A 110,157-nucleotide genomic window follows, 5' to 3' on the forward strand; every position below is an offset into this window, starting at 1 on the left:
CGGCGCACGGTCTTGGCTGTCGTCACCGATTGCAGTGCCTGCGCGACGATCAGCTTGCCTTGTTGATCCAATGACCTGTCGTAGGCCAGCGAGTCGGCGTCGAGTTTGGCCGACCTTTCGGCGGTAAGTGCATAAAGATCTTTTTCCTCACCATAGACCAGACAGACATATTTCATTTCAAGCTCCCTTCCTGCGCCAAACCATAGGATGCGGCGACAACCATGTCAGCCTTGCGGTCGACCGCCGCCGCATGATCGAGAAGGCATGCCGCGACCACAATGATGGCAACAGCGGCCAGCAGCCTGCCGAAGCCGGACGCCGGCGGGTCCAGCCAGAAGTCTTCCTCTCGCTCAGGCCCGCGGCCCGGCCTCTTCCACAGCGCGAAAAACAGATTGTCCATGTGAACCTCCATCCGGCCACAATTCCCGTGGCCGCCCGCAGGACGGTCGGCCCGGATGGAAGCCGACATTTTTGCATGCATATTTTTTCCCGGAAGAAGGGGGCCGCCATCGCGCCGTGGTGCAAACAGCGCAGTGGTCTTCGCGCACGCCCGCGCTATAGTTGGCCTGACGCTGGCTCACCCACGACAAAGTTCACGACAACCCAGGAGGACTCCATGGACCGCACCGCAAACGCCGTCTGGAAAGGCAATCTGAAAGAAGGCAAGGGCACGCTCGACACGCAGAGCGGAACCCTGAAGGGTACGCCCTATTCGTTCAAGGCGCGCTTCGAGGACGAAAGCGGCAAGTCCGGCACCAATCCGGAAGAGTTGATCGCCGCGGCCCATGCCGGCTGCTACGCCATGCAGCTCTCGCATTTCCTGGCCGAGAACGGCACGCCGGCGGCCGATCTCGACGCCAAGGCGGTGGTAACGCTGGTTCCGGGCACTGGCATTACCGGCAGCGCGATCACGCTGGTCGGCAAGGTGCCCGGCATCGATGCTGCGAAGTTCAAGGAACTGGCCGAGAAGGCCAAGGCCGAATGCCCGGTCTCCAAGGCGCTCGGCGCCATCAAGGTTTCGCTCGACGCCAGGCTGGGCTGAGATTGCGGCATCCCGTGTGAAATCCGGCGCGCATGGTCGCGCCGGGCACGTTAATCAGAGAAGAGGGCTAAGCGCCCAGCGCATCAAGCCGGGCGCGTAGTGCCGCGACTTCCTGCTCCAGCGCCTCCAACCGCGCTTCCAGGTCGGAGGCAGGCATCGCCATCACACTCCGTTGCGCCGATAGCGCTGCGACATCCACCGGGCCGGCGAGCAGATGCACATAGCGATCCTCGCGCTGGCCCGGCCCGCGTGGAATTTCCTGCACCAACGGCGGCCGGCGGCCGATCAGCATGTCGAGTTCTCCGCGCAGATCCTCGATCGACGAAAACCGTGCCATGCGCTCGGCTCGCGCCAGCAGTTCATGCGCCGTCTGCGGTCCGCGCAGCAAGAGCAGGCCAAGCAAGGCGGTCTGCGGCGTGGTCAGCGAAAAGCGCTGCGCCATCTGGTGCTCGTAGCGCTCGACGCGCGAGCCGAACATCTGCCGCACCAGCCCTTTCTGCTCAAGCAGCTTCAGCGCCCGGTGCACCTCTGTCTGTTCCAGCGCCATGACAGGCTCACGCGCCGTCTTCTGGTTGGCTGCGGCAAGTGCCGCATTGAGCGTCAGCGGATAGACGTCCGGCGTCAGCTCCTTCTTCTCGATCAGGCAGCCAAGCACGCGCGCTTCGACGGGAGAGAGGATGGGAAGGTCAGTCATTGGGCTGCTATCCTTTCTGACGCTCGCGGGACAGCGCCCCCCTTTGTCCTGCCGGACATCTCCCCCCATGGGGGGATCGGCAGCTTCGCCGACGGCGCCCGATCTTTCAACCTTGAGATTGGCCAAAGCCAGGATGACGGCCAATCTCCCCATCCGTGGGGGAGATGTCCGGCAGGACAAAGGGGGGCGCGAAGGATCGCTGCGTTGGAGATTGCCGCAAGCGAAGGCCTAAACCCGTCTCTCCACCATCATCTTCTTGATCTCGGCGATCGCCTTGGCGGGGTTCAGCCCCTTCGGGCAGGTCTGCGCGCAGTTCATGATGGTATGGCAGCGGTAGAGCCGGAACGGGTCTTCGAGATTGTCGAGCCGTTCGCCCTTGGCCTCGTCGCGGCTGTCGATCAGCCAGCGATAGGCCTGCAGCAGCGTCGCCGGGCCGAGATAGCGGTCGCCGTTCCACCAGTAGCTCGGGCAGGACGTCGAGCAGCAGGCACACAGGATGCACTCGTAAAGCCCGTCGAGCTTCTCGCGGTCCTCATGGCTCTGCAGCCATTCCTTGGCTGGCGTCGGCGACACCGTCTTCAGCCACGGCTCGATCGAGGCGTGCTGGGCATAGAAATTGGTGAGGTCCGGCACCAGGTCCTTGACCACCTGCATATGCGGCAGCGGGTAGACCTTGACGGCGCCGGAAATGTCGTCACAGCCCTTGGTGCAGGCGAGCGTGTTCGAGCCGTCGATGTTCATGGCGCAGGAGCCGCAAATGCCTTCGCGGCAGGAGCGGCGCAAGGCCAGCGTCGGGTCGATCTTGTTCTTGATGTAGAGCAGCGCGTCGAGCACCATCGGCCCGCAATCGTCCATGTCGACGAAATAGGTGTCCATGCGCGGGTTCTCGTCATCGTCCGGCGACCAGCGGTAGATGCGGTATTCGCGCAGGTTGGTCGCGCCTTCCGGCTTCGGCCAGGTCTTGCCCTGCTGGACCTTGGAATTCTTGGGAAGCGTGAGTTCGACCATTACCTCAGGTCCTTTCGGATGACGAGCTTCAGCCCGGACCAGATTTCATTCACGGCGGCGACCTTGACGTCGACAAGGTCGAGCTTGAGCGCTTCAGCGCGGACAACGCCCTCGGTGACGTCGGTGACCACCTTCGAGGCCTTCTTTGGCCAGGACACCCAGACCATGCCATCGCGCTTGATCGCCGCTTCGACGGCGCCGAGGCGATCCTCGATCTCGGCGCGCTGTCTGGTGAAGGCGTGGACGGCATCGTATTTCAGGGTTGCGCCCGAAATGTCGGACCATTCGGCCAGCCGGTCGACCTCGGCGAAATCAACGGCCCCTGTGAGGCTCTCGAGTTCCCTCGGCAGCGCGATGAAGGCGGCAATCATGCCGTCCTTCAGGCCGAGCTTGGCCGGAAGGGGCGTACCGGAATATCCCGCCGCCGTAGCCATTGTCAGTACACTCGCGCCTTCGGCGCGATCTTGGCGAGACTGATGCCGCCGTCCTTTTCGGCCACCAGCGGCTCGGTGTGCACCGGCCGGTAGGTCAGCGTGACATTGCCGTCCTCGCTCAGATGGGCAAGCGTGTGCTTGCGCCAGTTGGCATCGTCACGGGCGGAAAAATCTTCCCGCGCATGCGCGCCGCGGCTCTCCTTGCGCGCTTCGGCGCCATAGACGGTGGTGATGGCGTTGGCCATCAGGTTTTCCAGCTCCAGCGTCTCGACCAGGTCCGAATTCCAGATCATCGAGCGGTCGGTGACCTTGATGTCCTTGAGCTCGCCCCAGATCTCGGAAACGCGCTTGCAGCCTTTTTCGAGCGATTCCTGCGTGCGGAACACCGCAGCGTCCTCCTGCATGGCGCGCTGCATCTTCTCGCGCAGCACCGCCGTCGGTGTTGAGCCGTTGGCATGACGCAGCCTGTCGAAGCGGTCCATGATCTTCTCGACCGAGGCCGCGTTGGGCGAAGGGATGGGCGAATGGCGGTCGATCACCTCGCCGGCGCGGATCGCCGCGGCACGGCCGAAGACGACCAGATCGATCAGCGAATTCGAGCCCAGCCGGTTGGCGCCGTGCACGGATGCGCAGGCGGCCTCGCCGACCGCCATCAGGCCGGGCGAGACCCGGTCTGGATTTTCGGCGGTCGGGTTGAGCACCTCGCCCCAATAATTGGTCGGCACGCCGCCCATATTGTAATGCACCGTCGGCAGCACCGGGATCGGCTCCTTGGTCAGGTCGACGCCGGCGAAGATCTTGGCCGATTCCGAGATGCCCGGCAGCCGCTCATGCAGCACGGCCGGGTCGAGATGGTCGAGGTGCAGGAAGATGTGATCTTTCTTCGGCCCGACGCCGCGGCCTTCGCGGATCTCCATCGTCATGCAGCGTGAGACCACGTCGCGCGAGGCAAGGTCCTTGGCCGACGGCGCATAGCGCTCCATGAAGCGCTCACCCTCGGAATTGACGAGATAGCCGCCCTCGCCGCGCGCGCCCTCGGTGATCAGGCAGCCGGCGCCGTAGATGCCGGTCGGATGGAACTGCACGAACTCCATGTCCTGCAGCGCAAGCCCCGCGCGCGCCGCCATGCCGCCGCCGTCGCCGGTGCAGGTATGCGCCGAAGTGGCGGAGAAATAGGCGCGGCCATAGCCGCCGGTCGCCAGCACCACCATCTTGGCGGAGAACCGGTGGATGGTGCCGTCGTCGAGGTTCCAGGCCACCACGCCGGTGCAGGTGCCGTCCGGCTCCGTGATCAGGTCGAGCGCGAAATATTCGATGAAGAACTGCGCGTTGTTCTTCAGCGACTGGCCGTAGAGCGTGTGCAGCATGGCATGACCGGTACGGTCGGCGGCCGCGCAAGTGCGCTGCACCGGCGGCCCTTCGCCGAAATTCATCATCATGCCGCCGAAGGGCCGCTGGTAGATCTTGCCCTCTTCCGTGCGCGAGAACGGCACGCCGTAGTGCTCGAGCTCGTAGACTGCCGCAGGTGCCTCGCGCACCATGTATTCCTGCGCGTCGATGTCGCCCAGCCAGTCCGACCCCTTGACGGTGTCGAAGAGGTGCCACTGCCAGTTGTCCGGACCCATATTGGCGAGCGAGGCGGCGATGCCGCCTTGCGCGGCGACCGTATGCGAGCGCGTCGGGAACACTTTGGTGATGCAGGCCGTGCGCAGGCCCTGTTCGGCCATGCCGAGCGTGGCGCGCAGGCCAGCGCCTCCGGCGCCGACGATGACCACGTCGAACTTGTGGTCGACAAAGGTGTAGCCTGCCGTGTTGGCTGATTTCGTGTCCTGGGCCAAGACTTCAGCCTCCGAATGCCAGTTTGAGCAGGGCGAAGAGCGAAGCGACGCCGACCGCTATCGAAAAGAAGGTGTTGAGTGCGATCAGCGCGAGCTTCATGCCCTCGCCATGCAGATAGTCCTCGATGATCACCTGCATGCCGAGCCGCATATGATAGAGCCCGGAGATGAGCATCAGCGCCAGCACCAGGGCCACGAAGGGATTGGCGAGCGTCGCGCGCACTTCCGCGTAGCCATGACCATTGACCGCGATGAGGAAGCCGACGAAGAACAGCGTCAGCGGGATGTTGGCGATGGCCGTCAGCCGCTGGCGCCAGAAATGCCCGGTGCCTTCGCGGGCCGAGCCCAGGCCGCGGACCTTGCCCAGCGGCGTACGCATGTCGGTCTTTCCGGTGCTCATGGTCAGGCCCCCCGCGCCATATAGCCGGCGATCCAGATCAGGAGTGTGAGCAGGACCGAGCCGGCAAGCGTCGCCCAGGCGATCTTCGAGGCCGTGTGTTTTTCCAGGCCGGCGCCGGTGTCCCAGACCAGATGGCGGACACCACCCAGCATGTGATGCATCAGCGCCCAGGTGTAGCCGAACAGGATGAGCCGGCCGAGCCAGGTGCCGAAAGCCCAGTTCACCCAGTCGAACGTGGCTTGCGAACTCGCCGCCGCCATCAGCCAGACGGCGACCAGCAGCGTGCCGAAATAGAGCGCGCCACCCGTGATGCGATGGATGATCGACATCGTCATGGTGATCGGCGGCCGGTAGACCGTCAGGTGCGGCGAAAGCGGCCTTTCGCGTCTGGCTTGGGTGGCTGGTGATTTGCTCATGGCTGCCCCAGTTCGGCGTCTCCCGCCTCAGGTGGAAATGCGGCATTGCCGCTTCCGGTTGCGACTTCGGACAGCCGGTTTCTAATGCTCTTTTTGCACCGCGTCAAAGCCAGAAAACCGTTTCGAAAACGTAATTTAGTCTGACTAAAAGGCCGGATGCGGCTTCAATCGATTAGCGGCCGGACACCCGAAGCCGGCTCGATATCGCTGCAGTGCAGCATGTCTGGCCCGGGGCGCTGCCGTGTCGGGATTTGCGTCAGCGGGTGCAGGTCTGCGGCGTCGACCCTCTCTTCATCACCAGCGCCTCGCGTCCGTCGATCACGATTGCGTCATGCGTCACCGCCTGGTAGCGGCTGCTCTGGTTGGCCGGCGACGCCGCGAACTCCTCGGTGGCGCCTTCCTGCCCCACCACACGCAGCGACGTGCCGAGATTCTGGATGGTGATCATGCCGCCATTGCCGCATCTATAGGTGGCCGTGCCCGTGGTGAAGCGTGGCGCCGTGAGGTCCGTGGTGATCTTGGTCGCCGGCGGCGCGGGCTGTTGCTGGGCGGGGGCGGCAGGCGCCACCACGGGTGTCGCCGTGCTCGCTGCCTTGGGCGCGCCGTCTTGCGGCACACAGGCACCGGCCGCGAGAAGCAGCGGAATAACGAACGACACCCGAACCGTTCGGCCAAACATCATGTGCTGCCCCTCTCATGCCCGGGCACGCTAGCCACGCGGCGCGCCGAGATCAAGTTCACCCGGGATTCCAGCGGGCCACGTCGGCCGGCTGTGGATATCGGCGGCAACTCGAACGCGACGCCTATAAATTAACCATGTTCATTAAGAAACGGCCACGGAACCGCTCCTCCCCTTAACAAAGGTTAAGAAAGGGTTAATTTCCGATTCGGACCAGATCGGGGCGCGATCTCTCTCGCGCCGACAAAGGGAGAGCGACATGCGTTCCAAATCAGTGCGGGCCAAATCAGTGCGGACAAGCCTCGCGGCCGTCACGCTGACGGCACTTGCGGTTGCGGTGGCCGCGCCGGCCGAGGCCGGCTTGCGCCACCATGACCGCGTCTACGCCGATTCGTTCGGCAATCTCGTCATCGACAGCGCCGCCGGCTACAAGCGCATCATCGTCGGCGAAGGCAAGCTGGCCAAACAGCTGTCCGACTACACCAGCGCCGGCCAGCCCAAAGTGATCTACCAGAACGAATCCGACGACATATCGGGCGACGGCGACTGCTATCGCCCGCCGGTGTTCGTCAAGGGCCGCTCCTATATGTACGGCCTTTCCGATGGCGAGATGCCGCAGCTCAGCCCCTGCCGCTGAAACGGGCCTGGCCGATTTTTACAACGGCCAGCCCATCGGCCGGCCCGGTGGAGACACGCACGCAGTCGCGCCCGGCATTCTTTGCCAGATAGAGCGCTTCATCCGCACGCCGCATCAGGTCGGAGAAACCCTCGCCGATGTGACGCTCGGCAATGCCGAAGCTCGAGGTGCAGCGGCTGTCGGCCGGCAGCCCGCTGATGGGCAACGCGCCGAATGCGTGGCGGGTGCCTTCCGCGAACAGCCGGGCGGTTGCAAGATTGGCGCCTGACAGGATAACGGCAAACTCCTCGCCACCGATGCGGCCAACCACGTGATGGCTCTCGGCCGCTTCTCGCAGCAGGCCGGCGAAGGTCTCGATCACCCGATCGCCGGAGGCATGGCCGAAACTGTCGTTGATGGTCTTGAAATGATCGAGATCGGCAATGACCATTGCCACCGGCATGCCCGAACGCGTGGCGTCGTGCACGGCCAGCTCCGCCTGACGCGTGAAGCCGCCACGGTTGAGCAGGCCCGACAGCGTGTCCATCTCCGACTTCGATGTCACTTCGGCGAGTATGTCGCGGACCAGGATGGCCAGAATGAGCAGCGCCAGCGCCAGCCCGAAGACCGTGCCGAGCGACTGCGACACCAGCGCGTAGCTGCTTTGCAGATAGGCCTGCGGATTGGCGCCCCAGCCGCCCAGCGCATGCGCGATGAAAGGCTTTGAGGCAAACTGCAGGCCGCTGGCGGCAAGCACCGCCATCAGGATCAGATCGAGCCGGCCACGGCTTTGCCGCGACGACCAGACGATGCCAAGGCCGACGAACTGCATGACTGCGTAGGGAAGCTGGTAGGCCATCATGCGAGTGAGCGACTGGCGCGGCAGGTCCTGCACGAAATAGACCGCGATGGTGGCGGCGGCCAGGAAGAACAGCATCGGCGTCCATGGCGGCGCCACGCCATATTTTCGCGCAAGCCCGCCATTGAAGGCAATGGTGGCGCCAAGGAAGACGGCGAAGGCGGCAGCCACCGGAAGCCGCGCGTCGCTGAAGGCGGGAATGCTGAATTCGATGGCAAAGTAGGCCATGCCCAGGACATAGCCTGACGCCAGCCAGCGCGCCGGGGCGCGGCCGGCATCATGGAACGAGACCGCCATGAAGGATGCCGCCAGCAGGCCGGCAACCGACAGGTTGATCAACAGGATGAAGTTGGCGCCGTTCATAGATCCTCAAACCCCCGCCGACAGCTAAACATCGACGGGCGAAAAAGACGTTAACGCGAAGCGCGGAGGTGGTGGTCAGCAGGCCTTGACCGGCTCCGGCACGAACACCGTCTCCGGTCGCTCGTAGGAAAGGCGCACGCTGTCGCGACCGTTTTTCTTGGCCTTGTAAAGCGCCTCGTCGGCCCGGCGCATCAGGGGTTCCAGCGTCTCGTCGCCGCTGCGGGCCGCCACGCCGAAGCTGGCGGTGACCTTGGTGCCGGCGGGAAGCCCGTCGACGCCGCCGGCCGAATAGACCGTGCGCACCGCTTCGGCGAACAGCCGCGCGGCGGCGAGATCGGTCAGCGGCAGGAGCACGGCGAACTCCTCCCCGCCGATACGGCCCGCGGCACCTCGTGCTCCCGTGGCCGAGCGCAGTTTGGCGGCGAAGTCCGCGATCACCCGGTCGCCGGCGGCGTGCCCGTGCACGTCGTTGAGGGCCTTGAAATGGTCGAGGTCGGCCAGCACCAGCGCCACCGGGAATTTGGCCACGGCGCAACGCTGCAGCAGCATGGCCGCGCGCTCCCCGAAACCTCGGCGGTTGAGCAGCCCCGAAAGCGGATCGGTATGGGTTTCCGTCTTGAGTGCCTTCATCACGTCGAGCGCGGCGGCGGTGAAGAGGCAAAGCGCAATCAGCAGCGACAGCAGCGCGTGCGACAACAGCGCCGTCGTCCAATAGGACGAACCGTAGAAGCCGTCATAACTGGCGAAGGGCCCGTGCGCGATGACCACCACCAGGGTGCGCACGAAGAAGTTGACGCTGGACAGCAGCGACAACACGAACAGGATCATTTCTGTCGGGCCATTGTTGCGCACCGGGCGCAGTTCGGCGGCGACGAGCAGGCTGACGCCACCGAAACCGAAATTCATCGCCAGGATGCGCCAGGTGAGATCCGGCGTGACGAACAGGAACCACGCGAAGGCCGCAAGGCCGCCGCCCGCCAGAACGGCGATTCCCACTGCGGGCACCTTCCTGCCATAGCGGGCGATGATGGCGCCGGACAGGCAGCAGGCGGCGATGGAGAAGCAGATGTTCGACACCAGCTTGGTCAGCACCACGCCAATGGGCAAGGTGAAATACTGGAACAGGAATCCCGGCGCCGAGACGCAGTAGCTGAGCGCCAGCACCGCCAGGTAGGGACGATGGCGCTGATGGAACCACAGGACGAGGAACGCCGCGCCGAGCGCCAGCGCGATCGTCGGATTGAGCAGCGCTATCAATAGGCCGGTGTCCAAAGGACCGTGACTTCCCTTCGTTTGACGTCGGGGAAGACCATAGGGGGCAAGCCCAAACAAGCGGTTAAGCGAAGGCGCATATGCGGCCGCGTGAATGAAGAAAGGCCCCGGACAGCGATGCGGTCCGGGGCCTGGAATGCGCTCGGGATCGGACGGCCTACTTCCAGTCGCGGATGTCGACGAAGTGGCCGGCGATCGCCGCCGCCGCCGCCATAGCCGGCGACACCAGATGGGTGCGGCCCTTGAAGCCCTGCCGGCCCTCGAAATTGCGGTTCGAGGTCGAGGCGCAGCGTTCATGCGGCTTCAGCCGGTCGTCGTTCATGGCAAGGCACATCGAGCAGCCCGGCTCGCGCCAGTCGAACCCGGCGGCGCGGAAGATCTTGTCGAGACCCTCGGCTTCCGCCTGCTCCTTGACCAGGCCGGAGCCCGGCACGATCATGGCATCGACATGCGGGCTGACCGTCTTGCCTTCGACCACCTTGGCGACGGCGCGCAGATCCTCGATGCGGCCATTGGTGCAGGAGCCGATGAAGACGCGGTCGAGCGTGATGTCGGTGATTTTCGTCCCCGGCGTCAGGCCCATATAGTCGAGCGCGCGCAGCTTGGAGGTGCGCTTGTTCTCGTCTGATATGTCTTCCGGGTTGGGCACGATGCCTTGCACGGAGACGACGTCCTCGGGCGAGGAACCCCAGGAGACGATCGGCGGCAGCTTGGCCGCGTCGAGCACGATCACCTTGTCGAAATGCGCGCCTTCGTCGGTCCGCAGCGTCTTCCAGTATTCGAGCGCCGCGTTCCAGGCAGCGCCCTTGGGCGCGCGCGGCTTGTCCTTGACATAGGCGAAGGTGGTCTCGTCCGCCGCGATCAGGCCGGCGCGCGCACCGCCCTCGATCGACATGTTGCAGATCGTCATGCGGCCTTCCATCGACAGCGCACGGATCGCCTCGCCGGCATATTCGATGACGTAGCCGGTGCCGCCGGCGGTGCCGATCTCGCCGATGATGGCGAGGATGATGTCCTTGGCGGTGACGCCTTCGGGCAGCACGCCATCGACGCGCACAAGCATGTTCTTGGCCTTGCGCTGGATCAGCGTCTGCGTCGCCAGCACATGCTCGACCTCGGACGTGCCGATGCCATGCGCCAGCGCGCCGAAAGCACCATGGGTGGAGGTGTGGCTGTCGCCGCAGACGATGGTCATGCCGGGCAGCGTAAAGCCCTGCTCGGGGCCGATGATGTGGACGATGCCCTGGCGGATATCGTTCTCCGAATAATACTCGACGCCGAAATCCCTGGCGTTCTTGGCCAGCGCCTCGACCTGGATGCGGCTTTCCTCGTTCTTGATGCCGAACTTGCGCTCGGGCGAAGTCGAGACATTGTGATCGACCACGGCCAGCGTCTTTTCCGGATGGCGAACTTTTCGGCCGCTCATGCGCAGCCCTTCGAAGGCCTGCGGGCTGGTCACTTCATGGACGAGGTGGCGGTCGATATAGAGCAGGCAGGTGCCGTCGTCCTGGCGGTCGACGACATGGTCGTCGAAAATCTTGTCGTAGAGGGTGCGCGGTGCGCTCATGTGCGTAAATCCGTCGATATGAGAATGGGAAAGAGCTGATGCCGCAAAGCCGCGGCCGGCCGTCAGGGATCAGCGAAGTCGGCTGGTCAGGGCGCCGGACACGCGCGCGGAAAAGCGCGACGGCAGGCGTTTTCTGTCCTGCAGCACGAATCCCTTGTAAGCCGGATCGCCAAAAAGCTCTTCCATGGCCGGGTAGATAGCAATGTTTTGGCTTTTCGGCAATTGCGGCGTGGGTCAGCGCTTCTTCCTTCTCCCCTTGTGGGAGAAGGTGTCGCCGCAGGCGACGGATGAGGGGTGTTCCAGCGGAGTGAGACGCTGGCTTTCCCCTGGAACACCCCTCATCCGTCTCGGCGCTATCGCGCCGATCCACCTTCCCCCACAAGGGGGGAAGGGAAGTCCGCTCAAAGCACCTCGAACACAAACGTCTTCACCAGCGCGTCCGGATCGCCGATCGCATAGCAGCGGAACCACGGGCTTGCCTCAACCGCCCGCCATTTCCCTGCCTGCTCCAATTCGTCGAAGACAGCCTGAAAACCGCCGCTCTCGAACACCTGGTCGCGCACGGTGAAGATGGCGTGGCCGCCCTTCTTCGTGATGCGCACCAGTTCGTGCAGGCTCGATGCCGGCGCATGGCTGATTGTGAACACGCCGGTCGAGAAGAAGGCTCGGAAATGCCCATCCGGCCACGGCAGCGGTCCGCCCAGCATCGCCTGCTTCAGTTCGCTGTAGGCGTTGCGGCTGCCGGCGATCTTGAGCATGTCGTTCGAGAGATCCAGCCCGGCGATGTCGCCGTAGCCGAGCGCCTTCAACGAAGGTCCCGACAGGCCGGTGCCGCAGCCGGCGTCGAGCAGCGGCCCCTCGCCCGCCGGCACGTGGCGCGCCACCCAGGCGGTGATCAGGAACGGCAGGAGATAACCGAGCGAGGCGGTCTCGCTGTCATAGGTCGCCGCCCATGCGGCATAGGCCTGCGCCAGCGTTTCGGGCGTATCGGCGGTGTAGACCGAATCCAGCGCCGCATTGGCCTTGTCGATGTTCATGGGCAAGCTCCTCCTCCGGTCAGCAGCCGAGCCTAACGCTGTCCTTGCCGAAAAACTATTCCTCCTGCTGGCGGCGCAAACGCCGCTCCAGCGTCCTGAGCGCCAGCGAAAGGCCGACTGTGAGGATGAGGTAGATATAGGCCGTTATCGAATAGGTCTCGAAGAAGCGGAATGAGCCGGCCGCATAGACCTTGCCCATCTGGGTGATGTCGGCGACGCCGAGCACCGAGACCAGCGAGGAATCCTTGACCAGGGCGACGAAATCATTGCCGAGCGGCGGCAGGATGGTGCGGATCGCCTGGGGGAACACGACCAGCCGGAAGCGCTGCGCGCGACTCAGCCCCAAAGCCTTCGCCGCCTCTATCTGGCCTTTCTCGACCGACTGGATGCCGGCCCGGAAGACCTCCGAGATGAAGGCCGAATAGCCGATGGTCAGCGCCATGATGGCGCGCCACAGCAACGACACGTCGCGCACCAGAAGCTCGCCGAACAGGCCGGCATTCTGCAGCGGCGCGGTCAGCGCGTTCCAGGCCGCGACGGAGGCCGGCGCGCCGGCAAACGCGATCCAGAACAGCAGCACCAGGATCGGCACGCCACGGATGATCTCGACATAGAAGCGCGCGATCTGCCGCAGCCAGGTTGAAGCAGACAGGCCCATCAGCGCGATGCCGAGACCGATGACCGACGCCATGGCGAAGGCAACGACGGTGACGAAGACGGTGATGCCGATACCCTTGGCGACGGTGGCGAAGACCTGGGCGTAGAGATCGCTGGTGGCGATGAACAGCGCCGCCGCCAAGGCAAGGATGGCGGCGACGGCCAGCCACCAGGGGAATTCGGGTTTGGTGGTGGATGCGGATGGCATCAAAAGGCGCCGGAAAGGAAATCGCGCCGAGTCAGCGCAATTTCCTGCAAATCCACTGCGCGCACCAAGATGGGCTCACTGCCCCATCTTGTAATCAAGGAACCACTTCTTGTTCAGCGCATCCAGCGTGCCATCCGCCTTGAGCGCGGCGATCGCGGCGTTGACCGGCTTCACCAGGTCCGACCCCTTGGGGAAGATGAAGCCGAAATCCTCGGTGCCGAGCGGGCCGCCGATCAGCTTCAGCTTGCCCGCCGAAGCGTCGACATAGCCCTTGCCGGCGGTGCCGTCGGTCAGCACGACATCGACGTCGCCGGATTTCAGCGCCTGTACCGTGGCCCCGAACGTCTCGAACAGTTTGATGCGCGGGTTCTGCTCGTTGCCGTCGAGCACGCTGTAGACGGCGGTGTAGAACGGCGTCGTGCCTGCCTGCGCGCCGATCAGTCCGTCCTTGAAGGCGCCGAAGGTCTTGGCGTCGGTGAAGCGGCTTTCATCGCCGCGCACCAGCATGAACTGTTCCGAGCGCATGTAGGGATCGGAGAAATCCACCTTCTCCTTGCGGTCGTCCTTGATGGTGATGCCGGTCATGCCGATGTTGTACTGGTTGTCGGAAACCGCCTGGATCATCGCGTCCCAGGAGGTGTTCTGGTACTCGACCTTGAAATTGAGCCGCTTGGCGATCTCGTTCATCGCGTCATATTCCCAGCCGATCTGTTTGCCGGTCTTGGCATCGATGAACTGCAGCGGCGGATAGGCGTTTTCCGTCACCACCACCACCTTCTTGCCGCCGAGATCGGGCAGCGCCTGCGCGAAGGCGGCAACGGGCGCCAGGACCAGAGCCAACAGGCCGGCCAGCAGCAATTTTGATTTTGTCACGACACACCCCCGAAATGATTGGCCGCGCGATGCCGGCGCGGCAGGAAAATCCAGCGCCGACTTTAGCTTTCCGCAAGCGCCTTGCAAGACGGGTCCACTGCGACGTTACGCGTCAACGTGGATTCCCGTGCTTCTGGGAGGCGGTTTTGAGGACAGTCCTTGCCGCGATCAATCTTGGTCAATCGTGGCTTCGCGCAATCCCGCGACCAGGCGGGTGAGCGTGCCGTGTAGGGTTTTGAGCTCGGTCCGCTCCAGCGGCATGCCGCAATCGAGCGCGGTCTGCACATCCTTCATGTTCGCGCGCAGGGCCTGGCCCTTGGCCGTCGGCTCGACCAGCACCCGGCGCTCATCGGCGGCATCGCGCCGGCGGGTGACGAGCCCGCCCGCCTCCATCCGCTTGAGCAGCGGCGTCAGCGTCGCCGAATCCAGGCCGAGCGCCTCGCCAAGGTCGCCCACCGTGCTCGGCGCGCGTTCCCACAGCGCCAGCATCACCAGATATTGCGGATAGGTCAGGCCAAGCGGATCGAGCAGCGGCCGGTAGAGCTTAGTCATCAGCCCGCTCGCCGAATAGAGCGCGAAGCAGAGCTGCTGATCGAGCCGTGGCACGGGGATCGCCCCGGCGGCTTCCGCCGGGACTTCGCTGGCTTTCGTTTCGACCTTTGCCGTCATACCGCCTTTACCGAAAGCGCCACTTCGACATTGCCCCTGATGGCGTTCGAATAGGGGCAAATCTGATGCGCCGCCGATACAAGCGCTTCCGCGGCCGCCTGATCAAGGCCTTTCGTCTCCGCCGCCAACGCGACGCCGAGCCTGAAGCCCTCGCCATTGGGAAGCAGGCTGACCGTGGAGGTTACCGCGGCATCCGCGAGCGGCAGCTTCTGCTTGCGCGCGACGAAGCGGACGGCGCTTTCGAAGCAGGCGGCATAGCCGATGGCGAAGAGCTGCTCGGGATTGGTGGCGCCGCCCGGCCCGCCGAGCTCCTTGGGCATCGCCAGGTCGACCTTGAGCAAACCGTCAGCGGTCTCGCCATGGCCGGCGCGGCCGCCGGTGACGCGAGCCTGTGTGGTGTAGAGTGCCATATCGTAGTCTCCAATTAATTTGTACACGATTAGTTAGTACACAATATAATCAGGCGTCAAGCTCCCTGCCGCTGTGTTTTCGCTATCTTAGAGGATGGGAATCCCAGACTTCGTCATCCTAGGGTGTAGCAGTCGCGAAGCGACGTCGCGGAAACCCTAGGATCCATGCCGTGATGGTCAACCTAGCACAGCGGTTCAGATGGGGTCGCGCTCACCGGAGCCAGCTCTGCACCGTAGCGGCGCTCAGAAGTTGCGGCATGGATCCTCGGGTCTGCGCCGCGTCGCTTCGCTCCTTGCTTCGCCCGTGGATGACGACACACAGATGTCTCGGCCAATCGCCAAGGTGTCCGTAAACACGAAGAACCACGGTAGAATGCCTGGCTGTTCGCCAAAACGAAAAAGGCGGCCGAAGCCGCCTTTTGAATGGATTTCCGAAACCTTATTCGGCCGGAGTGGCTTCCGCGGCGGCCTTGGCTGCTTCGGCCTCGGCGGCCGCCTTCTTCTCGGCGGCTTCCTTGGCGGCCGTCTCGGCGGCCAGCGCCTGGGCGGCGGCGACCTTCTCGGCCTCGATGCGGGCCTTCTCGGCGTTCAGCGCATCGCGCTCCTCATCGTTGAGCTTGCGGGCGCGCACGCCGGTGTTTTCCGAAATACGGGCCGACTTGCCGCGACGGTCGCGCAGGTAATAGAGCTTGGCGCGGCGCACCTTGCCGCGGCGCACGATCTCGACGCCTTCGACCATCGGCGAGAACACCGGAAACACGCGCTCGACGCCTTCGCCATAGGAGATCTTGCGGACGGTGAAATTTTCCTGGAAGCCGGAACCGGCGCGGGCGATGACGACGCCCTCATAGGCCTGGACGCGGGTGCGGGTGCCTTCGGTCACGCGGACCTGGACGCGCACGGTGTCGCCGGGCTGGAATTCGGGAAGCTTGCGCTTGGCTTCGATCTTGGCGGCCTGTTCGGCCTCGAGCTGACGGATGAGATCCATCTTGAAATCCACTTCTTGTTCTTCCGACAGTCAGAGCGCCCTACGCTTGCCTTGCCGTTCCATTGACCGCTCGGCTATGCCCTTTGTCTCCAAGACAATTGTCTTTAAAACATCGGACAGGGGCGACTACACCGTCATTGTTGACGGGTCCGGAAGATTGTTCTTGCCGGTACGGGCGGGCACATACAGCTATTTCGGCGCTTTGTCACGCCTTGGCCATGCATTTTTTGCCGGCATGGCTCCCGGCATGGCACCATCGTAATCCTGTCGTGCCGGGTTGCGCCGGTCCGGCAAGCTTCCTAAGCCAGAAATAGCACAGTTCTTCACGGCGGCCTTCCATGTCAGTCTTCGATGCCATCCTGCTCTTCCTGGCGGGCTTTCTGTCAGGCGCCGCCAACGCGGTCGCCGGCGGCGGCACCTTCATCACCTTTGGCGCCATGACATTGATCGGCGTGCCGCCGATCGTCGCCAACGCCACCTCCTCGGTAACGCAATTTCCCGGCTACATCACCTCGACGCTCGCCTACTGGGACGACATCAGGCACTTCTGGCGCGGCGCGCTGCTGCTCTGCCTGATCTCCGCCATCGGCGCCATGGCCGGCGCGCTGATTCTGCTCGCGCTCGACAATCCATCCTTTCGGGCATTGGTGCCATGGCTGCTTTTGGGCGCGACCGCGCTGTTTGCCGCCGGACCATGGCTGAAGCCGGCGCCGAAAGCCGGACACGAAGCGGCCGTGGGCTCGCTCGCCGGTTCGCTGGCGCAGTTCATCACCGCCATCTATGGCGGCTTCTTCGGCGCCGGCATGGGCGTGATGATGCTGGCAACGCTCGGTCTGACCCAGGCCGGCGACTACCACCGGCTGAACGCGCTGAAGAACATGCTGGCCGTGGTCATCGCGGCAGTCGCCATCGTCGTCTTCGTCTCGGGCGGTGTCGTCGCCTGGCCGCAGGCGATCGTCATGATCCCGGGCGGAGCGCTGGGCGGCTATGCCGGCGTCTGGATCGCCAAGCGCGTGCCGCAGAACGCGGTGCGCGGCTTCGTCGTCGCCGTCGGCCTGTTTCTGGCTTTTTACTATTTCACCAAGGGCTGAGCGCTCAAAAGATCGGGCCGCCTCTCCTTCGTCAGCCGCTCTGACTGGTCCCGCCGCCATTCGGCGATCTTCTTGTGATTTCCGGAGATCAGTACGTCCGGAATCGGCCTGCCCTCGAACTCTTGCGGCCGCGTGTAATGCGGATGTTCGAGCAGGCCGTTCTCGAAACTCTCTTCCTCGCCGGAGACCGCATTGCCCATCACGCCGGGCAACAGCCGCACCACCGCGTCGAGCAGCACGAGTGCTGCCGGTTCGCCGCCCGACAGGATGAAATCGCCGATCGAGACTTCCTCTAGGCCCCGCGCGTCGATCACCCGCTGGTCGACGCCTTCGAAGCGGCCACACAGGATGACAGCGCCCGGCCCGGCGGCGAGTTCGCGCACGCGCGCCTGCGTCAGTGGTTTGCCGCGCGGGCTCATCAGCAGGCGGGGGCGCGCATCTCCCGGCGGCGAGGCATGGTCGATCGCCTTCGCCAGCACATCGGCGCGCATCACCATGCCGGCGCCGCCGCCGGCCGGCGTGTCGTCGACGGTGCGGTGGCGGTCGGTGGCGAAGTCGCGGATCTGGATCGCATCAAGCGACCAGGTGCCCGCCTCCAGCGCCCGCCCGGCCAGCGACAGGCCGAGCGCGCCCGGAAACATCTCGGGATAGAGCGTCAGCACCGACGCGGCAAAGCTCACCGGTTGCCCCCGGCGTCACGCGGTCCGCGCGGCCGGCCCTTGGGATCGAAATCGTCCTCGCGCGGCGCCTCGCCATCCTCGTCCTCGACCAGGCCGGCCGCCACCGGGTCGACGCGGACGAACCCCTCGGCGATCGACACGGCAGGCACGGCGGCCTGCGTGAACGGGATCAGCACGCCCTTGCGCCCGGCGAGCGTCACATCGAGGATGTCGCCGCCGCCGAAATTGTGCACCGCGACGACCTTGCCGATGGCAGCACCGGTATCATCCCGGATTTCCAGCCCGATCAGGTCGGCATGGTAGAATTCGTCCTCCTCGCCATCGTCCGGCAGCATCGAACGGTCGACGAACAGCTCCGTGCCGGCGAGCGCTTCGGCCGCGTTGCGGTCGCTGACGCCCTTGAAGCGCACCACGACAACGGTGTTGGCGGGCCTTATGTCGGTGATCTGGAAGGCACGGCCGTCCCTGGCGTAGAGCGGCCCGTAGTCTGCCAGCGCCATTGGATCGCCGGTGAAGGTTTTCACCCGGAGCTCGCCCTTGATGCCGTGGGCGGCACCGATCACGGCCATCTGGACGGGGTTTTGGAGCTTGCTCATGGCGAAAAATCCTTTGTCCCTGCTCTAGCGCCGCCCCGCCGTCATTTCAATGACGGGCTCTTCACCGCTTCCTAACCCGGCTGCCGGAAAATGACCGCGAACCGGAACAGACCCGATGCAGGAATTCCTCATACCGGCAAAACCCGATCTCCAGGCGGCGCGTGAAAACTGGCTGAAGATGCTGGCGCGCGAACGCCGGCTGTCGCCGCAAACCGTCGAGGCGTATGAGCGCGATTCTCGCCAGTTCCTGCACTTCCTCACCGGCCATATCGGCGGACCGCCCGGCATTTCCGATATCGCCAATCTGCGCCCGGCCGATCTGCGCGGCTTCCTCGCCGCCCGGCGCAATGCCGGCGCCGGCGCTCGCACGCTCGGCCGCGGGCTGGCAGGCATCCGCTCGCTGCTGCGATTCCTCGAACGGCGAGGCCTGGCCAATGCGGCGGGCGCCGCGGCCCTGCGGGCGCCACGCCAGCCCAAATCGCTGCCCAAGCCGCTGACGGCGAGCGATGCCAGGCAGGTGGTCTCCGTCGAGGGTCAACTGGCCGAAGAACCCTGGATCGCCGCCCGCAACGCCGCCGTGCTGACGCTGCTCTACGGCTCGGGCCTGCGCATTTCGGAAGCGCTTGGCCTCAGCGCCGCCGATTTGGCATCTGAAGCCGACACCGTGCTGCGCGTCACCGGCAAGGGCGGCAAGACGCGGCTGGTGCCGGTGCTGCCGGTCGCGCTCAGGGCTATCGCCGAATACCGCCGGCTCTGTCCCTACCATCTCGATCCAAAGGAGTTGCTGTTTCGGGGCGCGCGCGGCGGCCCGCTCAACCCGGCCATCATCCAGCGCGACATGGCAAAACTGCGCTCGGCGCTCAACCTGCCCGATACAGCGACGCCGCATGCCTTGCGCCATTCCTTCGCCACTCATCTGCTCGGCCGAGGCGGCGATCTGCGCACCATCCAGGAATTACTCGGCCACGCCAGCCTGTCGACGACGCAGATCTACACCGGCGTCGACACGACGAGACTGCTGGAGATTTATGAGCAGGCCCACCCGAGGGCGTGAACGGCACCACAAGTCGCGATTAGCCGACGCCTCCCCAACGTCGTCATCCCTGGGCGAAGCAGGAGCGAAGCTCCGTCGCGGAGACCCTGGGATCCATTCCGTGACTATTGTCGAAGGATGCGGCGGAGCAGAATTCTGAACCGTAGCGGCGCTCGAGAGTCCCGGCATGGATCCTCGGGTCTGCGCCGCGTCGCTACGCTCCTTGCTCCGCCCGTGGATGACGAAGTCGGGGGCGTTTCCGCCAACGCCAAACCATTTCATGCCCCGCGCGGGTGATCAACCGAGACTTCTGCGTCGACACCCGGATGCGCTCAAAGACAATTTCACAACGCCAATTAACGGTTTTGCCGCTTTTCGGTCCTAGGAATGGGACCATGAAACGCGTCATCGCCATCGCCGACCGTGCAGCTTCCATCTCGCTGAAGCTGCTTGTCGCGCTCAACGTGCTGTTTTTCCTATCCTTCCTTGCTGTCCTGCTGTTCGCGGCCGGCAGGGCGCACGCGGAAATCCCGACCTGCACTGGCGCCGACATGCTGTCGGCCTTGCAGAAGGGCAGCCCCGCCACCTACGACAAGATCGAGGCAGAGGCCGCTGCCACGCTCAACGGCAAGGGTCTGCTGTGGAAGCTGGAAAAATCAGGCGAACAGCCATCCTACCTGTTCGGCACCATGCACATGACCGATCCGCGCGTCACCACGCTGCCGGCCTATGCACAGAAGGCCTTTGACGCCGCCGGCACCCTCATCATCGAGACCACCGACGTGCTCGACAAGCAGAAGATGATGACGGCGATGCTGAAGGAGCCGGACCTGATGATGTTCACCGACTCCACGACGCTGTCGTCATTGCTGTCGCCGGACGAGGCGGCAGCCATGAACGCCGCGCTCGACGCGCGCGGCATCCCGCCGGCAACGGTCGCCAAGATGAAGCCGTGGATGCTGTCGGCCATGATGGCGCTTCCGGCTTGCGAACTCGCCCGCCAGTCCAGCGGAGCGCCGGTGCTTGACGTCAAGCTGGCCGAGAGCGCCAAGGCGGCGGGCAAGCCGGTGGAAGGATTGGAAACAGCCGAGAGCCAGCTGCGCGCCATGGCTTCGCTGCCGCTCGCCTTTCACATGAAGGGTCTGGTCGACACGCTGAAGCTGGGCGACAAGGTCAACGACATCAACGAGACCATGATCGTGCTCTACCAGCGTGGCGACACCGGCATGTTCTGGCCGCTGTTCCGCGCCGCCATGCCCGACGAGCAGAACGACCCTGCGGGCTACGCCGCCTTCGAGGAGACCATGATCACCAGCCGCAACAAGGTGATGGTCGATCATGCCGGGCCGATCCTGGCCAAGGGCAACGCCTTCATGGCGGTCGGCGCGCTGCATCTTCCCGGTCCCGAGGGACTGGTCGAGGATTTCCGCAAAGCCGGCTATACCGTCACGGCGGTGGGGCTTTAAGCCCTATTTGATCAGGACCTGAGCCAGCATCGCCGGAACGATGATGCGGTGAAACGGCATGATGATGGCGAGATAGGTCCGCCCAAGCAGATTATGCGTCTTCACGATCGTCGACGCAGCCACCTCCTGCCGGCCCGCGCCGAGATCGTTCACCTCCACCAGGATGCGGAAATCGAGATGCCGGTCGTCCAGCCCAAGGACGACCCTGCCATGTGCCTGGCTGATGAGCGGAAATATGCCGATCCTGCTTTCCGGCGGCGCGTCGGGTTCCGCCCCCGTTTTCAGCCCAAATGGCCTGACCGCGAGGTTGCGCAGCTGCGTCAGCAGGCCGACCCATCCCGGTGTCCGCCCCAGCACGCGTTCGGCCGCGCCAATGGCGGTCAGGGCAAGGCCATCGGTTATCAGCACATATCGGTCGGCGAACTGAGCGCCGGCAAGAGCACCTTCGGGATCAGGAAAAGTCCGTGCAGTGGGCGTCATACCGGCAAATCCCTCGTAACCAACGATAGCATCCGCTGGTGTGGCTGGCTGCGTGGCGAAACGCCGCCTGACCGACGCGTTCATCGCGGTCGGCGCGCCGCACTTCCCGATCCAGAGGGACTGGTCGAGGATTTTCGTAAAGCCGGCTATACTGTCGCCGCTGTCAATTGAGTCGGATGGCAACTGGCGGATCTGCCCGTCGTATTTTCGGCGTGTCCCTTCGCTAGCGTGAAACCTGTTCAACGATAGCGCGTTGATGTCTGTTGATTGATAATTTTCATCCACGGAGGACACTTTCATGGCGAACACACCAAACGACACTCCTAGGCCAAGCGGCGGCGGCGGCGGCAGCCCTTGGCTGATTGCGCTGGTCGTCGTTATTCTGGCGATTGTCGCGTATTACGTTTTCGGAAGAAGCGGCGAGCACCCGGCACCCGCCGAGCCGCCAGCGGCGAGCACCCCGGCCCCGGCACCCGCGCCGGCTGAACCGATGAAGCCTGCCGAACCGGCCAAGCCAGCCGAACCGGCGCCCGCGCCCGCCCCGGCTCCTGCACCAGCGCCCGCGCCGGCCCCCGCGCCAGCTCCGGCACCGGCTCCGGCACCGGCCAACTGATCGGCTCGATATCAAAGACGAACGGCCCGCCGAATGGCGGGCCGTTTTGTTTTGGGCGACGAGCACGGGGTGTTTTGAGATTCAGGGCAGGCCGAACCGACCCTTCGTTCGCAGGCCGGCATCACCTGAATATCAAGACAACCCTAAATGTGGATCGGCTTGAAGAACGTGGCCAGCGCCGCTTCCTTCACCGCTTCCGACATCGTCGGATGCGCGTGGCAGGTGCGGGCCAGATCCTCCGACGAACCGCCGAACTCCATCAGCACCGCCGCCTCATGGATCATCTCGCCGGCGCCGAAGCCGACGATATGCACGCCGAGCACGCGGTCGCTCTGCTTGTCGGCGAGGATCTTCACGAAACCGTCGGTGTGCAGCATGGCGCGGGCGCGGCCGTTGGCGGTGAAGGGGAATTTGCCGACCTTGTAGTCGATGCCGGCCTTCTTCAGCTCCTCCTCGCTCTTGCCGACCGAGGCGATTTCCGGACTGGTGTAGACGACGCTCGGAATGACATCATAGTTCACGTGGCCGGCCTGGCCGGCGATGGTTTCGGCCACCGCCACGCCCTCGTCCTCGGCCTTGTGCGCCAGCATCGGCCCGGCGATGACATCGCCGATGGCATAGATGCCGGGCACGTTGGTCCTGAGATGCCCGTCGGTCTTGACCCTGCCGCGCTCGTCGACCTCGACACCCGCTTCCTTCAGCCCGAGGCTGTCTGAAAAGGCGCGGCGCCCGGTCGAGATCAGCACGGCGTCGGCCTCGATGGTTTCGGCAGCCCCGCCCTTGACCGGTTCGAAGGTGACGACAGCGCCCTTCTTGGCCTTGGCGACGCCGGTGACCTTGGCGCCGAGCTTGAACTCGAAGCCCTGCTTGGAAAGCAGCCGCTGGAATTGTTTCGACACCTCGCCGTCCATGCCGCCCAGGATGGTGTCGAGGAACTCGACCACGGTGACCTTGGCGCCGAGCCGCGCCCAGACCGAGCCGAGCTCGAGCCCGATGACGCCGCCGCCGACCACAACCAGCCGCTCCGGAACCTTGGCCAGCGCCAGCGCGCCGGTCGACGATACGATGACCTTCTCGTCGATATCGACCTTGACGCCGGGAATGCCGGCGACATCGGAGCCTGTGGCGATGACGATGTTTTTGGTCTCGATCTCCTCGACCTTGCCGTCCTCGGCCGTCACCGAAACCTTGCCGGCGGCGACCACCTTGCCGGTGCCGCGGAAGGCATCGATCTTGTTCTTCTTGAACAGGAAGGCGACGCCGTTGACGTTGGCCGCCACCGTCGCATCCTTGTGCGCCATCATCTTCTTCAGGTTCAGCTTGGGTGCCGGGATTTCGACACCCAGCGTGTCGAAGGAATGGCCGGCCTCGGCGAACATCTCCGAGGCATGAAGCAGCGCCTTGGACGGGATGCAGCCTATGTTGAGGCAGGTGCCGCCGAAGGTGGCGTTCTTCTCGACCACGGCGACCTTCAGCCCCAGCTGCGCCGCCTTGATGGCGCAGACATAGCCGCCCGGTCCAGAGCCGATGATAACCACGTCATAAGCCATGTTTGTTTCCCTTTTGCTTGGGGCTCAGCGGCCGCCGCTGACATTCAGGATCGCGCCCGTCGTATAGGACGCGGCATCGGATAAAAGATAGAGGACCGCGCCGGCGACTTCATCCGCGGTACCGGCTCTTTTCATCGGCAGCAGGTCGCGGAACCGTTCGATCCGGTCGGGCTGGCCGCCGGAGGCGTGGATTTCGGTGTCGATGATGCCAGGCCGCACCGCATTGACGCGGATGCCTTCCAGAGCCACCTCGCGGGCAAGCCCGATGGTGAAGGTGTCGATGGCGCCCTTGGAGGCGGCGTAGTCGACATATTCGCCGGGCGAACCCAGCGTCGCCGCCGCCGACGAGATGTTGACGATCGCACCGCCCGAACCGCCATGCCGCGTCGACATGCGCTTGACCGCCTCGCGGGCACACAGGAACGAGCCCACGACATTGATGCGCATCATGCGCTCCAGCCGCGACACATCCATCTCGTCGACGCGCGCCTTGACGTCAACGATGCCGGCATTGTTGACGAAGGCATCGAGCCTGCCAAAGGCGCGGTCGACGGCGCCGAACATGGCCACGATGTCGGTTTCCTTGCCGACATCGCCCCTGACGGCAACAGCGTCGCCGCCGCCGGCCCTGATCTCGGCAACCAGCGCATCGCCGGCAGCCTTGTTGGAGGCGTAATTGACCGCGACACGATAGCCGGCCTTGGCTCCGAGCCGGCAGATAGCGGCGCCGATGCCGCGGCTGCCGCCGGTGACCAGCAGCACTTTTTGCATCGTGGTCATTCCTGGCACCCCTTCATCGAGAACACATCCGAGGGCACTTTCGAGAAGCCGGTGCCGCCGCCGTAGGCTCGGGATTGCCTGAGCACTGGCCCGAGATCGGGCAGGATCAGCGTCTTTGGCGCCTCTACGCCCTCGGCCGGCAACAGGCCGACAGCGCCCTTGTCATCGGCCGTATAGATGACGCCGTTCCACAGCGTGCAGGCGGCAAGCTCGGCGCCGGTCACGTCACCCTCCGGGCATTTGTACATCAGCGCGCCGTTTGGCCGCGATACGTCCTGGGTCCACATGACGATGCCGTTCAGCACCACATTGTTGTCGAGGATCAAGCGAAACGTGTTGGTGACTGTGGCCGAGGTGCCTGTCGGGGTGAAGTCGATCTCGGCGCCACTTTGTGCATCGCCGTAAACGGCAAGCTCGATTGGACAGGCGGCCTGGGCATTTGCAACAGGCGCGAGAATGCCGGCCACCAGCACGACCGGTCCGGCGAGCCCAAGCAAACGGGCCATCATTGGCCACCCCTGCCGCAACCCGCCATCCGACCGCCTCAGAGATCAAGCACCAGCCGTTCCGGATCCTCCAGGCTTTCCTTGACCCGCACCAGGAAGGTCACCGCTTCCTTGCCGTCGACGATGCGGTGATCGTAGCTGAGCGCCAGATACATCATCGGCCGGATCACGATCTGGCCGCCGACCACGACCGGCCGGTCCTGGATCTTGTGCATGCCGAGAATGCCCGACTGCGGGGCATTGAGGATCGGCGTCGACATCAGCGACCCGTAGACGCCGCCATTGGAGATGGTGAAGGTGCCGCCCTGCATGTCGGCGACCGACAGCTTGCCGTCGCGCGCGGCGATGCCCAGCCGGCCGATATCCTTCTCGATCTCGGCGATCGACATCTGATCGGCATTGCGCACGACCGGAACCACGAGACCCTTTTCGGTGCCGACCGCGACGCCGATATGGGCATAGTTCTTGAAGATGATGTCGGTGCCGTCGATCTCGGCATTGACCGAGGGGATTTCCTTCAGGGCGTGCGTGACGGCCTTGGTGAAGAAACCCATGAAGCCGAGCTTCACGCCGTGCTTCTTCTCGAACACGTCCTTGTATTTGGTCCTGAGCGCCATCACCGCCGACATGTCGACTTCGTTGAAGGTGGTCAGCATGGCGGCGGTCGACTGCGCTTCCTTCAGCCGGCGCGCGATGGTCTGACGCAGCTTGGTCATGCGCACGCGCTCCTCGCGCGAAGCATCGTCGCCGGACGACGGCGCGCGCACGGCAACCGGTGCCGGCGCCGCCTTTGGCGTTTCGGCCGGCTGCGACGGCGCGCCCTTGGAGATGGCGTCGAGCACGTCGCCCTTCAGCACCTGGCCACGCTTGCCCGAGCCGGAAAGCTGGTCGACAGACAGATTGTTCTCGGCGATCAGTTTTGCCGCCGCCGGCGCCGGCGGCATGGTGCGTGGCTCGACCGAGCCGGCATCGCCGGCAACCTTGGCGGTCTCGGCCGCGGCCTGCTTGGTGGTCTGCGCCGCGTCGGGGCTGGACGCCTGCGCCACCGCTTGCGGCTTGGTGGCGGGAGCAGCCGCGCCACCGCCCGAAATCGACCCGAGCAGCGCGCCGACGCCGACCGTCTCGCCTTCTTTCACAGTGATTTCGCCGAGTGTACCGGCGGCGGCGGCAGGCACTTCCACCGTCACCTTGTCGGTCTCGAGCTCGACCAGCGGCTCGTCGGCGGCAATGGCATCGCCGACCTTCTTGAACCATTTGCCGACGGTTGCTTCGGTGACGGATTCGCCCAGGGTGGGGACGCGGATTTCGGTAGCCATTGTGCCTGTCCGTTCTTTCGGTTCAGTTCTATTCGCCCAGTTCTGCCTATTCGCCGAGCGCGTCTTCGAGCAAGGCGGCGAGCTGGGCAAGGTGCTTTGACATCAGGCCGGTCGCCGGCGACGCGGCCGCGGGACGGCCGGTGTAGCGCACCCGCTGATGCTTGGCGTCGATATGCGCCAACACCCATTCCAGATACGGATCGATGAACGACCAGGCGCCCATGTTCTTGGGTTCCTCCTGGCACCACACCATCTCGGCATTGCGGAAGCGTGACAGCTCGGTGATCAGCGCCTTGGCCGGGAACGGGTAGAGCTGTTCGACGCGCAGCAGGTAGATGTCGTTGATGCCGCGCTTCTCGCGCTCCTCGTAGAGGTCGTAATAGACCTTGCCCGAGCACAGCACGACGCGGCGGATCTTGGAATCCTTGGTCAGCTTGATCGCCTGGTTGGGCAGCAGCTGGGCATCGTCCCACAGCAGCCGGTGGAACGAGCTTTCGCCCGAGATTTCCGGCAGCGTCGACACCGCCCGCTTGTGGCGCAGCAGCGACTTCGGCGTCATCAGGATCAGCGGCTTGCGGAAGTCGCGCTTCAGCTGCCGGCGCAAGATGTGGAAGTAGTTGGCCGGCGTCGTGCAGTTGGCGACCTGCATGTTGTCTTCGGCGCAAAGCTGCAGGAAGCGTTCCAGCCGGGCCGAGGAATGCTCCGGGCCCTGGCCTTCATAGCCGTGCGGCAGCAGGCAGACGAGGCCCGACATTCTGAGCCATTTGCGCTCGCCCGACGATATGAACTGGTCGAACACCACCTGGGCGCCGTTGGCGAAGTCGCCGAACTGCGCCTCCCACAAGGTCAGCGCCTTCGGCTCGGCCAGGCTGTAGCCATATTCGAAGCCTAGCACCGCCTCTTCCGACAGCATCGAGTTGATGACTTCGTAGCCGGCCTGCGCCGCCGACAGATTGTTGAGCGGGATGTAGCGGGTCTCGTCGCGCTGGTCGTAAAGCACGGAATGGCGCTGCGAGAAGGTGCCGCGCTCGGAATCCTGGCCCGAAAGCCGGATCGGGTTGCCGTCGAGCAGGATCGCGCCGAAGGCCAGCGCCTCCGCCGTCGACCAGTCGATGCCTTCGCCGGACTCGATCGCCTGACGCCGATTCTCGAGGAAGCGGATGATCGTCTTGTGCGCCTCGAAATCCTTCGGCACCTCGGTCAGCTTCTTGCCGATTTCCTTCAGCGTCTTGACCGGCACGGCGGTCTTGCCGCGCCGCTGTTCGTCCTGGTTGTCGGCCGTGCGCAGGCCCGACCAGGCGCCGTCGAGCCAGTCGGCCTTGTTGGGCTTGTAGGCCTGGCCGACTTCCCATTCGGCTTCCAGATGCGCGCGCCAGTCGGCCTTGAGCTGGTCGAGTTCGGCCTGGGTGATGTGGCCTTCGGCGATCAGCCGGTCGCCATAGATCTGCACCGTCGTCTTGTGGGTGCGGATGTTGCGGTACATGAGCGGCTGCGTGAAGGCCGGCTCGTCGCCCTCATTGTGGCCGAAGCGGCGGTAGCAGAACATGTCCACGACCACCGGCTTGTGGAACTTCATGCGAAACTCGATCGCCACCTTGGTGGCGTGCACCACGGCTTCCGGGTCGTCGCCATTGACGTGGAAGATCGGCGCCTCGATCATCTTGGCGACGTCGGACGGATAAGGCGACGAGCGCGAGAAACGCGGATTGGTGGTGAAGCCGATCTGGTTGTTGATGATGAAGTGCAGCGTGCCGGCGACGCGGTGGCCGCGCAGGCCCGACAGGCCGAGGATCTCGGCGATCACGCCCTGGCCGGCGAAAGCGGCGTCGCCGTGCAGCAAGAGCGGCAGCACCTTGGCGCGCTCTTCCAGCGGCACGATCTCCTCGCGGCCGCGGCCGAACAGATAATCCTGCTTGGCGCGCGCCTTGCCCATCACCACCGGGTCGACGATTTCCAGATGCGAGGGGTTGGCGGTCAGCGACAGGTGCACCTTGTTGCCGTCGAACTCACGGTCGGACGAGGCGCCGAGATGGTACTTCACGTCGCCCGAGCCTTCGACCTCGTCGGGGGCGGCCGAGCCGCCCTTGAACTCGTGGAAGATGGCGCGGTGCGGCTTGGCCATGACCTGGGAAAGCACGTTCAGCCGGCCGCGATGGGCCATGCCGAGCACGATCTCCTTCATGCCGAGCTGGCCGCCGCGCTTGACGATCTGCTCGAGCGCCGGGATCAGCGACTCGCCGCCGTCCAGGCCGAAGCGCTTGGTGCCCTTGTACTTGACGTCGATGAACTGCTCGAAGCCTTCCGCCTCGACCAGCTTCTGCAGGATCGCCTTCTTGCCGGTGGCGGTGAAGGAAATCTCCTTGTCGGCGCCTTCGATCCGCGCCTGGATCCAGGCCTTCTCCTCGGGATCGGAAATATGCATGAACTCGACGCCGAGCGTCGAGCAATAGGTGCGGGTGAGTATCTCCAGCATCTGCCGGATGCTGCCGAATTCGAGCCCAAGCACATTGTCGAGGAAGATCGGCCGGTCGTAGTCGGCTTCGGTGAAGCCGTAATTCTCCGGCGACAGCTCGTTATAGTCTTCGAGCTTGGCAATGCCGAGCGGGTCGAGATTGGCGTGCAGATGGCCGCGCATGCGGAAGGCGCGGATCATCATGATGGCACGCACCGAATCGCGCGTCGCCTGGTGCACGTCGGCGTCGGACAGCACGACCCCGTTGGTGACCGCCTTGTCCTTGACCTTCTTTTCCAGGTGCTTCTCGACAATGCCCCAATTGCCGTCGAGCGCGGACACCAGTTCGCCATTGGCCTGCAGCGGCCAGGAGGGTTTTGCCCAGGAAGCGCCCTTGGCGTTCCTGCGCACATCACCGGCATCGTCCTTCAGACCCGCGAAGAACTCCTGCCACTCGGGATTGACCGAAGCGGGATCGTCCTCATAGGCGGCGTAGAGCGCGTCGATATAATCGGCATTGCCGCCATAGAGGAAAGAGGTGAGCGAAAACCGGTCGTTGGCCTGATCTTGTCGTGCCATTTTTGTCCGCGGAGCCTGGCTCCGTCTCCTTTTGAAGGGAATGGTGAGCAGTCAGCTGCTACTCACCGTTAGTCCCTATTCACTACTGCCTACTCACTTAACCCTTGATCGCCTCGACCAAGGTCGTGCCCAGCCGCGCCGGCGAGGGCGAAACCTTGATGCCTGCCGATTCCATCGCCGCGATCTTGTCTTCGGCGCCGCCCTTGCCGCCGGAGATGACCGCGCCCGCATGACCCATGGTGCGGCCGGCCGGTGCGGTGCGCCCGGCGATGAAGCCCGCCATCGGTTTCCGGCGGCCGCGCTTGGCCTCGTCCTTGAGGAACTGCGCGGCGTCTTCCTCGGCCGAGCCGCCGATCTCGCCGATCATGATGATCGACTTGGTCTCGTCGTCGGCAAGGAACATCTCGAGCATGTCGATGAACTCGGTGCCCTTGACGGGATCGCCGCCGATGCCGACGGCGGTGGTCTGGCCGAGGCCGACATTGGTGGTCTGGAACACAGCCTCATAGGTAAGCGTTCCCGAGCGCGAAACAACGCCGACCGAGCCCTTGCGGAAGATGTTGCCGGGCATGATGCCGATCTTGCATTCGTCGGGGGTGAGCACGCCCGGGCAGTTCGGCCCGATCAGCCGCGACTTGGAGCGGTCGAGCCGCGCCTTGACCTTGACCATGTCCATCACCGGAATGCCTTCGGTGATGCAGACGATGAGCGGGATTTCAGCCTCGATCGCCTCGATGATGGCTTCGCCCGCGCCAGCCGGCGGCACGTAGATGACGGAGGCGTTGGCGCCCGTCCTTTCCTTGCCTTCGGCGACAGTGGCGAAGATCGGCAGGCTCTCGCCCTTCGAGCCGTTCCAGGTCTCGCCGCCCTTCTTGGGATGGATGCCGCCGACCATCTTTGTCCCGTGATAGGCCAGCGCCTGTTCGGTATGGAACGTGCCGGTCTTGCCGGTCAGGCCCTGCACCAGCACCTTGGTGTTCTTGTCGACGAGAATGGACATCGGAGCCCTTTTCTAAAAACCGTTGATCGAGGAAGGCGAGACGCGCCGGTAGACGCCGCTCACCATGTCTTGCCAGCCATCGCTGCCGGCGGGTTTGAATTGCAATCGCATGCGGTAGGTGTCGTTATCGTCGAAAATATACGTCACGCGCGCAAAACCGCGCGGCGACGACCGTTCCAGATTGAGTTCACTGCCGTTCCATATGCCGGTGGCAGGCGACACCGGCACGAAGCCCATCGAATCGAACTGGTGCATGGTGACGACGCCATTTTGCTGGTCGAAACCAAACACGGTGTGCGAACCAAACGAAATCGTGCCGTCGCGGCGCTGGCGATAACGCTGCACCACGAACTGGCCGCCGAACTGTGCCTCAGCCAGCACTTCGCTGGTCGCCGCACCGCCATCGGCCCATTGTGTATCCGCCACCTCTTCCTCGCCGCGCCACGCACCGACCAGCGCCTGCAGGCGCTGGTGATCGGCCGAGAGCGAAGAGAAGGACGCCGCGTTCATCAGTCAGAGCCGCTTCAGATCGGTGACGGTAAGGTCGCTCTTGGCGTTGCCGGTGTTGAGCGTCGTCGCCGGCTCGAACATCAGCACCACGGGCTCGGCGGTGAGCGAACGCGGCCGGTGCTCGACGCCGCGCGGCACGACGATGAAGTCGCCCTCGCCGAGCTCGACCGGACCGTCGCGGAAATCGATGGCGATGCGCCCGCGAAGCACTAGGAACGCCTCGTCCTCATTGTCATGCGCGTGCCAGTCGAAGGTCGCGCCGAACTTGGCGACCTTCGCCTGGCTGTCATTGACGTCGCCGGCGATATGCGGATCGAAGACCTTGCTGATCTTTTGATCCGCCGCCTCGACCAGGTTTATCTTGCGCGGAGGCACCGGCTCAGCCCTGCACCGCCGCAACGATCTTCTTGGCCGCGTCGTCGAGATCGTCGGCGGACACGACGTTCAGGCCGCTGTCGTTGATGATCTTCTTGCCGAGCTCGGCATTGGTGCCTTCAAGGCGCACCACCAGCGGCACCTTCAGGCCGACTTCCTTGACCGCGGCGATCACGCCTTCGGCGATGATGTCGCACTTCATGATGCCGCCGAAGATGTTGATCAGGATGCCCTTCACCGCCGGGTCCTTGGTGATGATCTTGAACGCCGCCGTCACCTTCTCCTTCGACGCGCCGCCGCCGACGTCGAGGAAGTTGGCGGGCTCGGCGCCATAGAGCTTGATGATGTCCATGGTCGCCATGGCAAGGCCGGCGCCGTTGACCATGCAGCCGATATTGCCGTCGAGCGCGACATAGGCGAGGTCGTATTTCGACGCCTCGATCTCCTTCTCGTCCTCTTCGGTGGTGTCGCGCAGTTCCATCAGGTCGGGGTGGCGAAACAGCGCGTTGTTGTCGAACGAAACCTTGGCGTCGAGCACGCGCAGCCGGCCGTTCTTCATGACGATCAGCGGGTTGACCTCGAGCAGGCTCATATCCTTCTCGACAAAGGCCTTGTAGAGGATCGGGAACAGCGTGCCGCCATCCTTGGCCGCGTCGCCGTCGAGCTTCAGCGCGCCATTGAGCGCCTTGACATCATCCGCCGTCACGCCCTTTTCCGGATCGATGGCGACGGTGATGATCTTTTCCGGCGTGTCGTGGGCAACACCCTCGATGTCCATGCCGCCCTCGGTCGAGACGACGAAAGCGATGCGGCCGACCGAACGGTCGACCAGGATCGACAGATAAAGCTCGCGCTCGATATCGGCGCCGTCCTCGATATAGAGACGGTTGACCTGCTTGCCGGCCGGGCCGGTCTGCTTGGTCACCAGCGTGTGGCCGAGCATCTCATTGGCGTTGGCGACCACCTCGGCGACCGACTTCGCCAGCCGCACGCCGCCCTTGGCGTCGGGGCCGAGCTCCTTGAATTTGCCCTTGCCACGGCCGCCGGCATGGATCTGACTCTTCACCACATAAAGCGGGCCGGGCAGCGCTTGCGCGGCGGCTTCCGCCTCGCTTGCCTTGAACACCGGCACGCCTTCGGCCACCGGCGCGCCAAAGCTCTTCAGCAGCGCCTTGCCTTGATATTCATGGATGTTCATGGGGAACTATCTCCAGGTCGTTTGCCGGGGTGATGTTGGGGAGGTCACTTCGAGGCGAGTTGCGGCGCGATCTTGACGCAGGCCTCGGTCAGGCCCTGCACGGTCGCCACCGAGGTGTCGAACATCTTCTGCTCTGCCTTGTTGAGGTCGATCTCGATGACGCGCTCGACACCGCCGGCACCGATCACCACGGGAACGCCGACATAGGTGCCCTTGACGCCATACTGGCCGGAGAGGTGCGCCGCGCACGGCAGCACGCGCTTCTTGTCCTTGAGATAGGATTCGGCCATCTGGATCGCCGAGGCCGCCGGTGCGTAATAGGCCGAGCCGGTCTTCAAGAGGCCGACGATCTCGGCGCCACCGTCGCGGGTGCGCTGCACGATCTGGTCGAGCCTTTCCTTCGAAGTCCAGCCCATCTTGATCAGGTCTGGAAGCGGAATGCCCGACACCGTCGAATAGCGGATCATCGGCACCATGGAATCGCCGTGGCCGCCGAGCACGAAGGCGGTGACGTCCTCGACCGAGACCTTGAACTCCTCGGCCAGGAAATAGCGGAAACGCGCGCTGTCCAGCACGCCGGCCATGCCGACGACATGGGTCTTGGGCAGGCCCGAAAACTTCTGCAGCGCCCACACCATGGCGTCCAGCGGATTGGTGATGCAGATGACGAAGGCCTTCGGCGCGTACTTCTTCAGCCCGGCGCCGACCTGCTCCATGACCTTCAGGTTGATGCCCAGCAGGTCGTCGCGGCTCATGCCCGGCTTGCGCGGCACGCCGGCGGTGACGATGCAGACATCAGCGCCCTCGATGCCGGCATAGTCGTTGACGCCGGTCAGCCGGGAATCGAAACCATCGACCGGCGATGACTGCGCGATATCGAGCCCCTTGCCCTGCGGAATACCCTCGGCAATATCGAACAGGACCACGTCGCCGAGATCCTTGAGGCCGATCATATGCGCGAGCGTGCCGCCGATCATGCCAGAGCCGATAAGCGCTATCTTGTTGCGTGCCATGTGAGGATGATTTCCCTTTGTCTGTGGCGACGCCAACACGGCGTCGAGGAAGAGGCCGGAATGCTGCGGGGAACCGCTGATATCGCCGCACCCAATAGCTCCGGTGAGAAATAAATTCAAACGATTATTTCAACCCCTGCATTTTCAATCGGTTAGAGCGTTTGGGATTTACGTAAACGTCAAAATTTGTAAGCCGACTTGGGAGAATTTACACAATGACGGTCGAGATCAGAAGGCTCTATCCCGGCGATGACGCCCTTGTGATGCGGGTTGCCGACGACGTGTTCGACGAGCCGGTGAGGCCCGATCGCCTGGCCAGTTATCTCGCGCAATCGGGCCATTTCATGATCGTCGCCCTCGTCGAGGGCCTGGTCGTCGGCCAATGCGCGGCGGTCATCCACCGCCATCCGGACAAGCCGACCGAACTTAATATCGACGAGGTCGGCGTCTCGCCGGCCTTCCGGCGCCAGGGCATTGCGCGCAAAATGCTCGACGCCATGTTCGCGCTCGGCAGGGAGCATGGTTGCGAGGAGGCCTGGGTCGGCACCGAACTTGACAATCTGCCGGCCCGAGCGCTTTACGAGGCGCGCAAGGAGCCGCATGCCGAGGCGGAGACATTTGTGATGTATGTGTATCGGCTGTAGATTTTGGAGCTGGCAGGATCTCTATGGAACAAGATTGAGCTCTTATGCCTGCGCCCGTGACGCGTCAGCCGGGGCAGCCTTCGCCTTCCGCCGCACGGCCCAATCGTCCAGCCAGTCGCGGCTCTGCATCTCGATCAGACGCGAGGCCGTGCGCTCGAATTCGAACACCTCGACGCTGCGCTTAGCCACATAAAGCTCGTGCGGCGGCGCATCCGCGCTCACCACCAGGCGCACATGATGGTCGTAGAGCGTATCGATCAACAGGATGAAGCGCTTGGCCTCGTTGCGCTTGCCTTCGCCCAGCACCGGGACATGGTCGATGAAGACGGTCGAAAACCGGCCGGCGATCGCCAGGTAATCGCGCGCGCCGAGCGGCTTTTCGCACAGGTCGGCAAAGGAGAAGCGCGCCGCATCGCCGGCGGCGGCCGGCACGGCCACCTTGCGGCCCTTCAGCGTCAGCGACGTCTCGGCCGTCGGCGCCCCGTGCGTCATCGCCTGCCAGGCCTCGTCGAGCGCCTCGTCGGCAGCCGCATCCGCCGGCATGACGTAGACAGGCGTGCGGGCAAGCTTTTCCAGCCGGTAGTCCTTGTCGCTGTCCAGCGACAGCACCTCAGCATGGCGTTTCAGTATGGCGATGAACGGCAGGAAGAGCTGGCGGTTCAACCCGTCACGGTAGAGGTCTTCAGGCGCCACGTTCGAGGTGGCGACGAGCACGACCCCACTGGCGAACAGTGCCGAGAACAGCCTGGACAGGATCATGGCGTCGGCGATGTCGGTGACCGAAAATTCATCGAAGCACAGCACCCAGGCCTGCTCGGCGAGCGCCTTGGCCACCGGCGGGATCGGATCGTCTTCCCTGACCGTGCCTTCCTTGCGCGCCTGCCGGTGCTTCTGGATGCGGTCCTGCACGTCGGCCATGAAGTCGTTGAAATGGACGCGGCGCTTGCGCCTGACCGGCAAGAGTTCGAAGAACATGTCCATCAGCATGGTCTTTCCGCGCCCGACGCCGCCATGGATGTAGAGGCCCTTGACCGCCTCCTGCGTCTCGCGCTTGCGGGCAAACAGCCAGCCCAGCGCGCTGGACTTTTGCGCAAGCCGCTTGGCCGAGATCTCGTCGGTCAGCCGGTCGAGCGCGGCGGCGATCTCCTCCTGCGCGGGGTCGCGTCCGATCGCGCCTGATACCACCAGATGGTCGTAGCGCTGCCGGACGGTCGCATGGGTCTGGAGGCCGTCACGCAGATGCATCGGTCACGTCGTTGTTCGGAGCGGTATGCTCAAGAGAGAAGGTATGTTGAGATTCAGGCCAGGCCGAGCCGAAAGGGCAGGAAGCCGCGATTCGCAGGCCGGCATCACCTGAATACCGGCATACCCAGCCTATCTTGTAAGCGAAATCGGTTGCCCGTTGGAAGTCTGGCCGTCGAATTTCGAGCCGCCCGACGAATAGAGACGTGCCAGCGAACCGCCATTCTCGTCATAAAGCGTCAGCTGCTTGCCGGCGACGTTCCACGATTTGATGCCGTCGATCGGCGCCGGGCAGTGCAGCGGACCGGCGCGGAAGCCGGCGCCGAACTTGGTCTGTGGCGTCGCCACCTTGCAGCTCTGGCCGGAAACGCTGACGTTCCAGACACCGGCGACGCTTGCCGCGTTGAGATCCGCGGCACCCGCAGGCGCCGCGCCATCCGGCGGCAGCGAGGCAACCTGCGTGTTTGCCGGCGCGGTCGGGAATTGAGACGGGTCGGTGGTGCCGGGGGACGCCGGCGGCGGCAGCTGATTCGAGCTCACCTGGCCGGCAGGCGCCGGCTGCAGCGGGGCGGGCTGCTGGTCGTCCATCGACGAGAAGCGTGAGGTTGAGCAGCCGCTCGCAACGAGCGCCGCCAGGGATACGGCCACCAGGCCGCCTTTCGCAAAATTCATTACAACCTCCGTCGGAATCGGCTGGGGGTGCCGTCCGCGCAATCTCACCTCCACCAAGATGGAGAAGGTGGCGAAATTTCAACCCGATATGGTTAAAATAGGGTTTGCGGCAAGATTGTTGCAAATTTATCGCAATCATCACGCCAGGGCGGCACTTGGGACGAACACATATCCGTCCGGCCCCACGATATAGCACTCGCGCAGACCATGCGGCTTGTCGACGGCGCCGGCCAGCACGATGTGGCCATGATCCAGCGCCGCCGCCTCGATCGCGTCGGGATCGGCGCCATAGAGGCGCAATTCGATGCCAGCACCGCGTGTCTCGGCGCCCGTGATGGAGCCCGTCATCGGGTTGTCGAGATAGGAATGGTCGGCATGCAGCATGAATACCGACCCCAGAAGCTCGATCGCCGCGAAATCCTCGTCGGCATAGATGACCCGGGCGCCAAGCACGTCGCGGCAGAAGGCTTCCATCGCCGGCATGTCGGTCACCAGCAAATTGACGCCGACGCCGCGCGGCAGCGAGCGGCCAAAATCCTCGGCCTTCATCCAGAGCGTCTTCGTCCGCTTCATCGCCATGGCGTCCTCCTCCTGATCCGCGATCCTAGCCGAGGCCGCTTCGTCCCCCTTGGCCTTCGGCCGGCAAACGCTTGCGCCAGCCGCGGCAAGGCTTATGTCTAGAATAGTCCCAGGAAAAGTGTGCAGCGGTTTTCCCGGGAAAACGCGTAGCGCTTCCCCCCAGGGAATTGCGTGAAAACAAAGAGTTCACCGAAACCCGCCGGAGCGCAGACCTTGGCCGCGAGACACAAAGCCGCCAACCGCTACTACAGCGGCCCGCCCAGCGATCATTTCGACGGCACCCTGTTCTTCAACCCCGACGGCCGGATGCCTGGCCCCTTCACGGACCTGCTGAAATGGCAGTTCAGCGGCCAGCGTTCGAAATGGCCGCCTGCGAGTCCGAGCCCCTTCGCACAGGCAAGGCCGGCCGCGATGGTCGAAGGTACCGAACTGACCGTGACCATGGTTGGCCATTCCACCTTGCTGATCCAGACCGCCGGGCTCAACATCCTCACCGATCCGGTGTGGTCGGCGCGCACCTCGCCGTTCTCCTTTGCCGGACCCCGGCGCGTCAATCCGCCGGGCATCGCTTTTGACGATCTGCCGGCGATCGACGTCGTGCTGGTCAGCCACAACCACTATGACCATCTCGACCTTGCCACGCTGAGGAAGCTGAAGGAGACGCACGATCCGCTGGTAGTGACGCCGCTCGGCAACGATGCCATCATCGCCGCCGCGGTGCCCGGCATGCGGCTTTCCGCGCATGACTGGGGCGACAGGGTCGACGTCTCCGACGGCACCGCCATCCACATCGAGCCCGCGCATCATTGGTCGGCGCGGGGTGCCCGCGACCGGCGCATGGCGCTGTGGGCCGGCTTCGTCATCGAAACAGCGGGCGGGAAGACCTACTTCGCCGGCGATACCGGCTTCCACGACGGCATCAACTACCGGCTGATGGCGGAAAAACATGGCGGCTTCCGCTTCGCCATCCTGCCGATCGGCGCCTACGAGCCACGCTGGTTCATGGCCCCGCAGCACCAGAATCCCGAGGAAGCGGTGCAAGGCATGAAGCTGTGCAACGCAAGCTTTGCCGCCGGCTGCCACTGGGGCACCTTCCAGCTCACCGACGAGCCGATCGACGAACCGGTCCGAAAACTGGCCGAGGCGCTCGGGGCTGAGGGTGTACCGCAAGAGCATTTTCGCGCCTTGCGGGCCGGCGAAGTCTGGGACGTGCCGGAAACGACGGCGGCCTGAACCGACCAGGCTTCGAAACGAGCGGGAACCCAAGCACGACAGCCGCGTTTTTCCTGCGGTTTCAAATCTGTCGGCTTACGAGGCATTCCCATGCTCAAATGGATCATCATTCTTCTCATCGTCGCCGCCGCGGCGAGCCTGCTCGGCATGCCGGCGCTGGCCGGCGCCGCCGCCACCGGCGCGCGCATTCTCATCGGCGTCGTGCTCGTGATCTTCCTGTTGATCTTGCTGGGGGTCTTCGCGGTGACGTAAGTCCGGCGCCGTCGCGTGAAAGCGGCTGCGCACTGGTAATTCCTGCCCGTTTCCGCCATATAGCGCCGAACGGACATGGAATTTCGGAGCAATGGCAGGCACGGCCCCTTTCGCCAAGATGAACGGCATCGGCAACGAGATCATCGTTGCCGACATGCGTGGCCGTGCGGATCGGGTGACGGCCGCAGCCGCCATCGCGCTCAATGGCGACGTCGCGACGCGGTTCGACCAGATCATGGCGATCCACGACGCCAGGACGCCAGGCACCGCCTATTTCGTCGATATCCTGAATTCCGATGGCTCCGGAGCGCAGGCCTGCGGCAACGGCATGCGCTGCGTCGTCCAGGCCCTGGCCGCCGAGACCGGCGAGAAGACCTTCACCTTCGAGACCGTGGCCGGCATCCTCAATGCCCGCGAACACGCCGACGGCTCGATCTCTGTCGACATGGGCACGCCGCGCTTCGGCTGGCGCGACATTCCGCTGGCCGAGGAGTTCCGCGACACCCGCATGATCGAGTTGCAGGTCGGCCCGATCGACGCGCCTGTGCTGCATTCGCCTTCCGCCGTTTCGATGGGCAACCCGCACGCCATCTTCTGGGTCGATGACGACGTCTGGACTTATGAACTCGACCGTTTCGGCCCGCTTCTGGAAAACCATCCGATCTTTCCCGAACGCGCCAACATAACCATCGCGCAGGTGACCTCGCCCGACAGCATGATCATCCGCACCTGGGAGCGCGGCGCCGGCCTGACCAAGGCCTGCGGCACCGCGTCCTGCGCGGCTGTCGTCGCAGCGGCCCGCACCCGGCGCACGGGCCGCAGCGTCAACCTGCTGACGCCTGGCGGCGGCACGCTGCATGTCGAATGGCGCGATGACGACCACGTCATCCTGACCGGGGCGGCCGAATGGGAATTTTCCGGCAGCTTCGATCCGTCGACCGGACAATGGGCCCGCGACACCGAAAGCGCGGCCTGATGTCCGCTCTTGCCAAAGGCGTCGACGTGGCGAAGCAGCCCGGCCGCATCGACGTGGTGACCTTCGGCTGCCGTCTCAATACCTATGAGTCCGAGGTGATGCGGCGCGAGGCCGAAAGCGCGGGCCTCGGCGCGCTCGACGGCGGCGCCGTCATCTTCAACACCTGTGCCGTCACCGGCGAAGCGGTGCGCCAGGCCAGGCAGGCGATCCGCAAGGCGCGCCGCGACAACCCGGCCGCGCGCATCATCGTCACCGGCTGCGCCGCGCAGACCGAGCCCGAAAAATTCGCCGCCATGGACGAGGTCAATCTCGTGCTTGGCAATGAGGAAAAGCTCAAGGCGAATTCCTATCGCGCGCTGCCCGATTTCGGCGTCAACGACACCGAGAAGGCGCGCGTCAACGACATCTTCTCGGTGCGCGAAACCGCCGGCCACATGGTCGACGCCATCGAGGGCCGGGCACGTGCCTTCGTGCAGGTGCAGAACGGCTGCGACCACCGCTGCACCTTCTGCATCATCCCCTATGGCCGCGGCAATTCGCGCTCGGTGCCGATGGGCGCCGTGGTCGAGCAGGTCAAGCGCTTGGCCGGCAACGGCTATGCCGAGATCGTGCTGACCGGCGTCGACATGACGTCTTTCGGCGCCGACCTGCCTGGTGTGCCGAAGCTCGGCAAGCTTGTGAAGACCATCCTGAGGCAGGTGCCCGACGTAAAGCGGCTCAGGCTGTCCTCGATCGACTCGATCGAGGCCGACGAGGACTTGCTCGACGCCATCGCCACCGAGCCGCGGCTGATGCCGCATCTGCATCTGTCGCTGCAGTCTGGCGACGACATGATCCTGAAGCGCATGAAGCGAAGGCATCTGCGCGACCAGTCGATCCGCTTTTGCGAGGATGTGCGCAAGCTGCGTCCCGGCATTGTTTTCGGCGCCGACATCATCGCCGGCTTCCCGACCGAGACCGAAGCCATGTTCGAGAATTCCGAAAAAATCGTCGAGGAATGCGGCCTGACCCATCTCCACGTCTTCCCGTTTTCACCGCGCGAAGGCACTCCCGCCGCGCGCATGCCGCAGGTTCGCCGCGAGCTGGTCAAGCAGCGCGCCGCCCGGCTGCGCGCAGCCGGCGAAGCGACCTACCAGCGCCATCTGTCTTCGCTCGCCGGCAGCCGCCAGTCGATCCTGATCGAGCGCGACGGCCTTGGCCGCACCGAAGGGTTCACGCTTGCCGCACTCGCCACCGGCGCGCCGGGAGAGATCGTCGAAGCTGAAATAACCGGCCACGATGGCGCGCGGCTGACAGCCGCTCCCCTTGCCGCCCGCGCCGCCTGAGAAACGCAAAAGCATGGCTGGTTTTTTCAAGAAGATATTTTCGTTCGGCAAGAAGGAGGTCGTCGAGGAGCGCATCGACGAGACCGCCCCCCTCCCGCCGATCAAATGGGATCAGCTCGACGCGCTGAAGCCGGCGGCCGAGCAGGCCGTGCCGGAGTTTTTGAAGCGGGAGGAGGCTGTGGCGGAAGCCGCGCCGGCGGCCGCGCCTGGACCGGAGCCCGAGGAGCCCAAGCCCGAACCTGTCCCCACCATTCCGCCCCCGCCGGAGCCTACCGTTCCGTCAGAACCGGAACGGCAGCCGGAGCCTGCGCCGGAAGAGAAACCGGCAGCCCCGCCCCAGACGCCTGAACCGCCGGCGCCCGAAGAAGTGCCGCAGCCGCCCGTCGTTCCGGAGCCCGCGCCCGAACGGCGGCCGCGGGAGATTCCGCCCGCGCCATCCGAGCCGGAGATCGTTCCATCGCGTCCGGAGAGGCAACCGGAACCCGCGCCTGTGGAAGTGCCGGCGCCCCCAGTCGAAGTGCCGGCCGACATGCCCGCACCGGTCGAAGTGCCGCCGGCGTCGCCGGTTGAAGCCCCTCAGTCGACGGCCGCCTCCGAGCAGCCGACTTCAGAGGCTGGCGCTGCCCCTCATCCGCCTGCCGGCACCTTTTCCCCGCATAGGGACGAGGAGAACGGAGCTGATCGCGATGCCGGCGCCCCTCTTGGCGACGTCAAGGAGAAAAGCTCAACGCTGACGCCTCCCTCTCTCCGTCCTTCACTGGGAGAGGGTGAGGGGCAGCGCCAGCCTGCGGAAACCATCCCATCTCCGATCGAAACCGCTCCATCGGCGGAAATCGCGTCACCTATCCGCCAGCCGGCACCCGTCGAAACCCAGCCGGTCATTGCCGAGATCGCGCCCGAGCCTCAATCGATCCCACAACCCGCCCCGGAGCCCAAACCCGCTCCCGGCAAGGTGACGGTGGCCAGGAAGGTCGAGCAGAAGGCCGAAGTGCAGAAGGCGCCCGAGCCGGCGCCGAGGCGGTCCTGGTTCCAGCGCATGCGGGACGGACTTGCCCGGTCGTCGCGCGAGCTGACCGGCAACATTGCCGGCGTTTTCACCAAGCGCAAGCTGGACGAGGAGACGCTGCAGGACCTGGAGGACGTGCTGATCCGCGCCGATCTTGGCGTGGAGACGGCGCTGCGCGTCACCGATTCACTGGCCTCGAGCCGTTACGGCAAGGATGTTTCCGATACCGAGGTGCGCGCCGTCATGGCGGCCGAGGTGGAGAAGGTGCTCGCCCCGGTCGCAAAGCCGCTCGAGCTCGATCTCTCGCACAAGCCGCATGTCATCCTGGTGGTCGGCGTCAATGGCACCGGCAAGACCACGACCATCGGCAAGCTCGCCGCCAAGCTGACCGATGGCGGCCTGTCGGTGATGCTGGCCGCCGGCGACACGTTCCGCGCCGCCGCCATCGAACAGCTGAAGATCTGGGGCGAACGCACGAAATCGCCCGTCATTGCCTCCAAGCTCGGCGCCGATGCCGCCGGCCTTGCCTACGACGCCTTCGAGAAGGCGAAGGAGGCGGGCTCCGACGTGCTGATCATCGACACTGCCGGCCGGCTGCAGAACAAGACGGAACTGATGGCCGAGCTGGAAAAGATCGTTCGCGTGCTTGGTAAGCTCGATCCCGAAGCGCCGCACACCGTGCTGCAGACAGTCGACGCCACCACCGGCCAGAACGCGCTCAACCAGGTCGAAATCTTCCGCAATGTCGCCGGCGTCAACGGCCTGGTGATGACCAAGCTGGACGGCACGGCGCGCGGCGGTATTCTGGTGGCGATCGCGGCAAAGCACAAATTGCCGGTCTATTTCATCGGCGTCGGCGAGCAAGTCGACGACCTCGAACCGTTTTCCGCAAGCGAATTCGCCAGGGCGATCGCTGGAGTGGCTTGAACAGGCACGATGCCGGAAGTGAGGCTTCCGGATTGGATCGTGCGTAAGAAGGAAACCATGAACCCACCCATTCTCGAACGCGATCCGTCCGACCCGCAGAAAGAGAAGAAGGAAGGCATCAACCCCCTGCTCAAGCTGGCGCTGGAGCTGGGGCCGCTGCTCGTCTTTTTCTTCGCCAATGCGCGCGGCGAGTGGCTGACGCAGAAATTTCCGGTGCTGGCCGAATTCGGCGGTCCGATCTTCGTCGCCACCGGCCTGTTCATGGCCGCGACCGCGATCGCGTTGATCGCCTCATGGCTGCTGACCCGCACCCTGCCGATCATGCCGATGGTGTCTGGCGTCGTCGTTTTCATTTTCGGCGCGCTGACGCTCTATCTGCAGGACGACATCTTCATCAAGATGAAGCCGACCATCGTCAACACGCTGTTCGGCGGGGTGCTGCTCGGCGGCCTGTATTTCGGCCGCTCGCTGCTCGGCTATGTCTTCGAGTCCGCCTTCAAACTCGATGCCGAAGGCTGGCGCAAGCTCACCTTCCGCTGGGGCCTGTTCTTCCTGTTCCTGGCCATCGTCAACGAAGTGGTCTGGCGCAATTTTTCCACCGACGCCTGGGTTACCTTCAAGGTCTGGGGCATCATGCCGATAACGCTTCTGTTCACCTTCAGCCAGATGCCGCTCATCCTGCGCCATTCGCTCGACGACAAAGCCGGCGGGGAAGAGAAAGCCGGCAAATAAGGCAGGGAATAAAGGGGAGAGCCATGGAATTCGTCACCACCCAGGAAGAGCTGCGGACGATCTACAAGACGCCGCGCCCGACCGATGGTTCGATCCGCAAGGAATTGAAGGCGCTCGACGGCCATTGCCGCTCCTTCATCGGCAAGAGCCCGTTCGTGCTGATCGGCTCGTCCGATGGCGAAGGCAATGCCGACGTTACCCCGAAAGGCGACAAGCCCGGCTTCACCGCCATTCTCGACGAGAATACGATCGCCATTCCCGACCGGCCCGGCAACAACCGGCTGGATACGCTGGAGAACATCCTGCGCAATCCCTCGGTCGGGCTGCTCTTCCTCATCCCGGGCATGAACGAGACGCTGCGCCTCAATGGCGAAGCCCGCATCACCGTGGATGCCACTTTGCGCGAGCGCCTCGCGGTCGACGGCAAGGAGCCGCAAAGCGTCATCGTGGTCGCCGTCAAGGCCGCCTACATGCATTGCGCCAAGGCCTTCATGCGCTCCGATCTGTGGAAGCCCGAGAGCTGGTACGACCGTGCCACGCTGCCGACGCTCGGCCAGATCCTGCGCGATCAACTGGCATTGGCCGATTCGGCCGAGGCGACCGACCGCTGGCTGGACGACGAGTACAAGCAGACGATGTGGTAGGGTTTTCGGCCCACGATTCGCCCGGACCTATCCATCTTGCTCCACCTTCTTGCCATCTCAGGCAGCCTGCGGGCGGCCTCCACCAATTCGGCCCTGGTCGCGGCACTGGCGCTGAACGCGCCCGAGGGCTGTCGTATCACCGTCTATGACGGACTTCGCGGCCTGCCGATCTTCAACCCCGACGACGAGGGCGAGCGAACACCGGGCGAAGCCTCCGACCTGATCGACGCCGTCACCCGCGCCGACGGCGTCATCGTCTCCTGCCCCGAATATGCGCATGGCGTGCCGGGCGGACTGAAGAACGCGCTCGACTGGCTGGTCTCGCGCGACGCCGCCGTCGACAAGCCGGCCATGCTGGCCCACGCCTCGCCGCGTTCGCTCTATGCCCGAGCCGCTTTGGCCGAGATCATGCGGACCATGTCGTTCGCGCTGCATGATGGTGGGTTGGAGATCGCCCTGCTCGGGAAGAAGCCAGCGGAGATGGAGGCCATTTTGGCTGAGCCGGAAAAGGTGCTGGCAATGCGCAATGCGCTGTCCGGTTTCGCAGATTTCATACGCTAGCCTTGATCCTTTAGCGGCCAACCATGCGACTTCGTCATTCTAGGGCGGAGCAAGGAGCGCAGCGACGCGGCGCAGACCCTAGAATCCATGCCGTGACATTTGCCAAAGAATGCAGCGGTTCAGAACAGGCACCCCGACGTGGCTAGTACACTGACCGTATCACAGCGGAAACTGCACCGCCGCGACGTTCGAAAGGTCCGGCATGGATCCTAGGGTCTCCGCGACGTCGCTTCGCGACTGCTTCGCTCTAGGATGACGAAGTGGAAAGGACTTCGCCTTCCTTCGATCTACCCCTTCCGCAAGGTCTCGACATCGGTCTTACCGACATACCAGTCGCGGGCGTTGACCTCTTCGAACACCACCCAGACGTCGTCATTGCCGAGTCCGGTGGCGTCCATGATGGCCGCCGTGACTTTTCTGGCGATGTCAGCCTTCTTGCCTGCCGGATCGGCGGCGATCACTTCCTTGACGATGCGGATGTTGACGAATGGCATGACGTCCTCCCATTGATTTGTGCCTGATACCATCGGCGGACTGCTTCGAACTCCGCTCCGGCGGAGCAAATAATGGCGGCTGCGGAAGCCGCGGCGAAGCGGGTGCCGCGGCTATCCGCAGAAGCGCCAACAAGGGCCGCCAGAGAAAAGTTGCGAGCAGCCTCAAAAAGTCTTGGCCCCATTCACCATCAGCCGCACCGAATAGAGCGAGGTGGTGCCGGCGATGTAGAGGCAGTTCAGCTTGGTGCCGCCGAACACGCAATTGGCGGTCACCTCCGGCACCTTGACCTTGCCGATCAGCGTGCCGTCCGGATCGTAGCAGTGGATGCCGTCGGCAGCGCTGGTCCAGATGCGTCCGTCGGCGTCGAGCCGGAACCCGTCGAATAGGCCTGATGTGCAGTCGGCGAAGACCTTGCCGCCGGAAACCTTCTTGCCGTGCTTGCCGACGTTGAACACCCGCATATGCGCCGGGTTCTCAGCGCCATGCGTGCGGCCGGTGTCGACGACATAGAGCAGGCTTTCGTCGAGCGAGAAGGCAAGCCCGTTCGGCCTGACCATGTCGGTGATCACGGCCTCGACCTCGCCCGTGTCGGGATCCACCCGGTAGACGTTGCAGGCGCCGATCTCGCTCTCGGCCTTGTCGCCCTCATAGTCGGTGTCGATGCCGTAGCTGGGGTCGGTGAACCAGACCGAGCCGTCGGATTTCACCACCGCGTCGTTGGGCGAGTTCAGCCGCTTGCCCTTCCATTTGGCGGCGATGGTGGTGACCGAGCCATCATGCTCGGTGCGGCTGACGCGGCGGCCCGAATGCTCGCAGGTGACGAGCCGGCCCTGCCGGTCGACGGTGTTGCCGTTGGAATTGCCCGAGGGCTGGCGGAACACGCTGACGCTGCCGTCGGTTTCGTCATATCGCAGCATGCGGTTGTTCGGAATGTCCGACCACACGACATAGCGGCCGGCGGCGAACCAGGCCGGCCCTTCGGCCCAGCGGCAGCCGGTGAACAGTTTCTCCACTTGCGCGCTGCCATTGAACAGGCGCGCGAAACGCGGATCGAGAATTTCGTAATAGTCTGCGGCCGCCATGCATTTCCTCCCGGCATCACGTGACGCCGGATCAAGCCAGCCCGCGATCGATCTGGCAAGACGGGGTATCAGCAATTTGTAAGACAAAACGGCGGGACGTTCCTTAGGACGCCATTAACCGGCTATGCGCGCAGTGCAATGGTGCATTGCAACATCTTCTTTTTGCAATGCACCATTACTATGTCATGCTCCGTATCGATCAAGGGAGGAAGAACCCGCCGCGAGAATGCGGCACAGAAGGAACCTTGCTATGATCTTGAATGACCTGATGACCCGCGCTCGCAGCAGCATCGCCAAGCGCAAGCACTACAACCGCCTCGTCGCCGAAATCGACAGCTTCTCCAGCCGCGACCTCGCCGACATGCGCGCCGACCGCTCGGAAATGCTCTACCAGATCCACAAGCAGATCTACGGCTGAGCCCCACCGCGTTTCGTCATCCTCGGGCTTGACCCGAGGATCCATGCCGCGACTTCAAACGAAGCATGCAGCGGCTCGGAATAGCGGTTCTATCAGCGGCGAAGAGTCCCTTATCCTGATCCGCCTTGCCTGTCACTAATATCACGGCATGGATCCCTTGGGCTGCAAAGCAGCTCCTAGGGTCTGCGCCGCGTCGCTTCGCTCCTTGCTTCGCCCTAGGATGACGAAGGCGAGTTGGAGTTGTCAGTTCGGTACGGCCAGCGCTTTTTCAATCTGTGGCAGCAAGAGATCCCTCGCCGACTCCGCCGTCAGCGGGCCGACATGCTTGTAGGCTATCTTGCCATCCTTGCCGATGACGAATGTTTCCGGCACGCCATAGACGCCCCAGTCGATCGCCGTGCGGCCGGCTTCGTCGACGCCGATCGCCTGGAACGGATTGCCGAGGTCGCCGAGGAAGCGGCGGGCGTTTTCCGGCCGGTCCTTGTAATTCAGCGCCGCCATCGTGAACCGCTTGTCCTGCGCCAGCGCCAACAGAACCGGGTGCTCTTCCCGGCACGGCGCGCACCACGACGCAAAGACGTTGACCAGAGTGACCTTGCCGGCGAAGGCTTTCGAATCGAGCCCCGGCAGGTTTGACCCCTCCAGCGCCGGCAGACTGGTCTGCGGCGCCGGCAGGCCGATGAGCGCCGATGGCACTTCCGAGACATCGCGTCCCGACAGAAGCTGCGACAGGAACAGGCCGGCCAGGCCGAGGAAAACCAGCAGCGGCAAGAACACGAACAGGCGGCGACGCGTCGGCGTTTCGATTTCGCTGCTCACGGCTTTCCCGCCCCGGTCTTGTCGGAGCGCCGCCGCACCCCGGCCGCCTCGAGTTCGGCGAGTTCGCGCTTGCGTGCCCGCTGGTCAAGCAGGATCCAGCCGATCAGCCCGGCCAGCACGATCGCGGTGATGGCATAGGCGGCGGTGACGTAGAGTGCGTGCGGGCTCATGCCGGCCGCCTCCCTGGCATGCCGCTCGCCAACCCGGTCCGTTCGCTGCGCTCGCTCATGCCTTCCCTTAACCTCGCGCCACGGGCCGCGCAATCTGCCGCCGCGCCGCAGCCTCTGCCGCTCGCGGCCGACTCAATCCGTGCCATGGCGCAGCGCCAGCGCCGCGGCCACGGGGCCCAGCACCGCAAGAAACAACGTCAGCGCGGCAAGAATGAGGAAAGGCTGCAGGAACGGATCGGGATTCGCCGTCGCCCCGTAGCTTGCCGAAACACCGAAGATCAACACCGGAATGGTCAGCGGCAGCACCAACACCGAGATCAACAGCCCGCCGCGCGGCAGCGCCACCGCCACCGCGGCGCCGACGGCGCCGATGAAGGTGATGGCCGGCGTGCCGACCAGAAGCGTCAGTGCCGTGGCGCCGATGGCGACCGGTTCCATGTTCATGAACAGGCCGAGCAGGGGCGCGGCGACCACCAGCGGCAAGACGCTTCCCGCCCAATGCGCGACGCATTTCACCAGCACCGTCAGCGCCAGCATGTGCCGGTCGTGGCCGAGCACCAGCAGATCGAGCGCGCCGTCCTCGCGGTCGGCCTGGAACAGCCGGTCGAGGCCGAGCAGGCAGGCAAGCAAGGCGCCGATCCACAGGATCGCAGGGCCGATGCGGGCCAAGAGCTTGAGGTCCGGCCCGACGCCGAAGGGGATGGTGGCGATGACGGCAAGGAAGAAGATGACGCCGGTCAGCGCGCCACCGCCGGCACGGATATTGAGGCGGATGTCGCGGGCTAAGAGGGACCACATTACGATGTGGTCCCCGGTTGAAGAAGGCGTTCCGTCACGCCCCCCTCTGTCCTGCCGGACATCTCCCCCACGAGGGGGGAGATCAGCCGTCGGTTCGGCTTTCGCCAATCACTAGCGTCGCCAAGATGAGCGAGGCGCCGAAGCCACCAATCTCCCCCCTCGTGGGGGAGATGGCCGGCAGGCCAGAGGGGGGCGCCGTAGAGCACGGAAATCAATGGCCTACCCTCATTTGCAGCTCGCGCGCCCCTTCCAACCCCAGCGGCAGATGCGTTGCCGCGACGACCATCCCTCCATCCCCCAAGTGCTCGCGCATCAGCCCCGCGAACCTTCCTTCCGAAGCCTTGTCCAGACCCGCCGTCGGCTCGTCCAGCAGCCACAGCGGCCTGTGGCTGACCAAAAGCTTGGCGATCGCCGCGCGGCGCCTCTGCCCGGTCGAGAGATAGCCGAACGGCAAGTGGCCGATGCCGCCCAGCCCGACCGTTTCCAGCGCCTCCTCGACACCGAGCCGGCCTTCGCCCTGAAACTCCAGCCAGAAGCGCAAGTTCTCCGCCACGCTCAGCGCCGTCTTCATCGCGTTCTGATGGCCGAGATAATGGCAGGCTGAGGCAATCGACGGGAATTCCTCGCCGCCGCCTTCGAGCAGCAGGCGGCCCTCCGCTTTCGGCAGCAGCCCGGCGACCACCCTGAGCAGCGTCGATTTTCCCGAGCCGTTCGGCCCGGTCACCACCAGCGCCTGCCCCGCCTCCAGGGCAAACCCGATGCCGGAAAACACCGCCTCGCCGCCGCGCTCGCCGCCCAGATTTTCGGCGATCAGCCGCATCCCTTGCCTGTCCCTCGAACGAAGCGGCGCGGCCGCTGCCGCATCGCACAAATTTGCTTTGCAACTGTCTAGAACTATTCCAGAAAATTCTCTATATGCGGGTCATCCGTGCCAGCGGTCGGCACGGGAACAGAATTAGCGCCGAACCAGCGCACGCGCCGCCTTGAACGGCTCGGGTTGCTTGGGAGCGGACAGCGGAAATGGCCGTACCCGCACCTTTGCGCGTGATTGCATGCCATCGGCGTCCGTTCCCTTTCAGGCTGAACAGACAAGGATCGCACGTGTCAAAATCCCTCGACAGTTTCAATTGCCGCCGCACGCTGAAAGCGGGCGACGCCGAGTATGTCTATTTCGACCTCGTCGAGGCCGAGAAGAACGGCCTCACCGGCATTGCCCAGCTGCCCTATTCGATGAAGGTGCTGCTGGAAAACCTGCTGCGCAACGAGGATGGGCGCTCCGTCACCAAGGAATCGATCCAGGCGGTGGCCGGCTGGCTGACCGACAAGGGCACCGCCGGCGTCGAGATCGCCTACCGCCCGGCCCGCGTCTTGATGCAGGATTTCACCGGCGTCCCGGCCGTGGTCGATCTCGCCGCCATGCGCGACGCCATGGCCTCGCTCGGCGGCGATCCCCAGAAGATCAACCCGCTGGTCCCGGTCGACCTCGTCATCGACCATTCCGTCATCGTCGACGAGTTCGGCACGCCGATGGCCTTCGCCAGGAATGTCGAGCTCGAATATGAGCGCAACGAAGAGCGCTACAAATTCCTGAAATGGGGCCAGCAGGCGTTCCGCAACTTCCGCGTCGTGCCGCCCGGCACCGGCATCTGCCACCAGGTCAACCTCGAATATCTCGGCCAGGTCGTGTGGACCAGCACCGAGGACGGCGAAACCACAGCCTATCCCGACACCTGCGTCGGCACCGATTCGCACACCACCATGATCAACGGCCTTGGCGTGCTCGGCTGGGGCGTCGGCGGCATCGAGGCCGAGGCGGCCATGCTCGGCCAGCCGGTTTCCATGCTGTTGCCCGAAGTCATCGGCTTCCGCCTCACCGGCAAGCTCAAGGAGGGCGTCACCGCCACCGACCTCGTGCTCACCGTCACCCAGATGCTGCGCAAGAAGGGCGTCGTCGGCAAGTTCGTCGAGTTCTTCGGGCCGGGCCTCTCCAACATGACGCTGGCCGACCGCGCCACCATCGGCAACATGGCGCCCGAATACGGCGCCACCTGCGGTTTCTTCCCCGTGGACTCGGAAACCATCCGCTACCTCACAATGTCGGGCCGCAGCGAGGACCGCATCGCCTTGGTCGAGGCCTATTCCAAGGCGCAAGGCATGTGGCGCGAGGCCGGTTCCGCCGATCCGGTCTTCACCGACCTGCTCGAACTGGAACTCGACAGCGTCGTGCCGTCCATGGCCGGCCCCAAGCGCCCGGAAGGCCGTGTCGCGCTCGAAGGCATTCCGGCCGGCTTCGCCAAGGCGATGGACGCCGAGTACAAGAAGGCGGCGGAAATCTCCAAGCGCTACGCCGTTGAAGGCACCGACCATGACCTCGGCCATGGCGACGTCGTCATCGCCGCCATCACGTCGTGCACCAACACCTCGAATCCGAGCGTGCTGATCGGCGCCGGCTTGCTTGCCCGCAACGCCAACCGCCTCGGTTTGAAGCAGAAGCCGTGGGTAAAAACCTCGCTGGCCCCCGGCAGTCAGGTGGTGGCCGAATATCTGGAAAAGTCGGGCCTGCAGAAGGAGCTCGATCAGATCGGCTTCAACCTGGTGGGCTTCGGCTGCACCACCTGTATCGGCAATTCCGGCCCGCTGCCGGCGCCGATCTCCAAGACCATCAACGACAAAGGCCTGATCGCTGCCGCCGTGCTCTCCGGCAACCGCAACTTCGAAGGTCGAGTCTCTCCCGACGTGCAGGCGAACTACCTCGCCTCGCCACCGCTGGTCGTGGCCCACGCGCTCGCCGGCACCGTCACCAAGGACCTGACATCAGAGCCGCTCGGCGACGACAAGAATGGCAATCCGGTTTATCTCAAGGATATCTGGCCAAGCTCGGCCGAGATCCAGGAGTTCATCGAGAAGAACGTCACCCGCGAGCTGTTCGCCCGCAAATATGCCGACGTCTTCAAGGGCGACGAGTACTGGCAGAACGTCAAGGCGCCGGAAGGCCAGACCTATGCCTGGGACAACAATTCGACCTATGTGCAGAACCCGCCCTACTTCGCCGGCATGACATCAGGTTTCGGCAAGATCGGCGACATCAAGGGCGCCCGCGTGCTCGGCCTGTTCGGCGACAAGATCACCACCGATCACATCTCGCCCGCCGGGTCGATCAAGGCCGCCTCGCCGGCCGGCAAATACCTCACCGACCATGGCGTCGGCGTCGCCGACTTCAACCAGTACGGCACGCGGCGCGGCAACCATGAGGTGATGATGCGCGGCACCTTCGCCAACATCCGCATCCGCAACCACATGCTGGGCGAGAATGGCCGCGAGGGCGGTTACACCATCCACTATCCCACGAAGGAAGAGGAATCGATCTACGACGCGGCGATGGAATACAAGAAGGAAGGCGTGCCGCTGGTCATCTTCGCCGGCGTCGAATACGGCAACGGCTCGTCGCGCGACTGGGCGGCCAAGGGCACGAACCTGCTTGGTGTCCGCGCCGTCATCGCCCAGTCCTTCGAGCGCATCCACCGCTCGAACCTGGTCGGCATGGGCGTCATCCCCTTCGTCTTCGAGGAAGGCACCTCCTGGGCCTCGCTCAACCTCAAGGGCGACGAGCTGGTCGAGATCGATGGCTTGAGCGCCATCAAGCCGCGCCAGACGATGACCGCCAAGATCACCTATGGCGACGGCACGGTGAAGAACGTGCCGATCATCTGCCGCATCGATACGCTGGATGAGCTCGACTACTTCAAGAACGGCGGCATCCTGCAATACGTGCTGCGCGATCTGGCAGCGTAGAAAGTAGGGGAGTAGGGAACTAGCTGGGGATGGGTAACCTACTCCCCTACTCCCCTACTCCCCTACTCCCCTACTCCCCTACTCCCCCGTCCTGCGGCGATGAAGGCAAGGTTCGTCAAAGCATTGACCGGCTCGGACCAAAGTCCACGGCCGGTTCGCTCGCAATAGAGATCGACGGGGGTGAGGAGAACCTGCCACATGGGGATGATGCCGCCGCCGAATCGAACCACGCCCTGAAATGCAGTGGCTTCCCCTATTGCGGCCTTACCCCACGGTTGCAGCGGTAAAATTTCACCGCAACGTGACTTCCCGTTGACTTCCCGTTCTGCCACATATTTCGGCAAAGCAGAACAAAGCCGGCATCACCGGCGGGAATTGGAATGGTCATGGCCTCGCGACGATCATTGTGGCTGGCAGCCTTCGCGCTGGCCTTCCCGGCTTTTGCCGGCGCTGGCCATGCCGGCGAGACCGAGAGGGCCCAGGCAGACAAGCCCCAGCTGGAGAAGCCGCTCGGCGTGATTGAGCTTTTCACCAGCCAGGGCTGCAGTTCCTGTCCGCCGGCCGATGCCTTCTTCGCCGAACTTGCCGTAAAGGAAGACCTCGTCGCGCTCTCCTATCACGTCGACTATTGGGACTATCTCGGCTGGCGGGACACGCTGAGCCACAAAGAGAATACCGAGCGCCAGAACGACTATATGCGCGCCTTCGGCAGCCGCTCCGTGTACACGCCGCAAGCGGTCATCAATGGCCGTGTCCACGTCAACGGCGCCAACCGCGGCGAAGTCGACGGCGCGCTTGCCCGCATGGCGCGGGGCGGCGAAGGCATGCGCGTCGCCATCAAGGTCAGCCGGACCAGCGACCGCGTGATCATAGACGCCGGCGATGCCGGGGCGGGCCCCAGCGACGCCCATGTCGTCATCGTCTATTTCGAGCCTCCGCAGACGGTCAAGATCGCCGAGGGTGAGAACTCCGGCCGCAAGATGACCTACTGGAACGCGGTGACCGGGATCCAGACCGCCGGCATGTGGCACGGCAAGGCGCAGCGCTACGAATTGCCGCTGAGCGAGATCACCAAGAAGGGCGGCTGCGCCGTGCTTCTGCAGTCGGTCGGCAAGGATGGCTTGCCAGGTCCCATCCTGGGCGCGGCTTTCATCCACAAGCCCGGATCCGAGACCTCTCTCGATCGAAAACTGTAACGTCACGCGGTTCGGCGCGGTTCCAGACGGAAACCGCTGCACATCGTCAGTGCCCAGTCAGGCGATCGGCAAAGGCCGCAAGGCGTGAGGTCCGGCCCAGGCCGTTTGCTTCACGCCGGTCGGCGATGCGATAGAGCTGGTACATGGTGTGCACACCGAGCCAGCGCAGCGGTTCCGGCTCCCATTTCTTGACCGTACGGTTGACCCAGGGCAGCCGGGTCAACTCGGTGTCGTGGCCGAGCACCAGGTCGCACAAGGTGCGGCCCGACAGGTTGGAGCTCGACACACCGAGCCCGACATAGCCGCCGGCCCAGCCAATGCCGCTTTCCCTATCGAAACCCGAAGTCGTGCACCAGTCGCGCGGCACGCCGAGCGTGCCGCACCAGGCATGGTCGAGACGCGCGCCCTTGGTCTGCGGCAACAGCCTGGTCAGCACCTCCTGCAGCTGGTCGATGGTCGCCTGCTGGGTCCGGCCCCGCACATCGGTGCGTGAACCGAAGCGGTAGGGCACGCCGCGGCCACCCATGGCGATGCGGCCTTCGCGCGTGCGCTGCGCGTAGCAATAGGTGTGGGCGGCATCGCCCAGCACCTCGTAGCCGTTCCAGCCGATCGCGTCCCAGAGCTTCTGCGGCAGCTTCTCCGTCACCACGATGGCGCTGTTGAGCGGCAGCCAGAGACGCTCATAGCCGGGAATGCCCGCCGTGAAGCCTTCGGTGGCGCGGACGATCTTCTGCGCCCGCACGATGCCCCTGGCGGTGGTGACCTTGCCCTTCTCGATCGCCAGCACCTGTGTCTGCTCGTAGATCGGCACGCCGAGCCGCACGACCGCCGCCGCCAGACCCTGGACCAGCTTGGCCGGCTGCACGCGCGCGACGTTGCGCACGACGAAAGCACCCAGCACCTTGTCGATGGCGATGCGCTGGCGCGCCTCCCGCGCGTCGAGGAAGGCCAGCCGCTCCGGCGGCATCTCCCAGCTCAGCAGCTCCTCGTATTCGGCCCTGGCGCGCTGCAATTGCGCGGCGTTGGTGGCGACGGTGATGTTGTCGACACGGCGGATATCGGCGTCGATGCCCTCGGCTTCCGTCACCGCGATCACCTCGTCGACCGTGCCGAACATGGCGCGCTGCATGTCGATCACCGCGCCGCGCGACGAGGTTTTTGCGTATTTCTCGCGCGACCAGCTGAAGCCGCCCGACAGCCAGCCGCCATTGCGGCCCGAAGCGCCGAAGCCGGCGAACTCCTTCTCGACGATGGCGATGCGCAGCGCGGGCTGCGCCTTCTTCAGATAGTAGGCGGTCCACAGGCCGGTGTAGCCGGCGCCGACGATACAGACATCGGCCTCGATGTCGCCGGGCAGGGACGGGCGACAGGCCGGCACGCCGCCGATATCGGCATACCAGAACGACACGTCGCCATTGTGCTTGGCTTGCATTTTTTGAAATCCGTTCCGAAATCAGGTGAGCGTAAGGTCGGCCTTGTCGTCATCGGCGAGCAGCTTCACGTCGGCGCCGGCGAACAGCACATCGACCTCGTCGCCGATGGCAAAACTGTCTGCTTCCAGCGTCGAGCGCACGATCGCTTTCGACCCGTCGGCCAGATCGACCTCGTATTTGGAGCCCGAACCGAGGTAGATCGCTTCGCCGATGCGCCCCGTGAGCCGGTTGCGGCCGTCACCGGCAACGCCGCGACGGGCGAGCGCCAGCTTTTCCATTGCAGAACTCGCATTTGTTTTCATTCACCCGGATGCGAGCGGTTTCCGGGCCTGTATTGATCGAGTTCGAACGCGCCGGCGGTCGGCGGGGCGATGATCCACAGCACCTCCGCCGGCGTGTCGCCGACATTGACCGTGCGATGCGGCACCGAGGTCGCGTATTCGACGCTGTCGCCTTCGTGCAAGACGTGGCGCTCATCGGCGAGTGTCAGTTCAACGGTGCCCTTGAGCACTAGGAACATTTCGTGCTCGCCGCTATGGACATAGGTCTCGTCGCCGGTCGAGCCGCCCACCTCGAAATGGCCGGCATAGACCTCGAATTGGTGGATCGGCCGCCGCGACAGGAGCATCTTGCGGCCGTACCTGCCAACCGGGACGACCGGCCGTTCCTCACGCCGCAGCACCTTGTGCAAGGGGCGGGCATTGTCCTCGAACAGATCGTTGATGCCAAGGTCTAGAGCGCCGGCGATCTTGAGCAGCGTGCCGGTGTTGGCGCCGCACAGATTGCGCTCGAGCTGGCTGATGAAGCTCGCCGTCGTGCCGGTCATGTCGGCGAGCTGCCGCAGCGAGACGCGCCGTGCCGTGCGCAACGCCTTGATGCGAGGGCCGACGCCGCCGGCCTCCGGCGCGGCCGCTACACCATCCAACTGTTTTGCCGTGGAGTCCGATGCGCGTGGCATTGCTGTCTCCGTTCCACTTAACACCCTATTAAGTGAGACGGCAGATGGCAAGCAGGGTCGGCGGAATTGAGTCGCGATGTGAGGGCTGGCTGCTTCGAGCCTGCGCCGGCTTCCCACGCTCGCCACGGTCCGGGTTGAAAAAAGGTCCAAAAACGAAAAAACCGACGTCAGCTTGCTTCTGACGCCGGTCATTTAGGTTTTGGGATCGTCGCACCTGGTTTTTCCGAGGAAAAGACCGAGGTTGGTTCGATCCGACGCAGACCCGTGGGCGGGGGGCTTGGGGTTTACGAGCCGGTGCCGGACCGAACCGTCTCAGGCAACGCCGGTAAATTCGTCGGACATTGGGGCATGAGCGCGGATAAAAAAAGGCAGAAATGTGGCGAAGCATCACCAATTCCAACATGCGTTTCACAAACGTGACTGGACGCGACGGAAACGGCGCACCGCCGCCTCCGCTTCGCCGGCTCTTGCAATTGCGGTGCGAAGGGGCCAACTTTGGTTGGCAAAGATTCATTTTGAGGGATCGAGGCATGACTGATGACGGCGGCGGGATGGGGGATGGAGACGCATCCGCAATATTGATCCCGCTACACGAGGCGCGACGTGAACGCCTCGACCAGCCGGTCCGCTTCGACCGGCGTGAACTGGATCTGATCCTGAGGCTCTACGGACGCATGGTCGCCGCCAATGAATGGCGCGACTACGCCATCGATCATCTCACCGACCGCGCCGTCTTTTCCGTCTTTCGCCGCGCCAGCGAAGTGCCGCTGTTCCAGATCGTCAAGGATCCGAAACTGGCACGCAAACAGGGCGCCTTCGCCGTCATCGCGGCGGGCGGCCGTATCCTCAAACGCGGCCAGGAGCTTGGCCGCGTGCTTGGCGTCTTCGATCCGAAGCTGAAGGTGGTCGAGGCGTGAAGGGGAACTGAGGAATTGAAGAAATGAGGAATTGGAGAAAAGAGCGCTAAGCGCCTGACATTTCTCCAGTTCTTCAATTCCTCAATTCTTCAATTCCCATTCTTCTCATTTCCCTCCGAGCCTGAACCTCCGCTCCGGCAGCGAATCCGGATCGGGCGCGACCAATGCCCCGCCGTTCAGCGATAGCTGCATGAACACCGTGTCCAGCCAGCGCCCATGCTTATAGCCGGAGCCTTCGAGGCGGCCGGAATGGCGAAAGCCGAGCTTCTCGTGCAACCTGACCGAGGCGCTGTCGGCGCGGCCGTCGCCGATCACCGCGACGATCTGGCGAAAGCCCGCCGCCTCGACCGCGGCGACCAGGCTTTGCATCAGCTTGAGACCGACGCCCTGGCCCTTGGCGTCAGGCGCGACATAGACCGAATCCTCGACGATGAAGCGATAGGCCGGGCGCGGCCGGAAGGGGCCGGCATAGGCATAGCCGAGCACGGCGCCGTCCTTCTCCGCCACCAGATAGGGAAAGCCGCCGGCCGCGAGCGTGGCGAATCGCGTCCCCATCTCGGCACGGCTGGGCGGCTCCAGTTCATAGCTCGCCGTGCCGTTGGCGACCGCGTCGGCATAGATTTCGGTGATGGCGTCGAGGTCGGCCGGGGTCGCCGGCCTGATCACGATGTTGCTCATTCTTTATGCAAACCTCTTTTGTGCCTTCACCAACAGCAGAGGCCCGCACAAAAGAAAAGGGCGGCCATTGGACCGCCCTTGCGAAAGTGATGGTCCAATACCCTTAGCGACGGTCGCCCATGAACTGGAGCAGGAACATGAACAGGTTGATGAAGTCGAGGTAGAGCGACAGCGCGCCCATGATCGCCTTGCGGCCGGCGACATCGGACGCGTCGCCTTCGAAATACATTTCCTTGATCTTCTGCGTGTCGTAGGCGGTGAGGCCGGCGAACACCAGCACGCCGATCGCCGATACGGCGAAGGTGAGCGCCGACGACTGCAGGAAGATGTTGATCACCGAGGCGATGATGATGCCGAACACGCCCATGATCAAGAACGAGCCCATCGCCGACAGGTCGCGCTTGGTGGTGTAGCCGAACAGCGACAGCGCCCCGAAAGCGGCGGCGGTGGCGAAGAAGGTCTGCGAGATGCTTGCCGTGGTGTATACCAGGAAGATCGAAGACAGCGACAGGCCGACCAAGCCGGCATAGACCCAGAAGGTCGTCTGCGCGGCGGCGACGCTCATCGACCGGATCCTGAACGACAGGAAGAACACGGCGGCCAGCGGGGCCAGCATGACAACCCAGCGCAGCGGCGAACCGAAGATCGCGTAGCCGAACGAGGTCAGCATCTCGCCGCTCGGCAGCGTCGCGACGGCCGAGGCCGGGTCGGTGGTGGTGGCCAGCATGATCGTGCCGATGGCGGCGAGGCCGGTGATGAGCAGACCGAGCCCCATCAGATTGTAGACCTTGATCATATACGCGCGCAGACCCTGGTCGATGTCGGCACGGACGCCGGGCACCGCCGACGTCTGATAATTGCGAATGGGATCAGCCATTGGAAATCCTCTGTTGCTTCTGCCCCGTCCGGTGTCGGGCCTCTTGCGGACCCAGGCGCCGCTGGCGGGGCTCCAGCATGCCTGCGCGGAATATGATGGTTCTTGGCGTCAAGAACAAGTCCGTAACCTGTTGTAACGGTTCGTGACGGGCTAAAATGCCGCTTCGCCGGCCGTTTCGGACGGTATTCTTACCAAGATTTAACCCGGGGCAGGCGCGCCGGACCGGCGAATCAGAGGTTGCGCAGCACGGGCGCCGCCTTGTGGCCGAGCACCCGCCAGGTGCCGGCAAGGCCGATGCCGACCGTGATCACCAGCGAAAAGGCGATCGTGGCGACCGCGACCTCCGGCATGAAATGCGACGGCAAGGCCATGATGCGCGCGACGATGTACCAGGCGGCTGCACCGCCGGCGGCGAGCGCGAAGATGGCGGTGGCGAGCCCGATCAGCATGTATTCCAGCGAGAAGGCCGATATCAGCGTCGTGCGCGTCGCGCCGAGCGTTTTCAGCACCACTGCGTCGTGGATGCGCGCCCGGTTGCCGGCGGCAAGCGCGCCGGCAAGCACCAGAACCGAGGCGATCAGCGCCACGCCGGCCGCCGCCCGGATCGCCGTGCCGAGCTGGCCGACCAGCCGGTTGACGATGTCGAGCGCGTCCTTGACCCGCACCGTCGTCACGGCCGGAAAAGCGCGGGTGACGGCGTTGAGGACGCGCGCGTCATCGGCCGTCGACGCGCTCTTTTCTGTGAGCGTCGCTATCCAGCCATGTGGGGCGCCCGCGAATGTGTTGGGCGAAAACACCATGACGAAGTTGATGCCCATCGTCTCCCATTCGACCTGGCGGAAATTGGCGATCCGGGCCGTGACGTTGCGGCCAAGCACATTGACGGTGACGGTGTCGCCGAGCTTCAGCCCGATTTCCTTGCCTTCCTTGTCGGAAAACGAAACCAGCGGCTCGCCGGCATAATTGTCCGGCCACCATTTGCCCTCGGTCAGCGTCGTGTTTTCCGGCTGCCTGGCGTCATAGGTCAAGCCGCGATCGCCCTTCAGCACCCAGGCGCCCTCGGCCGGCACCTTGACCTTGTCGACATCGACGCCGTTGAGCGCCATCACCCGGCCACGCAGCATCGGCACCCTGGCCAGCGCTCCCCGCGGCGCCTCCTTTGCGATCAGCGCGGAGAAGGCATCGACCTCGCTGCCCTGGATGTCGACGAAGAAGAAGTTGGGCGCCCGCGCCGGCAGGTTGCCGGAGATCTGGCGCCTGAGATTCCCGTCGATCAGCGCCAGCGTCACCAGGAGTGTCAGTCCAAGCCCCAGCGACAGCACCACGGACGGCGTCAGCGCACCGGGCCGGTGGATGTTGCCGATGGCGAGCCTGAGCGCGACAAAGCGCACACGCGGACTTTTCCTGGCCGCCCATTGCACCAGCGCGCCGACGAGACGCAGCACCAGGAAAGCAAAAATCGTGGCGCCGACGAAGATCGAGGCGATGCGCTGGTCGCCCGAAAACAGGATCGCCAGCGCCGCCAGGAAAAGCGCGATGCCGAGCGCGCAGACGACATAGACGGCGCGCGGCAGGCCGCGGCCTTCCAGCCCCATCTCCCGGAACAGCGCGGTCGCCGGCACATCACGGGCGCGGCCGAGCGGCAGCAGCGCGAAAGCGAGCGTCACCAGCAGGCCGAACAGGGCCGCCATGGCGAGCGCGCCGGGATAGAAGCCGCCTCGCGCCGGCACCGGAATGACGGACTGCAGGGCCGCACTTGCGGCAAAGGGCATCAGCGCACCCAGCACCAGGCCGGCGCCGATGCCGATCAGGGCGATGATCAGGATCTGCACGAGGTAGACGGCAAAGACGAAGCCGCCGGATGCCCCCAGGCTCTTGAAAGTGGCGATGACGCCGCGCTTGCCGTCGAGATAGGCACGCACCGCGTTGGCGACGCCGACGCCGCCGACCACCAGCGCGGTGAGCCCGACCAGCGTCAGGAACTGCGAGAAGCGTTCGATGTTGGAAGACAATGCCGGGGCGGCATTGCCGCGCGTGCGGATCGACCAGCCGGCCTCCGGAAAATCCCTGGCCGCCTGGTCCTGGATGGCCTTGAGCCGCGCCTCGTCGGCATCGGCGGGCAGCCGGACCTTGTAGGCATTCTCGACCAGGCTGCCCGGCTGGATCAGCCCTGTGGCGGTCAGGCCCTCTGTCGAGATCATCAGCCTTGGCGCGAAGCCGAAGCCGTCGGAGACCGCGTCGGGCTCGGTCACCAGCCTGGCGCGCAGTTCGAAGATGGCGGTGCCGAGCTTCAGCCGGTCGCCGATCTTGAGATGCAGCCGTTCGAACAGAAGGTCGGGTGCCGCAGCGCCGAAAACGCCGAACTGCCCGCCGAACAGTTCCTGCTTCGTCAGCGCCGGTTCGGTTTCCAGCGCGCCATAGAGCGGATAGGCATCGTCGACCGCCTTGGCCTCGACCAGCGCCTGGTCGGATCCGTCGGCCAGCCGCGCCATCGAGCGCATGCCGGCGGTGTGCGAAACGACGCCCAGCCCGTCGAGAAAGCCAAGTTCGGCCTGGCTGGCGTCGCGCTGGTTGATCTGGAAGCGAAGGTCGCCGCCAAGCAGCGTCTGGCCCTGATCGGCGACACCGGCGGTGATGGAGTGGGCCACCGAATTGACGCCGCCGATGGCAGCGACGCCGAGTGCTATGCAGGCGAGGAAGATGAGAAACCCGGACAGGCCGCCGCGCATCTCGCGCAGCGAGAAACGGATGGCGAGCTTCAATGTCCGCGCCAGCGGCATCAGGCAATGACCTTGATCGGCGCCGGCGCTTCGATCCTGCCGGAGCGCATCGACACCTGGCGCGAACAGCGCGCCGCGAGCGCCGGATCATGGGTGACCAACACCAGCGTCATGCCGCGCTCGGCCGCCTTGGCAAACAGCAGGTCGGCGACCTGCCGCCCCGTCGCCTGGTCGAGATTGCCGGTCGGCTCGTCGGCGATCAGGATGCGCGGCGATGGCGCCAGCGCCCGCGCGATCGCCACGCGCTGCTGCTCGCCACCGGAGAGCTCGCCGGGGTGGTGGGTGACGCGGTCGCTGAGGCCCACGGCCGCCAGTTCCCGCTCCGCCACCGAAAACGGATCCGCGTGGCCAGCCAATTCCAGCGGCACCGCGACATTTTCGAGCGCCGTCATGTTGGGGATAAGGTGGAAGGACTGAAACACGATGCCAATGTTTCGGCCACGAAACGAAGCGATTTGATCCTCGGTCTTGCCGTTGAGCAGCTCGCCCGCGATTCGTACCGTACCCGAATCGACCCGCTCCAGCCCTGCCAGCACCATCAGCAATGTGGACTTGCCGGACCCCGACGGGCCGACGATACCAGTCGCCTCGCCGCGCGCCACCTCGAGGCTGACGCCCTTCAGCACATGGACGGACGAAGCGCCTTCGCCGAGTGTCAGGGATACATCTTTCAGCGCGATGACGGCTTCTGTCAAAATGAAAGCGTCCTATATGGGGAGGGAGGCTCTGCCTGTCGCAAGCCATCGCCGGAACAATTCTATGTCATATGGGGCTTGCCGCATGTCTTTCAAACGCCGCTTTGCCGCAGGCCTGATCGTTTTCCTCGCCATTTGCGGCGCCATTTCGTCGGCGCGCGCCGAGCCATTCAAGATCGTCGGCTTCGGTGACAGCCTGATGGCGGGGTTCGGTCTTGGCCCGGGCCAGGGTTTTACAGACAAATTGCAGGCCGCCCTTCGCGCCAGGGGCCATGACGTCACCGTCGCCGATGCCGGCGTCTCCGGCGACACCTCCAGCGGCGGCCTGGCGCGGCTCGACTGGTCGGTGCCCGACGGCACGCAACTGGTGATCCTCGAACTCGGTGCCAACGACATGCTGCGCGGCGTTTCGCCCGACATCACCCGGAAGAACCTTGACGCCATGCTGGGCAAGCTCAAGGAGCGCAAGATCGCCGTGCTCCTGGCCGGCATGCGCGCCGCGCCCAATCTCGGCGCCGACTACCAGAACGCCTTCGACGCCATCTTTCCGGACCTGGCCGGCAAATACGCTGTGCCGCTCTACCCGTTCTTCCTCGACGGCGTCGCCGGCCAGCCCACCCTGCAGCTCGAGGATGGCCTGCATCCGAACGCCGGGGGTGTCGACCTGATGGTCGAGCGCATCCTGCCGACGGTCGAGAAGGCCATCGCCGCGGCCCCGGGAGGGTCGTGAGGCCGCCAGGAATCGCTTTCCGTTAGGGAAGTTTTTAGCAATGACTGTGACCAATAAACCTCTTGCTCGATCAGGCTATCGATGATTCGCTACAGGTGACAGTTCGATTCGAGGAAGGGAGGCTCTTCATGCCGCGTCTTTTCACCGCCCTCGAAATTCCGCGTGACGCTGCCCTTTCGCTGTCCCTGCTCCGGGGCGGCCTCCCCGGGGCCCGCTGGATCGACGTTGAAAACTACCATCTGACGCTGCGCTTCATCGGCGATGTCGAGGGTCATGTCGCCGACGAGATCGCCAACGCGCTGGACCGGGTGCACCGCCCGTCCTTCTCGCTGATGCTGTCGGGTGTCGGCGCTTTCGGCCAGAAGAAGCCGCACGCCGTGTGGGCCGGCGTCGCCCCATCACCGGATCTGAGCGCCCTGCAGGGCGAGATCGACCGCATCTGCCAGCGGCTCGGCTTGGCCGCCGATCCGCGCAAGTTCACGCCGCACATCACCCTGGCGAGGCTGCGCAATTCGAGCCCGCTCGACGTCGCCCAATATCTGTCGGCGCGCGGCAATTTCTCGACGCTGCCCTTCCGCATCGGCCGCTTCGTGCTGATGTCGTCGCGCGATTCGGTCGGCGGCGGCCCCTATATCGTCGAGGAAGCCTGGCCGCTGTCAGGCGTCGATACCCGCGCCGCCAGCCGTGTCGCCAGCGCCTCGGACGCCTCGCGGATCATGCGGTAGACCGAAGCAAACGCTTCCTGGTCCTCATAATAGGGATCCGGCACATCGCGCGGCTCTCCCTCGGCGAATTCCAGAAACAGGTGGACGCGGTCGCGCACCGCCGCCGGCGCCAGCGCCTTCAGGTCGGCGACGTTGGACCGGTCCATGCCGAGGATCAGGTCGAAGCGGTGAAAATCCGCCGGTGTGATCCTGCGCGCCCGCTGCCCTGAAAGGTCGATGCCGTGGCTCGTCGCGACCGCGATCGAGCGCGGATCCGGGGCGGAGCCGACCTCCCAGCCGCTGGTGGCGGCCGAATCGAGCACGATACCCCCGCCGTACCCGCGCTCTGCCAGCACGGCGCGAAGGACGCCCTCGGCCAGAGGCGACCGGCAGATGTTGCCGAGGCAGACGAAAAGAATGGAATTTATGGGCTTTATGCTCATTCGATATGCGCCGTTTGTGCATTTCGAGCCACAAAACCGCAAAACACTTTTGGGCGACTTGCACTATGGTGAGGGTCGAAATTCGAGATAGCACGGGAAATCATCATGACGAGAGAAAAACTCAGCAAGGACGCCATCACAATTGCCCTTGCCGAACTCGGCGGCTGGTCGCTGGCCACCGACGGCGCCTCGATCAAGCGCAGCTTCGTCTTCAATAATTTCTCCGAGGCCTTCGCCTTCATGACCCGCGTCGCGCTCGCTGCCGAGAAGATGGACCATCATCCCGACTGGTCGAATGTCTACAAGACGGTCGACGTGACCTTGAACACGCATGACGCCGGCGGCGTGACGGCCCTCGATATCGAGCTGGCCAAGAAGATGAACCGCTATTTCGGCGGCTGAACACCGGCTGTCCATGCTCTGGACCGGGCGCGGACCCGCCAAATCGGCGCCCGCATCTTGCAGCCGGGTTCGGCTTTCACCACATTTTGATCCGCGAGCATGCGCCAGTCCGCGCATGGGACCCGCAAGGAGAGATTGATGGCGCAACAACCCGGTTTTGACTTTTTCGGCTTTGGCGACAGGCTGGGCGGCGAGGGCGAAGTGCGCGAAAAGTTCTGGCGCACGGCCAAGAAGGCCGCGCGGCAGATACCGTTCATGGAAGACGTCGTCGCCGCCTATTACTGCGCCATGGACAAGAACACGCCGCTGCGCGCCAAGGGCATATTGGTGGCCGCGCTCGGCTATTTCGTCCTGCCGGTCGACCTCATCCCCGACTTCATCTTCGGTCTCGGCTTCACCGATGACATCGCCGTGCTGACCGCCGCGATCACCGCCGTCAGCGCCCATATCACGCCCGCGCACCGGCAGGCCGCCAAGGACGCCATCGCCGACAAGGGCTGAAGTCCCGCCGCGTCGGCCCGGCTCCTGGATCGGGCGTTCAGCGGCGCGTCAAAAGTCAAACTCTTGCCGTTTTCGTGGCCTCCAAGTCACCAAAGGGACGCCGTGCCGGCCGCTGACAAGGCGGCGGCGCGGAAATGGCGGCGGTTTCCTGGGGTGAGGGTCCTTTTCTCTTGGGAACTTCACCGTTTGGTAACCCAGATTAAATCAAAATGAACCGACGGCAGGACGCCATGCGTCCCGCCTCCGCACCATTTGGAATACGGGAAAAACGATGCGCGGATTGATTGCACTAGTTTCGAGCCTGGTCCTGGCCGCCTCGGCAGCGCCGGCGCTGGCGCAGCAGGCGACCAAGATCGGCCAGCACAATGCCTGGGGCACCTACAGTTACCAGGCGTCGGGCGGCAAGGTCTGCTACGTGCTGACCGTGCCGACCGACAAGCAGCCGCCGACGCTCGACCATGGCGACATGTTCTTCTTCGTCAGCCAGCGGCCCGGCCAGCAGGTATCCTATGAGCCGCAGTTCATCGCCGGCTACAATTTCCAGGAAGGCTCCAAGGCCACCGTCACCATCGACAAGAAGACCTTCTCGATGTTCACGCGCGGAAAATCGGCCTGGGTCGAGAACGCCGCCGAGGAGCCGGTGCTGATCGCGGCGATGAAGACCGGCACCGACATGAAGGTGTCGGCGAAATCGGGCCGCGGCAATCCCACGAACTATGTCTTCTCGCTGAAGGGTATTTCGGCGGCGCTGTCCTCGATCGCCAAGTGCAAATAGGCTATCTTCGTTTTTGAACCAAGGCCGGGCCGCAACGCCCGGCTTTTTGCTTTTTCAGCCCAGGCCTGATTCCGGTGCGGCCTCCGCCCGCCGCCGCCGGATTGCCTCGGCGATGAAGACCCGCGACAGCGCGTGATAGAGCGGCTCGTGCGAAATCAGGCGCGCCGTGCCGTAGCCCAGCATCGAGGCCAGCATCAGGCCGATGACATTGTCGTGATTGCCGGTCATTTCGAGGATGATGACGAAGGCCGTCATCGGCGCCTGCACGACCCCGGCGAAATAGCCGGCCATGCCGAGCAGCGCCGCGACGCCGGCGCTGCCGCCGAACACCAGGCCGAGCGAACTGCCGATGCCGGCGCCGACCGCCAGCGAGGGCGCGAAGATACCGCCAGGAATTCCTGAAATCATCGATAGCAGGCCGGCTGCGAATTTCTCGGCAAAGAAGAACCAGGGCAGGGGCGTGCCTTCGACGGCGCTGCGCGCCTGCACGTAGCCGGTGCCGAAGGTCAGCCCGCCCGAGACGATGCCGATCACCGCCACGGCCAGCCCGCAGACGGCCGCCACCAGCAGCGCGCGCCACAGCGGCTGCAGCGCGTTCCAGCGCCGGATGCGCCGCGTCGCCTTCAGCGCCAGCAACGAGAACAGGGCGCCAAAGCCGCCGCCGATGACGCCGCAGACGATCACCAGCGGCCAGTCGGCGGCAAACGAGATCGTGTCCTTGGACACGCCGAAATAGGTGTAGTTGCCGAGCACGCCAAGCGAGGCGAGGCCGGCCAGGATGACCGCCGTCAGCACCAGCCCGTTGGTGCGCGCCTCATAGGTGCGGCCCATCTCCTCGATGGCGAAGACGATGCCGGCAAGCGGCGTGTTGAACGCGGCGGCGATGCCGGCGGCCGATCCGGCCAGGATCAGGCCGCGCGCCTGCGCCATGCCACCCCAGCGTGCCGCCTGCAGCATCAGCGAGGCGCCGACCTGCACGGTCGGCCCTTCGCGGCCGATGGAAGCGCCGCAGAACAGGCCGACCAGCGTGAGGGCTATCTTGCCCGCCACCAGCCGCAGCGACAGGATATGGCTGCGGTCATCATCGTCGCGCAGATGCCGGGCGGCGATCGCTTGCGGAATGCCGCTGCCTTGCGAGCCCGGAAAGAAGGCGTGCGCCAGCCATGCGCACAGGACAAAGCCGAGCGGCGTGATCGCCAGCGGCAGATAGAAACGCCAGCCGCCATCATTGCCGATCACCGCATGGAACAGCGCCTGTGCCTTGTCGGCCAGCACGGCAAACAACACGCTGATCAGGCCGATCGAGATCGCACCTGCCCAGAACACCAGGCGCGGCTGCCACACACGCCGCGATGCCCACATGGCGCGCGAACGCCGCAGCATGGGATGTCTTCGCGATTGGCCGGCCATGTCTGTCCTCGTGGGGAAACCCCAGCCGTAACACAGGCACGATGCCAATCAAGCAAGAGTCTGATGATCGGACCGGGACCAAAGGGCCGCGATGTTGGGCGTCCGCTCGCGGGCATGGCTCACAAAGCGCATAAGCCGCGTTCAATCGACGTGAAAACTGCCCCGTCCCGCCGGCCTCTAGGCCGGCGGGCAAGCGCTCGCGGGGTCGTCACATGGCCATTTTTTCACATTCGGCCTGGGCCTTCTTGGTCGATGTATCGACCATGTAGGCTTTACCCTTGGCGTCGGTCATCATCATCATGCAATGCTTGATGGGCTTGGCCATTTTCATCATGTCGGCGCTCATCTTCGCGTCCGGCATCATGGTGCCCATGTGCCCGTCCGGCATGATCGCCGTCACCTGGCCCCCTTTCATCATGGTCATGGTGCCCATCGTGTCCTCGGCAAGCGCCTGCGAGGCGCAAAGAGCGGCGACGCCGGCAATGACGGCGAGTTTGATCGATTTCATTCTGCATACTCCCATTGTGCGGGGGCACAGTTGCCCCATTTCAGGGTTCGCCGATGGCTCGCCAGCCGTTACACCGACACGAATATGTGATCGATCGCGCGCCGGCAAACAGCACCAGCCAGGCGCGGCTTGTCCACCGCGACCCGGCGGCGGGACAGGCTGCCCGATCGCCCGCGGCATGACTCTGCCGCCAAGCTGTGCTATGCGCCGCGCTTGACATCGGCCCGATGGATGAAATCGGCCGTAAACCGCTTATATCAGTGGAACCATGACCCTTTCACTCGACCTTACCGCCGAAGGCGCCCGCGACGCCTTGCGCGCCCGCCCCGTGCAGGCAGAAAAGCCCTCGCTGATTGGCCTGACACGAGCCGAACTCGGCGAGGCTCTCGTCGCTTCAGGCATCGTGCCGGAGCGTCAGGCAAAAATGCGCGCCCAGCAGCTCTGGCACTGGATGTATGTGCGCGGCGTTTCAGACTTTGCCGGCATGTTCAACATCTCCAAGGACCTGCGCGCCGAGCTCGACAGGCACTTCACCGTTGCCCGGCCAGAAATCGTCGAGGAGCAGATTTCCGCCGACGGCACCAGAAAGTGGCTGTTCCGCTTCCCGCCGCGCGGCGCCGGCCGGCCGGTCGAGATCGAAACCGTCTATATCCCCGAGGAAGGCCGAGGCACGCTCTGCATCTCCTCGCAGGTCGGCTGCACCTTGACCTGCTCGTTCTGCCACACCGGCACGCAGAAGCTGGTGCGCAACCTGACCACGGAAGAAATCCTGGCGCAGTTGCTCACCGCGCGCGATCGGCTCGGCGACTTCCCCGACCGCGACACGCCAGACGGCGCCATCGTGCCGGCCGAGGGCCGCAAGGTCTCCAACATCGTCATGATGGGCATGGGCGAACCGCTCTACAATTTCGAGGCGGTGAAGAAGGCGCTGCTGATCGCCTCCGACGGCGACGGCCTGTCCCTGTCGAAGCGCCGCATCACGCTGTCGACCTCCGGCGTCGTGCCCGAGATTTTCCGCACCGGCGAGGAGATCGGCGTCATGCTGGCGATCTCGCTGCATGCCACCAATGACGATCTGCGCGACTTGCTGGTGCCGATCAACAAGAAGTATCCGCTGAAGGAGCTGATCGCCGCCTGCCGCGCCTATCCCGGCCTCTCCAATGCCAGGCGCATCACTTTCGAATATGTGATGCTGAAGGACGTCAACGATTCCATCGAGGACGCCAAGGGCCTGATCAAGCTGCTCAAGGGCATTCCGGCCAAGATCAACCTGATCCCCTTCAACCCGTGGCCGGGCACCAACTACCAGTGCTCGGACTGGGAGACGATCGAGAAATTCGCCGACTACATCAACAATGCCGGCTATGCCTCGCCGATCCGCACGCCGCGCGGCCGCGACATCCTGGCCGCCTGCGGCCAGCTGAAGTCGGAATCGGAGCGCATGCGCAAGGTCGACCGGCTGGCGCTGGAGGCCATGATGATCGCGGGGCACGGCGAGGTGTGAGCCGTCTCGTCGCCGGCCTCCCGCGCCTCGCCATAATAGCAGTCGGCTACGTCGCCGCCGTGCTGACCTCTATCCTGGTGCCTGTGCTGCTGATCGTTCTTCTGGCCGGGATCGAGGACGGCAACTGGTCGATCATTTTCACATTCGACTGGCTGGCCTCCTTCCCGCTCGCCGTGCTGACCGTGGCGATCTGCGCGCTGCTGATCGTCGGTCCCGCGATCTTCCTCGCCGAACGGCTGGCGCTGCGGGGATGGTTCTACTTCGCCGTCACGGGTGCGGTCACGTCGATCGCCTTCGGTGTTTTTGTCCCCGGCTCGGCCGGAGGCTTCGTTTTCAACCCGGGCTTCCTCGGTTTTCTGGCCGCGGCCGGTGTTGCCGCCGGCTGGGTCTACTGGCTTCTGGCTGGACACAAGTCCGGGCATCTCACGGGACGCGACCCCCCATGACCCGTCTCGTCGCCTATATCGTGCGCTTCGCCGTCATCCTGTTCGGCTACGCCGTCGCCGCGCTGGCGGCGAGCGCCTTCCTCAACATCCTGTTCCTGGCCTCGCTCGGCTACGCGCCGGCGCAAGCCCATCCGGCGGCGGCGGCATCGCTCTATTTTTCCATTCCTTTCGTCGCCCTGTTCGTCGCTTATTTCGGCTTCATGCCGGCCGCCGTCGTCATCCTGATTGCCGAAATCCTGGGCCGGCGCGACTGGCTGTTCTACGCGCTGGCGGGCGCGCTGGTGGCGGGGGTTTTCCTCGGCCTCGTCGACAATGTCCGCGAATCCGCTTTCGCGGTCACCGAGACCAGCGCCATCATGGCCGTCATTGGCGGCGGCATGGTCGGCGGCATCTTCTACTGGCTCAGCGCCGGGCGCTGGGCGGGAAGCTGGTGGGAGGTCGAGAAAGCCCCTACTTCGCCTGGGCAGTCAGGATCTTGAGCGCGAAGGCCGAGAACACGCCGGCGAAGAGATAGTCGACCACCCGCGTCACGCGCGGGCTGGCCTTCATCGCCGCCGAGAATTTTTCCGCCGCCAGCACCATCGGCACCGTCACCGGGATCGACAGGACGATGAACATGGCGCCGAGGAAGAACAGCTTCCCGGGCGCGTTCGGATCGTGCGCGGAGACGAATTGCGGCAGGAAGGTCATGAAGAACAGAATGACCTTCGGGTTGAGCAGGTTCACGCCGATCCCCGCCGCCCAACTGCGCAGCAGCGAAATCCGCGGGCCTGTCTTCTTCTCCGGCGAGAAGGCCGAGCCCTTGGCGATCGCCTGCCAGGCCAGGAAGACGAGATAGCCGGCGCCAAAGATCTTCAGCACGAAGAAAGCCATCGGCGAGGCGACGATCAGCGCCGAGACGCCGACCACCACCAGCGTGGTGTGGATCAGCGTGCCGCACAACGCGCCGGCCATCGAGGCAAAGCCGGTGGCCCGCCCCTGGCTCAGCGTGCGCGAGACGAACAGCGTCATGTCAGGGCCCGGCGTGATCGCCAGGATCACGGTGGCGATCGCGAACTGGATCAGCGTGGTCGTGTCGGGAATGAAGGACATGCAAGGCCTCGGGAAGGTCCCGAGCCTATACAAGATACGCCGCGCCGACGCCAGATGCGCAGGCGGGAGTATCCTCCCGCGGCGGGGTTTTCTAAGCCGCCGACAGATCGATCTCGGCCAGCGAATGGGCGGCCGCTCCGGTCAGCAAAATCTGGTCGATCGGCTTGGGGCGGCCGAGGAAGTAGCCTTGCGCCTCGTTGCAGCCTTCCACTTGCAGGATGGTGAGCTGGACATGCGTCTCGACACCTTCGGCAAGCACCGGAATGTCGAGGCTGCGCCCCAGTGTCAGCACCGCGCGGATGATCGCCTTGGCCTGCGGGCTGCGCTCGACATCGGCCATGAAGGAACGGTCGAGCTTGATCTTGTCGAACGGAAACGAGCGCAGGGTGTCGAGCGACGAATAGCCGGTGCCGAAATCGTCGATCGCGATCGTCACGCCCAGCGCCTTGATCTGGCGCAGCACGTGCAGCGTGCGGACCTTGTCGGCGACGATCGTCGATTCGGTCAGCTCCAGTTCGAGGCGCCTCGGCGACAGGCCGGTTTCGACCAGGATCTGGTGGACGAGCTTGGCGAGATCGGCATGGGCGAGCTGCACCGGCGACAGGTTGACCGCGATCTTGTGACCCTTGTCCCAGGACGCTGCCTGGCGGCACGCGGTGCGCAGCACCCATTCGCCGATCGCCAGGATCGAGCCATTCTCCTCGGCGATCGGAATGAATTCGGCGGGCGGGATCATGCCATGCACCGGATGGGTCCAGCGCAGCAACGCCTCGTAGCCGCAGGTGGCGCCGGTCGAGACCGAAGTCTGCACCTGGTAGTGGAGCGTGAGTTCGCCACGTTCGATGGCCTGGCGAAGGTCGGTGGCCAGGGCGCGCCGTGCCCGCGCCGTCTCGTCCATGGCCGATTCGTAGAAACAGACGGCCCGCGCCACGTCGTTCTTGGCCCGGTACATGGCCAGATCCGCATTGCTGACCAGCCTCTCCCGGTCGGCCCCGTCACGCGGATAGACGGCGACGCCGATGCTGGCGCCGGTAACGGTCTCGAAATCGTCGAGCAGCAGCGGCTCGAACAGGGACTTCTCCAGGCGTGAAACCAGGCCGAGCAGCTCGTTCTGGTCCTTGAATTGCTTGATGGCGGCGAATTCGTCGCCGCCGAGCCTGGCGACGAACTCGCCGTCGCCGGTCAGTTTCGCCAGCCTGCGGGCGATGATCTTGAGTGCCTGATCGCCGGCCGCATGGCCCCTGAGGTCGTTGATCTCCTTGAAGCGGTCGAGATCGATGACGATGACGGCCGTCATCGCGCCTCCCTCGCGTGCCCGCTCGATCTCATGGTCGAGGCGGTCGTTGAAGGAGACCCGGTTGGCGAGACCTGTCAGCGCATCGTTGAGGGCAAGGTGCTGCAGTCGCTCGAAGCTCTCGAGCCGGCCGCGTTCGTCGATCAGGTAGCTGGCAAAGCCTGTGGCCGCGACGATCAGGCCGACCACGGCGACGGCGACGGCCATCGCTTCGAGGATATCGGGATTGGTGCCCGTGGTGATGAAGGAGAGCGGCGTCACCGCCACCGCGGCCATGGCCGTGAAATGCAGGCCGACGATCGCCAGCACCAGCAATCCGATGCCGAGATAGTGCGACCAGCGATATGGCCGGCGCTCCGCCTGGCCGATCGCCACGGCGGAGAACGCCATCGCGATCAGCAGCGAAGCGACCACATAGCGGGCGTCCCATTCGACGATGCCGGCCACGTGATAGGCGATCATGCCGGTATAGTGCATGGCACAGATTGCCAGCCCGACAAGGCATCCGCCCCATTCCGGCGCCAGGCCGCGGCTTTTGTCGAGGGCAAGACCGAAACCCGCCCCGGTTCCAACCATGGCGATGACCAGGGATATCATGGTGAGCGCCGGATCGAAGGTGATCGGCGCGCCGGGCTGATAGGCCAGCATGGCGATGAAATGCGTACACCAGATCGAAGAGCCGGCCGCGACCGCGGTCAGGAACAGCCAGCCCCGCATCTGCATGCCGACGGTCTTCCTGGCGCGATCCAGGAGACCGATCGTCACCCAGCAGCCGGTGACGCACATCAGCGCGGCCAGCAGGACAAGCCACAGATTATGCTCCGTGACGATGCAGGATATAACGCGCATCGAGGATGACCCAAGCCCGAGGATACCCGCGACGAACGGGCACAAGCCGCTTCGGCGCCAACATGCGGCCAGGCGGCTCTGTCTTGGATGTTTAGCGGCTGGGGGTGAAAACTTGATTAAATACGAGGTATAAATGCAGCCGCTGATTGTAGCAGGTTGTTTCCCCAACCAGTTTGGCTGCCCCGCCATTGGCTGGATCAGAAGGCTGGCGCCGCCTGCGCTTGCTCGCTTTGCGGTTCCTGCTAAAAGGCGCTCCGACAATCCGTGACGCCATTGCCTCAAGCGTCCACTTTTCGACGGAGCAGAAATGTCCAAGACCAAAGACGTCAAGAAGGTCGTGCTCGCCTATTCCGGCGGCCTCGACACATCCATCATCCTGAAATGGCTGCAGACCGAACTCGGCGCCGAAGTCGTCACCTTCACCGCCGATCTCGGCCAGGGCGGCGAATTGGAGCCGGCGCGCAAGAAGGCCGAGATGATGGGCATCAAGGACATCCGCATCGTCGACGTGCGCGAGGAATTCGTCGCCGACTTCGTCTTCCCGATGTTCCGCGCCAACACCGTCTACGAAGGCACCTATCTCTTGGGAACCTCGATCGCGCGGCCGCTGATCTCCAAGCACCTGGTCGACATCGCCAGGGAGACCGGCGCCGACGCCATCGCGCATGGCGCCACCGGCAAGGGCAACGACCAGGTCCGCTTCGAGCTTTCGGCCTATGCGCTCAACCCCGACATCAAGGTGATCGCGCCATGGCGCGACTGGTCGTTCAAGTCGCGCACCGACCTGATCAACTTCGCCGAACAGCATCAGATTCCCGTGGCCAAGGACAAGCGCGGCGACGCGCCGTTCTCGGTCGACGCCAATCTTCTGCACTCCTCTTCCGAGGGCAAGGTGCTGGAAGATCCATGGAGCGAGCCGCCGGAATTCGTCCACCAGCGCACCGTGTCGCCGATGGACGCCCCGGACGCCGTCACCGAGATCGAAATCGAGTTCCTCAAGGGCGATCCGGTCGCGCTCAACGGCAAGAAGCTGTCGCCGGCCACCATGCTGGCCGCCCTCAACGATCTCGGCCGCGACAATGGCATCGGCCGACTCGACCTGGTCGAGAACCGTTTCGTCGGCATGAAATCGCGGGGCGTGTATGAAACGCCCGGCGGCGCCATCCTGATCGTGGCCCATCGCGCCATCGAATCGATTACGCTCGACCGGGGTGCGGCGCACCTCAAGGACGAGTTCATGCCGCGCTACGCGGAACTCATCTACAACGGCTTCTGGTTCTCGCCCGAGCGTCTGATGCTGCAGGCGATGATCGACAAGAGCCAGGAAGACGTCGAAGGCACGGTGCGGCTGAAGCTCTACAAGGGCAACGTCATGGTCACCGGCCGCAAGTCGAAGAAGACGCTCTATTCCGACGCGCTGGTTACCTTCGAGGACGACCGTGGCGCCTACGACCAGAAGGACGCCGCCGGCTTCATCCGCCTCAACGCGCTGAGGCTGCGGACTTTGGCCGCGCGCAACCGCAACAGCTAGACGGAATGCGCTGTCCCGGCCGATGCCTGGTGCCGCTGGTCCTTCTGGCGGCCCCAGCCATGGCCGGGGATTTCGACCCTGGCCCGCTCGACCTTGCCGCGCTGATCGAGTGCCGGGTCGACGTGCCCAGCTACAACGGCTTTGCCCTTTGGCTGGCAGGCGAGCCCAGCGTGGCGGACACGCTCGGCTGGAAAGAAGTTCCGTCAGGCAATCCGTTCCTGCGCCAATACAGCTTGCCCGCCCCGGTCCACGTCTTCGGGCGCGAGACCGGAGCGATCGTCTTTACCGCGACGGGCCCGATGGCGGTGCTTGACGGCATCGCCGCACCGGACCTCGCCCGCCAGCTCGACGTCCCGGCGACGATCTCGACGCCGGGCAAATTCCTCGGCGAGAAGGTCGTGGCCGAAAACACCGAGGAAGCCGGCGGCGTGAGCCTTGTCACGCGCATCACGCTCAACGTCTCGACGGTCGAGTCCCATCCCGGCAAGGCGCTGGCCGGCTGCTCCTATGCGCTCGACGTGAAATGAAAAACCCGGCGCGGAGGCCGGGTTCTTCGTTCAATACCGTATGTTCGATCAGTTGGCATCGATCGCGTCGGCGATGCGGGCGATGGCTTGCTGATAGACGTTTGCCGAATTCCAGCCGGCAATCGCGCCCATATTGGCGCTCGCGCTCGCGCCGGCCCGCCAGCCATGACCCTTGAGGTAGTTGGCGGTGGAAGCCAGCGCGGTGGCCTTGTCGCGCAGGTTTCCGTTGCCGACCGCATATTTCAAGACATTTCCGGGCAGGAACTGCGTGTGGCCGACCTCGCCATGCATGGCGCCGACCGACGACGAGGTCAACGCGCCGCGGTCAACCAGCTTCAGGGCCGCGATGGCATGCGGGTGGAAATAGTCCGGACGGCGGCAATCATAGGCAAGCGTCAAAATCGCTGAGACCGTGTTCTGGTTGCCCATCGAGGCACCGAAGCCGGTTTCCATGCCCCAGATGGCGAGCAACACGCCCGGCGACACGCCGTAATTGGCTTCGATCTGGTTGAACAGCGCCGCGTTCGACTTCTTCAGCGAACGGCCCTTGGAAATGATCGCCGACCCGCCACGGCGTTTCATGAAATCGTCCACCGAGCCGCTGAAAGCCTTGTGGATGGCGCGGTCCGCGGAGATCGTCCTGGTTGCGTAGGTGGCGCCCGCCAGAGCGGCCAGGCCCCTCGACCCGACACCCTCGGACTTGGCCTCGGCGGCGAAATCCTGCTTCCAGGCGTCGAAGCCGGCGCCGGTCTTGCCGCAACTGGCCGCCGCCTGCGCGCCCGTTGCCAGCCCAAGCACCGCCACCATTGCGGCCGCTAAAATCCTACCCTTGGCAAGAAATGCCATGTTGTTCTCCTGATTGCCTGATTCACGTCCCGATTGCGAATTTGCCAGCGAAACGCGCATTTGTCACCGTCTGTGGCGCGATGCTGGCGAATGCCGGGGAATTTGCCTACGATCAAGTGATTATTATGGCGAGGCCAGGCATGAGAGACGTTGATGCCGGCCGTGGACAGCATCGGCGGGGCGGCCGGACCGGCGAAGCGAAATAGTCTCGATGGAGTGCGGAACGCCGGCCGGTGGTTCGCGTTTGGGCACGGGCCGCCATGCATCCTATGCCTTCCTGATGAATTGAGATCGACATGAAACTTTTCGACTGCCCGCATTGCGGCCACCGTCTCTATTTCGAGAACGCCCAATGCCTGAACTGCCGCAGTCTCGTGCTCTATGATCCCGAGGGCGCGCACTTTGTCTTGTCCGGCGTCGATGGCGCCATCCAGTGCACAAACGCCGACGAATGCGCCTGCAACTGGATGGCCGAGCCGGGGCAGGTCTTCTGCCGTGCCTGCGTGCTGAACCAGCTGATCCCCGACCTCTCCGTCGACGGCAACCGCCGCCGCTGGATCCGTGTCGAGGCAGCGAAGAAGCGCGCCATCTATTCGCTGCTCGCCTTCGGCCTGCCGGTCGCGCCCAAGCAGAGCCCGACGGACGAAATCGGCCTGGCCTTCGACTTCCTCGCCGATCCGATCGGTGGGGGCCCGGGGGGCGAACGGATTCTCACCGGTCACGACAACGGCCTGATCACGCTGAACGTCGCCGAGGCCGATTCAGCCGAGCGTGAAAGACGTCGCATCGAGATGGGCGAGAACTACCGCACCCTGCTCGGCCATTTCCGCCACGAGCTCGGCCATTATTACTGGGACCGCCTGATCCGCGACGATCCCCAAAGGCTGGAGGCCTTTCGCGCTTTGTTCGGCGACGAACGCGCCGACTACGAACAGGCGCTGAAGGCTTACTACACCAACGGCGCCGCGCCCGACTGGCAGCAAAACCACATCTCGGCCTACGCCACCTCGCACCCATGGGAGGACTGGGCCGAGACCTGGGCCCACCACCTGCATATCACCGACACGCTGGAGATGGTCCATGCCTTGAACTTCCCGCTCGGCCGCCTGGAGACGGTGGAGGCGAACGAACTGCCACGGGGCGACACCGGCGGTGAACTGCAGGCAGCGCCTTCGGAGCCTGCAAACACGCCCGAGCCTTTCGACAGGATCCTTGTCCGCTGGCTGGTGCTGTCGGAAGCCTCCAATTCGATCAACCGCTGCATGGGCCTGCCCGATCTCTACCCCTTCGTCATTTCGGACGTGACGGCGCAAAAACTGGCCTTTGTTCACGACCTTGTGACCGATTTGCCGAAAGGCGCGGGAACAAATCGTGAGTTGGCTCGCGCACTTTAGCCGGAACGCATGCGCCGCTGCCCCGTTTTCACAGCCGAGGGATCACTAAAACGGAGAGTACCCATGAAATCCTTATTGTTTCCCGCAATAGCCGGGATGCTGACCGCAATGTCTGGCGCCGCGTTGGCCGATACCGCTGTCTCGGCGGTCACCGATCTCAATGTGCGCGCCGGCCCGGGTCCGCAATATCCGGTGATCGGCGTGCTCGCCGCGGGCCAGTCGGCGACGCTCAATGGCTGCATCGAAAACAGCAAATGGTGCACCATCGCCGAAGCCGGCGGCCAGGGCTGGGTCTATTCCGACTACGTCACCGCCGATTTCGGCGGCAGCCGTGTGGTGCTGACGCAGCGCCGCTCCGCTGTCGCCGTCGTCTCGCCGCCGGAGGACATCGGCAACTACTCCACCGACTATACCGGCGCGATCATCTCCAGTGATCCTGTCGTAGGCGAGTTCCCCGCGCCGCCGGCCGCGGTGCGGACCTATGTCGACACCCACCGCCTGGACCCTGTCTATCTCGACGGCGAGGTGGTCACCGGCGCGACCCTGCCAGACACGGTCGAGCTGCGCGAAATTCCTGACTACAACTACCGTTATGTCTATGTGAACGGCCAGCGCGCGCTGATCGATCCGCAGACACGGCGCATCATGTACGTGGTGCGTTGATAGACGCCGGCGGTCGCCGTCGCGGCCGCTGGCGACACCTGGGTTGGCGATCGCGGCAGGCTGGCCAGCGCCGGGTGCCGCGGCTGCCAGTTTGCGCCTGTCCCTGCTGATATTGATTTCGATTCCCGAGGCCATCGGCTAGATCCAGGAACGATGGATTGGGATCGAGGACAAGCGTGACAATCGACGACACTGCCTTCGAGCGCTATCGCAACGGCCCGAACGCCAGGACGACCTTGCCGCGCCTGTTGCTGGGAACGCTGATCGTCGTCCTGTTCTGGGGCGCCACCACCGCGGCGGTGCTGTTCGGCGGCAGCCATGTTTACTTCGCCTGGCAGGCGGCGGCTTCGCCATACGGCATGGAGGGCTTCCTTGCCTCGCCGATCGGCATCCTCAGCGCGCTCACCTCTTTCGCCGGTATCTGGATCGGCCTGTGGATCGCCATGCGCTGGGTGCATGGCGAGCCGCTGTCGGCCCTCCTCGGCACTGGCCGCCGCGTATCGCGGCCGGGCTTCCTCAAGGGGCTGATCGCGGTGCTGATCACCTCGGCTTTGTCCGAAATCCTGCTCTATCTGCTGGAGCCGGGGATCGCTCGCGGCACGATCAGCCTGTCGTCCTGGCTGTTGTTCGCGATCCCGATCGTCGCGCTCGTCTTGCTGCAGACCTCGTCGGAAGAGGTGCTGTTTCGTGGCTACCTGCTGCGCGGCCTGGCCAACCGGTTCCGCAACCCTTTCATCTGGGGGCTGCTGCCCGGCCTGCTGTTCACCTCGCTGCACTGGAGCGGCGGCTCCTCGGCCGCCATCAACGCCTGCGTCCTGGTCTCGATCGCCGCTTTCGCGCTGCTTCTGACGCTCGTGGTCTATGCCACCGGCAATCTCGGCGCGGCACTTGGCGTTCATCTCGGCAACAACCTGACCGGCTTCCTGCTGATCTCGCATCAGGAGAGCTACAATTCCTTCGCCTTGTTCACCGCCAAGCCGCTCGAAGGGCCGGGCTGGATGATGTCGGATGCCATTCTCATTGCCCTCATCGGCATCGCCTGCAGCCTGCTGACGATTGTCTTGCTGCTGCATCCGCGCTCGCCGCTGAGGGTTACGGCCGAGGTTACGGACGGCGCGCGTGCGGCCTGATCGCGGCCCGGGAAACGGCGTGACGCGGGCCTTGCCTTGACTCTCGCGCCGATTTCCTGTCTACAGCCCCCGAATTCCGCGACGAGTATCCCTCCGAGCAAGCCGACCAGGACGCCGAAGCCTCTTTGAGGCCAAGTGCTGTAAACAGATCCTGGAGGCCAACACCCGGCAGCGCTGTGCGCCCCCGGGTGCTTTTTGGTTTTGGGCTTTTGCTTGGACTGGCTTTTGCTTGGAGACTGGGCGCGAACGCATTACCTCTCGGATCGAATGAACCGGGATCGAAGGAAGCAAGATGTTTGAATCGCTGCAGGAGCGCCTTGGCTCCATCCTGAACGGCCTGACCGGCCGCGGCGCGCTGTCGGAGGCTGATGTCTCGGCGGCGTTGCGCGAGGTGCGCCGTGCGCTGCTCGAGGCCGACGTGGCGCTGGAAGTGGTGCGCTCCTTCACCGACAAGGTGCGCGAGAAGGCCGTCGGCGCGGCGGTGCTCAAGTCGATCAAGCCGGGACAGATGGTCGTCAAGATCGTCCATGACGAGCTGGTCGACATGCTCGGCGCCGAGGGCGTCGCCATCGACCTCAACGCGCCGGCCCCGGTCGTCGTCATGATGGTCGGCCTGCAGGGCTCCGGCAAGACGACGACTTCGGCCAAGATCGCCAAGCGCCTGACCGAGCGGCAGAACAAGAAGGTCCTGATGGCCTCGCTCGACACGCGGCGTCCCGCCGCGCAGGAGCAGCTGCGCCAGCTCGGCGAGCAGGTCAAGGTCGCGACGCTGCCTGTGATATCAGGCCAGAACCCGGTCGATATCGCCAAGCGCGCCGTGCAGGGGGCCAAGCTCGGCGGCCATGACGTCGTAATCCTCGACACCGCCGGCCGCACCCATATCGACGAGCCGCTGATGGTCGAGATGGCCGACATCAAGAAGGTGTCGAGCCCGCACGAAATCCTGCTGGTCGCCGACTCCCTGACCGGCCAGGACGCCGTCAACCTGGCGAAAAGCTTCGACGAGCGCGTCGGCATCACCGGCCTGGTGCTGACCCGCATGGACGGCGACGGCCGTGGCGGCGCCGCGCTTTCGATGCGCGCCGTCACCGGCAAGCCGATCAAGCTGATCGGCACCGGCGAAAAGATGGACGGGCTGGAGGAATTCCACCCCAAGCGCATCGCCGACCGCATCCTGGGCATGGGCGACATCGTCTCGCTCGTCGAGAAGGCGGCGGAAAACATCGACGCCGAGCAGGCGGCGGCGATGGCCAAGAAAATGCAGTCGGGCAAGTTCGACCTGAACGATCTAGCCCAGCAGCTTCAGCAGATGTCGAAAATGGGCGGCATGGGCGGCATCATGGGCATGATGCCCGGCATGGGCAAGATGAAGGACCAGATGGCCGCGGCCGGCCTCGACGACAAGATGTTCGGCCGCCAGCTCGCCATCATCTCCTCGATGACCAAGGCCGAGCGCGCCAATCCCGACATGCTGAAACACTCGCGCAAGAAGCGCATCGCCGCCGGCTCCGGCACCGATGCCGCCGAGATCAACAAGCTGCTCAAGATGCATCGCGGCATGGCCGACATGATGAAGGCGATGGGCGGCAAGGGCAAAGGCGGCGGCTTGATGCGCGGCATGATGGGCGGTCTTGCCTCCAAGATGGGCCTCGGCGGCATGATGCCTGGTGGCATGGGCGGCATGATGGGCGGCGGCATGCCCGATCTGTCGAAGATGGACCCCAAGCAGCTCGAAGCCTTGCAGAAGCAGGCGCAGGCCGCCGGCCTCGGCGGCATGAAGGGCTTGCCCGCCCCGGGCGGCGCTGGCCTGCCGGGCTTGCCCGGCGGCATGAAACTTCCGGGGCTGCCCGGCCTTGGCGGCGGTGGCGGTCTGCCGGGTCTGGGCAAGAAGAAGTGAGGACAAGGATGAACGAAGAAAAGGACATGGCCGACGCCCGCATCATCCTGGCCGGCTACCGCGCCTCGATCGACAACATCGATGCAGCCCTCATCCATATGCTGGCCGAGCGCTTCCGCTGCACCAAGGCGGTCGGCGTGCTCAAGGCCGAGCATGGCCTGCCGCCAGCCGACCCGGCGCGCGAGCAGCAGCAGATCGCGCGTCTCCGCCAGCTGGCGCATGACGCGCATCTCGACCCCGATTTCGCGGAGAAATTCCTCAACTTCGTCGTCCGCGAAGTGATCCGCCACCACGAACAGATCGCCGCTTCGAGCAGCGGCGGGTCAAAAAACTCGCTGCCAACGGCGTGACGAAAACCGGCTGATGACCAGCCTCGATTAATCAACGAAATCAATGCTTTTAGGAGAAAAGAAATGGCACTGAAGATCAGACTGGCCCGTGCGGGCTCGAAGAAGCGTCCTTACTACCACGTCGTCGTCGCCGACGCCCGTTCGCCGCGCGACGGCCGGTTCATCGAGTCGCTCGGCTCGTGGAACCCGCTGCTGCCGAAGGACGGCGAGCGCATCAAGGTCGACGCCGACCGCGTCAAGCATTGGCTGTCGCACGGCGCCCAGCCGACCGACCGCGTGCTGCGCTTCCTCGACGAAGCCGGCCTTGCCAAGCGCGAAGCCCGCTCCAACCCGAAGAAGGCCGAGCCCGGCAAGAAGGCGCAGGAACGCGCCGCCCTGCTGAAGAAGGCCCAGGAAGACGCCGCTGCCGCCGTCGCCGCGGCCACTGCCGCACCGGCCGAAGCGGAAGCCGCCACGGCGGAGTAATCGCTTCCTATTCCTTGCGGAAACAGAACGGCGGGCCTGTGCCCGCCGTTCTGCTGTTTGCACTTGTCGCCGATCAATAGCCGCTCGGGCAGCGATCGACATAGGTGCGACCGTAGCGGTCGCGGTACCGGCATTGGCCGCTTTCGCTGGCATGGCCGATCAGCGCCCCGGCCACCGCGCCGACAGCGCCGCCGACGACTGCGCCCTGCACCGGGTCACCAGCCACCGCTGCGCCGACCGCGGCGCCGCCAAGACCACCGACGGCCGCGCCTTTCTCCGTTTGCGAACAGGCGCCGAGCGCCGTCGTCAGCACCAGAATGGTCAGGATTTTCTTCATTTGTCGTTCCTCTCTCATGCGGGTCGCCGTCTCGCCGCCAAGGGCTTAACTCTCGGGCGGCTAATTTGATCCCGAGAGAATCAAGATCGCCACGGCAGCCAGCAGCGGGTGGCGCGGAACTGCTATCGGCTGAGCGGGATCACAGCGCGCACCCTGGGATCGCGCAGATAGAGGCCGCCCCACAGGATGATGCCGAGATAAACGCCGAACAGCGTGTGCGAAAACAGCGGATTGCCGATACGCGCATTGGTGGCGATGGCGCCGCCCATATAGGCGGTGAGCAGGATGGCGCCGAGCACGGAGGTGCGCGGCAGTGCGTAGAGCGCGGTCGAGACCAGGCCGATAACACCCAGCATGCGCGCGACGTTGGCGTCGGCCGGCCAGCCGAGCGGCACCATCGTCTGGGTGACGATATCGAGCGGCGGCAGCTTGATGGCGCCGTCGAAGATCATGAACAGGACGATGAGGCCGCTGAGCACGCGGCCGGTCCACAAGGCGCCGGATGAGACGGGCGCGATTTCGGAAATGCTCATAGGTGTTCCCTCCGGTTGGTCAGCCCCTTTTTCAGCGTGGTCGAACCAAGGACGTGCCGTGAGGCGTCGGTCCGACAAGTGTCCGGATTCTTTGACGATGCGGCCCTACGAGAAGTAAAACTTTTCGGCCGGCAGCATCTTTGGCGGCGTTTCGCCCAGGGCCTCGAACACAGAGATTTCACAGACCCGGCACAGGCCGTCGAGCGCGAGGTCGTTGGCTTCGGTGCCGAACGGATCCTCGAGTTCTTCCGAAAGCGCGTCGAGGCCGAAGAAGGTGTAGGCGATCAGCGCGGTGAACAATGGCGTCGCCCAGCCGGTGGTCGAGATCAGGCCGATCGGCAACAGCAGGCACACGATGTAGGCCGTGCGGTGCACCAGCAGCGTGTAGGCGAAGGGCAAGGGCGTGCCGGCGATCCGCTCGCAGCCGGCCTGGATGGCGGTGATTGATGCCAGCCTCTCATCCAGGATGCGGAAACCAATCGTGTCGAACTCGCCAATTTGGCGCTGCGCGTTGGCACGGCGGCCCATGCGCCTGACCATCTCGTCCGCCGGATTGGCGAAACGCGCCGCCGTCTCGGCTTCTGCCTCGATGAAGGCACGGACGTCCTTGACGCTGTCGATCCTGCGCAACTGGCCGCGCAGGAAATGACAGAAGGCCAACGCCTCCATCAGCAGGGCGCGTTGCTCGGTCCGATCGGGGATGAGGCTGGTCGTGGCGCGGGCCAGATTGCGGATTTCGAAGACCAGCGCGCCCCACAGCTTGCGCGCCTCCCACCAGCGGTCATAGGCGGCGTTGTTGCGAAACGACAGATAGATCGACAAGGTCACGCCGACCAGGCCGAAGGGCGTGATGTTGAAGACGCCGAGATCGAGCTGGAACCAGCGCGCCACGACGAGGATGACCACCGAATAGATCGCGAAGCCGAAAATCTGCGGCAGGATGCGTGGCACCACCGAGCCGCGCATGATGAAGAACAACTGCAGGAAGGTGGGGCGCGGGCGAACGATCATCGATGGCCTTTCACGGACCGGCGTCGGCCCTCAGATCCTCTATTGTGCGATGCGCCAGATGCGCAAGCGCAGCCGCCAACGGCATCGCCATGTCGTCCACACGGTGTGCGGACTACCGGTGTGTGCTGGTTGCGGATATTGAGAAGCCTGCCGCCGTCCCGATACAGGCGAGAAAAATGACCGGCGAGACCGATCTGAGGACTCTGTTGGCGTCGATGACGCCGGAATTGCTTGATGGCACCTATGTCTTTGCCACGCTGAAGCCCGGCATTCCGCGGCCCGAAGGCCTGGAGCCGGTGATGGTGTTTCGCGAGCGCGAAGGCACGGCCCTGATCGTGACCGAGGAAGCCGCGCAGACCATGGGGCTGGCGGCCTCGTTCCGCTGCCGGATGATCACGCTGAACATCCACTCCTCGCTGGAAGCGGTCGGCTTCCTTGCCGCCATCACCGCGCGCCTCGCCGCCGCCGGCATGGGCGTCAATCCGGTCTCGGCTTTTTATCACGACCATCTGTTCGTGCCGGCCGAGCGGGCGGAAGAGGCGATGGCATTGTTGCTAAGGCTGGCGGAGGACAGCGCGACCTGAAATCAGCGCCTGCGGACATAAAGAATGTCCGGCAGCCCTTCCTCGTTGGTCGTGCCGTCGCCGAACGCCTCCGCCTGGAACCCATGGCGCTCATAGAACCGCCGGGCGCCGGTATTGGCCTGGAAGCAATGGAGTTTGACTTGAGGCAGCGCGGCGGTCGCGTCCATCAGCAGCCGGCTGCCGATGCCTTGCCCGGTCGATGCCGGGTCGAGATAGAGCTGTTCCACCCAATCGCCGATGACGGCGATGAAGCCGGCAATGTCGGCGCCGTCCTCGGCGACCGTGACCTGCTGGTTGGGCAACACGATATCGCGGATGAAGGCGAGGTCCTCGGCCGGGGTGTGAATGACCGGCATCCAATCGAAGGAGTTGAGCGCCGCCCGCAATATTCTGGCGATGGCGGCTGCATCGGAAGCGACGGCCGGGCGCAGAGCAATTTTGGCGCTATCAATCATACCAAGCCCCGCGACGAAAGCGGATTTCGCGGCCGGCGCCGCCCCTCATCCGCCTGCCGGCACCTTCTCCCCGTATAGTGACGGGGAGAAGGGAGCTAACGGCCGAACGCCGAGCCCGCGACGGCGGGCCGCCGGTTGTCAGGCGCCCCCGCGGAGGGCCAGCCGCAGCAGCGGCGGTGCGGCCCGTGAGCGAAAAATTATGCCGCCTTCTTCTTCGGCTGGATCAGGCCGCGCTCGACCAGCAGCTCGGCGATCTGCACCGCGTTCAACGCCGCGCCCTTGCGCAGATTGTCGGAGACGATCCACATCGACAGGCCGTTGTCGATGGTCGAATCCTCGCGGATGCGCGAGATGAAGGTGGCGTCCTCGCCGGCCGATTCGAGCGGCGTGATGTAGCCGCCGTCCTCGCGCTTGTCCAAGACCTGGCAGCCCGGCGCCTCGCGCAGGATGTCGCGCGCCTCGTCGGCGGTGATCGGCTTTTCGAACTCGATGTTGACCGCTTCCGAGTGGCCGATGAACACCGGCACGCGCACGCAGGTCGCCGTCAGCTTGATCTTGGGGTCGAGCATCTTCTTGGTCTCGGCGACCATCTTCCATTCTTCCTTGGTGGAACCGTCGTCGAGGAAGACGTCGATATGCGGAATGACATTGAAGGCGATGCGCTTGGTGAACTTCTTGACGTCGACCTGGTCGGCGACGAACACCGCGCGTGTCTGCGTGAACAGTTCGTCCATGCCTTCCTTCCCGGCGCCCGACACCGACTGGTAGGTGGCGACGACGACGCGCTTGATGGTGGCGGCGTCATGCAGCGGCTTCAGCGCCACGACGAGCTGCGCCGTCGAGCAGTTCGGGTTGGCGATGATGTTCTTGCGCGTGAACAGCGAGATCGCGTCCGGATTCACTTCAGGCACGATCAGCGGCACGTCCTGGTCGTAGCGGAAGGCCGACGAATTATCGATGACGACGCAGCCTTGCTTGCCGATCTTCGGCGACCATTCCTTGGAGACGTTGCCGCCGGCCGACATGATACAGATGTCGGTGTCGGAAAAATCATACTGGTCGAGCGGCCTGACCTTCAGCGTGCGGTCACCGAACGACACTTCCGTGCCCATGCTTCGCCGCGAGGCCAGCGCCACGACTTCGCTGACCGGAAAGCCGCGCTCTTCCAGTATGTTGAGCATTTCCCGGCCCACATTGCCCGTGGCGCCGACGACTGCAACCTTGAAACTCATAGAAATCTCCTGTCCCTCTCCGCTTGGTTTTTGGAGAAAACCCGCCGGCCAAGTGCGGGTTCCGTCCCCCGGGCCGGACCCGGGAGAGGGTGGTTAGGCCAAGGGAATCACACCGTTTTGGTGGTGGTTTTTTTGGCCATGGTTTTGCTGGAACGAGCGGACGCGCCGACACGCCCGGCCCAATGGTTCGCATTGAGGCTGGGGGCATCGAATGCAAGATGAGCCATCAAAAGGCCGCGCATCGAAAAACGATCCCGTTCGAAGCGGGCTTTTACGCGGTTTCGATAAAGAGTCAATTGGCGCGCCCTTCCTTCTCCCCGTCACTATACGGGGAGAAGGTGCCCGAAGGGAGGATGAGGGGCGGCGCTGACGTTGGCAGATAGCTCGTCCGGAGTGAGCCTCCTCGCCTTACCTATCAGCATTCGCGCCGCCCCTCACCTGCCTGCCGGCATCCTCTCCCCGTATAGTGACGGGGAGAGGGGCGCTCCCTCCAGCGGTTTCGCCAATCGCCGTGCTACGCAGCACCCTGTACAAGAAGGGCGGCAGGAAGTACGAACGGCCAAGATTGTTCGGCTGGCGCGGCGCCAGCCCCGGCATGTGCTCCATGATGAGCGCAGAACCCTGAATTCCGAAAGAACGAGATGTCCAACTTCGATGGTATTGTTCCCGCGCTGGCCCAAGCGCTGGAAAAACGCGGCTATTCCGACCTGACGCCGGTGCAGAAGGCGGTACTGGAACTCGGCCAGGCCGACGCGCTGGTGTCGGCCCAGACCGGCTCGGGCAAGACCGTGGCCTTCGGCCTTGCCATGGCGCCGACGCTGCTCGACGGCGCGGAACGTTTCGGCCCGGCCGCGGCGCCGCTGGCATTGGCGGTGGCGCCGACGCGCGAGCTGGCGCTGCAGGTGACGCGCGAGCTCGAATGGCTCTACGAGCCGACCGGCGCCACGGTGGCGTCCTGCGTCGGCGGCATGGACATGCGCACCGAACGGCGCGCGCTGGAGCGCGGCGCCCATATCGTCGTCGGTACGCCCGGCAGGCTGCGCGACCACATCACCCGCAATTCGCTCGACATGTCGACGCTCAAGGCCGTGGTTCTCGACGAGGCCGACGAGATGCTCGATCTTGGCTTTCGCGAAGACCTCGAATTCATCCTCGACGCCGCGCCGGCCGACCGTCGCACGCTGATGTTCTCGGCCACCGTGCCGCGCTCCATCGCCACGCTCGCCCAGGGCTATCAGCGCGATGCCGTACGCATCTCGGCCGCCGGCGAGGAAAAGCAGCATCTCGACATCGAGTACCGGGCGCTGAATGTCGCCCAGGCCGACCGCGAGAACGCCATCATCAACGTTCTGCGCTTCTACGAGGCCAAGAACGCGCTGGTGTTCTGCAACACGCGCGCCGCCGTCAACCATCTGACCGCGCGCTTCAACAACCGCAATTTTTCCGTCGTGGCGCTCTCGGGCGAGCTCAGCCAGAACGAACGCAGCCACGCGCTGCAGGCGATGCGCGACGGCCGCGCCAAGGTCTGCATCGCCACCGATGTCGCGGCGCGCGGCATCGACCTGCCCAATCTCGAACTGGTGATCCACGCCGACCTGCCGACCAATCCGGAAACGCTGCTGCATCGCAGCGGCCGCACCGGGCGTGCCGGACGCAAGGGCGTCAGCGCACTGATTGTGCCGGGCAGCGCCCGCAGGCGCACCGAGCGGCTGCTGCAAAGCGCCAAGCTGACGGCGACATGGGCGAGCCCGCCCTCGGCCGACGACGTGATGCGGCGCGACGACGAGCGCATCCTTGCCGATCCGGCTTTCGACGAACCGGTGAAGGATGACGAGCGTGCATTCATCGACGCGCTGCTCGCCAGGCACGGCGCCGAACAGGTGGCGGCCGCCTTCGTGCGCCAGTGCCGCTCCAGCCGCTCGGCGCCCGAGGACCTCATGGACGTCGCGCCTTTCACACCTTCGCGCGAAAGACTGGCGGGCGAAAAGTTCGCGCACCGCGACGAGGCGCCCAGCCGCCGCGACGATTTCGGCGCCAGCGTCTGGTTCTCGCTCTCGGTGGGGCGCCGGCAGAATGCCGAGCCGCGCTGGCTGATCCCGATGCTGTGCCGTGCTGGCAGCATCTCGAAGCGCGAGATCGGCGCCATCAAGATGCAGCCGGAAGAGACGTTCGTGCAGATCGCCGCCGACTGGGCCGACCGGTTCGTGGCGGCAATCGGCCCCGACCGCAAATTGCAGGGCACCATCCTGGTGAAGCGGCTGGACGGCACGCCGGACCTGTCGCGGGCCGGCTATCAGCCGCCGAGCCCGGACAAGAAGCCGCATCGCGGCAAGGCGCCGTTCGATCCGAACGCGCCGAAGCGCAAATTCGACAAGCGTGCTCCGGCCTCGGTCGACCAGCGCCCGGCCGCCGCGCATGAGGCAAAGCCGTGGGCGAAAAAACCCAACAAGCCGAAATTCGAAAATACCGGCGCGCCGAAGCACAAGAAGACGAAGAAGCGTCCGTCGTAAGACCGACGCGAAAGCCGCGGATTTTGCGTCAGGCCGTCTCGGAATGTTGGCGGGCCGCGCTTTCCTTCAGGCCGGCCTTGATGGCGGCCCAGCTTGCCGATGCCGGCGTCGGCCGGTGGTTTTGGGCGATGCGCCCCGCCAGCGCGGATCGCCAGGCATGGTCTTCCGCCATTTTGCGGATCGCAGCGTACCAGCCGGCCTGGTCGTCGGGGTCGATCGCCGGCATCATTCCGCCGGTCGCCTCGATCAGTGACGGCGCGGTCGAGACGATGACCGGAACGCCGAAATCGAGACATTCCGAAGCGCCGTAGCCCCAGCCCTCTATATGCGAGGGAAAGACGCCGAAAGCGGCCCTGCGATAATAGCCGATGAGCTCCTCGTCGCTGACCAGCCCGGTGAACGTGACCGACTGGAGCAGCTCGGGATGCACCGCGAGATAGGCGCGCAGCGGCTCGATCATCCAGCCCCAGCGCCCGGCGCAGACAAGCCGCGGCAGTTTTACGCCTTCTTCCAGCGCCTGCTGCCAGATCCGGGCCAGCAATATGTGGTTCTTGCGCACTTCGATGGTCGAACAATAGATGACGAACGGTTCGCCGGTCTCGATGCGCGAGGTCGCGCCCATGCGCGAAGCGGTTTCGTGCAGGATCGAAGGCATCGGAAAGCGGTACACCACAGGCGCGGAGACGCCGGCCTTGCGCATGTGATCGGTCAGCGTCGCGCCAACCTCGTCGGAAGCGCAGAACGCCGGCGCGCCGCTGCGCACCAGCTGTTCGAGATAAGAGCCGAAACGGGTTTCGCCGATGCCCGAACCGACCAGGTCCGGGCGCAGCGCCGGGATGAGATCATGGCAAAGCAAGGCAAGCTTGCCGGCGACGCTTGAAACCGCGGAGCGGTCTTGCTGGGTCAGGACATGATGGCTGATCAGCACGAGGCCCGGCTCCGCCTCGGTGCTCCGGCCCGGAGCATCGGGCTCCACGCACAGCCGGATCCGCGCCCGCTGGTACAGGCGATAGGCGCGGATCAGCAGCTGCGTCGCCTGGTAGGCAGCCCCTTTGCGGCCGCTTGTCACCGTCTTGGCAAGATGGCGGTCCGTCTCGCGCTTGTGCCATGGCTGTTGCCTCACCGCAGCCAAAGCCTGCGACAGGGCCGTGCGTCTTCCCGGCCACTGTTTGGCGCGGTGCGGTGAAATCCGGCCCGTCGCGACGTGATCCAGTTCATAGGGGGCAAGCGGCCGAAACTTGCCCTCGTTCGGCCTGAACGCCACCACCTCCACGCAAGGATCGGGATCCGCCAGCGCCGCGTTGACGAGAAAGCTCTCCACGCGCGGAATGCCCGCCAGGCCCTTGCCGGCCGGCCACAACATCAGCCCGGTGACGTCGATGGCCAATGTGGGGGAGGCCGATGTCGAAGGCGTCGCGGTCTTACCGTCCTCGATCACAGCGCCGGCATCGGAACGTTCGACTGTCATTGTCTGCTTTGGCGAAACGGTTGCACTCGATGTCTTATGCTTCATTTGCCGGGGAAGCGGTAGCCTGGGAACACGGCTTGCCCCCAGGCTCAGCCCTGTGCCACACCTTCACTGGGACGCGGCGACAAGCGGGTGGGTCATGCGCGGCGAAGTGCTTCACTACGACGAGGTCCAGGGCTTCGGTTTCATCACCGGAGCCGATGGCAACCGCTACACTTTCACCCGGGAGAACCTTCGCCGGCAAACCACGATGCCCACTGGCACGCTGGTCGAATTCCAGGCCAGCGGCGGCCAGGCGCGTGACGTTTTTTCGATCTCCGCCCGGGCGGCCAGCCCGGCCGCCGACGCCGGCGCAAGCCCCGCACCGGCTCAAACTGGTCCCGCGCCTGCGGCTGCCGCATCGCACGCGCAGCATTTCGGCCGGATGTGCGAGCCAACCGAACCCAGTGATCTCTGGAGCTATTTCTGGCGTGGACTGACGCAGAACTACTTCAACTTCGCCGGTCGCGCCCGCCGCAAGGAATATTGGGGCTACTGCCTGTTCTGGATGGTCTGCCTGCTGATCATCTTCGGCATCGGCATCTTCACCGATATCGAGATGGGCAATTTCGACACCGACGTCTCGGCGGCGGTCACCGTTGGCTTGTGCGGCACCTTCCTGCTGGCGACATTCCTGCCCGGCCTCGGCATGACCGTACGCCGGCTGCACGACATCGGCCTGTCGGGCTGGCTCTATCTGCTGATCCTCATTCCGAGCATCGGCAGCCTGATCATCCTGGTCTTCGCGCTGATCCCGACGCAGGCGCGGGAAAACCAATGGGGACCGGTGCCGGCGGGGGTCAGAATCTAGCCAGCGTGCATATTGCGGAGGATTAGGTCACTCCCAGGATCCACCGTGGGCCGGAGGTCATCATGGCTGAAGATTTCTCTTGCAATTTAATCCGTGCACAGATAGTCTGTGCACGGATCGAATAATCGATCACGCAAGACGGATGGAGCAAGACGATGTGGACCAATGAATACACCGCGACTTCCCCGCTTCCGGCGCAAGCCATCTGGAACGCGCTCAGGGCATTGCATGAAGGCCGCCTGACCTATGAGGGCTCCGACACCTTCGTGCTGCACGGGCCGTTCGCCAAGGGCACCCGCGTCTCGGTGACACCGGTCGGTCAGGACACATTCGAATCGGTCATCGTCGATCTCGTCGACAACGTGACCTATGCCGACGAAACCTCGTTCGGCGACACGACGCTGCTGTTCCGGCACACGCTGGTGCCGGTCGAAGGCGGCACGCAGGTGACGCACCGGCTCGATATCTCGGGCCCTTCGGCCGCCGAGGTCGGCCCGGAACTCGGGCCGCAGATCAGCGGCGATTTCGACGTCTCGATGGCCAAGCTGTTCGAGCAAGCGGAGGCGTTGGCGAAGAATGGCTGACGGTCAGGATTTGAACACCCGCTTCAGCGGACCTTCGGAGAGCCCCGGCTTGCTGCTCTGGCGAACCACCATGCGCTGGCAGCGCGTCATGACGGCGGCGCTGGCGCCGCTCGACCTGACGCATGTCCAGTTCGTGCTGCTCGCATCGGCGATGTGGCTCGGCCGCGATGGCGAGCCGCCCAACCAGGTGCAGCTCGCCGCCCAGGCCGGCACTGAGGTGAAGATGACCTCGGATGTCATCGCCCGGCTGGAAGCCAAGGGATTGATCGCACGCGAGGCTGATCCCCGGGATTCCCGGGCCAAGGTGATCCGCGTCACATCAGCCGGGGCGGCGGCGGCGCAGCGCGCCATTGTCGCCGTCGAGGCCGCCGACGCGGCCTTCTTCGAACCGGTGGACGAGGCGAGGCTCGTCGGCCTGCTGCGTCAGCTTGCCGGCGAGATCCGCTGAGGCCGAACGAGCGTTACGCCAGGAATTTGGCGATGATCGCGTCGCCCATCTCGACCGTACCGACCTCGGTCATGCCCGGCCAGAAAATATCCTTGGTGCGCAGGCCCTGGTCGAGCACCGCGGCGATTGAAGCTTCGAGCTTGTCGGCTTCATCGACCATGCCGAAGGAATAGCGCAGGCACATGGCGAAGGAGGCGATCATGGCGATCGGATTGGCGATGCCCTTGCCGGCAATGTCGGGCGCCGAGCCGTGCACCGGCTCATAGAGCGCCTTGCGCTTCTTGGTCTTCACGTCGGGCGCGCCGAGCGAGGCCGACGGCAGCATGCCGATCGAGCCGGTCAGCATGGCGGCGATGTCGGACAGCATGTCGCCGAACAGATTGTCGGTGACGATGACGTCGAACTGCTTTGGCCAGCGCACCAGCTGCATGCCGCCGGCGTCCGCCAGCATATGGTCGAGCTTGACGTCGGAATAGCGCGCCTTGTGGGTCTGGGTGACGACTTCGTTCCACAGCACGCCAGACTTCATGACGTTGCGCTTTTCCATTGAGGTGACGTGGTTCTTGCGGGTCCGCGCCAGCTCGAAGGCGACGCCCGAAATGCGCTCGATCTCGAACGTGTCGTAGACCTGCGTGTCGATGCCGCGCTTCTGGCCGTTGCCGAGATCGATGATCTGCTTGGGCTCGCCGAAATAGACGCCGCCGGTCAGCTCGCGCACGATGAGGATGTCGAGGCCTTCGACCACTTCCTGCTTCAACGAGGAAGATGCCGCCAGCGCCGGATAGCAGATTGCGGGCCTGAGATTGGCGAACAGCTCCAAGTCCTTGCGCAGGCGCAAGAGTCCGGCCTCGGGGCGCACCTCGTAAGGCACCGCATCCCACTTCGGCCCGCCGACGGCACCGAACAGCACCGCGTCCGCCGCCATCGCCTTTTCCATGTCGGCATCGGAGATCGCCGCGCCATGCGCATCGTAGGCACAGCCGCCGACAAGGCCCTCATCGGTGACGAAGCCGCTGCCGAGCTTTTCGTTCATCGCCGCGATCAGCTTCTTGACCTCGGCCATGGCCTCGGGGCCGATGCCGTCGCCGGGGAGCAGGAAAAGATGCTTCGTTGCCATGGAGAAAACCGTCCCAGAAAGATTTGAACCGCGGCCTTGCTAAACGCCAAGTGGTTGCAGCGCAAGCCGTATCGGGGAGGGAGAACGCCGCGATGCGAACAAGGGCATCGTCGGCGATCCTTCGCGCCCCCCTCTGTCCTGCCGGGATGCCCAAGTTACTGCCCCATGGAAGATGCCCTCACCGGTGCGAGAGAATGTTGACCAGCCGGCCGAGGGGATCGCGCACATAGAAGCGCCGCACGCCCCAGGGTTCGTCGGCAGGCCCATATTCGATGGCGAAACCGGCGGCCTGTATCGCTTCGAGCGCCGCATCGACATCGTCGACTTCGATCGACAGGTCCGGCACCGGCGTGCCGGACCCGCCTTGCGCCATGAAGCTGACCTGCACCTGCATCGTCTCCCCGGAGCCGTAGGTGGCGATCCAGCCCTGGTCCATGAGCAGATCGAGGCCGAGCACATCGTGGTAGAAACGGCTGGCCGCCGCCGCGTCCCGTGTCTCGATATTGGCCACGATGCGCCGGACCTTCATCGCCTTGGTCTCTCAGGCGGTACGCCGCAGCGCCGTCACCTCGATCTCGATCTTCATTTCCGGTTTGTTCAGCTGGCACACGATCATCGTCGCCGCCGGCCTGATGTCGCCGAACGTCTCGCCGAGGATCGGGAAGACGACATCCACGAAGGCCTGGTCAGTGATGTAGTAATGCGCCCGCACCACGTCCGCCATCTCGAAGCCGCCGTCCCCGAGTGCCTTGCCGATCGTCGCCAGGCAGTTACGCGTCTGCGCCTCGACCGTCTCCGGCATCGTCATGGTGGCGTAGTCGTAGCCGGTCGTCCCGGACACGAAACACCAGTCGCCCTGCACCACGGCACGCGAATAGCCGGCTGTCTTTTCGAAAGGCGAACCGGTGGAGATGAGTTTGCGCATGAGGAGCCTCGCCATGATTGCAACCATTCTGTGGCGAAAACGCCGATCCTGCCATGGGCCAACACGAATGGATCGGCAGTGCAGAATCTGTGGCGTCGACGTGCCGCGCGATCGCGCGCACGCCGGGCGACGCCGGCCTCTATGATCCGGCATTCCACGACGCCTATCCGGCACCGGCCCAGAGGTCTGCATTGCCCGCCATGCGTCAGCCGGGTTGGTCCTTGGCCGATCCAGCCGTTTCTCCAGTGAAGACAACCCTTGTGCCTTTGTGCACCTCAAGGGCGAGATCTTCGGCATCCCAATTGGTCAACCTGATGCAACCATGCGAGAAGGTCTTCCCGATCTTGCCTGGTTCGGGCGTACCGTGAATCCCGTAACTTTCAATGGACAGATCGATCCAGACCGATCCGACAGGATTGTTGGGTCCGGCAGCGATGGTGAAGGGCCTTTTGGTTCTCACCCCCTTGAAGGCGAAGTGGGGATCATAGTGATAGGTGGGTTTGTGGACCACGCGTGTGACTTGTGCCTCACCGCTCGGCGCCGGCTTCTCTTCGCTTCCAATCGAGGCGGGGTAGACCGAAACCACTTTGCCGGAATTGTCGAGAACGCGAACTTGGCGCGCGGCCTTGTCGACTTCGACGCTGGCAACGGCTGAGGGCGGATCGCCTCGGGCGACAGCCGGCACCAGCAGCTTTGCGCCCGCCGTCCTGAAGCCGATGCCCGGGTTGAGCCTTCGCAGCAATTGTTCGCTGATGTGGAGGCGCTCCGCGATCCGTTCCAGCGAACTGCGATAGCCGAGCCTGCGCAGGTGAGCCATTCTTTCCATGCTGGCCGGAATGCGCTTGGTAAACGGTCCACGCACGTCCTTGCGCGTCAGCTCGTAGTTCACAAGAACCGTGCCGCCTTGCGAGGTTGCTACCAGCTTGTCCCAGGTCTCCCGGTTGAGCTTGCCATCGGCGGGCAGAGCGTTGGCCGCTTGAAATGCCCGCACCGCCTTGGTGAAGTTCTCCGCCTGGTGGCCGTCAATGAGGCCCGGCGAGAACCGCGCGCGATCCAAAAGGATCTGTGCCTTCAGCACGGTCGCATCGACGCCCTTCGTTGCGGCGTCGCCAAATTGAGCATTGTTGACGGTGGCTGCGTCCAGCTTTGCCGCCTCTGTGGCGCCAGCCGCGAAGGCGAACAAAACAAGCGCCAGAAGACCGAGTCTGACCATCAATGTTACTCCAGGCACTGCCGCGCGAAGCTGCTTCTATGACGCCGCGCGGCCGATCTGGTTCCATTTGTCCCAGCGAATATCGCCGTTGAGTCTGGTTGGGCAGAAGGCCATCCTTGATCTCCGTGCCGGCGACCGGCGGCGCTCAAAGGAAAGAACGGCGTATAAACCGCGGTCCCGCGCGTCGGCATCCGCGGTGGCCGCATGTGGTGCGAATTTGACCTGCTTGATCGGCTTGGCGTCTGATTCGCCTGCTGCGTGAAACAAAGGGACAGAGACTGGAGTGCGCCGTGTTTTCGCCGGAAATGCCCCGGTTAGTTCGCCGACCCCAGCGCCTTGTCCAGCGCTTTCTTCACATCGGCCGGCCATGTCGCCACCGGCGGCCAGGCGTTCGGTTGGCCATTGTCGCCGCGACGGGCGAAGTAGAGTTGGTGCTTGGCCGGGTCGACCGCCATGAAGCCGTCATTGCCGCCGCAATCATGCGGCACGCAGCCGCTGGCGTAGAAGGCGCCGGACGCGGTCTTTTCCGTGCCGCCGCCGACCAGCAGGCTGGTCGCCATGTCGGGCATGTCCTTGCCGAGCAGTTTCTGGGCTTCCTTGTAGACGGCCTCATTGTGGAAGGCGTCGATGATGTTGTCGTATTTCGACGGGTCGATATCCTTCCAGTCCGTGCCGGGCTCCGGCATGTAGGCCAGATTGCCCGAAATGGTCAGTCCGCTCGCTGGCGACCATTGCAAAGCCGGCTTTTCATCGCCGGGCAAAAGATACGGCACGAAATAGATGGCGTTGTCGGACACCGCCGAGGGCGGCGCGCCGCACTCGTCCTGCTCGACCGTGATGCTCTGGATGGTGCCACCCTCCGGCTTCCAGACGATCACCTTGGCCGGGCCGCACTGGTTGCCGCCATCGCCGACATCGACCAGCGCCACATTGACGTCGCCGATCTTGACGATCTTGTCGAAAAAGACGTCATAGTTGCTGGCCAGCTGTTTGCCGTCATAGGACAGCACCTTCTCGCCGTCCTGCTCCGGTTGCCTGATGGTGAGTTGGCCGCCTTCGAACGGGATCGGCGCCTGCTTGTCGTCCTCGGAAGCGTCGGCAGCGTTCGTTCCCGTGTCCTGGTCGGTGGCTGGCTTTTCGGCCGCCGGCGCCTGCTCCGCGGCGGGCGTCTGGGTCTGGGTTTGCGCAAACGCGGTGGGTGCCAACAACAAGGCCACCCCGCAGGCGCCGGCCAGAAGCTGGTGTCTCATGACTGTCCCTCCCTCAGTCGCCGCCCGGCAGGAAAGGCCGGGCCTATCGGCCGCTCAGGCCCAGGGGCGCAGTTCGGCGTTCTTCTTCTCGAACGAGGCGATGGCGCCGGCCTTTTCCATGGTCAGGCCGATGTCGTCGAGCCCGTTGAGCATGCAATGCCGCTTGAAGTCGTCGAGATCGAAGGTCACGACGCCGCCGTCCGGGCCACGGATTTCCTTGGCTTCGAGATCGACCGACAGAGTTGCGTTGGAGCCGCGCGAGGCGTCGTCCATGAGCTTCTCCAGGTCCTCGGGGCTGACGGTGATCGGCAGCACGCCGTTCTTGAAGCAGTTGTTGTAGAAGATGTCGGCGAACGAGGTCGAGATGACGCAGCGTATCCCGAAATCGAGCAGCGCCCATGGCGCGTGCTCCCTGCTCGAGCCGCAGCCGAAATTGTCGCCGGCGACCAGGATCTGCGCCTTGCGGTAGGCCGGCTTGTTGAGCACGAAGTCCGGATTTTCCGAACCGTCGTCCTTGTAGCGCATCTCGGCAAACAGGCCGGTGCCAAGCCCCGTGCGCTTGATCGTCTTGAGATAATCCTTCGGGATGATCATGTCGGTGTCGACATTGACGATCGGCATGGGGGCGGCGACGCCGGTGAGCTTGGTGAATTTTTCCATGGCTTTGGCCCGTGTTTTCGTTGCGGGGGATTTTCTGGAGCCCGGTTTACACAAAGCCGCGGGCAAATAAAAGGCAGCTGTTCGTGCGCGCCGGCGCCAGGGTGCCGACGAAACGGCTTCGAATTCACCGCCCGATGGTGCACTCTGGCTGTGATGGCAGAAAATTCCCACGTCCTCTACGCCCGCGAGGCATCGCTCGATACCGCGCAGTTCCGCCGCGTGCTGGCCGAATCCGGCCTCGGCGAAGTCAGGCCCGTCGATGACGAGGCCAGACTGAAGGCGATGCTGGAGGGCGCCGACCTGATCGTGACCGCCCGTCTCGACATGGAAGGCAAGCCGCTGATTGGCGTTGCCCGCTGCCTGACCGACTTTTCCTGGGTCTGCTACATCTCCGACCTCGCCGTCTCGGCCAGGGCGCAGGGACTTGGCATCGGCAAGGGGCTGATGGACGAGGTGGCCCGGCAGCTCGGACCGTCGGTCGCCATCAGCCTGATTTCGATGCCCGGTGCCGTCGGCTTCTACGAACGCATCGGCATGAAGCGCATGCCGGACGCCTTCTGGATCTCCCGCAAGCGCTGATTCTTTATCTGCCGCGATCTATCCGGTCGCCAACGGCGTGCGATCTTGCCGCTTGACATGCAACCAAATGGTTGCATATTAGAGCAATGAGCATGGATGCAGTCTTTCGCGCCCTGGCGGACCCGACACGCCGGCAATTGCTGGACAGCCTCCATGCCAGGAATGGGCAGACGCTGAATGCGCTGTGCGCCGAGATGGCCATGACCCGCCAGGCGGTGACCAAGCACCTGGCGATCCTGGAGGAAGCAAACCTCGTCGCCACCATCCGCCGGGGTCGAGAGAAGGAGCACTACCTCAACCCGGTTCCGATCAACGAGATCGCCGACCGCTGGATTGGCAAATTCGAGCGGGGGCGGCTGACTGCCCTCAGCGACCTGAAGAAACGCCTCGAAAGGGAAGACTGATGAGCAACAGCTTCGTTTATGTAACCTATATTCGCACCACGGCCGAAAAGCTCTGGGAAGCGTTGACCGACCCGGAGTTCAACCGGCAGTTCTTCCTCTGCTCCTATCAGGAGAGCGAATGGAAGGTGGGCTCCAGCTGGAAGCTGATCTTCCCCGACGGGCGGGTCGCCGACAGCGGCGAGATCCTCGAGATCGATCCGCCGCGGCGCCTGGTCATCAAATGGCGCAATGAATGGATGCCCGAGATCAGGGAAGACGGCTACACGCGCTGCACCTTCACCATCGAGCCGGACGGCGAGCTGATGAAGCTTGCCGTAACCCATGAAGCGGACGGGCCGCACAGGCTGATCGGCAACGTCGCCAAGGGGTGGCCGCTGGTGCTGGCCAGCCTGAAGAGCCTGCTCGAGACCGGCAAGGGCTTCGAGCGTCCGCCATCAAAGGGTTGAAGGCTCGTTTCGTCAACGAAACAAATTTGATGTGGAGCATCCATGATCCACGCTCCCAGGGTACGGAGCATGACCAATGGCGACACCGTCATGGCATCGGCCGAGATCGAAGCGCCTCCGGAACGCATCTTCGAGGCACTGGTCGGCGAGGAAATCGGGCAATGGTGGGGGTCGGCCGACACCGAACGGATGATCGACTGGTCGGCCGACCTGCGCGTCGGCGGCCATTGGACCGCTATTGTCCGAACGGCCGACGGCACGGACCTGCCGGCCAGCGGCGAATTCCTCGAGATCGAGGCGCCGCGCCGGATCGTCCAGACGCGGGCCTATGCATGGGACCATCCCGTGCTTGGCCGACGGCAAACCACGGTAGCCTGGCTGCTGCAGCCGGTTGCCAGGGGCACGCGCCTTACCATCTGCCATGGCGGTTTTGCCGGGCTGCACGAAGCGGCGGCGGAACATGCAGAGGGCTGGGCGCGGGTGCTTGCCTGGCTGCAGGCACATGTCGAGGCTGGAAGACTGGCCGCGGCCTGAGCGGCGGGCCGTTGCTTTGCGTAGCCTCTCTCCGCCTTGACCCACACCTCATCCGGCCCACATCCCATACATGGGAAAACAGGCATGTTCATAGGCACGGCCGGTTGGGGCGTTCCGACACGATACGGCCAAGACTTCCCACAACCCGGTTCGCATCTCGAACGCTATTCCCGGCACTTTCCGGTCGTCGAGATCAATACATCCTTCTACAAGCCGCACCGCCGCGAGACCTATGAGCGCTGGGCACGCGCCGTGCCGGAGCACTTCCGCTTCGCCGTCAAGCTGCCGAAGGCCATCACCCATGAGCACCGACTCGCCGGCTGCGACGACCTCCTTGAGAGCTTTCTCCTGCAGGCCGAAGGTCTCGGCGCAAAGCTGAGCGTGCTTCTGGTGCAGCTGCCTCCGAGCCTATCCTTCGAGCCGGATGTCGCGAGCGGTTTCTTCGACATGGTCGGCAAGCGAACCCAAGCAAGGCTGGTTTGCGAACCGCGCCATCCCAGCTGGTTCGAAGCCGACGCTGAAGCGCTTCTGGCCGATCGCCGGATCGCGCGTGTCGCCGCCGACCCCGCTCCGGTGCCATCTGCTGCGGCGCCGGCAGGCTGGCCCGGCCTCGCCTATTTCCGCTGGCACGGCGCGCCGCGCGCCTATTACTCTGACTACGATGCCGATAGCCTCGCCAGATTTGGCCGGCAAATGGAGGCGGCGGCGGCTTCCGGTGCCGAGGTCTGGGGAATCTTCGACAACACGGCCGCCGGCCATGCGCTGGGCAACGCGCTTGCCGTCGAATCGATGATCGCCCAGACGCTTCTTCCTTCTCCCCTTGTGGGAGAAGGTGTCGCCGAAGGCGACGGATGAGGGGTGTTCCAGCTTGGCAAGGACGGAGATCTGTCACGCACCCCTCAACCGTCTCGGCGCTGCGCGCCGATCCACCTTCTCTCACAAGGGGAGAAGGGAGAGGCAGGCCCAGCCAGGCGCCTCAAATCACATTCAATTCCCGGAACGCCCGGCCCTCGGCCACCCGTTCGTAGCCAAACGCCGAGCAATCGATCGTCCGGTAGCCGCCATGCACGATCAGTTCCGCCAGTGCCTTGCCGACCGCCGGCGCTTGCTGCAGGCCGTGGCCGGAAAATCCGTTGGCGAAGAGGAAATTCGTCACTTCGGGGTGCGGGCCGATCACCGCGTTCTGGTCGAGCGTGTTATAGTCATAATGCCCGGCCCAGGCACGCGTCGGCTTGATCGCCTCGAAGGCCGGGATGCGGGTTGCCAGCACCGGCCAGATCACCTCTTCGAACAGCGGCCAGTCGACGTCGAAATCGCCGGGATCGGCCGGGCCGTCGCCCTCTTCCGGTTCGGCGCCGCCGGTCAGGTAGACCGAGCCTTCCGGCCTGACATAGATGCCCGAGGGATCGACCAGCAGCGGCATGTCGGCATATTTCTCGCGCGCCTCGAAGACGAAGACGTTGCGCTTGCGCGGCTCGACCGGCAGCGCCAGCCCGGCAAGGGCGGCGACCTTGCCGGCATTCGGCCCGGCGGCGTTGATGACGGTGCCGGCCTCGATCCGGTCGCCATTATCGAGGCTGACGCCGGTGACGCGGTGGCCCTGCCGCTCGATACCGGTGACCGAAGCGCTGATGAAGTCGATCTTCTTCTGCCGCAGCGCCTTGCGGAACAGCGTCAGCATCGCATGCGCGTCGAACCAGCCTTCGCCGGTGCGGCCATAGGCGCCGGCGGTGATGCCTTCCGCCGACAGCCAAGGGAAGCGGCGCGTCAGCTGGTCGGCGTCCTCGAGCAGTATGTCGGCGCCTTCGGCGACCTGCGCCTCGTGGTTGGCCCTGAGGATCGGCAGCCCGGCCTCGCCGGCAAGGATGAGATAGCCGCCCTCGCGAAAACCGATATCGGCGTCAGTGCCGAATTCTTCCTTCAGCCGTCGGAACAGTTTCAGCGTGAATTGCGACAGGCGGATGTTTTCCGAAATCGAGAATTGCTGGCGGATCGAGGCCATGGAGAGCGTCGTCGCCGCATGGGCGAATTGCGGGTCGCGCTCGATCAGCGCGATCGAGCCGGAAAACCCTTCCTCGCGCAGATAGTAGGCGACCGAGGAGCCGACGATGGCTCCGCCGATGATGACGATGTCGTAGCGCACTTTTTTTCTCCGATCCGCCGTCCACACTCTACGCGACCGGCAAAGTGATCTCGAAGCGCGTGCCGCGCTCGGAGTCAACCAACCTGATCGTACCATCATGCGCTTTCAGGAGGGCCAGCACGATGCCGAGGCCCATGCCGGTGCCGCCGGTAGAGCGCCGCGTGGTGAAGAACGGCTCGAAGATGCGCGCCTGGTTGCTTGGCGAAATGCCGGCGCCGTCGTCGCTGACCAACACCGTCGCCTTGCCGCCGGCGCTTGCGGCAGTGATCGAAACTTGCGTCGCGCCGTGCCTGGCCGAGTTGTCGATGAGATTGCCAAGCACGATTGCTCCGTTCTCGGCCGAGATGCGCAAGGCCAGATCGCCGCCGGCCTCGACCCTAACCGCCAGCCTGGTGTCGACGGGAAGCAGCGCCAGCGCCGACCTGACCGAGGTGCTTTCGCCGCTGGGCGCGAGGTTTTCGGCCCGCGCCAGGTCGAGCAGCCGCCGGACCAGCAGGTTGAGCCGTCCGGCATCGGTGACGATATTGTTGGAGAATCGCCGCCGCTCGTCATCGTCCATCGCCGCGCCGGAATCGCGCAGCAATTCGGCCGCGCCCTGGATCGCCGTCAGCGGCGATTTGAGCTCATGCGAGACGTGGGTGGCAAAGGTCTGGATGCTATCCGAGCGCGCCTGCAGTTTCTCCGCCATGTCGAGAAACGCGGCGGACAGTTCGGCCATTTCGCGCGTGCCGTGATGATCGAGCGGCCGGATCGCGTCGCGGTCGCCGGCGGCGATGCGCTGGGTGCGGTCGATCAGCGCATAGATCGGCCGGCTGACAGTGCGCAGGAAGACGAGGCCGATGAGCAGCGTGCCGCCGAGGATGGCGATCGCCGCCGCCGTCACCTTGCCGCGTTCGCCATAGAGATGTTTTATGATGTTGTTGGGCGTCCGCGAGACATAGACCACGCCGGCGACCTTGCCGTTGACGGCAACCGGCAGGGCGACGAAGACGCGCACCTTGGTGCCGCGGCTGACCGAATAGAGCGGCGGCGCCGGCTGGTTGGGGATGCGCAGCCGGAGCGCGCTGGCATAGCGCCCGGCAAGTGCGGCACGCACCTCCTCGACCCCGGCAAGCGACTGCCCGATTTCGTCGCGCCCGGCAATGACGACACCTGCGGGATCAAGCAGCCGGAAACCGGCCAGCGTGGTCTTCTGCGTCGCATCGAGAATGCCGGTCAGGCGCGCGCCGATCGCGGCGAAAGCGGGATCGGCCGTGGCGGGCATCCCGGCAGGCCGGGTCGCAAGCACGTAATCCGAGGCGAGATCGAGCTGCGGCTCGATCGGCCGATAGGGCGATTCGGGATTGGCGCTTCGGCTCGCGCCGCCATTGGCCCCAGGCATCGGCGCGCCGAGCTTTTCCGGCAAAATGCCGGCGTCGCGCACCTCCTGCGCATAGATGGCGGCGATGGCGGCACCCTGCGCGATCAGCTCCGCCTCGGTCTGGCGGATCAGCTGGTTCTCATAGAGGCGGAAGAAGAACAGGCCGACCAGCGGCAGCGCCATCACCAGGATCAGGATGGCGACGACGACCGTGGCGAGACGAGGCCGCCATTTGCGGCCGATCCACTTGCTGCCAATCCATTTGCTTGACGTCGTCAGCCGCATCGGCCGAGCCGGAAGCCGACGCCATGCACCGTCTCGATGACCTCCGGGCAACCCACCGCCGCCAACTTGGCGCGGATGTTGCGGATATGGCTGTCGACGGTGCGGTCGGCGACATGGATCTTGCCCGCATAGGCACTGGCCATCACCGCCTCGCGGTCGAGCACATGGGTGGGCCGCGCCAGAAACCCTTTCAGGATCGAGAACTCGATCCCCGTCAGGGCCAGCGGCTTGCCGTCGAAGGCGGCCGCGTGGCTGGCCGGCGCCAAGGTGAGCTTGCCCTGCGCGAACTGCCTGTCGTCGGCGGGTTCGGGCGCGACGGGGCGGGCGCGCCGCAGGATGACGTTGACGCGGGCGACCAGCTCGCGCGGGCTGAACGGTTTGGTGACATAATCGTCGCCACCCATTTCGAGCCCAAGGATGCGGTCGATCTCCTCATCTCGCGCGGACAGGAACAGCACCGGCACGTCGGATGTGTGGCGCAGCCGCCGGCAGACCTCCAGCCCATCCATCTCAGGCATGCCGATGTCGAGCACGACAAGGTCGGGCGTGCGCCGTTCGATCGCCTGCAGGGCGGCGGCGCCATCGGCCACGGCGGCCGTTTTCATGCCGGCCTTTTCCAGCGCGAAGCAGATCACTTCGCGGATATGCGGGTCGTCGTCGGCGACGAGGATGTGATGCGGCATGGCTCAGCGGTCCGGCACGGGTTCTGCGACACCAGGAACAACGATCGGCCGCCTGCTGTCGAGATAGCGAAGCAGGCGCCAGTCGCGAAAGCTCCAGCTGCGCCAGTTTTCCTGCAGGCTGCGATACCAGCCTTCATCGACACCGCGCAACCTTGCCAGTTCGCCGACGGCGCCGGCATCGGCCGTCTTACGCTGACGATCGAAGAAGCGGTCGAGCGCCGGAAAGGCGCCCGGGCCGAGCGAGCGCAGATACCAGGCGTCGAGGGGAATGCCCTGGCCGGTCATTTCAAGGGAATGGTCGACATTGTAATTGGCGATCAGCGCGGCGAAGTTGATGAAACAGCAGGCATAAAGCGCCAGGGATAACGTCAGAAGATTGGCGGAGAGCAGCCATTCATTGGATTTTCCGAGCGCGATGCGGGCGATGGTCAGCGCAAGCCCGGCCGCCACCAGCCCCATCCAGACGAAAGCAGCGACGCGCCAGTAGGTCAGCGCATAGATGCCGACATAGAGGTCGAGCCGCAGGATCGACGAGGCGACCAGCATGATGTTCTGCGCTACCCAGGCATAGACCAGGCGGCGGATAAGCGGATCGGCCGATGCCTCGCTGCCGGGCCTCAGCGCCGCAAGGACAAAACCGGCGGCGAGCAGCGCGGTGCCAACAAGCGGATAGGCGCCGCGATGCGCGTAGGCGGCGTAGCTCAAGCCATCGGGAAGCGCGACCCCGCCCCACAGATAGGTGGCGTCGAGCCCGCTCTGCATCGCGAACAGGATGTTGAAGACAACGAGCGCTCGAAGGATAGCCGCCTTGCCGAAGACGATGTCCTCGACAACATGCCTGTCCGGGCCAGCCGCCGGCTGGGCATCGGCAGGGGGATGATCCGGTCGGAAAATACGCCGCCGGAATCGCGGCAGGCGCGGCCGCAGAACGGCCCAGACGCCGGCAAGCACGAACAGCCAGAAGGCGATCCGCGTCAGCTGGATCAGGTCGAGCAGCCTGATGAGATCGATCAGCGACAGCCAGTATTCGATGACCGGGTTGGCGGCGCCGAACAGGGCGACGAAGACGGCGCCCAGCGTCAGAGGCATCACCCAGACCGCGATCGCCGCCAGCCTTATGCGATGCCCGCCGAACCGCCGCGCCGCCCTTCGCCACTGGAGAAAATCGCCGAGGAACCGCACCGGCGCCGCCAGCCCGAACAGCGCGATCTGGCCGGCAATGCGCGCCATGCGGTGCCGCAGCCGGCCGCTCAGCGAAAGCGCGAACACCACCAGGGCCGCGAGCGCGATAGAGACGGACAAGGGGCTGGCAGCCTCGGCCAGCGGCAGCAGCGCGACAAGCAAGGCGGCTGACTTGAGCCACACCTTGCCATCGTTGAAGGCGGCGGGATGCACGGCCACCACCGCCGCGGCAATCAGGATGGCGAACAGGAGAACCGTGATGCCGGCGGGCTGGCCGTAGAACAGGAAATCGGCGATCGCGACCAACAGCAGGGCAACGCCGAAGCGGCTGCGATAGCTTGGCGCCGAAGTGAGCAACACTGTCATGACCTGATCGTCCCCATGGCTTCCAGTCGGGCCGTCGGAGGGCGTCTGCGGACGAAAGGGATGAGGGTTGCCGTCGCACGTGGTGGATCGGCCAGCCACCAGCCTTCGCTGCGCAGCCTGTGGGGCAGGGACCAACGGGGTTTTGCTCGCTTTTGCATGCCGCCTTGTGGCGGGCCGGCATGAAGTTGGCGGGGCAGATACGAGGAGGTTTTCGGCATGCGCGTGCAGTTTTCGTGCAGGGCTGGTGCACTGCCCGCCATTCTTTGCGGACGCGTTGGCGTACCCCAGCCAGGCTCCTTTCCTCTCCCTCCGGAGGGGGGAGAGGTGGCTCGGCGAAGCCGAGACGGAGTGGGGGAACCACCTGGCAACCGCCGCAAACGGACATAGGAAAGGGCACCGGGCGCAAGCATCGCATCGCCTTGCGCCCAAAGGTCGACCCCCACTCCGTCGAGCTTCGCTCGACACCTTGCCGGGGCGAGCCGCGGGTCTCGCCCGTCCTTCGGACCCCCCGATCGACGGGGGAGAGGAAAGGCGCCCTTCGGCAACGGCTGCGGAGGACAGGCAAGGGACGGCGCAAGCTTTCGCGGTTGGCTCGTATCAGGTATCGGTCGGACGCTTGCCTCGCCCGACCGCAACCGGCATAGATCGGACATGGAAACCTACCGTCCGCGCCGCTCCGTGCTCTATGTCCCGGCCTCCAACGACAAGGCGTTGGCCAAGATCGCGCAGCTTGCCTGCGACGCCGTCATCATCGACCTCGAGGACGCCGTCGCCCCCGCCGACAAGATCGCCGCGCGCGAGAAACTGGCCGGCATTTTCGCCAATCGCCCTGGTGCCGACCGCAATGGCCGGCGCTGCGAGATGGTGGTGCGCGTCAATGCGCTATCCAGCGAATGGGGCGCCGACGACCTTGCCGCCGTGGCCAAGGCGGAACCGGACGGCCTCCTGCTGCCCAAGGTCGACACACCGCGCGACGTGCTCAAGGTCGGCGATGTGCTGGACGACAATTTTGCCCCCGACAGCGTGAAGCTATGGGCGATGATCGAGACGCCCAAGGCCATGCTCAACATCGGCGCCATCGCCGAGCTCGGCCGCGACCCCGCCTCGCGGCTGGATTGTTTCATTGCCGGAACGAATGACCTGATCAAGGATACCGGCGTCCTGGCGACGCCCGACCGCGCCTATCTCCTGCCATGGCTGATGCAGATGCTGCTGGCGGCGCGCGCCGGCGGCCTCGACATGCTCGATGGGGTGTTCAACGATTTTCGCGACCTGGACGCGTTCGCCCGCGAATGCACGCAGGCCGCCGCCATGGGCTTTGACGGCAAGACGCTGATCCATCCATCGCAGATCGAGGCCGCCAACCGCGCCTTTGCCCCGTCGGCGCAGGCACTGGCCGAGGCGCGCGCGGTGAAGGATGCCTTCGCGGAGGCGCAAAACAGCGGCAAGGGCGTCATCGCGCTGAACGGCAGGATGGTCGAGCGGCTGCACTTGGCGCAGGCCGAAAAACTGCTGGCGAAAGCGGCCGCCATCGGGGCATGATATTCGCCGACTTGGGATACACGACAGGAATTGGACGATGAAACTCTACCGCTTTCTCACCGCCCCGGACGACGCCAGCTTCTGCCACAAGGTGACGGCGGCGCTGAACAAGGGCTGGCACCTGTTCGGCTCGCCGACCTACGCCTATGACAAGAAAGCCAAGACCATGCGCTGCGGCCAGGCCGTGGTGAAGGATGTCGACGGCCAGGAATACGGGCCGGATACCAAGCTCAGCGACTGGTAGGGGAAAGCGACGCGGCGCAGACCCTAGGATGACGAAGGCACAGCCTATTCAGCAGCCTCTTCGATCTTTTCCATATCATCGTCCGACAGGCCGAAATGGTGGCCGATCTCGTGGATCAGCACGTGGGTGACGATGTCGCCCAGCGATTCCTCGTTCTCGGCCCAGTAGTCGAGCATGGCGCGACGATAGAGCGTGATGCGGTTGGGGCCTTCCCCGGTTTGCGGGTTCCAGCGTTCGGCGATGCCGCGCCCCTCAAACAGGCCGAGCAGGTCGAACGGCGTCTCCAACGACAAATCGTCCATGATCTCGTCGGTCGGGAATTCGGCGATCTGGATGACGATCTCGCCGGTCAGCTTGCGAAAATCCTCCGGCAGATGGGCGTAGGCCTCCAGGGCCAGGAACTCCAATTCTTCCATCGAGGGCGCAAGTTCGCCATGCCAGGTGCGGGTCTTGTAGATGCGGGCCATGCTTTGTCCTTTAATCCCGGCATATAGGTGTTCGCACCGGTCGAGGCAAATGACGCCTATACGCCGGCGTCGCGCCGGGAGAGGAATAAATTCCTTATGACTCTGCTTGACTCTTCCAGCGCCCTCTGGAATCAATAGGAACATAACAGGAACAATTGTGAGTGGAAGCTGACCGTCATGGCGATGACCGCCGTGGCGCGGGAGACTGTTTTTGCCCTGCGCCGCCAGATCGCGAAAATCGAGGGAACGCTGCCCGAGCGCCTGCAGGCGCCGGCGGCGGCGCCCCTTGATGCCGGCGCCAGCGCTGACCCCACGCCAGGCAGCGATCTGACGATCATCCGGCGCGGCCTTGCCGCGGCCTTGCCGGATGCCTTCCTGCCCATCGGCGTCGAGCGGCTCGATGCCGCGCTCGGCGGCGGCCTGCCGAAAGCCGCCCTGACCGAAATCCATGGCCTGGAAACCCGCGATGCGGGAGCCGTGGCCGGCTTCGCCCTGTCGCTCGTCAGCCTGATCCTCAACCAGGCGCAGGGGCTGCCCATCTTATGGATCGGGACATCGGAAATTTTCCACGAGGCCGGCTTTCCCTATGCCAGGGGGCTGCATGCCGCCTTCGGCATCGAGCCCGGGCAATTGCTGTTTTCCGAGGCGCCCAGGCTTGTCGATGCGCTGTGGATCGCCGAGGAGGCGGCACGCATGACGGCGCTTGCCGCCGTCATTCTGGAAATCCGCGGCAATCCGCAGCGGCTGGACCTGACCGCGACACGCCGCCTGCATGCGCGGGCGCAAGGTGCCGGCCGGCCGGTGTTCCTGCTGCGGCAGGCGGCCGAGCCGGAACCGACGGCGGCGCCTATCCGCCTCATCGCCGCGTCGGCGCCGGCCGTGCCGCGCGCCACGGTCGCCGGGCCGCTCGCCGGTTCGATCGGCCACCCCGCCTTCACCATCAGCATCGGCAAGAGCCGCACGGCCTTGCCTGGACAATTCATACTGGAGTGGAACCCCGATGAACGCGTATTCGACGAAAGAAGGGGCGAGGAAGAGCGGGCAGAGAATCCTGTCCCTGTGGTTTCCCTATCTGGCGGCCGAAAGGATCCTGCGGCAGCGTCTGGGGAAATCCTGGCGTTCCCGACCCTCGGATCATCCGTCGCCATCTCACCCACCGCTCGTGATCAGCCACCGCCAGGGCAACGCGCAGCGCATCTCAGCCCTCGACGAGCGGGCTGAGGCGCTGCACCTGAAGCGCGACATGGGGATTGCCGATGCGCGCGCCATGCATCCGTCGATCGACATCGTCGAAGCCGATCCGGAGGCCGACCGGCGCCTGCTCGAGGGCCTTGCCGACTGGTGCGACCGCTACACGCCGCTGGTGGCGCTGGACAGCATCGACGGCCTGTTCCTCGACGTCACCGGCTGCACCCATCTGTTCGGCGGCGAACGCGCCATGCTCGACGAAATCCTGTCGCGCTTCTTGCATCAGGGTTTCGACGTCCGCGCCGGGCTTGCCGGCACGCCCGGGGCGGCCTGGGCGGCGGCACGCTTTTGCGGCGACCGCATCGTTCTATCGGGCGAGGAGGAAGCCTTGCTTGCTCCCTTGCCGCTGGCCGCCCTTCGCATAGCGCCGGAAACCCGTGCCAGCCTGGAAAGCGTCGGGCTGCGCACGGCGGGCGCCGTCATGGCCGCGCCGCGCGCGCCGCTTGCCCGCCGCTTCGGCGCCTTGCTGCTCCAGCGCCTCGACCAGGCGCTTGGCCGTCTCGACGAAGCGATCTCGCCGCGCCTTCCCGTCGCGCCGCTTTCGGTCGAACGCCATCTCGCCGAACCCGTCACGCTGACGGAGGAGATAGAGCGGCTGGTGGGCATGCTGGCGACGACCTTGAAGACCGACCTCGAACGCCGCGGCGAAGGCGCCCGGACACTGGCGCTGCTGCTCTTTCGCGTCGACGGCGCCGTCAGCCGCATCGCGCTCGGCACCTCGCGGCCGATGCGCGAACCCTTGCTGATCCGGAAATTGTTCCATGAAAGGCTGGCAGCACTCGAGCAGCATATCGATGCCGGCTATGGCTTCGACCTGGTGCGCCTCTCGGTGCTGGCTGTCGCCGCTTTCGACACGCAGCAGACCGATCTGACCGGTGAAGCGGCCGACGACGGTGCCGACATCGCCCTGTTCGCCGACCGTATCCGCGCCCGTCTCGGCGAGAGCGCGGTTCTCCAGCCTGTCCCTGTGGAAAGCCATCTGCCCGAACGCGCCGTCGCCATCGTCCCCTTCAGCGAGGCGCCGCGCCGGACCACGCCGCCGAAGAAGCCGGACAGGATGCAGGCGCCGATGACCATCTTCCCGCCGGAACGCCCGATCCGGCTGTTCCGCGCGCCCGAGCCCATCGATGTGCCGGCCACCGAAATGCCGGAGGGACCGCCGCTGCATTTTCGTTGGCGCCGCGCGCTCTACCGCGTCACCCGTGCCGAGGGTCCGGAGCGCATCGCCGCCGAATGGTGGCGCGAGGCGCCGAGCGATCCGGCGGCATCGACACGAGACTATTTCCGCATCGAGGATGCCGATGGCCGCCGCTACTGGCTCTACCGGCAAGGCCTTTACGGCAGCGCCTCGCAGATCCCGCCGCGCTGGTTCATGCACGGGGTCTTCGCATGAACGCGCTGACCGTCATTCCCTATGCCGAGTTCGGCATCCAGTCGAATTTCTCCTTCCTGCGCGGCGCTTCCAAGCCGGAGGAACTGGTGGTCGCGGCCAAGCTCATGGGTTTCTCCGCGATCGGGCTCGCCGACCGCAACAGCGTGGCCGGCGTGGTGCGCGCCTGGCAGCAGGCCAAGGTCGAAAAGCTTGCCTATCATCCTGGCTGCCGGCTGGTTTTTGGCGACGGCACGCCGGACATTCTCGCCTATCCCAGGGACCGCACGGGCTGGGGGCATCTGTGCCGCATGCTCACCCAGGCCAATCTGCGCGACGAGACCGAAAAGGGCGCCACCTTGCTCCAGCGCGGCGACTTGCTCGAATGGGGGGACCGGATGTCGCTGGCGGTCTTGCCCGATCTGGCGCAGGACGCGCAGGACAGTCTGGCCTTGCTGCGGGAACTCGAGGGCCGGCTCGGCAGCGCCCTGCGGCTCGGCGTCTCGCCCTGTTATGCCGGCCATGACCGCTTCAGGATCGAGCAGGCGGCGGCGTTTGCCGAAAGCACCGGCATTCCGCTGATGGCGACCAACGACGTGCTCTACCACACGGCCGAACGCCGCCCCTTACAGGATGTGCTGACCGCGATCCGCCTCAATGTTCCGGTCGCCGAGGTAGGGCTGGAGCTGACCGCCAATGCCGAACGCCATCTGAAGCCGCCGCTGGAGATGGCGCGCCTGTTCCGCAGGCATCCGCGGGCGCTGGCGGAGACGCTGCGTTTCGGCGAAGAGCTGACCTTCTCGCTCGGCGACCTTCAGTACAATTATCCCGATGAGCCGACGGAATCGGGCCTCGGTCCGCAGGCGGAGCTGGAGCGCCTGGCCCGGGAGGGAGCGGCCCGGCGCTTTCCCGCTGGTGTCCCCTCCAGCGTCATAAAACGCATTCAGGAAGAACTCGCCCTGATCGAGCGGTTGAATTACGCCCGCTATTTCCTGACCGTCCATGACATCATCAAATTCGCCCGCGGCCAAGGCATTCTCTGCCAGGGCCGTGGTTCCGCCGCCAATTCGATCATCTGCTTTTGCATCGGCATCACCGAGGTGGGACCGGACAAGATCGACACGCTCTTCGAGCGTTTCATCTCGGAGGAACGCAACGAGCCACCGGATATCGATGTCGATTTCGAGCATGAGCGGCGCGAAGAGGTGATGCAGTACATCTATACGAAATACAGCTCCAAGCGCACGGCGCTCGCCGCCGCCGTCATCAGCTATCGCGGCCGTTCGGCGCTGCGCGAAGTGTCGAAGGCGATGGGCCTGTCGGAGGATGTCCGGGCGTCGCTTTCCGGCTCGATCTGGGGCTGGTCGACCTCGGAGCTCGGCGAGAAGGAAGCCAGGGCCGGCGGCCTCGACCGCAGCGATCCCATATCGCGGCATGTGATGGAACGCGCCAACGAGATCATGGGCTTCCCCCGCCATCTCTCCCAGCATGTCGGCGG

At 64.7% G+C, this 110,157-nt stretch carries 120 protein-coding genes (2 of these 120 running past the window's edge); 49 read left to right on the forward strand and 71 right to left on the reverse strand.

The genetic code is table 11. The features are described 5' to 3' along the window. Both EN845_RS23005 and EN845_RS23010 read right to left on the reverse strand, forming a co-directional pair. Positions 1–176, reverse strand: partial view of a YciI family protein gene (locus EN845_RS23005; RefSeq protein WP_127276761.1) — the start only. It extends 181 nt beyond the left edge of the window; 176 of the gene's 357 nt are visible here — the first part of the coding sequence; it begins with the start codon at positions 174–176; its stop codon lies beyond the left edge, outside the window. After that, the gene (locus EN845_RS23010; RefSeq protein WP_245511784.1) at positions 173–469 is read right to left on the reverse strand and encodes a hypothetical protein; all 297 of its coding nucleotides are present in this window, start codon (positions 467–469) and stop codon (positions 173–175) included. The genes EN845_RS23005 and EN845_RS23010 overlap by 4 nt, the downstream gene beginning before the upstream one ends. Positions 470–616: 147 nt before the next feature. On the opposite strand from EN845_RS23010, the gene EN845_RS23015 reads away from it, so the two are divergent. Continuing rightward, the gene (locus EN845_RS23015) at positions 617–1,042 is read left to right on the forward strand and encodes an OsmC family protein (RefSeq protein WP_127872835.1); all 426 of its coding nucleotides are present in this window, start codon (positions 617–619) and stop codon (positions 1,040–1,042) included. Positions 1,043–1,109: 67 nt separating this feature from the next. Here the strand turns inward: EN845_RS23015 and EN845_RS23020 are convergent, their stop codons facing one another. From EN845_RS23020 to EN845_RS23055, 7 genes are all read right to left on the reverse strand, one after another. Further along, entirely contained in the window at positions 1,110–1,736 is a 627-nt protein-coding gene (locus EN845_RS23020; RefSeq protein WP_127872834.1) for a DUF480 domain-containing protein, read from the reverse strand. A 228-nt stretch (positions 1,737–1,964) separates the two neighbouring features. Next, entirely contained in the window at positions 1,965–2,744 is a 780-nt protein-coding gene (locus tag EN845_RS23030; protein WP_127276771.1) for a succinate dehydrogenase iron-sulfur subunit, read from the reverse strand. Then, a complete protein-coding gene (locus tag EN845_RS23035) occupies positions 2,744–3,178 on the reverse strand; it encodes a DUF3052 domain-containing protein (RefSeq protein ID WP_127872833.1) in 435 nt (144 codons plus the stop codon). Before EN845_RS23035 ends, EN845_RS23030 begins: the two co-directional genes overlap by 1 nt. A gap of 2 nt (positions 3,179–3,180) precedes the next feature. Continuing rightward, entirely contained in the window at positions 3,181–5,016 is a 1,836-nt protein-coding gene (gene sdhA, locus EN845_RS23040) for a succinate dehydrogenase flavoprotein subunit (protein WP_127872832.1), read from the reverse strand. A gap of 4 nt (positions 5,017–5,020) precedes the next feature. Continuing rightward, positions 5,021–5,416 carry a succinate dehydrogenase, hydrophobic membrane anchor protein gene (sdhD, locus tag EN845_RS23045; RefSeq protein WP_127872831.1) on the reverse strand — a complete coding sequence of 132 codons (396 nt, stop codon included), beginning with the start codon at positions 5,414–5,416 and terminating at the stop codon, positions 5,021–5,023. Positions 5,417–5,418: 2 nt separating this feature from the next. After that, positions 5,419–5,832 carry a succinate dehydrogenase, cytochrome b556 subunit gene (gene sdhC, locus EN845_RS23050; protein WP_127276780.1) on the reverse strand — a complete coding sequence of 138 codons (414 nt, stop codon included), beginning with the start codon at positions 5,830–5,832 and terminating at the stop codon, positions 5,419–5,421. A 256-nt stretch (positions 5,833–6,088) separates the two neighbouring features. Next, entirely contained in the window at positions 6,089–6,514 is a 426-nt protein-coding gene (locus tag EN845_RS23055) for a hypothetical protein (RefSeq protein WP_127872830.1), read from the reverse strand. A 271-nt stretch (positions 6,515–6,785) separates the two neighbouring features. Here EN845_RS23055 and EN845_RS23060 point away from each other — a divergent pair, with 271 nt between their 5' ends. Continuing rightward, a complete protein-coding gene (locus tag EN845_RS23060) occupies positions 6,786–7,148 on the forward strand; it encodes a hypothetical protein (RefSeq protein ID WP_127872906.1) in 363 nt (120 codons plus the stop codon). On the opposite strand, the gene EN845_RS23065 is transcribed toward EN845_RS23060, so the two are convergent. The 9 genes from EN845_RS23065 to rplS all read right to left on the reverse strand — a co-directional run bounded on the left by EN845_RS23065 (position 7,132) and on the right by rplS (position 16,030). Further along, positions 7,132–8,349, reverse strand: a complete 1,218-nt coding sequence (locus tag EN845_RS23065) for a GGDEF domain-containing protein (protein WP_127872829.1) — start codon at positions 8,347–8,349, stop codon at positions 7,132–7,134. The genes EN845_RS23060 and EN845_RS23065 overlap by 17 nt on opposite strands. Before the next feature lie 75 nt (positions 8,350–8,424). Further along, positions 8,425–9,621, reverse strand: coding sequence for a GGDEF domain-containing protein (locus EN845_RS23070; RefSeq protein WP_127276786.1), 1,197 nt, complete (start codon positions 9,619–9,621; stop codon positions 8,425–8,427). A gap of 157 nt (positions 9,622–9,778) precedes the next feature. Further along, on the reverse strand, positions 9,779–11,188 hold the full coding sequence (gene leuC / locus EN845_RS23075; protein ID WP_127872828.1) for a 3-isopropylmalate dehydratase large subunit: 1,410 nt from the start codon (positions 11,186–11,188) through the stop codon (positions 9,779–9,781). A 401-nt stretch (positions 11,189–11,589) separates the two neighbouring features. Beyond that, the gene (locus EN845_RS23085; RefSeq protein ID WP_127872827.1) at positions 11,590–12,225 is read right to left on the reverse strand and encodes a class I SAM-dependent methyltransferase; all 636 of its coding nucleotides are present in this window, start codon (positions 12,223–12,225) and stop codon (positions 11,590–11,592) included. A gap of 55 nt (positions 12,226–12,280) precedes the next feature. Then, on the reverse strand, positions 12,281–13,090 hold the full coding sequence (locus tag EN845_RS23090) for an amino acid ABC transporter permease (protein ID WP_127276792.1): 810 nt from the start codon (positions 13,088–13,090) through the stop codon (positions 12,281–12,283). Positions 13,091–13,165: 75 nt separating this feature from the next. Further along, positions 13,166–13,963, reverse strand: a complete 798-nt coding sequence (locus EN845_RS23095) for a transporter substrate-binding domain-containing protein (RefSeq protein WP_127276794.1) — start codon at positions 13,961–13,963, stop codon at positions 13,166–13,168. 168 nt (positions 13,964–14,131) lie between these two features. After that, positions 14,132–14,632 carry a MarR family winged helix-turn-helix transcriptional regulator gene (locus EN845_RS23100; RefSeq protein ID WP_127872826.1) on the reverse strand — a complete coding sequence of 167 codons (501 nt, stop codon included), beginning with the start codon at positions 14,630–14,632 and terminating at the stop codon, positions 14,132–14,134. Beyond that, the gene (locus EN845_RS23105) at positions 14,629–15,042 is read right to left on the reverse strand and encodes an organic hydroperoxide resistance protein (RefSeq protein WP_127276798.1); all 414 of its coding nucleotides are present in this window, start codon (positions 15,040–15,042) and stop codon (positions 14,629–14,631) included. The genes EN845_RS23100 and EN845_RS23105 overlap by 4 nt, the downstream gene beginning before the upstream one ends. Before the next feature lie 439 nt (positions 15,043–15,481). Beyond that, positions 15,482–16,030, reverse strand: a complete 549-nt coding sequence (gene rplS / locus EN845_RS23110; protein WP_096451662.1) for a 50S ribosomal protein L19 — start codon at positions 16,028–16,030, stop codon at positions 15,482–15,484. A 338-nt stretch (positions 16,031–16,368) separates the two neighbouring features. Between rplS and EN845_RS23120 the strand changes: the two genes are divergently transcribed. Then, the gene (locus EN845_RS23120; protein ID WP_127281190.1) at positions 16,369–17,121 is read left to right on the forward strand and encodes a sulfite exporter TauE/SafE family protein; all 753 of its coding nucleotides are present in this window, start codon (positions 16,369–16,371) and stop codon (positions 17,119–17,121) included. On the opposite strand, the gene trmD is transcribed toward EN845_RS23120, so the two are convergent. Together trmD and rimM are read right to left on the reverse strand one after the other, a co-directional pair. Beyond that, a complete protein-coding gene (gene trmD, locus EN845_RS23125; RefSeq protein WP_127872825.1) occupies positions 17,103–17,801 on the reverse strand; it encodes a tRNA (guanosine(37)-N1)-methyltransferase TrmD in 699 nt (232 codons plus the stop codon). The genes EN845_RS23120 and trmD overlap by 19 nt on opposite strands. Beyond that, positions 17,798–18,397 carry a ribosome maturation factor RimM gene (gene rimM / locus EN845_RS23130; protein WP_127276297.1) on the reverse strand — a complete coding sequence of 200 codons (600 nt, stop codon included), beginning with the start codon at positions 18,395–18,397 and terminating at the stop codon, positions 17,798–17,800. The genes trmD and rimM overlap by 4 nt, the downstream gene beginning before the upstream one ends. Before the next feature lie 115 nt (positions 18,398–18,512). Here rimM and EN845_RS23135 point away from each other — a divergent pair, with 115 nt between their 5' ends. Both EN845_RS23135 and EN845_RS23140 read left to right on the forward strand, forming a co-directional pair. After that, positions 18,513–19,451 (forward strand): tyrosine recombinase XerC, encoded by a 939-nt coding sequence (locus EN845_RS23135; protein WP_127872824.1) that lies wholly within the window; start codon positions 18,513–18,515, stop codon positions 19,449–19,451. A 374-nt stretch (positions 19,452–19,825) separates the two neighbouring features. After that, on the forward strand, positions 19,826–20,896 hold the full coding sequence (locus EN845_RS23140; protein ID WP_127276291.1) for a TraB/GumN family protein: 1,071 nt from the start codon (positions 19,826–19,828) through the stop codon (positions 20,894–20,896). A 3-nt stretch (positions 20,897–20,899) separates the two neighbouring features. Here the strand turns inward: EN845_RS23140 and EN845_RS36785 are convergent, their stop codons facing one another. From EN845_RS36785 to mdh, 11 genes are all read right to left on the reverse strand, one after another. Further along, complete coding sequence (locus EN845_RS36785) at positions 20,900–21,676, reverse strand: DUF2867 domain-containing protein (protein ID WP_348629804.1); 777 nt, start codon at positions 21,674–21,676, stop codon at positions 20,900–20,902. A 456-nt stretch (positions 21,677–22,132) separates the two neighbouring features. Continuing rightward, a complete protein-coding gene (gene lpdA, locus EN845_RS23155; RefSeq protein WP_127872823.1) occupies positions 22,133–23,539 on the reverse strand; it encodes a dihydrolipoyl dehydrogenase in 1,407 nt (468 codons plus the stop codon). A gap of 24 nt (positions 23,540–23,563) precedes the next feature. Further along, positions 23,564–24,319, reverse strand: coding sequence for an SDR family oxidoreductase (locus EN845_RS23160; RefSeq protein WP_127276285.1), 756 nt, complete (start codon positions 24,317–24,319; stop codon positions 23,564–23,566). Next, positions 24,316–24,825, reverse strand: a complete 510-nt coding sequence (locus tag EN845_RS23165) for a hypothetical protein (RefSeq protein ID WP_245511785.1) — start codon at positions 24,823–24,825, stop codon at positions 24,316–24,318. The genes EN845_RS23160 and EN845_RS23165 overlap by 4 nt, the downstream gene beginning before the upstream one ends. A 38-nt stretch (positions 24,826–24,863) precedes the next feature. Beyond that, complete coding sequence (gene odhB / locus EN845_RS23170; protein ID WP_127276283.1) at positions 24,864–26,141, reverse strand: 2-oxoglutarate dehydrogenase complex dihydrolipoyllysine-residue succinyltransferase; 1,278 nt, start codon at positions 26,139–26,141, stop codon at positions 24,864–24,866. A 46-nt stretch (positions 26,142–26,187) separates the two neighbouring features. Beyond that, entirely contained in the window at positions 26,188–29,172 is a 2,985-nt protein-coding gene (locus tag EN845_RS23175; protein WP_127872822.1) for a 2-oxoglutarate dehydrogenase E1 component, read from the reverse strand. Positions 29,173–29,269: 97 nt separating this feature from the next. Further along, a complete protein-coding gene (gene sucD / locus EN845_RS23180; RefSeq protein ID WP_127276279.1) occupies positions 29,270–30,172 on the reverse strand; it encodes a succinate--CoA ligase subunit alpha in 903 nt (300 codons plus the stop codon). A gap of 12 nt (positions 30,173–30,184) precedes the next feature. Beyond that, positions 30,185–30,682 (reverse strand): DUF1579 family protein, encoded by a 498-nt coding sequence (locus EN845_RS23185; protein ID WP_127276277.1) that lies wholly within the window; start codon positions 30,680–30,682, stop codon positions 30,185–30,187. Positions 30,683–30,685: 3 nt separating this feature from the next. Further along, positions 30,686–31,057 (reverse strand): cupin domain-containing protein, encoded by a 372-nt coding sequence (locus tag EN845_RS23190; RefSeq protein ID WP_064981484.1) that lies wholly within the window; start codon positions 31,055–31,057, stop codon positions 30,686–30,688. A 4-nt stretch (positions 31,058–31,061) separates the two neighbouring features. Then, positions 31,062–32,255, reverse strand: a complete 1,194-nt coding sequence (gene sucC / locus EN845_RS23195; RefSeq protein ID WP_127872821.1) for an ADP-forming succinate--CoA ligase subunit beta — start codon at positions 32,253–32,255, stop codon at positions 31,062–31,064. A gap of 44 nt (positions 32,256–32,299) precedes the next feature. Continuing rightward, the gene (gene mdh / locus EN845_RS23200) at positions 32,300–33,268 is read right to left on the reverse strand and encodes a malate dehydrogenase (RefSeq protein ID WP_127872820.1); all 969 of its coding nucleotides are present in this window, start codon (positions 33,266–33,268) and stop codon (positions 32,300–32,302) included. A 215-nt stretch (positions 33,269–33,483) separates the two neighbouring features. On the opposite strand from mdh, the gene EN845_RS23205 reads away from it, so the two are divergent. Then, entirely contained in the window at positions 33,484–33,912 is a 429-nt protein-coding gene (locus EN845_RS23205) for a GNAT family N-acetyltransferase (protein WP_127872819.1), read from the forward strand. A 42-nt stretch (positions 33,913–33,954) separates the two neighbouring features. On the opposite strand, the gene zapE is transcribed toward EN845_RS23205, so the two are convergent. The 3 genes from zapE to EN845_RS23220 form a co-directional block, all read right to left on the reverse strand. Beyond that, positions 33,955–35,157: a cell division protein ZapE gene (gene zapE, locus EN845_RS23210; RefSeq protein WP_127276265.1), complete on the reverse strand. Its 1,203-nt coding sequence runs from the start codon at positions 35,155–35,157 to the stop codon at positions 33,955–33,957. Positions 35,158–35,286: 129 nt separating this feature from the next. Then, positions 35,287–35,826 (reverse strand): protease inhibitor Inh/omp19 family protein, encoded by a 540-nt coding sequence (locus tag EN845_RS23215; RefSeq protein ID WP_127872818.1) that lies wholly within the window; start codon positions 35,824–35,826, stop codon positions 35,287–35,289. A 138-nt stretch (positions 35,827–35,964) separates the two neighbouring features. Continuing rightward, the gene (locus EN845_RS23220) at positions 35,965–36,405 is read right to left on the reverse strand and encodes a hypothetical protein (protein WP_127872817.1); all 441 of its coding nucleotides are present in this window, start codon (positions 36,403–36,405) and stop codon (positions 35,965–35,967) included. Between the two features lie 213 nt (positions 36,406–36,618). Here EN845_RS23220 and EN845_RS23225 point away from each other — a divergent pair, with 213 nt between their 5' ends. From EN845_RS23225 to EN845_RS23260, 8 genes are all read left to right on the forward strand, one after another. Then, positions 36,619–37,638, forward strand: a complete 1,020-nt coding sequence (locus tag EN845_RS23225; RefSeq protein WP_127872816.1) for an MBL fold metallo-hydrolase — start codon at positions 36,619–36,621, stop codon at positions 37,636–37,638. Between the two features lie 90 nt (positions 37,639–37,728). Further along, positions 37,729–37,890, forward strand: coding sequence for a DUF1328 family protein (locus EN845_RS23230; protein ID WP_127281226.1), 162 nt, complete (start codon positions 37,729–37,731; stop codon positions 37,888–37,890). A gap of 91 nt (positions 37,891–37,981) precedes the next feature. Continuing rightward, the gene (gene dapF, locus EN845_RS23235) at positions 37,982–38,866 is read left to right on the forward strand and encodes a diaminopimelate epimerase (RefSeq protein WP_127872815.1); all 885 of its coding nucleotides are present in this window, start codon (positions 37,982–37,984) and stop codon (positions 38,864–38,866) included. Continuing rightward, positions 38,866–40,191 (forward strand): tRNA (N(6)-L-threonylcarbamoyladenosine(37)-C(2))-methylthiotransferase MtaB, encoded by a 1,326-nt coding sequence (mtaB, locus tag EN845_RS23240; protein WP_127872814.1) that lies wholly within the window; start codon positions 38,866–38,868, stop codon positions 40,189–40,191. Before dapF ends, mtaB begins: the two co-directional genes overlap by 1 nt. A 13-nt stretch (positions 40,192–40,204) precedes the next feature. Then, complete coding sequence (ftsY, locus tag EN845_RS23245) at positions 40,205–42,124, forward strand: signal recognition particle-docking protein FtsY (protein ID WP_127872813.1); 1,920 nt, start codon at positions 40,205–40,207, stop codon at positions 42,122–42,124. 57 nt (positions 42,125–42,181) lie between these two features. Then, the gene (locus EN845_RS23250; RefSeq protein ID WP_127872812.1) at positions 42,182–42,856 is read left to right on the forward strand and encodes a septation protein A; all 675 of its coding nucleotides are present in this window, start codon (positions 42,182–42,184) and stop codon (positions 42,854–42,856) included. A 23-nt stretch (positions 42,857–42,879) separates the two neighbouring features. Further along, positions 42,880–43,500, forward strand: a complete 621-nt coding sequence (locus EN845_RS23255) for a pyridoxamine 5'-phosphate oxidase family protein (RefSeq protein ID WP_127872811.1) — start codon at positions 42,880–42,882, stop codon at positions 43,498–43,500. 36 nt (positions 43,501–43,536) lie between these two features. After that, a complete protein-coding gene (locus EN845_RS23260) occupies positions 43,537–44,061 on the forward strand; it encodes an NADPH-dependent FMN reductase (RefSeq protein ID WP_127872810.1) in 525 nt (174 codons plus the stop codon). 287 nt (positions 44,062–44,348) lie between these two features. Here the strand turns inward: EN845_RS23260 and EN845_RS23265 are convergent, their stop codons facing one another. Together EN845_RS23265 and EN845_RS23270 are read right to left on the reverse strand one after the other, a co-directional pair. After that, positions 44,349–44,555: a 4-oxalocrotonate tautomerase family protein gene (locus tag EN845_RS23265; protein ID WP_127280266.1), complete on the reverse strand. Its 207-nt coding sequence runs from the start codon at positions 44,553–44,555 to the stop codon at positions 44,349–44,351. 162 nt (positions 44,556–44,717) lie between these two features. Further along, positions 44,718–45,638 (reverse strand): SMP-30/gluconolactonase/LRE family protein, encoded by a 921-nt coding sequence (locus EN845_RS23270; RefSeq protein ID WP_127872809.1) that lies wholly within the window; start codon positions 45,636–45,638, stop codon positions 44,718–44,720. A gap of 250 nt (positions 45,639–45,888) precedes the next feature. Here EN845_RS23270 and EN845_RS23275 point away from each other — a divergent pair, with 250 nt between their 5' ends. Continuing rightward, positions 45,889–46,056, forward strand: a complete 168-nt coding sequence (locus EN845_RS23275; RefSeq protein ID WP_127280268.1) for a hypothetical protein — start codon at positions 45,889–45,891, stop codon at positions 46,054–46,056. A 243-nt stretch (positions 46,057–46,299) separates the two neighbouring features. Here EN845_RS23275 and EN845_RS23280 read toward each other — a convergent pair whose 3' ends face one another. From EN845_RS23280 to ccmA, 4 genes are all read right to left on the reverse strand, one after another. Further along, positions 46,300–46,875, reverse strand: coding sequence for a DsbE family thiol:disulfide interchange protein (locus EN845_RS23280; RefSeq protein ID WP_127872808.1), 576 nt, complete (start codon positions 46,873–46,875; stop codon positions 46,300–46,302). Then, positions 46,872–47,045 carry a heme exporter protein CcmD gene (gene ccmD, locus EN845_RS23285; protein ID WP_127280270.1) on the reverse strand — a complete coding sequence of 58 codons (174 nt, stop codon included), beginning with the start codon at positions 47,043–47,045 and terminating at the stop codon, positions 46,872–46,874. Before ccmD ends, EN845_RS23280 begins: the two co-directional genes overlap by 4 nt. Positions 47,046–47,177: 132 nt before the next feature. Then, complete coding sequence (gene ccmB, locus EN845_RS23290) at positions 47,178–47,843, reverse strand: heme exporter protein CcmB (protein ID WP_127872807.1); 666 nt, start codon at positions 47,841–47,843, stop codon at positions 47,178–47,180. Positions 47,844–48,054: 211 nt separating this feature from the next. Beyond that, on the reverse strand, positions 48,055–48,663 hold the full coding sequence (ccmA, locus tag EN845_RS23300; RefSeq protein ID WP_127872806.1) for a heme ABC exporter ATP-binding protein CcmA: 609 nt from the start codon (positions 48,661–48,663) through the stop codon (positions 48,055–48,057). A gap of 281 nt (positions 48,664–48,944) precedes the next feature. Between ccmA and acnA the strand changes: the two genes are divergently transcribed. Both acnA and EN845_RS23315 read left to right on the forward strand, forming a co-directional pair. Beyond that, positions 48,945–51,635, forward strand: a complete 2,691-nt coding sequence (gene acnA, locus EN845_RS23305) for an aconitate hydratase AcnA (RefSeq protein WP_127872805.1) — start codon at positions 48,945–48,947, stop codon at positions 51,633–51,635. Between the two features lie 380 nt (positions 51,636–52,015). Then, positions 52,016–52,831, forward strand: coding sequence for a thioredoxin family protein (locus tag EN845_RS23315; RefSeq protein WP_127872803.1), 816 nt, complete (start codon positions 52,016–52,018; stop codon positions 52,829–52,831). 46 nt (positions 52,832–52,877) lie between these two features. Here EN845_RS23315 and EN845_RS23320 read toward each other — a convergent pair whose 3' ends face one another. Genes EN845_RS23320 through EN845_RS23330 form a run of 3 tightly spaced genes read right to left on the reverse strand, consistent with a single transcriptional unit; the run spans position 52,878 to position 55,222 of the window. Further along, entirely contained in the window at positions 52,878–54,263 is a 1,386-nt protein-coding gene (locus EN845_RS23320) for an FAD-binding oxidoreductase (protein ID WP_127872802.1), read from the reverse strand. A 21-nt stretch (positions 54,264–54,284) separates the two neighbouring features. Next, positions 54,285–54,542, reverse strand: coding sequence for a TOBE domain-containing protein (locus EN845_RS23325; RefSeq protein WP_245511786.1), 258 nt, complete (start codon positions 54,540–54,542; stop codon positions 54,285–54,287). 20 nt (positions 54,543–54,562) lie between these two features. Continuing rightward, on the reverse strand, positions 54,563–55,222 hold the full coding sequence (locus tag EN845_RS23330; RefSeq protein ID WP_127872801.1) for an XRE family transcriptional regulator: 660 nt from the start codon (positions 55,220–55,222) through the stop codon (positions 54,563–54,565). A 530-nt stretch (positions 55,223–55,752) separates the two neighbouring features. Between EN845_RS23330 and EN845_RS23335 the strand changes: the two genes are divergently transcribed. Continuing rightward, positions 55,753–56,139 carry a DUF2794 domain-containing protein gene (locus EN845_RS23335; RefSeq protein WP_127279199.1) on the forward strand — a complete coding sequence of 129 codons (387 nt, stop codon included), beginning with the start codon at positions 55,753–55,755 and terminating at the stop codon, positions 56,137–56,139. Positions 56,140–56,244: 105 nt separating this feature from the next. Here the strand turns inward: EN845_RS23335 and EN845_RS23340 are convergent, their stop codons facing one another. The 4 genes from EN845_RS23340 to EN845_RS23355 all read right to left on the reverse strand — a co-directional run bounded on the left by EN845_RS23340 (position 56,245) and on the right by EN845_RS23355 (position 61,169). Further along, positions 56,245–56,817: a GNAT family N-acetyltransferase gene (locus tag EN845_RS23340; RefSeq protein ID WP_127872800.1), complete on the reverse strand. Its 573-nt coding sequence runs from the start codon at positions 56,815–56,817 to the stop codon at positions 56,245–56,247. A 103-nt stretch (positions 56,818–56,920) separates the two neighbouring features. Next, on the reverse strand, positions 56,921–57,694 hold the full coding sequence (locus EN845_RS23345; RefSeq protein ID WP_127872799.1) for a Bax inhibitor-1/YccA family protein: 774 nt from the start codon (positions 57,692–57,694) through the stop codon (positions 56,921–56,923). Positions 57,695–57,924: 230 nt separating this feature from the next. Next, positions 57,925–60,474 (reverse strand): ABC transporter permease, encoded by a 2,550-nt coding sequence (locus EN845_RS23350; protein ID WP_127872798.1) that lies wholly within the window; start codon positions 60,472–60,474, stop codon positions 57,925–57,927. Then, positions 60,474–61,169: an ABC transporter ATP-binding protein gene (locus EN845_RS23355; protein WP_127872797.1), complete on the reverse strand. Its 696-nt coding sequence runs from the start codon at positions 61,167–61,169 to the stop codon at positions 60,474–60,476. Before EN845_RS23355 ends, EN845_RS23350 begins: the two co-directional genes overlap by 1 nt. 85 nt (positions 61,170–61,254) lie before the next feature. Here EN845_RS23355 and EN845_RS23360 point away from each other — a divergent pair, with 85 nt between their 5' ends. Next, positions 61,255–61,899 (forward strand): arylesterase, encoded by a 645-nt coding sequence (locus EN845_RS23360; protein ID WP_127872796.1) that lies wholly within the window; start codon positions 61,255–61,257, stop codon positions 61,897–61,899. A gap of 128 nt (positions 61,900–62,027) precedes the next feature. Next, the gene (gene thpR / locus EN845_RS23365; protein ID WP_127278705.1) at positions 62,028–62,624 is read left to right on the forward strand and encodes an RNA 2',3'-cyclic phosphodiesterase; all 597 of its coding nucleotides are present in this window, start codon (positions 62,028–62,030) and stop codon (positions 62,622–62,624) included. Here thpR and EN845_RS23370 read toward each other — a convergent pair. Continuing rightward, entirely contained in the window at positions 62,528–63,046 is a 519-nt protein-coding gene (locus tag EN845_RS23370; protein ID WP_127872795.1) for a low molecular weight protein-tyrosine-phosphatase, read from the reverse strand. The genes thpR and EN845_RS23370 overlap by 97 nt on opposite strands. A gap of 105 nt (positions 63,047–63,151) precedes the next feature. Here EN845_RS23370 and EN845_RS23375 point away from each other — a divergent pair, with 105 nt between their 5' ends. From EN845_RS23375 to EN845_RS23385, 3 genes are all read left to right on the forward strand, one after another. Next, positions 63,152–63,448, forward strand: coding sequence for a 4a-hydroxytetrahydrobiopterin dehydratase (locus tag EN845_RS23375; protein ID WP_127872794.1), 297 nt, complete (start codon positions 63,152–63,154; stop codon positions 63,446–63,448). A 138-nt stretch (positions 63,449–63,586) separates the two neighbouring features. Beyond that, a complete protein-coding gene (locus EN845_RS23380) occupies positions 63,587–63,949 on the forward strand; it encodes a YkvA family protein (protein ID WP_127278702.1) in 363 nt (120 codons plus the stop codon). Positions 63,950–64,220: 271 nt separating this feature from the next. After that, positions 64,221–64,724 carry an invasion associated locus B family protein gene (locus EN845_RS23385; RefSeq protein ID WP_127278701.1) on the forward strand — a complete coding sequence of 168 codons (504 nt, stop codon included), beginning with the start codon at positions 64,221–64,223 and terminating at the stop codon, positions 64,722–64,724. Positions 64,725–64,778: 54 nt separating this feature from the next. Here EN845_RS23385 and EN845_RS23390 read toward each other — a convergent pair whose 3' ends face one another. Beyond that, positions 64,779–66,134, reverse strand: a complete 1,356-nt coding sequence (locus tag EN845_RS23390) for a chloride channel protein (RefSeq protein ID WP_127872793.1) — start codon at positions 66,132–66,134, stop codon at positions 64,779–64,781. A 208-nt stretch (positions 66,135–66,342) separates the two neighbouring features. Continuing rightward, positions 66,343–66,642 (reverse strand): hypothetical protein, encoded by a 300-nt coding sequence (locus EN845_RS23395; RefSeq protein WP_127872792.1) that lies wholly within the window; start codon positions 66,640–66,642, stop codon positions 66,343–66,345. A 268-nt stretch (positions 66,643–66,910) separates the two neighbouring features. Between EN845_RS23395 and rlmN the strand changes: the two genes are divergently transcribed. From rlmN to EN845_RS23410, 3 genes are read left to right on the forward strand one after another with little or no spacing between them, the layout of a single operon-like run. Continuing rightward, positions 66,911–68,146, forward strand: a complete 1,236-nt coding sequence (gene rlmN / locus EN845_RS23400; RefSeq protein WP_127872791.1) for a 23S rRNA (adenine(2503)-C(2))-methyltransferase RlmN — start codon at positions 66,911–66,913, stop codon at positions 68,144–68,146. After that, entirely contained in the window at positions 68,143–68,592 is a 450-nt protein-coding gene (locus EN845_RS23405) for a hypothetical protein (RefSeq protein ID WP_127872790.1), read from the forward strand. The genes rlmN and EN845_RS23405 overlap by 4 nt, the downstream gene beginning before the upstream one ends. Beyond that, complete coding sequence (locus tag EN845_RS23410) at positions 68,589–69,071, forward strand: hypothetical protein (protein WP_127872789.1); 483 nt, start codon at positions 68,589–68,591, stop codon at positions 69,069–69,071. The genes EN845_RS23405 and EN845_RS23410 overlap by 4 nt, the downstream gene beginning before the upstream one ends. On the opposite strand, the gene EN845_RS23415 is transcribed toward EN845_RS23410, so the two are convergent. Both EN845_RS23415 and EN845_RS23420 read right to left on the reverse strand, forming a co-directional pair. Next, a complete protein-coding gene (locus EN845_RS23415; protein ID WP_127280596.1) occupies positions 69,043–69,684 on the reverse strand; it encodes a LysE family translocator in 642 nt (213 codons plus the stop codon). The genes EN845_RS23410 and EN845_RS23415 overlap by 29 nt on opposite strands. A gap of 91 nt (positions 69,685–69,775) precedes the next feature. Then, complete coding sequence (locus tag EN845_RS23420) at positions 69,776–71,827, reverse strand: bifunctional diguanylate cyclase/phosphodiesterase (RefSeq protein WP_127872788.1); 2,052 nt, start codon at positions 71,825–71,827, stop codon at positions 69,776–69,778. A gap of 307 nt (positions 71,828–72,134) precedes the next feature. Here EN845_RS23420 and EN845_RS23425 point away from each other — a divergent pair, with 307 nt between their 5' ends. Together EN845_RS23425 and EN845_RS23430 are read left to right on the forward strand one after the other, a co-directional pair. Further along, a complete protein-coding gene (locus EN845_RS23425) occupies positions 72,135–73,358 on the forward strand; it encodes an argininosuccinate synthase (RefSeq protein WP_127872787.1) in 1,224 nt (407 codons plus the stop codon). 5 nt (positions 73,359–73,363) lie between these two features. Continuing rightward, positions 73,364–73,885, forward strand: coding sequence for a hypothetical protein (locus EN845_RS23430; protein ID WP_127872786.1), 522 nt, complete (start codon positions 73,364–73,366; stop codon positions 73,883–73,885). Positions 73,886–73,933: 48 nt separating this feature from the next. On the opposite strand, the gene EN845_RS23435 is transcribed toward EN845_RS23430, so the two are convergent. Then, positions 73,934–74,731: a lytic transglycosylase domain-containing protein gene (locus tag EN845_RS23435; RefSeq protein ID WP_127872785.1), complete on the reverse strand. Its 798-nt coding sequence runs from the start codon at positions 74,729–74,731 to the stop codon at positions 73,934–73,936. 296 nt (positions 74,732–75,027) lie between these two features. Between EN845_RS23435 and EN845_RS23440 the strand changes: the two genes are divergently transcribed. From EN845_RS23440 to rpsP, 6 genes are all read left to right on the forward strand, one after another. Beyond that, the gene (locus tag EN845_RS23440) at positions 75,028–76,125 is read left to right on the forward strand and encodes a putative zinc-binding metallopeptidase (RefSeq protein WP_127872784.1); all 1,098 of its coding nucleotides are present in this window, start codon (positions 75,028–75,030) and stop codon (positions 76,123–76,125) included. Between the two features lie 63 nt (positions 76,126–76,188). Continuing rightward, positions 76,189–76,788 carry a DUF1236 domain-containing protein gene (locus tag EN845_RS23445; protein WP_127280417.1) on the forward strand — a complete coding sequence of 200 codons (600 nt, stop codon included), beginning with the start codon at positions 76,189–76,191 and terminating at the stop codon, positions 76,786–76,788. Between the two features lie 176 nt (positions 76,789–76,964). After that, positions 76,965–77,918 carry a type II CAAX endopeptidase family protein gene (locus tag EN845_RS23450; protein ID WP_127872783.1) on the forward strand — a complete coding sequence of 318 codons (954 nt, stop codon included), beginning with the start codon at positions 76,965–76,967 and terminating at the stop codon, positions 77,916–77,918. Positions 77,919–78,210: 292 nt separating this feature from the next. Beyond that, complete coding sequence (gene ffh / locus EN845_RS23455; protein WP_127872782.1) at positions 78,211–79,815, forward strand: signal recognition particle protein; 1,605 nt, start codon at positions 78,211–78,213, stop codon at positions 79,813–79,815. 8 nt (positions 79,816–79,823) lie between these two features. Beyond that, complete coding sequence (locus tag EN845_RS23460) at positions 79,824–80,165, forward strand: chorismate mutase (protein ID WP_127279013.1); 342 nt, start codon at positions 79,824–79,826, stop codon at positions 80,163–80,165. A gap of 63 nt (positions 80,166–80,228) precedes the next feature. After that, positions 80,229–80,630, forward strand: coding sequence for a 30S ribosomal protein S16 (gene rpsP / locus EN845_RS23465; RefSeq protein ID WP_127279014.1), 402 nt, complete (start codon positions 80,229–80,231; stop codon positions 80,628–80,630). A 73-nt stretch (positions 80,631–80,703) separates the two neighbouring features. On the opposite strand, the gene EN845_RS23470 is transcribed toward rpsP, so the two are convergent. From EN845_RS23470 to EN845_RS23480, 3 genes are all read right to left on the reverse strand, one after another. After that, on the reverse strand, positions 80,704–80,967 hold the full coding sequence (locus EN845_RS23470; RefSeq protein WP_127279015.1) for a YMGG-like glycine zipper-containing protein: 264 nt from the start codon (positions 80,965–80,967) through the stop codon (positions 80,704–80,706). Between the two features lie 122 nt (positions 80,968–81,089). After that, on the reverse strand, positions 81,090–81,500 hold the full coding sequence (locus EN845_RS23475; protein WP_127872781.1) for a DoxX family protein: 411 nt from the start codon (positions 81,498–81,500) through the stop codon (positions 81,090–81,092). A 105-nt stretch (positions 81,501–81,605) separates the two neighbouring features. Further along, positions 81,606–82,511, reverse strand: a complete 906-nt coding sequence (locus EN845_RS23480; protein ID WP_127872780.1) for a bestrophin family ion channel — start codon at positions 82,509–82,511, stop codon at positions 81,606–81,608. Positions 82,512–82,687: 176 nt separating this feature from the next. Here EN845_RS23480 and EN845_RS23485 point away from each other — a divergent pair, with 176 nt between their 5' ends. Next, a complete protein-coding gene (locus EN845_RS23485) occupies positions 82,688–83,095 on the forward strand; it encodes an ACT domain-containing protein (RefSeq protein ID WP_127872779.1) in 408 nt (135 codons plus the stop codon). A 2-nt stretch (positions 83,096–83,097) separates the two neighbouring features. On the opposite strand, the gene EN845_RS23490 is transcribed toward EN845_RS23485, so the two are convergent. The 3 genes from EN845_RS23490 to EN845_RS23500 form a co-directional block, all read right to left on the reverse strand. Beyond that, positions 83,098–83,550 (reverse strand): GNAT family N-acetyltransferase, encoded by a 453-nt coding sequence (locus EN845_RS23490; protein ID WP_127872778.1) that lies wholly within the window; start codon positions 83,548–83,550, stop codon positions 83,098–83,100. 197 nt (positions 83,551–83,747) lie between these two features. Beyond that, complete coding sequence (locus EN845_RS23495; RefSeq protein ID WP_127279020.1) at positions 83,748–84,782, reverse strand: aspartate-semialdehyde dehydrogenase; 1,035 nt, start codon at positions 84,780–84,782, stop codon at positions 83,748–83,750. Positions 84,783–84,889: 107 nt separating this feature from the next. Then, entirely contained in the window at positions 84,890–85,078 is a 189-nt protein-coding gene (locus tag EN845_RS23500; protein WP_127279021.1) for a hypothetical protein, read from the reverse strand. A gap of 345 nt (positions 85,079–85,423) precedes the next feature. On the opposite strand from EN845_RS23500, the gene EN845_RS23510 reads away from it, so the two are divergent. Beyond that, the gene (locus tag EN845_RS23510) at positions 85,424–87,292 is read left to right on the forward strand and encodes a DEAD/DEAH box helicase (protein ID WP_127872776.1); all 1,869 of its coding nucleotides are present in this window, start codon (positions 85,424–85,426) and stop codon (positions 87,290–87,292) included. Positions 87,293–87,320: 28 nt separating this feature from the next. On the opposite strand, the gene EN845_RS23515 is transcribed toward EN845_RS23510, so the two are convergent. Next, positions 87,321–88,760 (reverse strand): glycosyltransferase, encoded by a 1,440-nt coding sequence (locus EN845_RS23515; RefSeq protein ID WP_127872775.1) that lies wholly within the window; start codon positions 88,758–88,760, stop codon positions 87,321–87,323. Positions 88,761–88,899: 139 nt separating this feature from the next. Here EN845_RS23515 and EN845_RS23520 point away from each other — a divergent pair, with 139 nt between their 5' ends. From EN845_RS23520 to EN845_RS23530, 3 genes are all read left to right on the forward strand, one after another. Then, positions 88,900–89,610, forward strand: coding sequence for a DUF805 domain-containing protein (locus tag EN845_RS23520; protein WP_127872774.1), 711 nt, complete (start codon positions 88,900–88,902; stop codon positions 89,608–89,610). 155 nt (positions 89,611–89,765) lie between these two features. Continuing rightward, positions 89,766–90,194 carry a polyketide cyclase gene (locus EN845_RS23525; RefSeq protein ID WP_127872773.1) on the forward strand — a complete coding sequence of 143 codons (429 nt, stop codon included), beginning with the start codon at positions 89,766–89,768 and terminating at the stop codon, positions 90,192–90,194. After that, the gene (locus tag EN845_RS23530) at positions 90,187–90,642 is read left to right on the forward strand and encodes a MarR family winged helix-turn-helix transcriptional regulator (protein WP_127872772.1); all 456 of its coding nucleotides are present in this window, start codon (positions 90,187–90,189) and stop codon (positions 90,640–90,642) included. Before EN845_RS23525 ends, EN845_RS23530 begins: the two co-directional genes overlap by 8 nt. 13 nt (positions 90,643–90,655) lie before the next feature. Here EN845_RS23530 and leuB read toward each other — a convergent pair whose 3' ends face one another. From leuB to leuD, 6 genes are all read right to left on the reverse strand, one after another. Then, positions 90,656–91,759, reverse strand: a complete 1,104-nt coding sequence (gene leuB, locus EN845_RS23535) for a 3-isopropylmalate dehydrogenase (protein WP_127872771.1) — start codon at positions 91,757–91,759, stop codon at positions 90,656–90,658. Between the two features lie 178 nt (positions 91,760–91,937). Continuing rightward, a complete protein-coding gene (locus tag EN845_RS23540) occupies positions 91,938–92,288 on the reverse strand; it encodes a VOC family protein (protein ID WP_127872770.1) in 351 nt (116 codons plus the stop codon). Between the two features lie 12 nt (positions 92,289–92,300). Further along, on the reverse strand, positions 92,301–92,684 hold the full coding sequence (locus EN845_RS23545) for a RidA family protein (RefSeq protein ID WP_127276581.1): 384 nt from the start codon (positions 92,682–92,684) through the stop codon (positions 92,301–92,303). A gap of 205 nt (positions 92,685–92,889) precedes the next feature. Further along, positions 92,890–93,897, reverse strand: coding sequence for a L,D-transpeptidase (locus EN845_RS23550; protein ID WP_127872769.1), 1,008 nt, complete (start codon positions 93,895–93,897; stop codon positions 92,890–92,892). A 314-nt stretch (positions 93,898–94,211) separates the two neighbouring features. Further along, positions 94,212–95,147, reverse strand: coding sequence for a hypothetical protein (locus tag EN845_RS23555; protein ID WP_127872768.1), 936 nt, complete (start codon positions 95,145–95,147; stop codon positions 94,212–94,214). Between the two features lie 54 nt (positions 95,148–95,201). Next, positions 95,202–95,807: a 3-isopropylmalate dehydratase small subunit gene (gene leuD, locus EN845_RS23560; protein ID WP_127276567.1), complete on the reverse strand. Its 606-nt coding sequence runs from the start codon at positions 95,805–95,807 to the stop codon at positions 95,202–95,204. Between the two features lie 153 nt (positions 95,808–95,960). Here leuD and EN845_RS23565 point away from each other — a divergent pair, with 153 nt between their 5' ends. The 5 genes from EN845_RS23565 to EN845_RS23585 all read left to right on the forward strand — a co-directional run bounded on the left by EN845_RS23565 (position 95,961) and on the right by EN845_RS23585 (position 98,625). Further along, positions 95,961–96,386: a GNAT family N-acetyltransferase gene (locus EN845_RS23565; protein ID WP_127872767.1), complete on the forward strand. Its 426-nt coding sequence runs from the start codon at positions 95,961–95,963 to the stop codon at positions 96,384–96,386. Between the two features lie 86 nt (positions 96,387–96,472). Beyond that, positions 96,473–96,790 (forward strand): metalloregulator ArsR/SmtB family transcription factor, encoded by a 318-nt coding sequence (locus tag EN845_RS23570; protein WP_127276562.1) that lies wholly within the window; start codon positions 96,473–96,475, stop codon positions 96,788–96,790. Next, positions 96,790–97,236, forward strand: coding sequence for an SRPBCC family protein (locus EN845_RS23575; RefSeq protein ID WP_127872766.1), 447 nt, complete (start codon positions 96,790–96,792; stop codon positions 97,234–97,236). Before EN845_RS23570 ends, EN845_RS23575 begins: the two co-directional genes overlap by 1 nt. 69 nt (positions 97,237–97,305) lie before the next feature. Next, positions 97,306–97,770, forward strand: a complete 465-nt coding sequence (locus EN845_RS23580; protein WP_245511787.1) for an SRPBCC domain-containing protein — start codon at positions 97,306–97,308, stop codon at positions 97,768–97,770. A gap of 84 nt (positions 97,771–97,854) precedes the next feature. Then, entirely contained in the window at positions 97,855–98,625 is a 771-nt protein-coding gene (locus EN845_RS23585) for a DUF72 domain-containing protein (RefSeq protein ID WP_127872764.1), read from the forward strand. A 121-nt stretch (positions 98,626–98,746) separates the two neighbouring features. Here EN845_RS23585 and EN845_RS23590 read toward each other — a convergent pair whose 3' ends face one another. From EN845_RS23590 to EN845_RS23605, 4 genes are read right to left on the reverse strand one after another with little or no spacing between them, the layout of a single operon-like run. After that, entirely contained in the window at positions 98,747–99,913 is a 1,167-nt protein-coding gene (locus EN845_RS23590) for an FAD-binding oxidoreductase (protein ID WP_127872763.1), read from the reverse strand. Positions 99,914–99,941: 28 nt separating this feature from the next. Continuing rightward, positions 99,942–101,558 (reverse strand): ATP-binding protein, encoded by a 1,617-nt coding sequence (locus tag EN845_RS23595; RefSeq protein WP_127872762.1) that lies wholly within the window; start codon positions 101,556–101,558, stop codon positions 99,942–99,944. Continuing rightward, positions 101,549–102,241, reverse strand: a complete 693-nt coding sequence (locus EN845_RS23600; RefSeq protein WP_127276548.1) for a response regulator transcription factor — start codon at positions 102,239–102,241, stop codon at positions 101,549–101,551. The genes EN845_RS23595 and EN845_RS23600 overlap by 10 nt, the downstream gene beginning before the upstream one ends. Positions 102,242–102,244: 3 nt before the next feature. Then, positions 102,245–103,789 carry a DUF4173 domain-containing protein gene (locus tag EN845_RS23605; protein WP_127872761.1) on the reverse strand — a complete coding sequence of 515 codons (1,545 nt, stop codon included), beginning with the start codon at positions 103,787–103,789 and terminating at the stop codon, positions 102,245–102,247. 651 nt (positions 103,790–104,440) lie between these two features. Here EN845_RS23605 and EN845_RS23615 point away from each other — a divergent pair. Both EN845_RS23615 and EN845_RS23620 read left to right on the forward strand, forming a co-directional pair. Continuing rightward, the gene (locus tag EN845_RS23615; RefSeq protein ID WP_127872759.1) at positions 104,441–105,331 is read left to right on the forward strand and encodes a CoA ester lyase; all 891 of its coding nucleotides are present in this window, start codon (positions 104,441–104,443) and stop codon (positions 105,329–105,331) included. Positions 105,332–105,368: 37 nt separating this feature from the next. Further along, on the forward strand, positions 105,369–105,575 hold the full coding sequence (locus tag EN845_RS23620; protein ID WP_027145959.1) for a DUF1737 domain-containing protein: 207 nt from the start codon (positions 105,369–105,371) through the stop codon (positions 105,573–105,575). 44 nt (positions 105,576–105,619) lie between these two features. Here the strand turns inward: EN845_RS23620 and EN845_RS23625 are convergent, their stop codons facing one another. Further along, entirely contained in the window at positions 105,620–106,042 is a 423-nt protein-coding gene (locus tag EN845_RS23625; protein ID WP_127280999.1) for a metallopeptidase family protein, read from the reverse strand. Positions 106,043–106,219: 177 nt separating this feature from the next. On the opposite strand from EN845_RS23625, the gene EN845_RS36140 reads away from it, so the two are divergent. The 3 genes in view from EN845_RS36140 to EN845_RS23640 are tightly spaced (each overlapping or abutting the next) and all read left to right on the forward strand, a layout consistent with a single transcriptional unit that may run on beyond the window. Continuing rightward, a complete protein-coding gene (locus EN845_RS36140; RefSeq protein ID WP_127872758.1) occupies positions 106,220–107,263 on the forward strand; it encodes a hypothetical protein in 1,044 nt (347 codons plus the stop codon). Continuing rightward, positions 107,205–108,683, forward strand: a complete 1,479-nt coding sequence (locus EN845_RS23635) for a DUF6504 family protein (protein ID WP_127872757.1) — start codon at positions 107,205–107,207, stop codon at positions 108,681–108,683. Before EN845_RS36140 ends, EN845_RS23635 begins: the two co-directional genes overlap by 59 nt. Continuing rightward, on the forward strand, positions 108,680–110,157 hold the start of the coding sequence (locus tag EN845_RS23640) for an error-prone DNA polymerase (protein WP_127872756.1). 1,873 nt of this gene lie beyond the right edge of the window; 1,478 of the gene's 3,351 nt are visible here — the first part of the coding sequence; its start codon is at positions 108,680–108,682; its stop codon lies off the right edge, out of view. The genes EN845_RS23635 and EN845_RS23640 overlap by 4 nt, the downstream gene beginning before the upstream one ends.

The sequence above is a fragment of the Mesorhizobium sp. M8A.F.Ca.ET.202.01.1.1 genome, from assembly GCF_004791595.1.
In the GTDB taxonomy this organism is placed as follows: domain Bacteria; phylum Pseudomonadota; class Alphaproteobacteria; order Rhizobiales; family Rhizobiaceae; genus Mesorhizobium.

Excerpts from the sequence above, each read along its gene's own strand:
- EN845_RS23010 (WP_245511784.1), bottom strand. The coding sequence starts at position 469 with ATGTCGGCTTCCATCCGGGCCGACCGTCCTGCGGGCGGCCACGGGAAT.
- EN845_RS23015 (WP_127872835.1), top strand. The coding sequence starts at position 617 with ATGGACCGCACCGCAAACGCCGTCTGGAAAGGCAATCTGAAAGAAGGC.
- EN845_RS23020 (WP_127872834.1), bottom strand. The coding sequence starts at position 1,736 with ATGACTGACCTTCCCATCCTCTCTCCCGTCGAAGCGCGCGTGCTTGGC.
- EN845_RS23030 (WP_127276771.1), bottom strand. The coding sequence starts at position 2,744 with ATGGTCGAACTCACGCTTCCCAAGAATTCCAAGGTCCAGCAGGGCAAG.
- EN845_RS23035 (WP_127872833.1), bottom strand. The coding sequence starts at position 3,178 with ATGGCTACGGCGGCGGGATATTCCGGTACGCCCCTTCCGGCCAAGCTC.
- sdhD (WP_127872831.1), bottom strand. The coding sequence starts at position 5,416 with ATGAGCACCGGAAAGACCGACATGCGTACGCCGCTGGGCAAGGTCCGC.
- sdhC (WP_127276780.1), bottom strand. The coding sequence starts at position 5,832 with ATGAGCAAATCACCAGCCACCCAAGCCAGACGCGAAAGGCCGCTTTCG.
- EN845_RS23055 (WP_127872830.1), bottom strand. The coding sequence starts at position 6,514 with ATGATGTTTGGCCGAACGGTTCGGGTGTCGTTCGTTATTCCGCTGCTT.
- EN845_RS23065 (WP_127872829.1), bottom strand. The coding sequence starts at position 8,349 with ATGAACGGCGCCAACTTCATCCTGTTGATCAACCTGTCGGTTGCCGGC.
- leuC (WP_127872828.1), bottom strand. The coding sequence starts at position 11,188 with ATGAGCGCACCGCGCACCCTCTACGACAAGATTTTCGACGACCATGTC.
- EN845_RS23085 (WP_127872827.1), bottom strand. The coding sequence starts at position 12,225 with ATGAACATCGACAAGGCCAATGCGGCGCTGGATTCGGTCTACACCGCC.
- EN845_RS23090 (WP_127276792.1), bottom strand. The coding sequence starts at position 13,090 with ATGCCATCCGCATCCACCACCAAACCCGAATTCCCCTGGTGGCTGGCC.
- EN845_RS23100 (WP_127872826.1), bottom strand. The coding sequence starts at position 14,632 with ATGACGGCAAAGGTCGAAACGAAAGCCAGCGAAGTCCCGGCGGAAGCC.
- EN845_RS23105 (WP_127276798.1), bottom strand. The coding sequence starts at position 15,042 with ATGGCACTCTACACCACACAGGCTCGCGTCACCGGCGGCCGCGCCGGC.
- rplS (WP_096451662.1), bottom strand. The coding sequence starts at position 16,030 with ATGGATCTCATCCGTCAGCTCGAGGCCGAACAGGCCGCCAAGATCGAA.
- EN845_RS23120 (WP_127281190.1), top strand. The coding sequence starts at position 16,369 with ATGTCAGTCTTCGATGCCATCCTGCTCTTCCTGGCGGGCTTTCTGTCA.
- rimM (WP_127276297.1), bottom strand. The coding sequence starts at position 18,397 with ATGAGCAAGCTCCAAAACCCCGTCCAGATGGCCGTGATCGGTGCCGCC.
- EN845_RS23135 (WP_127872824.1), top strand. The coding sequence starts at position 18,513 with ATGCAGGAATTCCTCATACCGGCAAAACCCGATCTCCAGGCGGCGCGT.
- EN845_RS23140 (WP_127276291.1), top strand. The coding sequence starts at position 19,826 with ATGAAACGCGTCATCGCCATCGCCGACCGTGCAGCTTCCATCTCGCTG.
- EN845_RS36785 (WP_348629804.1), bottom strand. The coding sequence starts at position 21,676 with ATGAAAGTGTCCTCCGTGGATGAAAATTATCAATCAACAGACATCAAC.
- lpdA (WP_127872823.1), bottom strand. The coding sequence starts at position 23,539 with ATGGCTTATGACGTGGTTATCATCGGCTCTGGACCGGGCGGCTATGTC.
- EN845_RS23160 (WP_127276285.1), bottom strand. The coding sequence starts at position 24,319 with ATGACCACGATGCAAAAAGTGCTGCTGGTCACCGGCGGCAGCCGCGGC.
- EN845_RS23165 (WP_245511785.1), bottom strand. The coding sequence starts at position 24,825 with ATGGCCCGTTTGCTTGGGCTCGCCGGACCGGTCGTGCTGGTGGCCGGC.
- odhB (WP_127276283.1), bottom strand. The coding sequence starts at position 26,141 with ATGGCTACCGAAATCCGCGTCCCCACCCTGGGCGAATCCGTCACCGAA.
- EN845_RS23175 (WP_127872822.1), bottom strand. The coding sequence starts at position 29,172 with ATGGCACGACAAGATCAGGCCAACGACCGGTTTTCGCTCACCTCTTTC.
- sucD (WP_127276279.1), bottom strand. The coding sequence starts at position 30,172 with ATGTCCATTCTCGTCGACAAGAACACCAAGGTGCTGGTGCAGGGCCTG.
- EN845_RS23185 (WP_127276277.1), bottom strand. The coding sequence starts at position 30,682 with ATGAACGCGGCGTCCTTCTCTTCGCTCTCGGCCGATCACCAGCGCCTG.
- sucC (WP_127872821.1), bottom strand. The coding sequence starts at position 32,255 with ATGAACATCCATGAATATCAAGGCAAGGCGCTGCTGAAGAGCTTTGGC.
- mdh (WP_127872820.1), bottom strand. The coding sequence starts at position 33,268 with ATGGCACGCAACAAGATAGCGCTTATCGGCTCTGGCATGATCGGCGGC.
- EN845_RS23205 (WP_127872819.1), top strand. The coding sequence starts at position 33,484 with ATGACGGTCGAGATCAGAAGGCTCTATCCCGGCGATGACGCCCTTGTG.
- zapE (WP_127276265.1), bottom strand. The coding sequence starts at position 35,157 with ATGCATCTGCGTGACGGCCTCCAGACCCATGCGACCGTCCGGCAGCGC.
- EN845_RS23215 (WP_127872818.1), bottom strand. The coding sequence starts at position 35,826 with ATGAATTTTGCGAAAGGCGGCCTGGTGGCCGTATCCCTGGCGGCGCTC.
- EN845_RS23220 (WP_127872817.1), bottom strand. The coding sequence starts at position 36,405 with ATGGCGATGAAGCGGACGAAGACGCTCTGGATGAAGGCCGAGGATTTT.
- EN845_RS23230 (WP_127281226.1), top strand. The coding sequence starts at position 37,729 with ATGCTCAAATGGATCATCATTCTTCTCATCGTCGCCGCCGCGGCGAGC.
- dapF (WP_127872815.1), top strand. The coding sequence starts at position 37,982 with ATGGCAGGCACGGCCCCTTTCGCCAAGATGAACGGCATCGGCAACGAG.
- mtaB (WP_127872814.1), top strand. The coding sequence starts at position 38,866 with ATGTCCGCTCTTGCCAAAGGCGTCGACGTGGCGAAGCAGCCCGGCCGC.
- ftsY (WP_127872813.1), top strand. The coding sequence starts at position 40,205 with ATGGCTGGTTTTTTCAAGAAGATATTTTCGTTCGGCAAGAAGGAGGTC.
- EN845_RS23250 (WP_127872812.1), top strand. The coding sequence starts at position 42,182 with ATGAACCCACCCATTCTCGAACGCGATCCGTCCGACCCGCAGAAAGAG.
- EN845_RS23255 (WP_127872811.1), top strand. The coding sequence starts at position 42,880 with ATGGAATTCGTCACCACCCAGGAAGAGCTGCGGACGATCTACAAGACG.
- EN845_RS23265 (WP_127280266.1), bottom strand. The coding sequence starts at position 44,555 with ATGCCATTCGTCAACATCCGCATCGTCAAGGAAGTGATCGCCGCCGAT.
- EN845_RS23270 (WP_127872809.1), bottom strand. The coding sequence starts at position 45,638 with ATGGCGGCCGCAGACTATTACGAAATTCTCGATCCGCGTTTCGCGCGC.
- EN845_RS23275 (WP_127280268.1), top strand. The coding sequence starts at position 45,889 with ATGATCTTGAATGACCTGATGACCCGCGCTCGCAGCAGCATCGCCAAG.
- ccmD (WP_127280270.1), bottom strand. The coding sequence starts at position 47,045 with ATGAGCCCGCACGCACTCTACGTCACCGCCGCCTATGCCATCACCGCG.
- ccmB (WP_127872807.1), bottom strand. The coding sequence starts at position 47,843 with ATGTGGTCCCTCTTAGCCCGCGACATCCGCCTCAATATCCGTGCCGGC.
- ccmA (WP_127872806.1), bottom strand. The coding sequence starts at position 48,663 with ATGCGGCTGATCGCCGAAAATCTGGGCGGCGAGCGCGGCGGCGAGGCG.
- EN845_RS23315 (WP_127872803.1), top strand. The coding sequence starts at position 52,016 with ATGGTCATGGCCTCGCGACGATCATTGTGGCTGGCAGCCTTCGCGCTG.
- EN845_RS23320 (WP_127872802.1), bottom strand. The coding sequence starts at position 54,263 with ATGCAAGCCAAGCACAATGGCGACGTGTCGTTCTGGTATGCCGATATC.
- EN845_RS23325 (WP_245511786.1), bottom strand. The coding sequence starts at position 54,542 with ATGGAAAAGCTGGCGCTCGCCCGTCGCGGCGTTGCCGGTGACGGCCGC.
- EN845_RS23330 (WP_127872801.1), bottom strand. The coding sequence starts at position 55,222 with ATGCCACGCGCATCGGACTCCACGGCAAAACAGTTGGATGGTGTAGCG.
- EN845_RS23335 (WP_127279199.1), top strand. The coding sequence starts at position 55,753 with ATGACTGATGACGGCGGCGGGATGGGGGATGGAGACGCATCCGCAATA.
- EN845_RS23340 (WP_127872800.1), bottom strand. The coding sequence starts at position 56,817 with ATGAGCAACATCGTGATCAGGCCGGCGACCCCGGCCGACCTCGACGCC.
- EN845_RS23345 (WP_127872799.1), bottom strand. The coding sequence starts at position 57,694 with ATGGCTGATCCCATTCGCAATTATCAGACGTCGGCGGTGCCCGGCGTC.
- EN845_RS23350 (WP_127872798.1), bottom strand. The coding sequence starts at position 60,474 with ATGCCGCTGGCGCGGACATTGAAGCTCGCCATCCGTTTCTCGCTGCGC.
- EN845_RS23360 (WP_127872796.1), top strand. The coding sequence starts at position 61,255 with ATGTCTTTCAAACGCCGCTTTGCCGCAGGCCTGATCGTTTTCCTCGCC.
- thpR (WP_127278705.1), top strand. The coding sequence starts at position 62,028 with ATGCCGCGTCTTTTCACCGCCCTCGAAATTCCGCGTGACGCTGCCCTT.
- EN845_RS23370 (WP_127872795.1), bottom strand. The coding sequence starts at position 63,046 with ATGAGCATAAAGCCCATAAATTCCATTCTTTTCGTCTGCCTCGGCAAC.
- EN845_RS23375 (WP_127872794.1), top strand. The coding sequence starts at position 63,152 with ATGACGAGAGAAAAACTCAGCAAGGACGCCATCACAATTGCCCTTGCC.
- EN845_RS23380 (WP_127278702.1), top strand. The coding sequence starts at position 63,587 with ATGGCGCAACAACCCGGTTTTGACTTTTTCGGCTTTGGCGACAGGCTG.
- EN845_RS23385 (WP_127278701.1), top strand. The coding sequence starts at position 64,221 with ATGCGCGGATTGATTGCACTAGTTTCGAGCCTGGTCCTGGCCGCCTCG.
- EN845_RS23390 (WP_127872793.1), bottom strand. The coding sequence starts at position 66,134 with ATGGCCGGCCAATCGCGAAGACATCCCATGCTGCGGCGTTCGCGCGCC.
- EN845_RS23395 (WP_127872792.1), bottom strand. The coding sequence starts at position 66,642 with ATGAAATCGATCAAACTCGCCGTCATTGCCGGCGTCGCCGCTCTTTGC.
- rlmN (WP_127872791.1), top strand. The coding sequence starts at position 66,911 with ATGACCCTTTCACTCGACCTTACCGCCGAAGGCGCCCGCGACGCCTTG.
- EN845_RS23410 (WP_127872789.1), top strand. The coding sequence starts at position 68,589 with ATGACCCGTCTCGTCGCCTATATCGTGCGCTTCGCCGTCATCCTGTTC.
- EN845_RS23415 (WP_127280596.1), bottom strand. The coding sequence starts at position 69,684 with ATGTCCTTCATTCCCGACACGACCACGCTGATCCAGTTCGCGATCGCC.
- EN845_RS23420 (WP_127872788.1), bottom strand. The coding sequence starts at position 71,827 with ATGCGCGTTATATCCTGCATCGTCACGGAGCATAATCTGTGGCTTGTC.
- EN845_RS23425 (WP_127872787.1), top strand. The coding sequence starts at position 72,135 with ATGTCCAAGACCAAAGACGTCAAGAAGGTCGTGCTCGCCTATTCCGGC.
- EN845_RS23430 (WP_127872786.1), top strand. The coding sequence starts at position 73,364 with ATGCGCTGTCCCGGCCGATGCCTGGTGCCGCTGGTCCTTCTGGCGGCC.
- EN845_RS23435 (WP_127872785.1), bottom strand. The coding sequence starts at position 74,731 with ATGGCATTTCTTGCCAAGGGTAGGATTTTAGCGGCCGCAATGGTGGCG.
- EN845_RS23440 (WP_127872784.1), top strand. The coding sequence starts at position 75,028 with ATGAAACTTTTCGACTGCCCGCATTGCGGCCACCGTCTCTATTTCGAG.
- EN845_RS23445 (WP_127280417.1), top strand. The coding sequence starts at position 76,189 with ATGAAATCCTTATTGTTTCCCGCAATAGCCGGGATGCTGACCGCAATG.
- ffh (WP_127872782.1), top strand. The coding sequence starts at position 78,211 with ATGTTTGAATCGCTGCAGGAGCGCCTTGGCTCCATCCTGAACGGCCTG.
- EN845_RS23460 (WP_127279013.1), top strand. The coding sequence starts at position 79,824 with ATGAACGAAGAAAAGGACATGGCCGACGCCCGCATCATCCTGGCCGGC.
- rpsP (WP_127279014.1), top strand. The coding sequence starts at position 80,229 with ATGGCACTGAAGATCAGACTGGCCCGTGCGGGCTCGAAGAAGCGTCCT.
- EN845_RS23470 (WP_127279015.1), bottom strand. The coding sequence starts at position 80,967 with ATGAAGAAAATCCTGACCATTCTGGTGCTGACGACGGCGCTCGGCGCC.
- EN845_RS23475 (WP_127872781.1), bottom strand. The coding sequence starts at position 81,500 with ATGAGCATTTCCGAAATCGCGCCCGTCTCATCCGGCGCCTTGTGGACC.
- EN845_RS23480 (WP_127872780.1), bottom strand. The coding sequence starts at position 82,511 with ATGATCGTTCGCCCGCGCCCCACCTTCCTGCAGTTGTTCTTCATCATG.
- EN845_RS23485 (WP_127872779.1), top strand. The coding sequence starts at position 82,688 with ATGACCGGCGAGACCGATCTGAGGACTCTGTTGGCGTCGATGACGCCG.
- EN845_RS23490 (WP_127872778.1), bottom strand. The coding sequence starts at position 83,550 with ATGATTGATAGCGCCAAAATTGCTCTGCGCCCGGCCGTCGCTTCCGAT.
- EN845_RS23495 (WP_127279020.1), bottom strand. The coding sequence starts at position 84,782 with ATGAGTTTCAAGGTTGCAGTCGTCGGCGCCACGGGCAATGTGGGCCGG.
- EN845_RS23510 (WP_127872776.1), top strand. The coding sequence starts at position 85,424 with ATGTCCAACTTCGATGGTATTGTTCCCGCGCTGGCCCAAGCGCTGGAA.
- EN845_RS23515 (WP_127872775.1), bottom strand. The coding sequence starts at position 88,760 with ATGACAGTCGAACGTTCCGATGCCGGCGCTGTGATCGAGGACGGTAAG.
- EN845_RS23520 (WP_127872774.1), top strand. The coding sequence starts at position 88,900 with ATGCGCGGCGAAGTGCTTCACTACGACGAGGTCCAGGGCTTCGGTTTC.
- EN845_RS23525 (WP_127872773.1), top strand. The coding sequence starts at position 89,766 with ATGTGGACCAATGAATACACCGCGACTTCCCCGCTTCCGGCGCAAGCC.
- EN845_RS23530 (WP_127872772.1), top strand. The coding sequence starts at position 90,187 with ATGGCTGACGGTCAGGATTTGAACACCCGCTTCAGCGGACCTTCGGAG.
- leuB (WP_127872771.1), bottom strand. The coding sequence starts at position 91,759 with ATGGCAACGAAGCATCTTTTCCTGCTCCCCGGCGACGGCATCGGCCCC.
- EN845_RS23540 (WP_127872770.1), bottom strand. The coding sequence starts at position 92,288 with ATGAAGGTCCGGCGCATCGTGGCCAATATCGAGACACGGGACGCGGCG.
- EN845_RS23545 (WP_127276581.1), bottom strand. The coding sequence starts at position 92,684 with ATGCGCAAACTCATCTCCACCGGTTCGCCTTTCGAAAAGACAGCCGGC.
- EN845_RS23550 (WP_127872769.1), bottom strand. The coding sequence starts at position 93,897 with ATGGTCAGACTCGGTCTTCTGGCGCTTGTTTTGTTCGCCTTCGCGGCT.
- EN845_RS23555 (WP_127872768.1), bottom strand. The coding sequence starts at position 95,147 with ATGAGACACCAGCTTCTGGCCGGCGCCTGCGGGGTGGCCTTGTTGTTG.
- leuD (WP_127276567.1), bottom strand. The coding sequence starts at position 95,807 with ATGGAAAAATTCACCAAGCTCACCGGCGTCGCCGCCCCCATGCCGATC.
- EN845_RS23565 (WP_127872767.1), top strand. The coding sequence starts at position 95,961 with ATGGCAGAAAATTCCCACGTCCTCTACGCCCGCGAGGCATCGCTCGAT.
- EN845_RS23570 (WP_127276562.1), top strand. The coding sequence starts at position 96,473 with ATGAGCATGGATGCAGTCTTTCGCGCCCTGGCGGACCCGACACGCCGG.
- EN845_RS23575 (WP_127872766.1), top strand. The coding sequence starts at position 96,790 with ATGAGCAACAGCTTCGTTTATGTAACCTATATTCGCACCACGGCCGAA.
- EN845_RS23580 (WP_245511787.1), top strand. The coding sequence starts at position 97,306 with ATGACCAATGGCGACACCGTCATGGCATCGGCCGAGATCGAAGCGCCT.
- EN845_RS23585 (WP_127872764.1), top strand. The coding sequence starts at position 97,855 with ATGTTCATAGGCACGGCCGGTTGGGGCGTTCCGACACGATACGGCCAA.
- EN845_RS23595 (WP_127872762.1), bottom strand. The coding sequence starts at position 101,558 with ATGCGGCTGACGACGTCAAGCAAATGGATTGGCAGCAAGTGGATCGGC.
- EN845_RS23600 (WP_127276548.1), bottom strand. The coding sequence starts at position 102,241 with ATGCCGCATCACATCCTCGTCGCCGACGACGACCCGCATATCCGCGAA.
- EN845_RS23605 (WP_127872761.1), bottom strand. The coding sequence starts at position 103,789 with ATGACAGTGTTGCTCACTTCGGCGCCAAGCTATCGCAGCCGCTTCGGC.
- EN845_RS23615 (WP_127872759.1), top strand. The coding sequence starts at position 104,441 with ATGGAAACCTACCGTCCGCGCCGCTCCGTGCTCTATGTCCCGGCCTCC.
- EN845_RS23620 (WP_027145959.1), top strand. The coding sequence starts at position 105,369 with ATGAAACTCTACCGCTTTCTCACCGCCCCGGACGACGCCAGCTTCTGC.
- EN845_RS23625 (WP_127280999.1), bottom strand. The coding sequence starts at position 106,042 with ATGGCCCGCATCTACAAGACCCGCACCTGGCATGGCGAACTTGCGCCC.
- EN845_RS36140 (WP_127872758.1), top strand. The coding sequence starts at position 106,220 with ATGGCGATGACCGCCGTGGCGCGGGAGACTGTTTTTGCCCTGCGCCGC.